We start from the raw sequence: 110,244 nt of genomic DNA, 5'->3' as shown, positions 1-110,244 counted from the left end.
TGCAGAGTCTTGGCGTCACCATGCCCACCGCCGCCAAGATCGCCTGGATCCGCGCACTGGCGGCGGCCGGCGTCAAGGAGATCGAGGTCGGTTCGTTTGTGAATCCTCGTCTTCTTCCGCAAATGGCCGATACCGGCGAAGTGGTGAAAGCAGCGCGTGACATCGCCGGCCTGGAGGTGATGGCGCTTGTGCCCAACATGAAAGGCGCCCGGCTGGCCGTGGCCGCCGGCGCGCCCAAGATCAATATTCCCGTATCCGCTTCCCAGGCCCACAACATGGCCAATGTACGCATGACGTGCGAGCAAGGTATTGAAGCGGTCGCCGAGATCTGCCGGTATCGGGACAGCCTGCCCGAATCAGCGCGTATCGGCGTGGAGGTCGGCATTGCCTCGGCGTTCGGCTGCACGCGGGAAGGGCGCATCCAGGAAGACTGGGTAATGGAGATGGCATTGCGGCTTGTCAAGGCCGGCGCTGATACGGTGGGCCTTTCCGACTCGGTCGGCTACGCCAACCCCGCTCAAGTCAAGCGCATGTTTCTGCGTCTTCGCAAGGAGATCGGCGGGCATGCCGGTGGCGCGCACCTGCACAACACGCGGGGCCAGGGCCTGGCCAACGTCGTGGCGGCGCTGGATGCCGGGGTGACCACCTTCGACTCATCCTTGGGCGGAATTGGCGGCTGCCCTTACGCGCCGGGCGCGACCGGGAACATCGTGACTGAAGATCTTGTGTTTCTTCTTGAAAGCATGGGCCTGGATACCGGCATCGACTTCAACGCATTGCTGCGCGCCCGCGATGTATTGCAACAGGCACTGCCGGATGTAGAGCTCTATGGCAGTTCGCCGGCCGCCGGCCTGACAAAAGGTTTTGCGTACGCCAATCCCTCGCGCGGGTTCGACCCAGAACCCGCCAAAGCCGTCAACCAATGCGATCTATGAACTCAGGCATGAATCAACAAACCACTCCTCTTCCCCTGGAAGGCGTACGCGTTCTTGAAATGTCGCACATGGTCATGGGGCCGTCTTGCGGCCTGGTGCTTGCCGACCTGGGCGCCGAGGTCATCAAGATCGAGCCTCCCGGCACCGAAGAGCGTCCAGGCGATCCGACGCGATACCTCGTCAGCACGGGCGCCGGCTTTTTCCCGGCGTGCAGCCGTAACAAGAAAAGCGTCATTCTTGATCTGAAAACGGACGCAGGCCGTGACGCGGCCCGCAAGCTGGCTGAAACCGCTGATGTGTTCATTGAGAATTTTCGCCCGGGCGCGCTCCAGGCCATGGGCCTGGATTACACGTCTCTGCACAAGCTCAACGAACGGCTGATTTATTGCTCGCTGAAAGGGTTTCTGGATGGACCCTATGAGCACCGCACTGCGCTCGATGAGGTCGTCCAGATGCTCAGCGGCCTGGCCTATATGACCGGTCCTCCGGGGCGGCCATTGCGCGCGGGGGCGCCGGTCAATGACATGATGGGCGGTATTTTCGGCAGCATTGCGATCATGGGCGCGCTGCGGCAGCGCGAAGTGACCGGCCGTGGCCAGCACGTGAAAAGCGGATTGTTCGAGAGCGCTGCGTGGCTGGTGTCGACCCATATGCTGCAGGCAACGGTCTCGGGCGTTACGCCCGTCCCCATGTCTGCGGGAAAGCGCGCCTGGGGGGTATACGACATTTTCACATCGTCCGACGGCATCGATATCTTCCTGGGCGTGGTGACTGACCGCCAATGGAGCATCTTCACGGACATGCTCAACGACCCTCTGATCCAGCAAGAACGCTTTGCGACCAATAACGCCCGTTCTTTGGCGCGCGAAGAGCTGATTCCGCTTGTGGCAACCCTTGTCGCCAGGCATCGTTTTGATGAGCTGGAATTGATGTGTGAAAAAGCCGGGTTGCCCTTCGCCCGCATCAACCAGCCAGTCGATCTGTATGACGATGTGCATCTTAAAGAAAGCAATGGGCTGATCGATATCCATCTTCAGGATGGGCGCCCGGCGTCCGTGCCGGGGCTTCCCATTCAATTCGATGGAAAGCGGCTTGGCGCGCGTCTGGATATTCCGCAGCCTGGCGAGCACACCGAAGAAATTCTGAAGGAAATTGGCATCAGCCACCCATCAGTACGTAAGTCGTAACGTGAAAGCGGCGGTTCGAGGCTGACCCGCCGTCCATAAAATTAAAATTGGAGGTAGCAGGAATGAAGAAGCGTATTGTGTCCGCCGGACTGGCGCTAGGATTATGGGCGGGAGCAGGCGCCGCCAACGCGGCGGCTTATCCGTCCAAGCCGGTGAGTATCGTGGTGCCCTGGGCGCCAGGCGGCACCGTCGATTTCGTGGCGCGCCAAGTGGCCCAGAAGTTGACGGAATCGATGGGCCAATCTTTTGTCGTCGAGAACCGGCCGGGCGGCGCAGGCACCATTGGCGGAGGCTATGTCGCCCGCTCAGCCCCCGATGGGCATACGCTCATGGCTGTCGACGGCAGTTACGCCATCATTCCGGCGGTTTACAAAAATCTGAACTGGGACCCGGAAAAGGATCTTACCGGCGTGAGCACCATGATCAAGACACCAATGGTCTTGGTGGTGCCGCCTACCTCCCAATTCAAATCGGTCAAAGAACTGATCGATCATGCAAAGTCGAATCCTGGCGTGCTCAACTACGGATCCGGCGGATCAGGCAGCACGACCCATGTGGCCGCGGCGCTGTTTGCCCACGAGGCCGGTATCGATCTGACCCATATCCCGTACAAAGGCGGTGGCGAAGCCATGCTGGCGATTATGTCCGGTACGGTCGATCTGCTCTTTACCGCCTCGCCTTCAGCGATGCCTGGCGTGCGAGGGGGAAAAGCCCGCGCGCTGGGCGTCAGCGGCACGGATCCGCTATCCATGGGTTCCGATATCCTGCCCATTCGCCAACAGGGGCTGCCAAGCTACCATATGGACAACTGGTTTGGATTGCTGGCCCCCGCCGGCACGCCGGATGACGTGATCGACGCCTTGCAGAAAGAGATCAAACAGGCTTTGGCCGATCCCAAGTTGCAAGAGCGGCTTCATGAGCAGGGCGCCGAGGCCTACATCACCACGCCGGACGAATTCAACGATATCATCAAAAAAGACATGGTTCGCTGGATCGATCTGGACAAGCAAGTAGGCATTGCTTCCGGTCAATAGGCTATAAGGGAATCGCCATGTTGAATTTGTCTTTCACTGCACCGGTGCTCATTGACGCGGAAGTCCTGACCCAGTTGCCCCATCACCTAAGGAAGCAAACGCCCAGCAGTTGGGCCGATGCCAACAAGGGCGGGAAGATCATTGACAGTTTTCTGGAGGGGCCGGCATACGACAGGCTGGGCAATCTGTATGTGACCGATATTCCACATGGCCGCATTTTTCGCATTACGCCCAGCTTGGCGTGGGAACTTGTCCTTGAGTACGACGGATGGCCTAACGGGATTGCCATCCATGCGGATTGCAGCGTGTGGATTGCCGACTATCGCCAGGGTATTTTGAAGCTCGATCCCGCCTCAGGAAAACTGGAAACAGTGCTGGGCCACAGGAACAGCGAATCGTTCAAGGGCATCAATGACTTGACCTTCGACTCGCATGGAAGCTGTTACTTCACCGATCAGGGGCAAACCGGCATGCATGATCCGTCGGGGAAAGTCTATCGGCTTTCGCCGGACGGCCGCCTGGACTGCCTGGTCTCGAATGCGCCCAGCCCCAACGGGCTGGTTGTCGACGAGATCGCCCAAGCGTTGTTCGTGGCGGTAACGCGCGCAAACGCGATATGGCGCGGTCCTATGCAGAAGGACGGTTCAGTCTCGAAGATGGCCGCGTTCCAGACTTTCTTTGGGACGAGCGGACCAGATGGCCTTGCACTGGACGAGCAAGGCGGGGTGGCGATGGCCCATGGTAGCTTGGGAGGCGCCTTTCTGATGAACGCAAGAGGAGAGGTGACGCACTACGTGCGCAGTCCTTGCGGGAATATGGTGACCAACCTTGCCTATATTCCCGGAACGAACACATTGATCATGGCCGAGTCGGAGTCCGGCTCGATTCTACGGGCCGAATTGCCGGCAAAGGGCAGGATGCTGTATTCGCACCAGAAACCCTAGTCCTCTTTTTGAAATCCTAATCCTCTCTTTTCAAGCTGATGAGTGGCCAAATATAATTTTTTGGATTTTGTACCCATACAGACTCACGGCTAGCCCCAATACGATAAGTGCCGTTGCAATAATTTTTGTTGTGCTTATGTGCTCGTCAAAGATCAAAGAGGATCCAATCATTCCAAAAACCGGTACTAATAATGACAACGGAGCCACGCTTGAAACGGGATAGATCTTAAGAAGTTTGTTCCAGGCCCAATACCCAAACAAAGTCGTGGGATATACCTGAAATAAAATTGAGAAGATGGCTATCCAATTCAAATTAGATAGTGTGGTGGAGTAAATTTCCGTTCCGTGTTGAAAGAAAGCTATTGCAAAGAGTGGAATTGGGGAGAATAAACACGACCATACAAGGAAGGCCAGTACGTCTTTGGTGCCAGCAAGCTTGATAATAATATTGGCCAGACTCCAGGATAATGCTCCTATTACGACCAAAATAACACCAAGAATAGTTACTGAACCATCTGTGATTGTTATTATTGTCGCCAATCCCAGTAACGCAATCACAATTCCGAAGCACTGAAATCGTGAAATTGACTCTTTGAAAACGAGCGAGCCCAAAATAATCGTAAAAAAAGCACTGAGTTGTAGTACTAATGAGGCAATTCCGGCAGAAAGGCCAGCCTGGATGCCCAAGTTTACGATGCCCCATAACCCGACTCCAAACAGGAAGCCATAAGAGGCTAAATACATAACGCTTACCTTTGGTCGAGGAAGTATGAAAATAGCAGGCACGGCACAAAGCAAAAATCGAATTCCCGCGAGCATAAACGGGTCAATTGATGTTAGACCTAGTTTAATGACAGAGAAATTTGCGCCCCATATTGCCGTAATAAAAACGGCGAGGCTGACATCTATAGCTTTCACGGTATTCCTTGTGAACAGGAAATCAGTTGATATTTAATAGAGACTTATACTGTTTCTGATACAGCGACAAGTCTTGATCTGCATACTTCAGAAAATAGATCTTTAATCGAACTATCACTCTTTAATCATCAACTTTATGAATGAGCAAACTTGGAGTTGGTCACATTCTCTCGTTGTAGGGACCGTAGCGGAATAGACACTTCCCTATCTGACACTAAAAAGTGTCAGATAGAATGTGACGAACACTTTTAGGTCCTTGCATATGCACATTAAGATTGATCGTCTCAAACCTGTTTCTTTTAAGGAGCAGCTTGTTTTGAAGCTAGAGACGATGATTCGCTCAGGGCAAATACACGCGGGTAATAAGCTGCCATCCATACGACAGCTAGCGGCTGCGAACCGCATCAGCCGCTATCCAGTTACTGAGGCCTATGATCACCTTGTGTCGCAAGGACTGATAGAGCCACGGCATGGCGCTGGTTTTTATGTGGCATGCCATGCCAATGGCCACGCCCATCGTATGGGAAGTCTTGAACCCACCAAGGCTCAAGAGGAGTCGTGGCAAGTGCTGCGGCAGTTCAACGCTCCAGGAAGCGCCCCACCGTTGTCGAGCGGTTTTGTACCGGAAGCATGGCGAGACGTAGACGGTATCGCGCAGACGATTCGTAAGATCTCACGTACCGATGTTGCAAGCCTTATTGATTACGCCACACCGCTAGGCGACAACATACTTCGAACACAGATAGCGCGGCGTCTTGCAAACTTCGAAGTTGCTGCATCTTCAGACCATATCCTCGTCACGCATAGTGCGAGCCAAGCTCTTGATCTCGTGACGCGCTTGATGCTGCAGCCGGGGGATTTGGTGTTTGTTGAGGATCCAGGTTATTTCAATTTGTTTGGCCTGCTCAAGCTTTTAGGAATTTCGCTCGTTGGTATTCCTCGGCGGCGTAACGGGCCAGATGTAGATGTCATGCAAAAGATGCTCAGGATACATCGCCCAAAATTATTCTTTCTAAATACGGTTTTTCATAATCCTACAGCGACAAATGTATCGCCTGACGTTGCATTCCGGATTTTAGGATTGGCACACCAACATGATTTTCTGATTGTAGAAGATGACGTCTTTGCGGACTTGCAATCAACGCCAACGCAGCGTTTGGCAACACTAGATCAATTAGAACGCGTCATTTATATCGGTGGGTTTTCCAAGACATTGTCTTCGTCGTTCCGGCTTGGTTATGTGGCTGCAAACACAAAGCTTATTTCAAAGCTTGTCGATGTAAAGATGCTCACGAGTATGGGCGGAACAAAATTTGCGGAGAGTGTTGTTGCCTCGCTGCTTAAGCAAGGAACCTATAATAGACATATGGAAACACTGCGGCAAAGAATGGGAACCGCATTGTGCCGTGCAGTTGGGCAATTGCGCGGATCCGGATGGGATATCTATGAAGAGCCACGCGGCGGTATGTTTGTATGGACTCGTATCCCGCATATTCAGGACTCTCAACGGATTGTTGAGCACGCTACCAAGTTTGATGTCCATCTAGTACCTGGGGCGAATCATCGGCCCAATAATGAAGTATGTCCATGGCTGCGTTTCAACGTTGGCTATATGGGTGCGGGTCGTACTCAAGCGTTTCTGGAAAGTGCGGCGGCATTACCATCGTAATGCCAGCAGGATGCTGTATTCGCACCAAAAACCCTAGTCCCCAATGGAAGCCGGCGTCTCGAACCGTTCCAACCGTCCGCCGCCGTCTGCGACGTCGGCCCAGTGATCCACCTTGAAATCAATCACCGCCAGCCCCGAGGTGGGATAGCCGCGCTGCAGGCGCGCCAGGGCGGGCGATGCGGGTTCCTTGGCAATCAGGCGGTTTGCCAGATCGTTGAAGCCAGGGTTGTGGCCGATCAATAACAGAACGTGCGCCGCGTCGTCGGCTTCGCGCAGGACCTGGAGCAGGCTGGACGTGGGCGCTTCATAAATCCGGCCGTCATCGAGCTGTTTTGTTGCCGGTGGGAAGGCGGGCTTCAGCAACTGCCATGTTTCCTGGGTGCGGCGCGCCGTCGACACAATGACCAGATCGGGCAGGAGTCCGTGGGACGCCATGTAGCGGGCCATGTCCGGCGCCTGGCGCTGGCCGCGTTTTGCCAGCGGGCGGTCATGGTCGGCAAGGTGGTCGGGCCAATCTGATTTGGCGTGGCGTAGCAGCATAAGTCGGCGCATAACAGCTTTTCCCTGGTCGGCTTGTGAGGGTTGTACTAGACCATTCTACCGGCCCGCTTTTTATTTCTCCAGTACGCCTTCGGCTTGGCGAGTGATGCCCGCATGGTTGTCTGGCCGTCCTGATTTGGCGCCGGTTTGAAAAACAGGCAAGAAGCTGTTGTCAATCGCAATCAGTTGTTAATGGGCGCCGGAATAAACGGCATCCATTAACGCTTGGCAATGACCTGACATAGGCGTTTGCATCCGCGCACTTCTGCCGTGTTAACTCTAGATAAGGAATTTTAGGACAGGAGTCGACGAATATGCCTCAGGCAAAGAGCACCTTCAGCACAGCCATGGACACCGCCAGGGTGGGGGCATGCTTTATGGTGGTGGTGTTGCATGTGGCTGCGGTCGGTTTCGGCGTCTTCGACGATCAGTGGTGGGCCAGCAATTTTTATGATTCGCTGACACGCAGCTGTGTGCCGATATTCCTGATGATCACCGGCGTACTATTGCTGGGCCGGCAAGAGTCCATGCCGGAGTTTTTCAAGAAGCGCTTTGCGCGCATCTTGCCGCCCTTGCTGTTCTGGTCCTTGTTCTACATGGCGTGGAACACCTGGGAAGGCAAGCAGTATGGGGCTTGGTACGACTGGATCAAGGAACTGGCCAATGGCCCGGTGACCTTTCATCTTTGGTATCTGTATGCCATTGTCGGCATCTATCTGTTCGTGCCTTTCCTGAGGAAAATCTGGAATGCCACACGGCCTTCGGAAAAGAAGGCGTACTTGATACTGTGGATGCTGGTTTCCGCCTGGCCCACGGTTCAGGCGGTGGGGCAGATCGATGTCAATCTGCTCGAGGTCTATGGCTTCGATTCTTTTTTCGGCCTGATTGGGTATTTGTTTTTGGGGGCGTATGTGCACGAGGTCTATGTGCAGCATCCTGAAAAGCGCAAATACTGGTTTGCCAATGTGGGCTTCTTCCTGCTGTTCAGCGTCCTGACCATGGTGGCGACCTACGCCTACTCCAAACAGACCGGCGCGCCCGATACGCTGTTCTACGACTATCTGTCTCCGTTCGTGCTGGCCTCGTCCGTGTGCGCCTTCAACATTCTGTACGGCCTGGGTACCAAGGCGGGCGAATACGCAGGGCCGGTCAATCGGATAGCCGCCTGCACCCTGGGCATTTATTGCGTGCACATTTTTGTGCTTGGCCTGGTGGGCGATGCCACGGATCTGATGGGCGACAGCACGTCGTCGTGGTGGTCGATTCCTGTTACCGCCGTCTGTGTGTTCGTGCTGTCGCTGGGCCTGATCATGACGCTGCGGCGGGTCAGGCCCTTCCAGTTGGTGACCTGACGCCGGACCGGGCGCCATGCCTGTGGCGCATCGCGCTGACGCTTAGGCCGGTGCGTTCAGGGCGCGCGCCATGTCGGCCTTCAGGTCGTCGATATGCTCCACGCCGACCGACATGCGCACGAAATTGGGCTCGATGCCCGCCGCCGCCATCTGGGCTTCGTTCATGGTGCCCGCCCACATGGCGGCGGTGTGCACGGCCAGGGTTTCGACGCCGCCCAGGCTGACGGCATGGGTCGCCAGCCTTAAGCTCGATACGAAACGGCTGGTGGCCTCGAAGCCGCCCTTGACCGAAAACGCGATGACGGCGCCAAAACCCCGCATCTGCCTGCGTGCCAGATCGTGTTGAGGATGGCTTTCCAGGCCGGGGTAGAACACGCGCTCGATCTGTGGCTGGGTCTCCAGCCATTGCGCCAGCGCCAGGGCATTGGCATTGATGCGCTCCAGACGCAGCGGCAGGGTGCGCAGTCCGCGCAGCAGCAGCCAGGCATCCATGGGGGACAGGACCGATCCCAGGGTGGTGTGCATGCTCCAGATCTTTTCGGCGTGCGCCTTGCTGCAGCAGACGGCGCCGGCGGTGATGTCGTGATGGCCGCCGAAATACTTGGTGGCGCTATGCAGCACAATGTCGATTCCCAGGGCGTGCGGCTGCTGATTGAGCGGCGAGGCAAAGGTATTATCGGCGACGGTGATGATGCCTTTGGGCCGCGCCAACTGGGCGACCGCTTGCAGATCGGTCAGCGACAGCGTCGGGTTCACGGGCGTTTCCACCATGATCAGGCGGGTATTGGGCCGGATCGCGGCGGCCATGGCGTCCAGGTCGGTCTGGTCCACGATGGTCGATTCGACGCCGAAGCGCGGCAGCACTTCCTCGAACAATTTCGAGGTGCTCATGTAGTGGCGCTGTTGGGCGATGACATGGTCGCCGCGCTCGACCAGCGCCAGTATCGTGGTGCTGATGGCGCCCATGCCCGACGCCGTCAACAGGGCGGCCTCGGTGCCTTCCAGGCTGGCCAGTATGGCTTCGACACGCTGATGCACCGGGTTGCCGTAGCGGGTGTAGAAGCCGGGGTGTCGGGGGGTGTTGGCCATCTCGGCGAAGGCGTTCGCGCTGTCGGCCCGGAAAGTGGTGCTGTAATGGATCGGGGGCGTCACCGATGTGTCGGCCGCCAGCCACGCATCGCCGTGCAAGACAGCGGTTTCATCGTGCCAGTTCTGGCTATCGGGAATGTTTTCGGCGGGTGCGGCGTGCTGCATGGCGAGGCTCCTGGTGGGTAATGGACGGGTACATGGGCAAAATGTAACAGCCTCTCATGATACGCCAGTGCATGCCTAGGGTTAACAATAACCATCGGCCTCTTGCGTTACGCGGGAATTTCGCCATAATTATGAATTATGAGCGTCATTCGCTCGACGGAGGTGTGGTGAGTACGCGTATCGTTCAGCAGGTGCTTTACCTTGAAGTGGCCGACAGACTGCGGGCCATGATCCAGGCGCACGAACTCGAAGCCGGCGAGTGGATAGACGAAGTGCGCCTGACGCACGAGTTGGGCATCTCGCGCACCCCGCTGCGCGAAGCGCTCAAAGTGCTGGTTGCCGAAGGCTTGCTGCGGCTCGAGCCGCGGCGCGGATGTTTCGTCAATCAGTTGTCGATGCGCGACCTGGACGATATTTTTCCCTTGATGGCCATGCTGGAAGGGCGTTGCGCCCACGAAGCGGCGCGCAAGATCACCGATGCGGACCTTCAGCGGCTGGAACCCCTGCACCAGCAGCTCCAGGCGCAGGCGCGCGCCGGGGACATAGACCAGTATTACGCTACGAACGCCCTGATTCACGAGGCCGTGCAAGAACTGGCCGACAATCATTGGCTGTCGGATCTGGTCGACAATCTGCGCAAGCTGCTTAGCCTGTCGCGGCTTAAAAGCCTGGCCTATCCGGGGCGCGTCCATGAGTCCTGCGCCGAGCATCTGGCCATTTTCGCCGCCCTGAAAGCGCGCGACCCGGATGGCGCGGAAGCCCTGACGCGCAAGCACCTGATGCGGCAACTTGATGCGCTTCACATACTGACCGAGCAAGAAAGCCGCGCCCATGCGGCGGACGCGGCGGACGTAACCGCCCTAAACGATTCAGGAGTTTGATCATGACTGCTACCGATACGCAGACCCCGGAACGTGCCCTGGCCGTTGTTGACGCGGCAGCGGGCAAGGAAAAAGAAACCCAAGGCCTGATTGCGCGCCTGAGCCGCTGGCTGGATCGGGATCAACTGCCGGCGCCGATCGATGTGCAGACGCTGTTCACGGCGCGCTTGACCGATGTGGCCGCCAACCGGTTGGCCAAGCAATGGAGCAAGCGCTATCTGGAAGCCGATGCTAAAGAGCGCCGCTCGCTGCTGGCTGGCCTGGCGCAGGGCAGCGCCGTTCTGGAACCGCGTGAGGACCAGGGCCTGAGGCTGTTCCGTCGCCTGTATGCCCAGGCCGAAAGCCTGAAACTATTGGTGGAGCTGCGGGCCGACATGCTGCGCTGGCGCAACCAGGTCGCAGGCCTGAGCGTGCTGGAACGTGAGCTTGAAGGGCTGCTGGGCAGCTGGTTTGACGTGGGCATGCTGGAACTGCGCCCGATTACTTGGGACTCGCCCGCTTCTTTGCTTGAAAAGCTGATCCAGTACGAGGCCGTACACGAAATCCGTTCCTGGGAAGAGCTGAAGCACCGGGTGGCCGGCCATCGCCGCTGCTATGCGTTCTTTCATCCGCGCATGAGCGATGTGCCCCTGATTTTTGTCGAAGTCGCATTTGCCACGCAGATGGCCGGTAATGTGCAGGTGCTGCTGGACCCGCAGTCGCCGCCCGATGACACGGGCAAGGCGCGCTGGGCTATTTTTTATTCCATCTCGAATACCCAGCCCGGATTGCGCGGCATCAGTTTCGGCAACTTCCTGCTCAAGCGGGTGATCGATGAGCTGGTCAGTGAATTGCCCCGCCTCAAGTCCTTTGCAACGCTGTCGCCCATTCCGGGCTTCGCCGACTGGCTGGGCAAGCAGGACGGCAAGGCCATGCAAGCCCTGCTGCACGACAAGGCCGACAAGCAGCAAGCGCTGGATGATCCTGAATCCGGGCTCAAGTGGGTCGACCGCCTGAAGTCGGCGGCAGCCGGGCAGGCCTCCGATGCGATCCAGCGCACGGGCTTGCGCCTGGCGGTCCAGTATTTGAAGATCATGAAGAATGGCCAGCCGCTGGACCCGGTGGCGCGGTTTCACCTGGGCAATGGGGCGCGCATCGAGCGCGTCAACTGGGCTGCCGACTGCTCCGCGAAAGGCATGGCGCAGTCTTGCGGCATCATGACCAATTACCTATATGAATTGGACCAACTGGATGATAATCTTGCCCTGTTGGCGGCCGGGAAACCCAAGGTGGGAATGAATCTGCGATGGTTGTGAGTGTTGACGATACCGGCGCCGCGGGCGGGCGCGTACTGCTCGAGTTCGAGGGCGCCATCGCGCTCGTCACGCTGAGCCATCCGGGGCGCCTGAATGCCATCAGCATTTCCATGTGGCGCGAGCTCCAGCGAATATTTACCGAACTGTCGGCCGATCAGGCGCTGCGCTGCGTCGTGCTGCGCGGCGAGGGCGGCAATTTCGCGGCGGGCGCCGATATCCGCGAGTTCCCCCGGCATCGCGCCGACCAGGCCGGCGTGATGCATTATCACACTCAAGTGCTTGCGCCCGCGCTCGAGGCCATCGGCTCGTGCATGCATCCGGTGTTGGCGCAGATCGACGGCGTATGCGTGGGCGGGGGGTTGGAAATCGCCAGCCAGTGCGATTTGCGCATCGCTTCATCCACGGCGCGTTTCGGCGTGCCGATCAATCGCCTGGGCTTTCCCATGGCGCCCGGCGAGATGCGTGGCCTGCTGGCGCTGGCAGGGCGCGCGGTCACATTGGAAATTCTGCTCGAAGGACGGGTATTCGATGCGGCCGAGGCCCTGGCCAAGGGTTTGCTGACACGGGTGCTGCCTCAACAGGACGTAGCGGGCGACGTCATGCGCACCGCGCGCCGGCTGGCCAAGGGGGCGCCCTTGGCGGCCCGCCTCAACAAGCAGACGGCGGCGCGCTTGTGCGCCTCGCCAGAACCCTTGACCGACACTGAACTCCAGGCCTTATTCAGTTATGCGCCCAGCCGTGATCATCACGAAGGGGTGCGCGCATTTTTAGCCGGCTCAGAACCGGTATTCACAGGAGATTGATTTGGAAGGCAACGCCAATCTGTACGCTTTTCTGGCCTCGGGCTTTCCGCAGGACCGCTCGGCCGTCGCGATCGAAACACCCGAACAGACTTATAGCTGGAACGACATTGAAACCATGAGCGGCCGGCTGGCTTCGCTGCTGCAGGCCTTGAGCCTGCCGCCGGGCGCGCGGGTGGCGGTCCAGGTGGAAAAATCGCCGACAGCCCTGATGCTGTATTTGGCGACCCTGCGCGCCGGGCTGGTGTATCTGCCGCTGAATACGGCTTACCGCTCGGCCGAGGTCGAGTATTTCCTGACCGATGCCGAGCCCGCCATGGTGGTCTGCGACAGTAAGAACCTGGAATGGATGGAAGGGATTGCCAAGAAAGCGGGCACCCCCCATGTATACACGCTGGATCAAGACGGCAATGGCAGCCTGGCGGTGGCCGCGGCCAGCCAGGGCGACGATTTCCAGACGGTGCAAAGCAAGCCCGACGATCTGGCCGCCATTCTGTATACCTCGGGGACTACGGGGCGCAGTAAAGGGGCCATGCTCAGCCATCGCAATCTGTCGTCCAATGCGCAGGTGCTTAAAACATTCTGGGGCTGGCGTTCAGACGATGTCCTGCTGCACATGCTGCCGATCTTCCATGTGCACGGTTTGTTCGTGGCGTCGCATGGGGCGTTGCTGGCCGGCGCCAAGATGATTTGGCTGCCCAGGCTGAATGTGGACCAGGCGCTGCATTATCTGCCGCAAAGCACCGTGATGATGGGCGTGCCCACTTATTACGTCCGCCTATTGGCCGACGACCGCTTCACGCGCGACGTATGCAGCAATATGCGCTTGTTTATTTCAGGCTCCGCGCCGCTGCTCACCGAAACGTTCCAGGCGTTCCAGACGCGTACCGGCATGACCATACTCGAGCGCTACGGCATGAGCGAAACCGTCATGCTGACCTCCAACCCCTACGATGCTTCGCTGGGCGAACGCATAGGCGGCACGGTGGGCCTGCCTCTGCCGGGCGTATCGGTCCGTGTCGTGGACGAGCAGGAAAACAGCCTGCCTGCCGGCGAAATCGGCAATGTGCAGGTGCAGGGCCCGAATGTGTTTTCCGGCTATTGGCGCATGCCAGAGAAAACCCGCGAAGAGTTCACCGCCGACGGCTGGTTCCGCACGGGCGACGTGGGGCAGTTCGGTGGCGCGAACGCGCCGGACAGCTACCTGACCATCGTGGGCCGCAGCAAGGATCTGATCATCTCCGGGGGATACAACGTATATCCCAAGGAAATCGAGCTGGTCATCGATGCGCTGCCGGGTGTCGACGAGTCGGCCGTGATAGGCGTCCCGCATCCCGACTTCGGCGAGGCGGTTGTGGCGGTGGTCGTGCCCAAGCCCGGCCAGACACTGGATGCCGACCGGATACTGGCCAGCCTCAAAGACAGCCTGGCCAATTTCAAGGTGCCCAAGCGCGTGCATTTTGCCGATGCGCTGGTCCGCAATACCATGGGCAAGGTGCAGAAGAACGCATTGCGTGAACAATACAAGGATCTGTAATTTATAGCGGTTCAATGTAGGTGAAGTACCCCTGCCACAGAATGCAGGGTGCATGATGCGAATGGTCGCAGTTTTATAGATAAAAACTCAGAGGAGATATGATGAAAAAACGTTTCGTTTACGCGGCAGCCATGGCGTTGTCCGCACTGACGGCGGCGGGCGCTGCTCACGCCGCCTGGCCAGAGCGGGCCATTACCGTTGTTGTGCCGTTCCCCGCGGGCGGCGGAACCGACACTTTCGCCCGTCCGCTGGCGCAGCAGCTTGGCCAGCAGCTTGGCCAGAGCGTGGTGGTGGACAACCGGGGCGGCGCAGGCGGAACGCTGGGCGCCGGCGTGGCAGCCCGGGCTGCGCCCGACGGCTACACCTTCTTCATGGGCGGTGCGCATCACGTGGTAGCCCCCTCCATCTACAAGAAGCTGACCTACGACATCCAGAAGGATTTTACGCCGGTGGCCCTGCTGGCTCAGCCGCCGCAGATCATTGTGGTGAATCCCAAGAACCTGCCGGTCAACAGCGTCAAGGAACTGCTGGAAAAGGCCAAGGCTAGTCCCGGCACGATCAACTTCGGATCGGCCGGCATGGGCAGCACCCACCATCTGGCGGGTGAGCTGTTTGCCCTGAAGACCGGGATTCAATTGACCCATGTGCCTTATCAAGGGGCGGGTCCCATGCTGAGCGGCCTGATCACCGGGCAGGTCGACGTGGCCTTCGACGGGCTCGGTTCTTCGGCCTCTCACATCCGCGCAGGCTCCATCCGTCCGCTGGCTGTTGCAGCGGCGGAGCGTTCGCCTTCGTTCCCCGATGTGCCGACCGCCGCTGAAGCGGGCGTGCCGGATTACGAGGTGTCCACTTGGTACGCCATGTGGGCGCCGGCCGGTACGCCTGCCGATATCGTCGAGAAAATGTCGGCTGAGATCGTCAAGGCCTTGAATGCGCCGAAGGTAAAAGAGCTTTGGGCGAGCAATGGCAGCGCAACCCCTAACCTGACGGGCGCAAAATTCGGTGAATTCGTCGATGCCGAAATCGATCGTTGGGCCGTTGTCGTCAAAGAGGCGGGTGTACCGCCCCAGTAAGCCTTGATTGGCTTGTTGCATTCTGTTCGGGCCGGCGGCTTCGCGGCCCGTGCAGGATGCAATGCAATTCAGTTCAGCTAAAGATAAGGGCTGGCCAGCCAGATGATCCGGTTCCGCAGGCGTTTGCGGAAAGGGATGGCGGCCAGCCCTTCCAGCGTGACGGCTTCCGCATTGCTGATTTCGCTGTCGATCAGTTTTTCGATATCGGCGGCGATCTCGCGGCTGTAGATTTCCATGTCCAGCTCAAAATTCAGGCGCAGGCTGCGGGGGTCCATATTCGACGACCCCACGTATGACCAGGCGCCGTCTATGGTGATGAGCTTGGAGTGATTGAAGTTGCCGTGCGCGCGCCATACGCGGCAGTGATTGCGTATGATCTGATCCAGTTGCGCGGTCATGGCGTAGTTCACCAGCCGCAGATTGTTGCGTCCCGGAATCACGATGTCCACGATGATGCCGCGCCGGGCGGCGGTGTTGATGGCGCCCAGCAGCACCTGATCCGGCAGGAAGTAGGGCGACTGTATGCGTATGTGCTTTTGCGCCACGGCGAACGCACCCAGCAGCATGTTGTGGGTCCCCACAATATAGCGGTCGGGGCCCGAGCGGATGCAGCGTGCCAGCGCATGGGGCGCCGGGGCGCGCCACGTATTGCAGCACCAGGTTTCGTAGGGCAGGTTTTCCTTGGTGGTGAACTCCCAGTCGTGGGCAAAGACGGACATCAACTGCAGCACAACCGGCCCTTCCACCTTGAAATGCGTATCGCTGGCGGTATCGGGGCCGGCCACGGCCGAGACGAAGCCCGCGCGTATATTCATGCCGCCGGTAAAGGCGGTGCAGCCGTCCATGACCAGTATTTTGCGGTGACTGCGCAGATTGGCGTAGGGCATGCGCATAAAGCCCAAGGGGTTGGTCATGAACAGCGCGGCCGGGATCTTTTTCTTGCGCAAGAGCCGAATGATGGGCGGGTGCGAGTATTTCGAACCGACCGCGTCGATCAGGACGCGCACCGCGACGCCGCGCTCTACCGCGCGTGCCAGCGCGTCGACCACCTTGCGGCCTTCGCTGTCGTTATCGAAGATATACGTTTGCAGGGCAACGGATTTTTGGGCTTGGTCGATGGCGGCGATCATGGCGGGATAGGCCTGGTCGCCGCCCTGCAGAATCTGGATGCAGTTGCCGTCGCGCAAGGGGAAATGACTGACGCGGTCGCCCAGTACGCGCAGCGAAGCAAACTGCGATGGGGCAATGCCGCTGATATCCGCGGCGGGCAGATCGGGCGTCACGGCGTAGTCTTTCAGGCTTTTATTGCGCTGGTCTGAAATGTGGTCGTGGCGGATCCGGTTGATGCCGGCGATCAGATAGATGAAGGGGCCGACCAGTGGCGACATCATGATGATGCCCACCCAGCCTATGGCGGCCCGGACGTCGTTCTTGGTCATGGCGGCGTGGACAGCGGCTGTTCCGCCGACGGCGACGCTGAGCAAAAGCGCCAGATGCGGCCAGTATTCCGAAACCAGATATTCCAAATAGGCCATGTTCAACGCCATAAACCGACTCTGTCTGTCCAGGGAAGTGATAGTCCAGCCAGCCCGGCTGGGCGCGTGCCGCTTCCCCGCGGGGATCAGGCCAGTGCCAAGTATATAAGATAGTTTATGGGTCCGAGGCCGGGCGGTTTTGCAGCGTTTCGTACCATTGGGGATTGGGTTCGCCCTGGCCGGCAAGTAACTGCGCGCGCGAGGGCGCGCGCCATACGCCGCCGCCGATTCCGGGGGTGGGCTGCACCCCGTACCAGAACCAGCGCCCGTCTTCGTCCTGGGCGGCCCACTGCCAGCCTGGCGGGGCAAGCGACCAGTCGAGTAGAAAAGGAGGGGTGTCAGGTGGTTGAGTCACGGTAGAATCTGCGGCAAGCACAAGGATCTCTATTATGCACAAAGCCCTGCCCATCTTCTTGCTTTTCATGTCCAACGTATTCATGACGGTCGCATGGTACGGGCATCTGAAGTTTCCCAACAGCCCCATCGTCAAGGTGGTGCTGATCAGTTGGGCGATTGCGCTGCTGGAGTACTGCCTGGCGGTGCCGGCCAACCGGATCGGGCACGCCGCCTATTCGGCGGCGGAGCTGAAAACCATACAGGAAGTGATCACGCTGATCGTGTTCGCGGGCTTTTCGGTGCTGTATCTTAAGGAAACTTTCACCATCAATCATGCCATCGGTTTCGGCTTGATCTGCCTGGGCGCGTTTTTCGTGTTCAAAGGGCCGTTCTAAGGCCCGCGCAATATTTTAACGATAACGATAGTCATTATCATTTAAGTTGGTTATACTACGCCGAGCAGTACGTATGATTTGAGCTTAATGTTGTTTTTTGCCCTGTGAAGCCCCCTTCGCAGGGCTTTTTCTTTTGGGCGGCGGCTGTGGGGGGTGAAGCCCTCGTTTTTTTTACCACTAGCATCCATGCGGATTTTTGCTTTAGACGACCCGGATATCGAGCGATTTCCCGAGCTTCTGAAACGCCAGCTCGATATTCTCTAGCTTTGACGAATGGCGCAGATCAACCAATCGGTCGACTTGGGGCATATGGACGTTCAGGCGTCGGGCCAGTTCGGCTTTGCGGACACCTTGAGACACCATTTCGTTGGCAAGTAGCACTTTAGCCGCAACAAGGGCAGGCAATGTGACGGAAAGCTGACCTCGCTTGGGTTTTGACGGATGCGGGACGACCCGCTTCTCATCGAAGTAGATCTCGATGGCGGCCTCCAATGCTTCCTGTCCGTTTACCAAGGCTTCTGTCTCGTCGTCTGCGACGGTGATTGCCTCAGGGACATCTGGGAACTGGACAAGGAATGTGCCGTTGTCGTCTGGAGTGAGAGTAAGAGGATAGGTCAACATATATTTCCTTTCTGGGCGACTTGCGCGATAAGCAGACCCCGAGAGGTCTGCTGTGCTTCATTTGATACCGAGTTGCTTCTTGATCGTTTCGACTAGTCCTTTACCGATTTCCTTGTTGCCGTGGTCAGGGAAGATTGTCGATTTACCATTTAGCGTTACTCGGTAGTGGCTGCTTCCCGAGCGGTGGGCTGTAAACTCTGCCCCTTGCTTCTTTAGCCATCTCCTGAACTCGCTGTATTTCATCGCCCTCCTTTATGTGTTTCGATAAAGGAATGATACAACATATTTGTTGTGTTTGTAGGGATAAATGCATCTTTATTGTTGTGTTTTTGCGCGGATACAGAGTCACTGAGTCCGCCTCCGCATGGGACCAGCGTGCCATCCTTTTGATTCGATGCGCTCTTTTATAATTTATGGCACAAAAAAGCCCGCACGGTGGCGGGCTAACTGTGTTCTGGTCACCAAGTATGGTTCTTGTCACCATTTCGGTGTTTTGCAAATCATTGAAGATTCGCATGAATTCTTGGGGTGACCGATGGGGCTCGAACCCACGACAACCGGAATCACAATCCGGGACTCTACCAACTGAGCTACGGTCACCACTGTTTTTGCGCTGTTCGCTGTGTATTACGCAGCGCAGCTGATGCAACGAAAGAGTATAGCATTTTCTTCGCTGTTCAGCCGTCCAACAGAGACGCGAATTCTAGCATGAATGCGCAGTGTTGTGGCGCGGCCGCCGGGTGCTGGCCCGGTGGGCTGGCATGCCGGGCTTACCGCGCCGCCCCGCTTAAAGCGCCGTCGCGCCGAAGGTGTCGCATTGCGCGGGGTCGCCGCTCTGGAAGCCCTGGCTGAACCAGCGCACCCTCTGGGCGGAGGTGCCATGGGTAAACGAGTCTGGCACCACATGGCCTTGCGAACGCTTTTGCAGCGTATCGTCGCCAATGGCGCTGGCCGCATTCAGGGCTTCTTCGATATCGCCCGGCTCAAGCGTGCCGCGCTGGGTGTCCGAGTGGTTCGCCCAGACGCCCGCCAGGCAATCGGCCTGCAGTTCCACGCGGACCGACAGTTGGTTGGCGGCCGCCGTGCTGGCTCCGCGCCGCGCCTGGTCGACCTGTTCCATCACGCCCAGCAGATGCTGGACATGGTGGGCAACCTCGTGCGCAATCACGTAGGCTTGGGCGAAGTCGCCCGGTGAGTCCAGCTGTTGTGCCATCTGCTGGAAAAAGCTTAAATCCAGATACACCTTGCTGTCGCCCGGGCAATAGAATGGACCCATGGCGGATTGGCCGGTGCCGCAGGCGGTCGGCGTGGCGCCGTTGAACAGCACCAGCTTGGGTTCCTGGTAAGCGCCCCAGCCTTTTTGGTGAAACACAGCGCCCCAGGCATCTTCGGTGTCGGCCAGGACTTTCGAGACGAAGCGGGTCTGCGGGGTGTCTGCCGGCACGGATGCAGTGGTTTCGCTGTCGACGGGGCCGGTGGCGGTTTGCAGGACCACATTGGGGTCGATGCCAAAATACATGGCGACTAGCGCGAGCACGATCGTTCCCAGCCCGATTTTGCCGCGGCCGCCTATTCGCATGCGCTGGCCTCGACGATCTTCTACGTTGCGGCTTTCGCGCGAGTTGTCCAATCGCATGGTGGCTTCCTTTTCCTGTGACGGCGGCTACACTGCCTGCATGCCGATGTGTTGTAGGTAAAAATCGGTTTGATTTTATTGCCTGGCGCCCCGCAGGAACTTAAACTGGCTGCCCAAGAATGTTAGGATACGTTAAATGGCCCAATTATTTGTCGTCCACCCCGAAAACCCACAAGTCCGCCTGCTGAAGCAAGCAGGCCAGCTATTGGCTGACGGCGGTTTGGTGGCGGTGCCCACCGACTCCAGCTATGCCGTGGTCGCACGCCTGGACGACAAGCCCGCTGCCGATGCCCTGCGCCGCCTGCGCGGCCTGGACGACCGGCACCACCTTACGCTGCTCTGCCGCGATCTGGCTGAAATCGGCCATTTCGCGCGGGTGGACAATCGCCAGTACCGCTTCCTGAAAATGGCCACGCCCGGCCCCTGGACCTTCATTCTCGAGGCCACCCGCGAAGTCCCGCGGCGGGTTTCCCATCCGTCGCGCAAGACCATAGGCATACGGGTGCCCGATCACCGGGTCGCACTGGCGCTGATCGAGGCGGCGGGTACGCCCCTGATGTCCACGACACTCATACCGGAAGGCGAAGAAGACCCCATGAACGATGCCCAGGCCATTTTCGACCGGTACGCCAACCAGCTTGCCGCCGTGATCGATGGCGGCGCATGCGTACTGGCGCCCACCACGGTGATCGACCTGACGGGCGCCAGCCCCGAGGTCATCCGCCGCGGGCAGGGCGATTTGGCGGCTTTGGGGCTCGATTAGCGAACTTTTTCGATGCCAGGCAGCCCTATACCTATTGGCCGCCCCTTGCTTGGGGCGGCTGCTCCTTCCGGACATTTATGGATGCGTTGATACAGACTATTACGGTTTATGCCTTGCCCGTGCTTTTTGGCATTACCCTGCATGAAGCCGCGCACGGCTACGTTGCCCGGATGTTCGGCGATCCAACGGCCTGGCAGGCGGGGCGCATCAGCTTGAATCCCATACGCCATATCGATCCGGTCGGAACGATTATCGTGCCGCTGGTATTGTTGTTCAGCACCAAGATGCTGGGCGGCGGCGGTTTGCTGTTCGGCTGGGCCAAGCCCGTGCCGGTGGATTGGGGGCGCTTGCGCCGTCCCAAGCGCGACATGCTGTGGGTCGCGCTGGCCGGCCCGGCCTCCAACCTGGTCATGGCCGTTATCTGGGCGCTGGGCCTGCGCCTGCTGGCCGAAAGCGGGGCCAGCCAGGGCGACTTCTGGGTGCAAATGACGATAGCCGGCATACAGGTCAATCTGATCCTGATGGCGCTGAACCTGTTGCCCCTGCCGCCGCTGGACGGGGGGCGCATTGTGTTCAGCCTGCTGCCCAGCCGCATGGCCTGGCAGTTTTCCAGAATCGAACCCTACGGCCTGCTGATTCTGATCATCTTGATGCTGACAGGCATTTTGTGGATACTGCTGCAGCCTTTATTGGCTTTCGGCCACGTAATTGTTAATTGGTTTTTATAAATTTGTGCGCTTATCCGGTAAACTTGTGAGTTAATTCAAGTTCCCGATGACGGTGAGTTCGAGGAGATCATTCCTATTATGGCAACAAGCACGGATCCTGCTATTCCCAGCTTTCAGGGCAGTATGGTCGCCCTGATCACACCCATGCTGCCCGATGGCAGCCTAGATTTCGATGCCTATCGAAAATTGATCGACTGGCATGCCGAGCAGGGTACCGACGGGCTGGTGGTGGTGGGTACGTCGGGCGAATCGCCCACGGTCACGGTTGAAGAGCATGTCGAACTCATCAAGGTGGCGGTCGAGCATGCGGCCGGGCGTTTGCCGGTCATTGCAGGCATAGGCGGTAACTCCACGTCGGAAGCCATCGAGCTGTCGCAGCACGCCAAGCAGGTGGGCGCGCAGGCAGGCCTGTCCGTCGTTCCCTACTACAACAAGCCCACCCAGGAAGGCCTGTATCAGCACTTCAAGGCCATTGCCGAGGCGGTCGATCTGCCCGCCATTCTGTACAACGTGCCGGGCCGGACCGTGGCCGACATGTCCAACGACACTATACTTCGCCTGGCGCAGGTGCCGGGCATTATCGGCGTCAAGGACGCCACGGGCGACATAGGCCGCGGCGCGCTGCTTGTGCGCGATGCGCCCGCCGGCTTCCAGGTCTTCAGCGGCGACGATGCCACGGCGGCCGCCCTGATGCTGCTGGGCGGACGCGGGAATATCTCGGTGACCGCCAATGTGGCGCCCAAGCTCATGCATGAACTCTGTATGGCAGCCATCCAGGGTGACGGCGTGCGCACGCGTCAGCTGAACGCGCGTCTGGCCACCCTGAACAAAGTGCTGTTTGTTGAATCCAACCCGATTCCCGTCAAGTGGGCCGTTGCTGAAATGGGCCTGACCAAGCTGGGCTATCGCTTACCCTTAACCTCCTTGAGCGAGCAGTACCACGCTTTGGTGCGTAGCTCGCTAAAAGAAGCAGGCTTACTCTAAATGATGAATATGCGTATCAATAAACGCTGTGTTGGTATTACGCTGGGCCTCGGCATCGTGCTGTTGTCCGGCTGCTCGACCGTCAACCAGGTGTTGGGCAGTGAAGAAGCGGTTGACTACAAAAGTACGGTAGCGGGCGACCCGCTCAGCATTCCGCCTGATCTGACCCAGGCCAATCGCGATGCCCGCTATCGCGCTCCGGAAGGCAGCACCACCTTCAGCCAGTATGCGCAAAACCAGCAGGCACAGCAAAACACCAGTGCGAGCGAACGCATATTGCCGCAGACTGAAGGCGTGCAGGTCATGCGTGATGGCGATATGCGCTGGCTGGTCGTCGATCAGTCCGCCGAAGCAGTCTATCCGAAGATCATCGAGTTCTGGGGCGAGCAGGGCTTCACCATACAGTCGCAGGACCCGCGCGCGGGCTTGATGGAAACCGACTGGGCCGAAAACCGCGCCAAGATCCCTGAAGGCTGGATCCGCAGCGCCCTAGGGTCCATTATTGAATCGGTTTACGACAGCGGCGAGCGCGAACGCTTCCGCACCCGGGTCGAGCGCGTCAATGGCAAGTCCGAAATCTATATCAGCCACCAGAGCATGGTCGAGACGGCTGTGGGCGGGGGCGGTACCGGCGGCACAGCCTCCACCTTCAAATGGGTGATGGGGCCTGAAGATCCGGGCCTGAATGCGGCCATGCTGGCGCGCCTGATGGTTTTCCTGGGCACTGATGTGCGCAATGCGCGCGATATGGTGGCGCAGGCTGAAAAAGATCCCAGCCAGACCGAGATCGTGCAGTCGGCCACTGGCGGGGCTTCCCTGACACTGGGCGAATCGTTCGATCGCGCTTGGCGGCGCGTGGGCGTGGCCATCGACTCGGCGGGCTTTTCCGTTGAAGACCGCGACCGTTCGGCAGGCGATTACTTCATCCGTTACCTGGATAGCGATACGGGCGAAAAAATCGAACAGCAGAACTTCATCGGCCGCTTGTTCGGCTCACGGAACACGGCTGCAGCCGTTCCCTACCGGATTCACGTCGCCGATCAAGGCGCCAGTTCCGTCGTGACGGTGCTCGACCAGAACGGCCAGGCTCAGGATACCGACACGGCCCGGCGCATTATCTCGGTCTTGACCACGCACATGCAGTAAGCCGTTCAGTCGGCATGGATGCTGGCACCGAACCATTCCAGTTCCGGTGCCAGCGCGGCGACTTCTCCAATCAGCAGTAACGAGGGCGCCTTTATGGCGTGCTGGCGCGCCAGGCGGGCCATGTCTTGCAACTGGCCATGTAATACCCGCTGGTTGCTGCGCGTGCCGTTTTCCACGATGGCAAAGGGCGTCTGGCCCGAGCGGCCGTGCGCTATCAATTGTTCCGCTAGCCAGTCGAGCTGGCTGACCCCCATATAGAAAGCCAATGTCTGTTTGGCCTGCGCCAACGAAGGCCAGTCTTCCAGCATGGTGTCCTGGCGGCAGTGCGCGGTCACCAGGCGTACCGATTGCGCATGATCGCGATGGGTCAGGGGGATGCCTGCGTAGGCGGCACAGGCCAGTGCCGCGGTGATGCCGGGCACGACTTCATACGGAATCCGGTGCTTGCGCAGGAACGCCAGTTCTTCGCCGCCCCGGCCGAACACAAAGGCATCCCCCCCTTTCAGGCGCACGACCAGTTGTCCTTGCCCTGCGCGGTCCAGCATCAGGCGGTGGATCCTGGCTTGCGTGGCGTTGTGGTCTTCGCCGGGTATTTTCCCCACCGGAATCTGCTCGGCGTCGCGGCGCGCCAGTTCCAGGATGGGGCCGTCGACCAGGCGATCATAAAGAATGACATCGGCTTCGTTCAGGGCGCGCAGCGCCTTCAGGGTGAGCAGCCCGGGGTCGCCCGGTCCCGCTCCCACCAGAAGCACCTTGCCGGTAACGGGCGCCTGCGGGTGCTCCAGCTCGGCTTGCAGCAACTGTTCGGCCCGCTCCGGCTGCTGCTGGCGCAAGGCGGCCGCCACCGGGCCGTCGAGCAGCCAGTCGTAGAAGTCGCGCCGGGGCCGCAGTGCGGGCCGCGCCTGCCGGATGGCGGGGCGATATCTGGCGGCCAGCGCGGCCAGCGAGCCCAAGGTATGGTCGAACAGGCTTTCTATCCGCTCGCGTACGCGGCGGGCGAGGACGGGCGCACTGCCCGCCGACGAGATGGCAATCGTCAAGGGCGACCGGTCCACGATCGAAGGGACCTGGAACGACGACAGCTCGGGGTCATCGACGACATTGATGAACAGGCGCTGCGCATTGGCCAGCTCGGCGATGCGGCGGTTCAGGCCGCGGTCGTCGGTAGCGGCGACCACCAGCCAGATATCGGCCAGCCATTCAGGCTGGAATACGTCGCGCAACCGCTTGATGCGGCCTTGCGTCAGCCATTGTTCCAGGGCGTCCGTTGCGTCGGGGGCGCCCACCGTGACCAATGCGCCCGCGGCCAGCAGGCTTTTGACTTTTCTCTCGGCGACCGGGCCGCCGCCCACGACCAGCACATGCCGTCCGTTCAGGTCGGCAAAAAGGGGAAATAATTTCATAAACGGGGTAGGGCAATTCAAGGCGACAAGGCCGGCAAGACGCCGGCCTTGTCGTTTATACCACTGTGTCCAGGACGATAGGTATCAGTTTTTGCGACGGTGCCGGAATGACTTCGGTGCGCACCAGGAAATCGCCGAATTTTTCGCCGGACTGGCGATGCTTGGCATAGTCGCCGAACAGCGTGTCAAGGGTACTGAGTATTTCAGGCTCGGCGATATTCTGGCGATAAGGAACGTTCAGGCGCTCGCCAGTGTAGTTGGCGCCCAGCCTGAGGTCGTAGCGTCCCATGGCGCGGCCGACCAGGGCAATTTCGCCAAGGTAGGGGCGCGAACAACCGTTGGGGCATCCGGACAGGCGCAGCAAGATGGGCTCGTTGGCCAGGCCGTGCTGATCGAGCAGGGCTTCCAGCTTGGGCAGCAACTGGGGCAGGTAGCGCTCGCTTTCCGCCATGGCCAGGCCACAGGTGGGCAGGGCGACACAGGCGATGCTGTGGCGGCGTATGCCGCTTTGCTGCTTGTAGCCGTCCAGGCCGTACTGGGCGACGAGCTTGTCGATCTTGCCGCGGTCCTTGGCGGCCACGTTGGCAATGACCAGGTTCTGGTTGCAGGTCATGCGGAACTCGCCTCGAAGGATTTTGGCGATTTCGCGGATGCCGGTCTGCAACTGGCCGCCGTCCACATCCCACAGGCGTCCCGACTCTATATACAGGCCCAGATGCCATTTTCCGTCTTCACCTTCTTCCCAGCCATAGCGGTCGCCATTCTGGTCGAAGTGATACGGACGCACGGCTTGCAGCGTGATGCCGGTGCGCGCTTCCAGTTGTTCCTTGAACCAGTCCAGGCCGCGGTGGTCGATGGTGTACTTTAGGCGGGCGTGCTGGCGCTCGACGCGATTGCCGTAGTCGCGCTGCAGCGTGATGACGCCTTCGGCGACGGCAATGAGCTGCTCGGGCGGCACGAAGCCGATCAGGCTGCCCAGCCGCGCATAGGTGGTGTCGTCGCCGTGGGTGGCGCCCATGCCGCCGCCGATCGCCACGTTGAAGCCGCGCAGTTCGCCGTTCTCGATGATGGCGATCAAGCCCAGGTCCTGGGCGAACACGTCGCTATCGTTGGTGGGCGGAATGGCGACGCCGATCTTGAATTTGCGCGGCAGATAAGTGTCGCCGTAAATGGGCTCTTCTTCGGGTTCGTCGGTTATTTTTTCACCGTCGAGCCAGATCTCGTGGTACGCCCGGGTGCGGGGAATGAAATGGTCGGACAGCTTCTGGGTCCATTCCTGAACCAGCCGGTGCTGGCTGGACAGCAAGGGATTGACCGAGCTGACGACCTGGCGGTTGACATCGCCACAGGCCGCAATCGTGGTGGCCATGGCCTTGTTGATGGCCTGCATGGTGGGCTTCAGGTCACGCTTGATGACGCCGTGCCACTGGAAGGTCTGGCGTGTGGTGATGCGCAGGCCGCGTCCGGCATAGGTCGTGGCGATGTCGTCGAACACCAGCCACTGGGCGGGGGTGACCACGCCGCCGGGCAGGCGCGCGCGGATCATGAAGGAATACGCGGGCTCCAGTTTTTGCTTGCGGCGCTCTTCGCGAATATCGCGATCGTCCTGCTGGTAGCTTCCGTGAAACTTCAGCAGTTTGTTGTCGTCGTCGCTGATGGCGCCGGTAACGGGGTCGTTCAGTCCTTCTTCAATCGTGCCGCGCAAATGGCGGCTGTCCACTTTGATTTGTTCCAGATGCGAAAGGGTGGTGTTGCTCATTACTGTCCTAGTAAACGTCGCGGGCGTAGCGGCCTTGGGCGGCCAGGTCGTCCAGCCATTCCTTGGCCTGGGTTTCGTCCAGCCCGCCTTCATGCTGCGCAATCTGCAGCAGGGTTTGATGCACGTCTTTGGCCATGTGCGTGGCATCGCCGCATACGTAGATATAGGCGCCGCCCTGTATCCAGTCGAACAGGTCGCCGGCTTGCTCGCGCAGCTTGTCCTGCACATAGACTTTCTGGGCCTGATCACGCGAGAAAGCCAGGTCCAGGCGGTGCAGGCTCCCGTCTTGCAGGGCCTGTTGCCATTCCGTTTGATACAGGAAGTCCGAGGCAAAATGGGGGTTGCCGAAAAAGAGCCAGTTGCGCCCGCTGGCGCCGGCCATGCCGCGCTCTTGCACGAACGCCCTGAAGGGGGCGATGCCGGTGCCAGGTCCGATCATGATGACATCGCGCGAACCGTCGGCGGGCAGGCGAAAGCGCGGATTCTCTTCAATAAAGATCGGGAGCTGTTCGCCTTCCTTCCGTTCAGACAGAAAATGAGAGGCCACCCCCCATCGTGCTTCGCCTTCATATTCGTAAGCGACGTTGGCCAGCGTCAGGTGCACTTCCTCGTCGACCGCGGATTGGCTGGAGGCGATCGAATACATGCGCGGCGTCAGCGGACGCAGCGCCTTGACCAGGCCTTGGGCGGTCCAACTGGCGGGATAGGCTTTCAGGACGTCGACAAGCTGCCGGGTTTCCAGGAGCGTGCGGAAGGCGTCGATGGACTCGGGCAGGAGCAAGGCTTTGAGCTCCGCATTTTGCGATAGCTCGGCATGGGCCGCCAGGAAGGGCTTAGTGAGCTGGGTCAGTTCGCGATGGTGGCTCAGCCACTCGCCCAGGCTGCGCGACACGTTATTGACGTCGACGGTTTCGTCGGGCGACAGGTTCAGGATGGCCAGGACCTGTTCCACCAGGGCCGCGGACTGCGTCGGCCACACGCCCAGCGCATCGCCCGGCTGATAGCTTAGCTGGCTGCCTTCCAGGGAAATTTCCAGATGCCGGATGTCTTTGTCGCTGCCGCGGCCGGTAATAGGCTGGTTCAGCAGCAGCTCAGCCAGAAAAGGCTGTTCGCGCGTGGCTTTGGCCGCTTTGGGGTGCAGCGTGGTCACGCTGGCGCTGGGAACGCCGGATTGCTTCAGCGCTTCCTGGGCTTGCGCAATGGCCGCATCTTGCCAGGGCAGGGCAACGGTTTCGATGTCCAGGTCGGCCGTGCCCACTTCATGCAGGCGGCTTGCGCCCAGTTCTTCCAGCCTGGCGTCGATATTCTGCGCAATCCCGCAGAATATGGGGTAGCTGGAGTCTCCCAGGCCCAGCACCGCGTATTTCAGCTGCGGCAGCCTGGGCGCGCGGCGGCTGCTCAGGAACTCCACGAAAGCGATTGAATCGTCGGGCGGATCGCCGTCGCCCTGCGTGCTCATGACGATATACAGCAGTTGCTCGTCTTTCAGTTCGCGCGTGGCATAGCGGTCGGCCCGGACCAGGCGGGTGTTCAGGCCCAGTCCGCCGGCCCGCTCGGCCAGGGATTCCGCCACCCGCTTGGCATTGCCGGTTTGGCTGCCGTACAGAATGGTCAGTTGTTGGGCGGTGGCGGCGCCGGCGACCGACGCCACCACCGGCGGCGGAGCCGTACGGCTGCCGCTTTGTCTGCCTTGGGCAACGCCGGCGAAATAGCCGGACAGCCAGCTCAGGGCATTGGATTCCAGGCCTTCTGCCAACTCAGTGACAAGCAGGTGTTTGGATTCGGGCAGGTATGACGGGGCCAGCATAGTGTGCTCATAGTGATGAATTCATAACCATTCTATGAAGCTTGGCACCGTGAGCGAACGACAAGATTATTATTTCTATATGCCTTATATGTTTATAAGGCTAGGTGTATATGTGTTCCATTTCTATGCCGGGCGCGTGCCTTGCCGGCTTCGCCGGCCTTGCATCAGCCCTGTCACCGCGCTATGTAATGCAGCCAGCCTTCCTGCAGCCATTCATTCAGCATCTGGCGCTCTTCGGGCTTGAGCTTCCTGGCCAGCGGGTCGCCGCCATCGAGCGCGCGGGTGTCGGCCAGTTTTCGCAAAGCTGTTGTAGCGGGCATACAGGCCACCTCGCCGTTAATGAAGAGCTGCCGGTTCCGGTACATCAGCCGGGTGCAGCGGTCGAGTGCCAGCCGTCCGTTGGCGGGCAGCCCATTCGACAGATCGGTGTCGTCGTCGCCGGGTTCAAAATAGGCGTTGGCGGGCGGTTCGGTCAGCCACTGGCCCAAAAACCGTTCGGCCAGCGCTTCGTCGAACTTGATCTTTTGCACTGCCTTCAGTGTGGCGTCGATCAATGTTTGCGGCAGGGCGGCTGGGCTGTCCGTTGCCGGCGTGCCCGGGTCCTTGAAGGTGCTGGCCAGCGCGGGACCGGGGATGACCGGCAGCGCATACAGGCCGCCGGTGTCGCCCAGGTTGGCCATGATCTGGTCGTTGGCGGCTTCGAGCATGCCGCAAGCCAGGACGGCCTGGGTCGGGGCGCGGAATCCAATGGAAATCGTCATGCAGTCGCCTTGCGCAACGCCATCGTGCGCGGCGTGGGGCGGCAGGTACAGCATGTCGCCGGGCTCAAGGACGAACTCCTCTTCCGCCTTGAAGTCCTTCAGAATCTTGAGCGGCAGGCCGGCTTCCAGCGTCAGGTCGGCCTGCTGGCTGATGCGCCAGCGCCGCTGTCCATGCGCCTGCAACAGGAAAACGTCGTAGCTGTCGAAATGGGGACCGACGCCGCCGCCATCGGTGGCGATGCTGATCATGGCATCGTCCAGGCGGGCATCCGAGATGAAGCGGAACTGATGCACCAGCCCGGCGGTGGCATCATCGTGCAGGTCGACGCTTTGCGCCAGCAGTGTCCAGTTGGCTTGCTTGGCCGAGGGCAGGCGCGCAAAAGGGCCGGATTTCATGTTCCAGCCTTTGGCATCGTGCCAGATCAGGCGCGATTCGACTTCTTCGCGCTTGACCAACTGGCGGATATCGCTGATGGACAGCGACGGCTTGAAACCGGGGATGGCTTGCCGGATGAGCAGCGGCTTGCGCTGCCAATAATCACGCATGAAAGCCTGTGGGGTCAGGCCGCCAAGCAGCGTCAGGGGTTGGTCGATGGTCATAAGTGCTCGTTGCGTAGGCGGTACAGCACGTCCAGCGCTTCGCGCGGCGTCAGTAGGTCGGGGTCGATCGCTTCCAGCGCGGATCGCAGGGCGGGCTCGGCGCCGTCATCATGCGCCGCGTCGCCGGTAGGGTCGTTTGCCTGGGCAGCCAGGAAAAGGTCGAGCTGCGGCGTGGGGGCGCCCTGGGCTTCCAGGCGTGATAGTTCGCGGCTGGCATGCCGGATCACCGCGGCCGGGATGCCGGCGCGCTGGGCCACCTGGATGCCGTAGCTGCGGCTGGCCGGGCCGGGCTGGACCTCATGCAGGAATACGATGCCGGATGACGATTCGGCAGCGGCCAGATGCACGTTGGCCGCTCCCTGGGCTTCGGCCGGCAGGCGCGTGATCTCGAAATAATGCGTGGCAAATAGGGTCAGCGCCTGGTTATGCGTAAGCAGGCGGTGCGCAATCGACCAGGCCAGGGCCAGGCCATCGTAGGTGGACGTGCCGCGGCCGATTTCATCCATCAGGACCAGGCTTTGCGGCGTGCTGGCCGACAGAATCGAGGCGGCCTCGGTCATTTCCATCATGAAGGTGGAGCGCCCGCCCGCCAGATCGTCGGCCGCGCCGATACGGGTGAAGATGCGGTCGATCTGGCCGATGCGCGCCGCGCGCGCCGGTACGAAACTGCCTGTGCGCGCCAGCAGGGCAATCAGCGCAATCTGCCGCATATAGGTGGATTTACCGCCCATGTTGGGGCCGGTGATGAGCAGCATGCGCCGTTGCGGGCCCAGCTCGCAATCGTTGGGTGTGAACTGTTCTATGGTGTGCTCGACCACGGGGTGGCGCCCCGCCTCGATCATGATTTCGCTTCCCTCCAGCAGTTGAGGGGCGGCCCAGTCGTTGGCCTGGGCATGCTCGGCCAGCGCCGCCAGGGCATCGATTTCAGCCAGGGCGGCCGCGCATTGCGACAGGGCGGCCGCATAGCCGGTCAGTTGATCCAGCAGGTTCTCGAACAGCCATTTCTCGCGGCTCAGGCTGCGATCCTTGGCCGACAGCACTTTGTCTTCCCAGGTTTTCAGCTCGGGCGTGATGTAGCGCTCGGCATTCTTCAGCGTCTGCCGGCGCCGGTATTCGGCAGGGACCTTGTCGGCCTGGCCGCGCGACACTTCGATATAGAAGCCGTGCACGCGGTTGAACTCCACGCGCAGGGTGGGGATGCCGGTGCGTTCGCGTTCGCGCGCCTCGAGTTCGACCAGGAATTCACCGCTATCGCTGGCCAGCCGGCGGAGCTCGTCCAGCTCGCTGTCGAAGCCCGTAGCGATGACGCCGCCTTCGCGCACGAGCAGGGCCGGCTCGGGGTCGATAGCGCGCTGCAGCAGGTCTGAAATCGCCGCGTCTATGTTTATATGCTGTATATATGCGGCAAGCCTGGGCCGCTGCGCAAAGGATAGTTCAAGATGCTGTGCGATCTCAGGCAGCAGCGCCAGCGCTTCGCGCAGGCTGGCCAGCTCGCGCGGGCGCACCGAACGCAGCGAGATGCGTGTGGCAATGCGTTCCAGATCCGGGTAGCGCTCCAGCATCTGCCGCAGCGTGTCCAGCGGCGCCTGGGCATTCAATGTATCGCCCTGCGCGGGCGCCGACAAAAAGGTCGCGATGACCTGCTGGCGCTCGAGCGCTGGGGTGTTGTCGCGCAGCGGATGATGCAGCCAGCGGCGCAGCAGGCGGCTGCCCATCGGCGTTTCGCAGTGGTCCAGGGTCGAGAACAGTGTCGGGCTGTCTTCCCCGCTGATGGTTTCGGTCAGTTCCAGATTCTTGCGGGTGACCGGATCGAGCACGACATACTCGCCCGCCTGATCGATGCGGATGGATTGAATATGCGATAGCGATTGCGTTTGCGTCCGGCTCACGTAGCGCAGCAGTGCGCCGGCCGCGCAACTGGCAACCGGCAGGTCGGCCAGGCCGAAGCCGGCCAGCGAATCCACCGCAAAATGCCGATGCAGAACATCGCGCGCGCCATCGATTTCGAAGTGCCAATCGGGCAGGGCGGTGACGGCGATGCCGTTGCCGGCGGCCGGGCGCGCGCTCTCGGCACATACCAGCTCCGCAGGACCGATGCGGTGCAGTTCGGTGTCGAGCATGTCGGGCGCGCATTCGCTTACCCGGAATTCGCCATTGGCCAGATTCATCCAGGCCAGGCCGCTGCGTTCCGTTCTATTGGCGCGCGCGGTATAGACGGCGGCAATCATGCGGTCGGCCTTGGCGGGCAGCAGGGCTTCGTCCGTCAGCGTGCCGGGCGTCACGATGCGCACAATCTTGCGTTCGACCGGGCCTTTGCTGGCGGCGGGGTCGCCGATCTGCTCGCAGATGGCGATGGACTCGCCCAGCGCCACCAGCCGCGCCAAGTAGCCTTCCATCGCGTGAAAGGGCACGCCGGCCATGGGGATGGGCGCGCCGTTGGAGGAACCCCGCTTGGTCAGCGTCAGGTTGAGCAGGCGGGCGCCGCGCTCGGCGTCTTCGTAAAACATTTCATAGAAGTCCCCCATCCGGTAGAACAGCAGATGCGATCCAGCCTCGGCCTTCAGGCGTAAATACTGCTGCATCATGGGGGTGTGTTTAGAATCAATAACTTGCGATGACATTATTCTAGACAGTCTAAAACTCAGGCGGTTTTCTTCGGTTTACGGTTGAATTCAGGACCATCCACAATCGGCACTTCACGCAGGCGAATATATCGGTCTGTCATGGCTGCCGAAACGTGCCCGGCAAGCTGTTGTGGGTCCTTTCCTTGGCGCTTGGCATCCGTCAGTGATTTGGCCCGTATGTCGTGTATGTGGGCATCTTCGACGCCAGCTGCTAAACAAGCCTCGTTCCACTGGTCCTTGGTCACGCCATAGGAGGGCGGCTTGCCACCTCTTGCCCGAGTACGAAAAAGGTTTAAGCCTAGCACGTTGCCGCTTAGTTCGTTCGCCTGCTTGACCGCATCCTTGAGTTCCGGCGTCCAGCGAACCAGCAACTTGGCCTTTGTTTTTTGCTGTTCAAACAGAATGCCTTGGTCGGTGATATCGGCTCGTTTAATGCTCAGCACATCAACAACACGCTGGCCCGTAAGATATAACAAATCCATAACGATCTGCAGGCGCGGGTTAGCATGAGCACGGATGGCGTCAAACTCATCGTCTGTCAGATAGCGTTTGCGCTTTGCTTCTTCGTGCCGGCGAATGCCTATGCATGGATTGCTGTCCACCAGTTGCCATTCGACAGCATATGAAAACACGATACGCAAAAACGATAGAATTCGGTTCGCCATGTTGGGCGTGTCGGCCATATCCATCTTCAGCGCGGCGACGTGCTTAGGCATGACCTGATGCGGAGCGAATTCGATGAACGTGTCTTTCACCCGTCTGGCCGCGATTCGATACTGCTCAATGGTACTCTTGGCGAGTTTCGGTTCAATGTGCTTTAGAACCTTGTCGACCAAATCAGACATGCCCCCCTTCGGGGCCTCCACCAGCCTGGCGTACTCTGCAAGCGCGGCGTTCAAATCAGTGCCGATGCGCGTCCACGTTCCGCCCTTGACGTAATAGTAGGCGCCGTGTTTATGATGCACGCATCGAGGCAGGTGTTTATCGTGTTTGCGTGGCCGGGCCATTTCGTAGCCTCATTTGTGGTTCTTGCGGGATGCGCTCTACGCCTAGTTTTTCTACGGCGGCGCGAAACACTAATATAGACCCATCCGGCCTTATTTTGTGGCGGATCCCAAGCGCCGCCAGCATCCGCGCCTGGGCGCTACGGCGCTGACGATTCGTGATCTGTTCTATTTCCTCATTCGTCAGGGTGAGCATGCCTTACTCCCATCAAAAACCCGGCACATGGCCGGGCAGGTTCCAATCTTCAGCCGTCTTAGCAAGCACGGCGCGTATTCGCTCGGTCATATCGTGCAGCCGTCGTGCGACTCCCTTTTTGCTTCTAGATATGCCATAACCGCATCCTCTTTGTTCTTAAACATTCCAAGGTGTCGTTTTTTCTTGTTTGTTGTGATTACGGCATACCATTGCTTGTCGCGCTTGTTCCAAATCACTCCCAATGTGTTTGTGGAGGAACTTTTGTAAGGGGCCCGAATATTCTGCTGGTTGATGTGTTTTGGCACGTCTCGGAGGTTTTTAATTCGATTGTTGGATTTATTGCCATCAATGTGATCGATTAAATGCTTAGGCCACTCTCCGTAAACGTAGAGCCAAGCCAGTCTATGCGCAAGATATTGATGCCCATCTACTCTTATGTACCAGTACCCATCTTTTCTCAGGTACCCAAGGATAGACCCTGGCCTTACCGAGGTGGGCCTTGCGGGAGTCGCATAGAATATTCCAGTGTCGGGGTGGTAGAGCGCAACCTCGCGAAGTCGATCGGCTGAGACTTTATCTATTGTTTTCATTTCTCATCCTCCTTTCGATAAGATCAAACTCTTCTTCTTCCTGCTCGGTCCAGGGCATATTATCCAGCCGACGCTGCTCAAGCGCCTGCTTTTGCTGGGCATGCAGGCGCTCCTCCATCGGGCTTGGCTTTGGCGGGAAGAGCTTGTACCAAAGCATCTTGGGTAGGCTGCATATGAACAGCAGCAGCACCAGGGGCCATTTCCATTTACCGTCCATGGGTGTCTCCTTGCTGGGCGCGGGCGGCGTATAACTTGGTTCCAAGAGGCGGCGGCGCTTTTAGCCATTCAACCCCTTCATAGAACACCGACCCATTTAGGCCGGCGACTGGCGAAGTGCGCCGACAAACTACCCCCACTGGCTCCGCATCCACCTTATCGGCGTCCTGCTGTGCCTGCCCGTCTGCTGGTGGGGTGGGGGCGGCTGCTTTACACATATCCATCCACAAATCGGCCCAACGGAATTGTGTCGGCAGTGGGTGGGCACCTTTAAAGGTGTTTAAATACGCTTGACCGGCTAGACCTATTTCCGCCGTGTATCCAGGCACGCTCGGCTGTGCGGCATTTTCAATAACTTCCAGCGCAGATTGCCAAGGGCAATTCATGTTGCTGTGCTCGCCAATTTCCGCTTTGAAGTGTTCGGCAATGGCTTCTGCCAGCTTATCTGCCATGTCGTGATAGTGGTCGCGGTCCCTTAACGTCTTGTCCCATAGCTCGTCGTCAGCGGGGCGAAACTGCACGCTATTGCGCCCCATGTTGAATACGCGGGTGAATTCTTCTCTTGACCCTCCCAATGTATGGGCAGGCTGTGCGGGCTGGCCCAACCGGGAAGCGGCAGCACTCAGCAAACCGCGAGTATGTCCGCCAATACCGTGCGGCACCAAAGCGCCTTTAGCGTCCAATTCCAATAGCGCCTTGATGCTTCTGACGAGCGCATTATTGTCACCTTGAAAGTTATCGGTCATGATTTGCTCCCATAGCGGGCGAGTAGGGCGCGGGCGAAGCTCAGATAGTTATCGTGCCCTAACGCCATCGCCGGGAAATACTCGTTGTGGATGGCGAACAGGTCCGCATCGCTCGGCACCTTCACCGGCTCGGTGGGTTGTGAAGGTTCATCCTTGGGGTAAGGCTTCAGGCGCTTGTGGTAATCCTCCCGCGCCTGATCAAACCCCTGGCTGGCGTTATAAGCAGCAGCGAGGTCGGCACCTATTGCTGCGCCGTGACACTCGCTGAAAGTCACCGGTGTCTTTAGGCTGGTGAGCCAAGCGGCGAAACCGAATATTGCCTCACCGGGCAATACGTCCGGATCGGTGGGCTGTGGGGTGAATCGACCGCGACCTTTATGCTGCTCTTCAAGAAGACGCCCAAGCTGGGCCGCGCCATCCCCAACTATAGTCATACCTTCCTCATCGGACTCAGAGCCAAACGCAGAAACCGGGACCGCCTCGAAAACTTGCTCTGGGTCGCTATAGTTCCTAACCCGTCGAGCTTGATGCAATAGTGCTTGCACAGGCTCGCCCCGTCCCTGCCGGTCAAGGGCGATGGCGGCATGTAGCACAGCGGTTAATTGTTGTCGCCATTCCGCATCACACACTGATGGCTCGTTATCAAAGATAAACCGATCAAGCGGAGTTTCGTTGTTTCGTAAACAGTTGCGTTCCGCTTCATTCCACGTTGGTAGCGGCGGTAGTTTGAACTGTTGTGTCATTGTTGTTCCTTGCTATAGAAGTCAAACCAAGCCCGACGCATGTGTTCTCGTATGTCTGCTGGTAGCTCCGGTCTTGGTGTCTTTGGGGCTACACTGATCTGCCCGGAGCCAAAGCAGGTCGGGCATTGTCTAGGCCCGTCGAGGTCTTTAAAGTGGCCACCTACAGTTCCTCGGCCATTGCAGTATTCGCATGTTTCCGAGTGGTATTTGGGCTTCCAATCGAGAAAGCACGTAAGCTCCCAGTCATCGGTATCTCTGGTAGATTTCATTCCCCTTCCCCCTCAATGCGGCGGGCGTGGTCGATGGCAAAGGCCGCACTACTGAATCGGTGTTGTCCGATCCATTCATCTGTGCGGGCGCTCGGGAACGGCTCATAATCCCATTGGCCGCTCCTGCTTAGACAATGCTCGTATGAATCACGTACCGCCCAAAGATAGGTTCCGTCTCGCTGCATGCTGCGCTCTACGCTGATTCCACCGGGCAAGGCGTAGGCCGTGATTTCAGCATCCTCCCGATCCTGCTCTCGCAGGGCGGCTCGGCGGTTCCAGGCTTCGGCTGCCAGAGCTTTGCTTTCGTATCCAAGCACAAGCCCTCTATTATTGATTCCGCACACTACGCAATTGACGCCGTATCCAGTGTCTCGCTTATTCAATTTGATGGTTTCGCGGCATGTGGTGCGGGTGGTATTGAAAGCTGCCTCACCTCCGCAACAGGGGCAGGGCTCCAGTTCGTCAGTCTTGGTTGTCATGATTGACCTCTATCGGAAAAGTGACCAGGCCAGCCACGCGACAAGCGACACGACCATTGCTAGCGGGTACACAAGCACGGCGGCCATACCTTCTAGGTAGGAGCCTCGCTCGTTTCGAATGCTGATGGCTGCCCATGCAAACGCGGCAATAGTGATAATGAGTGGCACGAGCCACCAGCCTATGGTTATGCTCACCACCACCTCCACACAAAAATAATCACCACCCATACCGCAACGCCTGCGGCGATCATGATCCAGATATCAAGCCAATCCCGCCAAGTGGCTGGCTTCCAGTCGTTATCCATTTAATTTCTCCTCGGCCTTGATGGTCCGGTGGCGCCAAAATTCAGTCTCAAGGCGCATACGCTCCATCTCGTGCTCGTGGTCGGTGAAAAGAACGTACCGGCCATCTGGTTGTTCGGTGATGGCCGGAGCGCCGATCTGGTTGGCGTACTCGCGGCCTAGGTCGTAGCGGGGGATCATGCAAGCTCCGATGGCCGCCACACGGGCGGCATGTAGGTTATTGGGTGCGCTGGATGCCGGCTGCCGTGATGGTGTAGCGCTCGACTCGGGGTGGTATGGGCGTCACGATGGGCTGGACGGAGGCGATCTGCGCGGTCGCCGTGGTTGCAACAGGGCTCGCGGCGGGAGCTTGCGCTACCTGTGCGGCCCCAGGGCAAGGCGTGCCAGCGGTTTCCATAGCCTGGGCAATGTCCTTGTCCTGGCACATCAAAGCCACAGCGCCCTGGGTTTGGCCAAGGCTGAACAGCGTTGCGGCGTTAGATCGGCGGGTGCACCCATCGTCTTCCCAGGTGGTGCCAAGGGATAGGCCGAACGTGATGCCCTGGCCACCAACGGAGCTGGAACCCATGCAGGTATTGGTGCCAGCCACCAAGGCGGGGGCGTAGGCCGTGGCCACCGGAATGCGCGGGGCTTCGTGGTTGTCGCCCTGCACCGTCACAGACTGGTTGCTGTTGTTGCCTTCGTTGCTGGCACTGCTACGGTTGTCGTTGCGGCTGGACTGGCTTTGCGTGGCGATTGCGGCCTGTTGCTGTCCTTGTAATTGACCTTGCTGCTGCCCCTGCTTGTTGGTGTTACGATTGCTATTGGCGTTCCGGTTGGCGTTCAAATTGGCATTGATGTTGCTTGAGTTTCCCGACCCGACAACACTACCGCCTTGCCCTCCGGCGCCACCCTGGCCAATGCCGACACCAACCCCTACGCCCAACCCAGTGCCTCCCTGATTGGTTGTGTTGTTGATCGTGTCGCCGCCCGGGCAATTTCCCTGGCAGCCGTTATTTTTTGCCATCGTCGGCACCGTGGTAAACATGCCGGCCATCAGCGCGGCAAGAATCAGTCGTTTCATGATTACTCCTTGGGTTGCGGCCAATCGGCCAAAAAGAGAGCCACGATGATGGCGGCTCCGATGGTGATAGATAGGTAGGAGAGGGCGGTCATGCTGGCTCCGATTCAAATTTGGTTTGATAGGATGCGGAATGCTGTTGCTGCCACTCTTGGTACTTGGCCGTTTCCAATGGCTTTAAGTCGGTCCACCCTATGGGCCATCCCATTAGCCATTCGACCCAATCCGGGTTCAGAGGGCCAAACATTTCCTCTTGTGGCACCAGTTCGGCCATCACCTTCCGCGCCGCGCTTCCTCCCCATTCGGCGAGGTATCCTCCGCTCTTGTGATTGCCGGCTGTCGGCGTCGGCCAAAGCCTGACCGCAAGGCTTAAAGGGGTCCCGCCCTGGGCGTATTTCGTGCGCCGCGAGCTCGTGTCGTCCGCTACGGGCGTTTGCCACAATCCAGATGCGCTCTCGCTTGTGAGGGGCGCCAACGTCTGACGCTCCCAGCACTCCCCATTCCGCATCGAACCCCATTTCGGCCAAGTCTCCGAGAACTCGTCCAAGCCCCCGAGAAGTGAGTATTGGGCTGTTTTCCACGAAGACGTAGCGCGGTCGTACTTCGCCAATGATGCGGGCCATGTGCCCCCACATTCCGCTGCGCTCACCGTCGATTCCTGCGCCTTTTCCGGCTGCGCTAATGTCTTGGCACGGAAACCCGCCCGCCACGATGTCAACAACTCCTCGCCACGGCCTTCCGTCAAAGGTCTGCACATCACCCCAAATCGGGAAAGGCGGGAAGGTTCCATCGTTTTGTCGTGCCACAAGCACGGCTTGGGCGTAGGGTTCCCACTCGACAGCGCAGACGCATCGGTGGCCGAGCAATTGCCCTGCGAGGATGCCGCCACCAGCGCCCGCGAATAAATGAAGCTCATTCAATATTCAACCCCACCCCTTTATTAGAGGGGCGGGCCTTTGGTGGTGGAATTACTTGATCGCCAGCCTGACGCCAGCCTGTAGTCTGCACCCTGGCACTTGGTAGCCGTCGTTCAGCGCTTTATAGATGGCGTTCTTGTTGGGCTGCGGTGTAGGCGGCTCTGGCGAAGTGAGGTAGTCGGATGGCAGCAACTTTTCATCCTCGATGATCACTCGGCCTTTCGCGCCCTGAATGGCGACGGTGAACGTACCAGCCTTTACTGTTTTCTCGCCAGCGACTTGCAGGCCGGTCAGTAGCGCCTCTTTCATGCGCGTGACGGCGTTATCTTCGGACTTGATAAGCGCGTCGAATCGCTCTTTTTCGCGCTTATAGGCTTCGATTGCCGCTTCCTTTTCGCGCAAGACGATGCAGTACGTTTCCACCTTGCCGGGCAAGTCGCTTTCAGCTTCCAGCGTGTCTGCAACGGCATCATCATCAAGGCCCATTGATCGCAGGCGGTCGGCTAGCTCGCGGTGGGCGGGTGCTATGTTGTATAGCGCAGTCATGTTCTATCCGGGCAGCTTATTGGGCCACCCGGTCCTATGGCTAGAAGTGCAGGGTTTCTTTCTGGCCTGCCGCATATAGGATTTCGGCAGCGGCCCGATGGGCGGCTTTGTGATGCTTAGGGCACAGCCAAGTAACATCTAACGGCCGGTCATAGTCGGGGTGATGGGCTTGCGCCTTATCGCCGCAGATAAAGCATGGCTGCCGATCCAGCCTGCCATCGCGGATGGCGTTGTTTACTTTGTGGCTGGCGCTTCTCCGCACGGCGTTAGTTACTGCCCATTTTTGCTTCGCCCTTGCTCCGGCAATCCTCCCTTCCGGCGTCTTGGCGTACGCCTCTCGGGCAGCAATGCGCTCAGGGCGAGAGCTCCTGTTGCGGTCAAATTGGCGGTAGTAATCAAGCTTGTCTAGACGGTTCTGGCGTGCGTCCGCCTTCGTGCATTCGATGCACTTGTTAAGCCTTCCGTCGCCCATCCGGACGTGCTTGTAAAACGCCTCAAGCGGCTTCTCAGCCAAACATCGAAAGCACCGTTTCATGCGGCCCTCCTAAAATGGTATGGAATCGCCATCGAGATCAGCGATGCTTGCGGCTGGGCCTGCTACTGGCGCTGCTGGTCGTGGCTGCTGTCGTTGTTGAGCCGGCTGGCTATCGTCACGCTTGCCGCCCTGCAATTCGATCTCGTCCACGCGCACATCCGGGCTTAGGCGCTTGCTGCCTTCCTTATCATTCCACTCACGTAGGGTGAGCGAACCAAAGACCGTAACTTGCTGGCCCTTGGTTAAGTGCGGGGTCAGGGCTTCGCCGCGCTTGCCCCATACCTGGCATGAAAACCAGTTGGTCGATTTGCGCTCTCCGTAGCCAATATCGGACGCCACACGAAAGCCGCATATCGCATCGCCGGATGGCGAGTAGCGTAGTTCGGCGTCTGCGGCCAAGCGGCCAGTTATGGTGATTTTGTTCATGCTGGCTCTGCCTCTGGTTGCGATTCGGTTAATGCTGCCTGTAGTTTCTTTTCCTGCATCGCCGTAAGCGTGAATGCTGCCCGTAGCTTCTCAGTGGTGTATTCGCCCGCGATGATGGTTTCGATGGCCTTGCTAAGTCGTTCGTCGGATATGGCGGGCGGCTTGGCTGGCTTTTGCGCCTGCTGCTGGCTGGCCGCGTTCCCATCATCATCTTCCGGCGCAACCCCGAAGGCCGCCTGCAGGCTGTAGCGCCGTGCGTAGGTGCATGCCGATCCGAAGCCTTGCGCGTCCATCTTGCTAGCCGGGACATTCAGCGTTCCGTTGCTCAGCGTTTCGCCCGACTCGTGGATGATGATCGTCTCTACCGTTATGCCCTTGTCGTCGTGGTGGAACTTTTGCAGGAACGCCAAACCGTGCCTTTCGAGCGCCGGTTTGATGGCGTCCACTACTGCGCCGAGGTCGGCGTACTTATTGCGAAAGTGCGGATTCGTCTTGTCCTTGCTCGCCTTCTCTATCTCGGCTTGCGCCTTGACGAAAGCTGCCGAAACTTTGGCGCTCATCTTCTTCTCCTGATTGCTTGATTGCTACGATTCGCCCAGCGCCGCCCCTGATAACAGGCTCGGGCGCTCCGGGCAGGAAATATTCTTCGGCCTTCACATCAGCCACCTTGCCGCCATCCCCGGCCCAAAGAAAAGCAGCCCGAAAGCTGCCGCGCCTAATGCGATTGCGATGGCCCAGCCCCAGGGCGGAGTACTTGAATCTTTGGCCCACGCTCCCACGCCGTCATATTTCGACTTGCGTGGCGTGCGCAGTGTCCGGTTCGGGCTGCTCATGTCGGTGCCGTGAGGCCAGTTCGATGTTTTCATGATCCCTCCAATTCGTCAGCAATCTTGAACCTGATGTACTCCTGCACTCGGCTCATGTAGACGCTGTTAGTCGTCATTGCCGCATACAAAACAGCCGCTTTCATCTGCGAGTCCATGCAAGCAAACAGATCAGACTCGTCCAGATTTTCAGCCCAGGCTTCGATATCGTTTCCGCGCTCGTCGGTTCGTATTGCCAGGCGCAGGACGCTTTCGACCTCGCCTGCGGTGACTGTTGGGAGCGGCATAAAGCCAGCCCCGCCCGTGCGAGGGGCATCTTCAAGTTCAAGCATGATTTGCTCCTAGTATTAGGAATAGGGCGGGCAGAGGTCAGGCCGCTTCGTTTAGGTGATCCCATGCCCCGTGTACTTTGGGTAGGGTTTGCCTGTGCGACGCCTTGGCGTGCCCATTGAGAGTAGAGAGCGCGTCGGGCTGGATGAAGCACCATTTAGCCACCACGCACACGTCAGAGGTTGAGTTTGGCCCGGTCGCTAACACCGGACCGTCCCGCGCACTCTCACGAAAATCCACTTGGCAATGGGCTTTCGGAAAAATGCTGATATAAGGGCGCCCCGTATCGTGGAGGCATACGCGAAGCTGCACCGCTTGCTCCGCCCGTACTGCGCGGCTCACTTAGGGCGGCATCCGCTTCGAAATCCCCTGAAGCTGCTCGAAGCTCCGTATTCAAGGGCGGCCCGGAGAGGCGGGATTGCACTGTCATTCGACAGGATTTCACCAGGGCGGATGCGCTGGCGTGATGGCGCGGGCGGCGATCTCCCGCTTTGACAAGAGTGGCCGGCTTTACGGCTCCGGGTGTCAGTCCCGGTTGGATACCCATCGCAACTGGGCATACTGCTTGCCATCAAGAAAAAGAGCGAACCATACAGCCCTGGCATCCTGAGTCCGTCCGTTCCCAATGCACGGATGCCCTGATATGTGTTTTGAACGGGACGCGCTCTTTCTTGATGGCCCTACCCGCAACCGACGCGGGCAGGGGTGGCCTGTGGGTTATGGCTGGCCGGGCCGGGGGGGTTAGGCGGCTTGCGCGGCGCGCTTCTTGTCCAGCTTGTGCTGCGCCACAAGAATGTCCCATTCCTCTTTCTCGACGCGTCGGCAGCCTTCAAGCTCCATGCTGAATGGCTGCTCAGGCCACGTAATCGTGCCGCCTCGGCCTTCCTCTGCTGCCACTTCGGCTGCTACGTCTGGTATCCAGAGCGCATACGGGCCATCGTCGGATAGGTAAAGAAAGCCGCACTCGCGCAACATATATCCGATGCATCTGCTCCCGCTGAAATTCTCTCCCTCGTAGGAAATTCTGAGCGGAACATCGAAAGCCTCGGCAATGACGGCGGATTCGCTTTCATGTCCCTTTTGCTCCGAGAATCGCTTGGCCCATTCGGTGCCTTTCTTTGGGGCGCTGCCGTACTTGCCCGGCTTGGTGAATTGCGGGTGCTTTTCGTCAGCAAATTCCACTGTCGTTATTACGCCGGACTCGATGTGGACTCGGTAGCGTTCCGCTCCCAGCTCTTTAGCAAGCTCGATATTCTGCTGGCGAACTCGCTTTACCTCGCTGATGCGGTGTTTGACCAAATCGAGAGCCTTGCCGCTTTCGATCATGTAAATGGCGTTGCTCATGTTGTTCTCCTTATCATCAGGAAGCCGACTCGCTTGAATCGGCTTTCGGATGGGCCGGTTTCCCGGCCTAATTTGTCGGCAGCAAGCTTCAGACGGTTCCTGCTTGCTGGCTGCCTCATGGCTCTGTCGGCTCTGGCGCTTTCCATTTACCACGCCTTCTTCGCGTCCGCTCCGATTGCAGCTCGGGCTAGGGCATTCCTCTTTCGGCTTCATCAGTTCAGATCCCGTATGGGGTACTGCTGATCACGCATGGGCTTGCGGTTGCTGCAATCCGGCTATGCCGGGGTACTGCTGACTCACTTTGACCGGGCCGTGTGGCGAAGGGTGTTTGGTGAGGCGTTGGACAGATAGTAATACAAGAAAAACTAGCATGCAAGAAAAACTAGCAAGAAAACCCGAATAATTTGTAACGAAGGAGATTTTCAGAACGAACAGGCAAAAGAAAACCCGCCGGGGCGGGTGAGGGGCGTCCACTTGACAGCGCATGCGGAAAAGTGCTTGCTATTAGCCTAGGCTAATCATAGAATAGAGTTTGAAATCTGAGCCCGGTTCCTTTGGCCGGTAGTAGGATTTCCCCCAGCCCGCAGAGATGCGGGCTTTCTATTGCGCAGGCCAGATTACAATTCCAGGCGGTCCGCCAGACAGGCGATTTACGTCGGTAAGCACAGCCGTGCCCAATTCATCCCAGATATCGACGCCGAAGTTATTTCCAGGGAACGCACGCCTGAATGCTGCGTATGCGTTTAAATCAGCCCATTGAACAAAATACGATTCAGTCGATCTTTTTTCGAATGGGTCTTCGACTATGTTCTGAGCGGCCCTATTCAGGGTTCCGCCACCAAAGGCAGAGGCAACGTGGTGAAAGCGCCTCATCGCTCTAAGCTGCTTTTTGATCAGGTCACCATGCCCTTCATCCGGGCAGATCATTATGTTGTCTTTCTTGGCAGTGCCAAATCTTTCAAGGCGCTGTATCGCGTATTGCCAAGCTATCTCCCGCACATCTCTATCGCGTTTCTTGATTCGATCCTTAACAATAATCACCGCAAATGTCTCAAAAACCCCGGCCTTTCTTTGGAATCGCATCGCAGCCTTATATGCCTGCATCCTTGCTGGATAGCTAAGGCCGGTTTTTCTAAATGGCCCTTTATTGTGAATTAGCCAGCTTGCTTTTATCTCATCTCTTGGCGCGAAATGGAATCGCTCTTTTAGATATCTCCGGAATGCGATGGATTGGTCAAGAGCAGACAACCAGTTGCTGTCGTGAATTAGGACTGCCGCCAACGTAAAAGTGTTGGTGGGCGACCCTTCAAAACCTGAATCGCCCGATTCGTCGAAATAAGCAAAATACATCGAATTCCCCTCACGCCCCCACATCAAACTAAATTCCTACTTCCAGGCTATTGTTGCGAGCGCGATGGCGCAGACCAAGGCGCACCACTGGATTATCTCTAGTTTGGAATTGATGCTTTCAGCTTTTCTGTCTGTTCCGATATGAGGCTCTCCATCCGCTCGGCCCTAACATCAGGATGAAATTGCGGAGTATCGATCTCGAAAAACGGATCAGCGTCTTCATTGATTGTCATAGCCTCTCACCCACCGCTGCTGAAAAAACCTGTCAATACTGCGTGCACTGAACATTGTTTCCGTACTGATAGCAATTTGTTGTTTTTGGTCTATAGGCATTCATATTTCGCTGCACCTGAAGATAGTTTTGGTACTGCTGGGCCTGCAGTTGCTGTGCTTGGTGTATCCGGCTCGATTCCGCCGCCTCAGCTTCGGCTTGAGCGCTTGAGGCCAGCCTTGCGCGTTCAGAATTGAATTGTCCGAATGTTAATTCGTCAGACAGAAGCTGAGCCCAAAGAAGCTTTGTATCTTGAATCAATTTCGCATACATAGGAGCGGCCGCCGGCGCGCGACGTTGTAAGTAATCTTCTGTGGCGGCACGGCATGGCTCATGGTACTCGTCGATTCGGACAATTGCTGATTTTTGCAGAGCATTGGGCTTTCTCTTGTCGGCAAGCTGCCCAATCGTTGCCTTCAACGCATTGCTTGGTATCGCATCATTTATCGGCTCCATCTCAGGCCTTTGGCTGGAGGCTTCGCAAACGGTGTTAACCCAGGCCTGCTCTTCTAGCGCTTGCTGTCGCGCCTGATGAGCGCATCCAACTAACGCCAAGGCTGGCATAAGAAGCAATATTTTTATCATTTTATTACCTTTTGCCGAAAATAGAGGCGGTTTCACAATCCAAACCCGCACCAAAATGCACGTCCCACAATCCTATCATCCATGTTCTCGATTGGGATATCAGGGTAAGTATCTGCCTCTGCTGCATTATGTGACCTGGCATGCCAGGCATCACCGACCTTGACGAGTTGCTTTACAAAAAGCTCACCATCTATCCATAAGACATAGAGGCGCTTGGGGATAGGCTCTTTCTGGGCAGTGTCGGCCAACACCACAGATCCGTCTGGTATATGCAGATCAATCATAGACACGCCTGACACAGGGAAGGCCAGCACCTCATCAGCTTTTGCCCCGTTTTTCCTCAGCCAGTCCTTACGGAACATCAGTAACTTACTGACGTCGGACGAAAACACGACTCGCCCTTTGCCTGCTGACGCTTTGGCATCAATCATCTTGACAGGCGCGTGCTCGCCGTCCGGCGCGGCTCCCTGCAGCAGGTGATCGACCGTTACATCTAAAACCTCAGCCACCTTCTCTAGCCGCTTTCGCTTTGGAGCTGTGCCGCCATTCTCCCATTGCTGAACAGTTTGCCACGCCTTGACACCCACGAGTTCGGCCACCTTTTCCATGGAAAAGCCTTTTGCTACGCGTGCCGATTTGATTCTGTCGTGAATGGTTGTCATGGCAGGACTTTAACCACAAGAAAACCCAGCATCAATGCTAGAATTTCTTGCAATGCTAGTTTTTCTAGCATAGAATCAATCTCATGGAAAAAAACCCTTTCGTAAATGAAGCCGTCGACCGCGTTGGCGGCCAAACCGAGGCCGCCAAAGTAACAGGCGCGCGCAGCTACCAGACCGTCCAGCAGTGGATGGCGACCGGGCGTGTTCCGGCTAAATTCTGCGCCGCGCTTGAAGCCGCAAGCGGGGTTTCCCGCTTCAAGTTGCGCCCCGACGACGCGCATTTGATCTGGCCCGAACTCAAAGAGGCTGAGCATGTGTAAGACCTCAATGCAACGCCAGCGCATCAACGCTCACTCCGCACCGAGCCCAAAACACCAGCACCGCATAGACACCAGCGATATGCCCGTCGGTCGGCTCATCAAACGTCTGGTACGCCAGGTTAACGGCCTGGTCGAAAAGGGCTTCATGGCTCATGGGTCGAGTGTCGGGCAGGGCAGGGCTTGTGTACATGCGTGGTTTCCGAGGTGTGTCAGTGCAAAAAATTTTGCCATTTTCGGTACCGGAAACTACAGGAAATTCTCATGACGCTAAATTCCCCTACCCAATTGACGATTGATTTCACGCCTGGGTTAACCGAGCGCCATGCCTGCCTGCTGGATTGCGTTCGTCAGGGTGCTTATAGCCACAGAAATCCGCTAAAGACTATAGCGGCCGACATGGACATGAGCCAGTCGGAACTGTCGCGCAAGTTGAGTGATAACCCTGACGACCCGCGCAAGCTGTCCGTCGGCGACCTAGAAAAATACATCTTGGCCACTCGTGACACCACGCCCATCTACTGGTTGATTGAAAAATTCCTGCAGGACGAATCGGTAAAGCAAAAGCAAGCCATGGCTGCGTTGACCAAGGCAATGCCTGACCTACTGGCGTTGCTGAAGGCCGCTCAAGGGGCTGCGTAATGGATAAGCAAGTCATCTACCTCACCAGCCCGTTGGCCCGCCGTAACGTCGCTCACCTGGCCGCCACGGCTCCCGATGGTTACCGCTGCGAGATTCGTCCAAAGACCCGCACCCTTGGGCAGAATGACTTGATGTGGTCGATTCTGACCGATATCAGCCGGCAGGTTCAGTTTGTCGTCAATGGCGCCCTGGTCAACGTATCGCCCGAGGAAGTTAAAGACATTCTCACGGCGGGCCTGAAACGCGAAACGCGGATGGCGACGGGGATTGACGGCGGCATGGTCATTCTCGGCCAGCGCACCAGCAAGATGACGATTCGCCAGATGACGGAGCTTATCGAGCTGGCTCATGCGTTTGGATCGCAAAAGGGCGTTCAGTGGTCGCCCACCAGCTTAGGGAGAGACGCATGATGTTTCCGAAGATCAGGCCCTGGCGCTCAGAAAAGCATCGCCGCAACGTTGCCAGCCTACCTTGCGTCGTTACCGGCAGGCCAGGCCCGAGCCAATGCGGGCACGCCAATTTCAATAAGGGTATGTCCACGAAGGTATGCGACAGCCTCACATTTCCGATCAGCCCTGACGCCCACCGCGACCACGACCAGGGCGGTATCGCTAAACAAGACCGCTGGCGCCGCGAATGGGAATACGTGGACGCTACCAGGGCAATGCTTATTCAGCGCAACCAGTGGCCTACAGAGGCCGAACAAGCATATCAGATCGCAATACAGCCGCTGGCAAGGGTTGTTCATGCGGATAAGGAGGTTGCATGAACTTCTACAAGCATTACATCGGCGACTTTCAGCGTGATACAGGGCATTTATCGCTTACAGAACGCGGTGCCTATCTGGCATTGATGCATCACTATTACGCGACTGAGAAACCCCTGCCTACAGATCATTCCGCGCTGTGCCGCATCGCTGGGGCGGTCACCAAGCCCGAGCAGCAGGCCGTAAAGGCTGTAATGGGGTTCTTTACCCCTATGGAATCAGGGCTTGTACATAACCGCATCGAGGCGGAGCTTGAGAAAGCAGGCAAGCAAGCAGATACGAATCGTCGCATTGCCATAGAACGAGAGGCACGACGAAAGGCAGAACGAGAAGATAACGAACAGAGCACGAATCGTGCTACGGATCGTGATACGAAAGGTTCAACGAACACCGAACCTAACCAGACACCAGACACCAATAAAGAAAAGAATACGTCGGCTCGCGCCGACTTTGCCGGGATCAAATTCCCAGAATTTTGGGAGTCCTGGCCAAAGACCGACAGGAAAACCGCCAAGGCTGAATGCCTCAAGCGGTGGAAGCTGCGAGGGCTCGACTCCCTTGCAGACCAAATCCTGCCGCATCTCGTCGCGATGAAAGCCACGAAGAAATGGCGGGACGGCTATGAGCCGGCGCCCCTGACGTACATCAACCAAAGGCACTGGGAAGATGGGCTTCCGCAAGGCGAATCTAGCTCTGAAAACCAATTCGAGGGCGCGATATGAGAGGCCAAGAAACCATTATTCGCATGCGGATTAACGGCTACAAGCCTTCCCTGGTCTGGCTGCTTGTCCTGCAAAACCCATGCCCGAGGTCCAGCTTTTTAGATGCCGAACAAGTCGTTCAAAACGGCGGACACCCAGAGATTCAAGTTGGCTCTGACGACATTCCCGGCACGCTGGACCTTCGGGCCCTGACAGGGCTCACAGTCCTGCTGCAAGGCGTTGACATCAACCGCCTGAGGCTGGTGTACGCCCGACTGAAAGAATTTGACCCGGCGCGAATCATCACTTCGAGCCCGGACTTCATCCACGAATACGAGAGGAAAGCCGCATGAGCAGCGTTGTCGTTCCCATCATCACTCCTGACACGTTCGACTTTCGGGCCTACATGGTCCAGTCCGAGCCGCACGCAAAGGTCCTGTCTGCCGACACCTGGAAGGAGCAGCTTTTGGAAGTTGTGCGCGGCGGCGGTCAAGTCACTGGCGCCAGGCTGCCGTGGGCAAAAACGCACGACAACATCCGCTTTCGCGGCGGGGAAGTCACGCTCTGGCAAGGCATCAACGGGCACGGCAAAAGCCAGCTATTGGGCCAGGCTTGCTTAGGGTTCGCCGCGCAAGGCGAGCGAGTTTGCATCGCCAGCTTTGAAATGAAGCCGGTGTCGACGCTCAAACGCATGCTTCGTCAAACCTCAATGAACGACCACCCGAGCGAGAAGGCGGTAAACGACCTGATGGCCTGGGCAAAGGGCCGATTCTGGCTGTACGACCAGCTTGGCACCGTTCAACCGGAAATGATATACGCCGTCATTCGCTACTGCGCTGATAAGCTCAAAATCAAGCACGTTGTCATTGACAGCCTCATGAAATGCGTAAGAGGCGAAGACGATTACAACGGCCAAAAGGACTTTGTGGACATGCTGACCGGCCTGGCCCGCGATCTGGATATCCATATCCACCTTGTCCACCACGTGCGCAAGGGCGAGAACGAGGACAAGATACCGGGCAAGTTCGACGGGAAAGGCTCTGGCGCAATTTCCGATCAGGTTGACCAATCGCTCACGGTCTGGCGCAACAAGAAAAAGGAAGCCGCCGTTACGAAACTGCAGGCCGCCAACAAGCCCATTGACGACGAAACACGCGGCACGCCCGACGCCATTCTCGTCTGCGACAAGAACCGGCACGGCGAATGGGAAGGAAAGGTAGCGCTCTGGTTTCACCCGCAAAGCCTGCAATACCTGGGCGACAAGCAGTGTCAGCCACTAGACATGATGGGGCACCAATGACCCCCGCTCAAATGACCCAGCTTTGCACCCACCAGCCCTACTACCAAAAGGGCTGTATCCCCTGCAATGCCCGCTACGTCATATTCCTACGCCCAAGCCGGCAAAAGCAGGGCGCATACCTTGCCGGCCTGCCAGAGCATGCGCGTGCGCAGACACTGGAAGTATTGAAGGGGGAAAAGGATGCAGATTGACCGCCTAACCATCATCCTGCCCTGGCCCGACACCAGCCTCATGCCCAACCGAAAGAATGGCCGGCACTGGGGCAACACTCAGGCCGCCAAGGTCCGGGCTCGGCAGGATGGCTACTTCGGCGCGAAGCAGGCTGTGGGCGCCAACAAGCTAGTCATGGCTGACCGCCTGCCAACACGCATCACGTTCGTTGCGCCCGACAAGCGCAGCAGGGACCTGGATGGATTGCTCGGCTGCGTGAAAGCAAATTTAGACGGCATCGCCCAAGCAATAGGCATTGACGACAAGCACTTTCGGCCAATGACGCTGGATGACGCAATAGATACCCAAAAACGGGGATTTGTAAAAGTGGAGATAGGAACATGACCAACGACGAATTAAAAGCAGCTGTAGCCGAAACCTTCGCCAAACAAGGCATATGGGTAAACCAGCATCTGCCGCTGCGTGATCTGCGCAAGAAGGTAGAAGAGCATACCGGCCAGCGCAAGCCCTACAAGCAGAACCAATTCGACTTCCTGCGCGACTTCGCCGGCATCAAGCGTGAGTACGGGCCGGCAAGGTGGGTGCCGCCATTTCGCCCCATGTCCACCAGGCCGCATCCACGCCAAGCAGATATCGAAGCCGCTCAACCGCCGTTCATGACGCCCAAAGGCGCAATAGGCAACGGCGATGAAAACACAAGGGTATGGAGGCGGTAATGCAAATACTGGCAATAATCGGCGGCGCCGTGCTGTTCATTGTGATCCTGGCGGCCATCATGTGGTCGATGGGCGTTCTGGAAGTTGGTTTCGATATCGAGTTCGATGATGAGGATGAATGAATGATCGACCAAGCATTCGAACAGCGCTTGGAGAACTGGGGCCGGTACTACAGCAGCGGCAGGGGCGGCAGCAATTCCAGCCCTACGGCGGTCGTATGCGAACAGATGGCAATAGCCGCAGGCAAGACCATCACCGACGGTTACCGAGAACTGCACCCGGCTCCAGAGATAGACGAAGCGGACGCGCAAACCATCGAATACTGCTGGGCCCGGTCGGACTATCGAATTGACGCCAGACTACGCGGATTGCTCAAGGCTCACTACATTCACCGAAACGATAAGCGCGGAACATGCCGGGTGCTGCAGATCAGATTGCGCTCATACGATGCCTTTCTTGAAGATGCTGTGAGACAATTCCAACAGTCAGTTGCACTGTATGAATCCGCAGTGCATAATTACGCCAAGACAAATGGACAACCGGCGAAAGCTGTGTAAATTGCCCTGTAGGCGGTCGGCCCGTCCCCGCCAGAAACGAATTCCAGAAGCCCTGTGAGAAATTGCAGGGCTTTTTTGCGTTTGTCCCCTCCTGGTCTTTGGGCCACCTCGCCCCGGTTTGAGCTGAAAAGGCTCGCCGGGGCATTTTTATTGCGAGGCATTTATGAGCAATCCTCAGAATGCCGCGATTGAAAAGAATCAAACCAATTCAAGGCGCGGCGGTGCAAGGCCTGGAGCCGGAAGAAAGCCTGGCTCAGCCACCAAAAAGACGAGGGAAATAGCAGACAAGGCAGCCAAGGACGGAATTACTCCGCTCGAAGTGATGCTTGAGGCCATGATCTCGTTCCGCGACGCCGGCGAATTGGATAGGGCAGCTTCGATTGCCAAGGACGCCGCGCCTTACGTTCATCCTCGCTTGGCTGCTATTGAGCATTCAGGCAAGGACGGCGGTCCGCTCGTTGTGCAGGTGGTTCGCTTTGGCGACGATCCAACTACCGAATAAATGGCGTCCCCGTGGCTACCAGATGCCAGCATGGACATATCTGGAGCGAGGCGGGCGCCATGCCGAGCTTGTGTGGGCAAGGCGGCATGGAAAGGATGAGGTAGCTTTACACCGGACCGCGTGCGCGGCTTTTGAGAGGGTGGCCAACTACTGGCACATGCTCCCTGAAGCCGCTCAAGCCCGCAAGGCCATCTGGAAGGCGATTAATCCTCATACGGGGATACGTCGGATAGACGAAGCGTTCCCGCAGGAGTTGAGGGCGTCTACCAACGACACTGAAATGCTGATCACGTTCAAAAACGGGTCGAGCTGGCAAGTGGTTGGGTCGGACAACTTTAACTCGCTCGTGGGGTCTGCCCCGGCAGGCATTGTTTATTCCGAATGGGCGTTAGCAAACCCGGCTGCACGGGCTTATCTTCGCCCGATTCTGCTGGAAAACGGCGGATGGCAGATATTTATCACCACGCCGCGAGGCAGAAACCACGCACATAAAACGCTGTGCGCCGCACAGAAAGACCCGAATGCCTTTGCTCAGATATTGAGTGCCGAGGATACGGGGATATTCAGCGTCGAGCAGTTGGACGCCGAACTCAAGGCCTACATGGACGAGTTCGGCGAGGAATACGGCAGGGCGAAGTTTGAGCAGGAATATCTATGCTCCTTCGACGCTGCAAACCTGGGCGCGATCCTGGCCCGATCAATCGGAATTGCGGAGAAAGAGGGGCGAATTGGTCCGCACATCGAATATGACCCGAACGGCGCAGGCATTGAGATCAGCGCTGACCTGGGGCGCAGGGATGCGGCCACATGGTGGTTCTGGCAGCCCACGATGGGCGGCTATCACATTGTCGATTACGACGGCGGCTGGGGTATCGACGCTGATGATTGGGTGGATCGGCTCAGGCCCAAGCTGGAAGGCCGGAAGCTGGAGAAAATCTGGCTGCCCCACGACGCCAGGGCCAAGACATTTGCCGCCAAGCATTCAGCGCTGGAAATCTTCGTTAAGGCCTTTGGGGTGAACAAGGTCGCAATCACCCCCGATTCAAAGAAAGCCGACCGGGTGAACGCGGCCCGAAAGATCATCAGACGCGTCGCGTTTTCCGATCGTTGCGAAGATGGTTTAGAGGGATTACGGGCCTGGTCGTATGAATACAACGAGGAAAGCAAAACTTTCAGTAGTGAGCCCAAGCATGACTGGGCATCGCATGACGGTGATGGATTTTCGTATGGTTGCTTGATTATGGAAATGTTCAAGCCGCCGCCAACCATTGAAACGACCCGCTTCCCAATCACAGGAAAGAAAACTGGCGTCATGCAAACAGTCACCATGGATGAGCTTTGGCAAATGAACGACCGACAAGCGCGGTCATCGAGGATATGAGTATGCAGCCAGTCAAATACGACGCAGATGGACGAATTGTGGTCAATGACACTGACGCCATTGTGTCGTGGGCCAACGGCTTGCCATTCACGGCTGACGGCTCCTTGGCGGTGTCGGGTGATTTGCCTGTTGTTGTGAACGGCGGCGTGCCTGCTGGCGCCGACGGAAAAGTGACGGTATCCGCGTAATGGCTGACGAAAAAAACTCCGCCGCCCAAAGCGCTCAAAAGTGGCTCGATGCGCTCAAGTGCGTCGAAAACGACACCGATAACAAAAACTGGGCTGATCGCAGTAAGAAGATAGTTCGTCGCTATCGCGATGAGCGCAGCAATTTCGAGGCCTGCGCCAAGTTCAATATCCTGTGGTCGAACACCGAAACAATCTTCCCAGCCATCTACAGCCGCACGCCCAAGGCCGAAGTCTCGCGCCGAAACAAAGACGCCGATCCTGTGGCGCGCACCGCTTCCCGCATTCTTGAACGGGCCTTGCAGTACGAAATCGACCAGTACCCCGACTTTGACGACAGCATGAGGGCCGCGATTCTTGACAGGCTGCTGCCGGGGCGCGGCACCGTCTGGATTCGGTTTGAAGAATACGAGATTGCGCGACCCGAAGGCGAGGATGCGCCGGCGCTCGAAATCGATGCGGCCGCCGCGCCGCCTGCGGGTCAAATGGCCGGCGAGCCTGGCGCAACATCATCACTCCAGAACTGGGGTGCGCTATTGGTCGAGGATGAGCAGGAAGCCGAGAGCCCAGAAATCAAAGAGCATGCTTGCGTCGATTATGTCTACTGGGAGGATTTCAGGCACGGACAAGCGCGTGTGTGGGCGGATGTTCCATGGGTGGGCCGGCGTGTGTACATGCGCCGAGATGAAGGCATTGAACGCTTTGGCGAAGGGTTCCGTGAAGTACCGCTCACGCAGGAGCCCATCGGCATTGATGAAAAGATGCGGGAATCGGGCGCGCTGGATGATCTGAAGAAGGCGGCGGTATGGGAAATCTGGGATAAGGACAGCAAAACGGCTGTATGGGTAGCAGAAGGCTTCGCGCAGGTGCTGGACACCAAGCCCGACCCTTACGGCCTGGAAGGCTTCTTTCCATGCCCCAAGCCGCTGTTTGCCACGCAAACCACCGACCAGATCACGCCAGTACCGGACTTTGTCTTGTATCAGGACCAGGCTGACGAGTTGGACCTTCTGACAACGCGCATCAATGGTCTTGTCGGGGCGCTCCGGTTGGCCGGCGCTTACGATCAATCTCAGCCCGCCCTGGCCCGCATATTGCAGTCGCCCGACAATGAGCTAATCCCGGTTGAAAACTGGGCCGCGCTGAGCGAGAAAGGCGGTCTTGCGGGCGTTATGGAGTTCGTGCCCATCAAGGATGTGGCCGCTGCACTGCAAGCCGCGTATGCCGCCCGGGAGCAGGCCAAGCAGGTCATTTACGAGATAACCGGCATATCGGACATCATCCGGGGCGCGACCAAAGCGAGCGAAACCTACGGGGCCCAGGAAATCAAGCGCCAGTTTGGCTCTTTGCGGTTGCAAACCCGCCAGCGCGACGTTGCCAAGTACGCCACCGACATTCTGCGCATCAAGGCGCAGTTGATGATGGACGTATACAGCCCTGAGACCTTGCTTGCCATGTCCGGCATCATGGATACCGAGGACGGCCAGTACGCTGACCAGGCCATGCAGTTGCTGCAATCCGAGCCCTTGCGTGAGTATCAAATCACGGTTGCCGCTGATTCGCTTGTGGCGATGGACGAGGAACAGGAAAAGGCCTCCCGCATGGAGTTCCTGCAGGCTATCGGCGGATACATCGAGCGTGCCATGCAGGCCGCCCAGAGCGTGCCCGAGATAGCCCCGCTTGCGCTGGAGCTCATGATGTTTGCGGTTCGGGCCTTCCCTGCCGCCAAGCCTATCGAAGGTGCGTTCGAGCAGTTCCAGGAGGCTATGCGTAACAAGCCACCGCAAGACCCGAATGCGGGCGCCAGGGCCGAGCAAGAAGCCGAAATGGCCAAGCTGCGGCATCAGGGACAGGTCGAGCAGATGAGGCTGGAGTTTCAGGCTCGGGCCAAACAGGCAGAATTGGCCGCCGACGCTCAAGCAAACCAGATTCGCGCCGCTGCCGATGTGCAGATACAGCAGGCTAAAACCCAGATGCAGTCCGATCTTGAGATTCAGCGGGCAAATATGCAGGCTGATCTTGACCGCTACAAGGCCGGTGTGGACGCGCGAGGAAAAGCCGCCATTGCGTCAATGCAGATGGATTTTCAACGATGGAAGGCCGAACTTGATGCTGCTGTCAAGGTGCAGGTCGCCAATATCAGCAGCAAGGCCAAGGTCGATAACGCGGCCACAGCGACCGCAACGAACGAGATAGTAAGCGAGGTGACGCAATGACGCGCAAATCGTGGGTCCAGGACCCCGTAACCCTCAAGCTCATACCGAAAGACGAATACATACCCAGGGGCCCAAACGGCCCCTTTGTTATGGGCGACATCACCCCCTACAAGTCGATGATTACCGGCGAAACCATCCAGGGCCGTCGCCAGCACCGAGAACATCTGCGCCAGCATGGCTGCATCGAAGTGGGTAACGAAAAGATCAACACCACGCCGCGCAAGCCCATTGAGCCATCCCGTGACGACTACCGTCGCGCCGTCGCCGAAGTTATGAGCGGTCGCGGCCTTTAGCCCACAAACAGCAAGGAAATCCCTATGCCAGTCGAACACGTTACTGAAAACACCGAACTCGAAGACATCAGCATCCAAGACACCATTGGCGCTGCCTACGATGCGGTTGAATCCGGCGAGGCCGCACCCGACACGCCTGTACTGGAAATCGACGCCACACCCGAAACTGTCGATGATGCCGCGCCCGATACCCCTTCCGACGAGTCCACGGCCAAGTCCGATGATGCCGCACCCGACGACACGCCAACGGATGCTGATCCCGATGCTGACCCAGATCATGGCGCCGAGCCGTCCCCAGAAGACGCCGCTCCATCGTCATGGAAGCGCGAAGTGGCCGAGAAGTGGAAAGACCTGCCTCCCGAGGCGCGCGCGGAAATCCACCGTCGCGAGACCGATTACCACAAGAGCATCGAAACCTACAAGCAAAACGCCGCCATCGGCCAGGACATTCAGCGTGTGGTGACGCCGTACATGGCGAACATCCAAGCCGCCGGCGTTGAGCCTATGGCCGCCATAGACCGCCTGTTGGTGGTCGAACACCACCTACGCAATGGCACCCCCGCGCAGAAAGCGCAGATGGTCAGTGAAATATTACGAGATTACGGGATCGATCTGGCGACGGTGCAACCACCGGCCCCGGTCGACCCAGCAGTACAGGCTCTGCAACAGCAGAACCAGCAGCTACAGCGTTTTCAGCAGTCCATCGTGGAGCAACAAAATCAGGCCGTTATGTCTGATATCGAGAAGTTCCGCACGGACCCTGCAAACGTGCATTTCGAGGCCGTCAAGGACGATATGGCCGCACTGCTGCAATCCGGCAGGGCTGAATCGCTCAAAGACGCCTATGACAAGGCAGTATGGATGCGCCCTGATATCAGGAAATCCCTCGTCGAACAGCAGCGCACCGAAGCCGAAAAAAAAGCCGCCCAAGCAGGGCGCCAGCAGCGTGCGAAATCCGCCGCCGTGGGCGTCAAAGGGTCGGCCCCTTCGAAGGTGTCCACTCTTGGCCCAGATGCCAGCCTGACCGATACGGTTGCCGCTGCCATGGACGGCCTCATTTAACGACAAGGAAATATCATGGCATTCGCTAACGCGCAGGTCTCCGACCTGCTTGCTACGACCATCGCTGCCCGCTCCAAAAAGCTTGCGGACAACTTGGAACACAACAACGCCCTTCTCATGAAGCTGCGCCAGCGTGGCAACGTGCGCCCCGTCTCGGGCGGCACGCACATCATGGAAGAAATCATGTACGACGATGGCGACGATTCGTCCGGTTCGTACAGCGGGTATGACGTCATCGACATCACGCCTGATTCGCCCATCAGCGCTGCCGAATATGACTTCAAGCAATACGCCCGGGCAGTGACTATCAGCGGCCTGGAAATTATCCAGAACGCTGGCCGCGAGCAAATGATTGACCTTTTGGCTGGTCGCGTGCAAGCGGCTGAAACGCGCCTTCGTAATGCCGTGTCGGCTGGCCTGTACGGCGATGGCACAGGGAACGGCGGCAAGGACATTACCGGCCTTCAGGCGGCGATATCCGGCACGCCCAATAGCGGCACCTACGGCGGCATTGATCGTGCCACCTGGGCCTTCTGGCGAAATCAGTTGATCTCGTGCACGTCGGACGTGGGCGCGGCTATGTCGCCGTCGACCATCTTGTCGGGCATGAACAAGCTGGCATTGGCCACCGCTCGCGGAACGGATCGCACCGATCTGATCGTGGCAGACAACGAAGCGTTCGATTATTACCAATCGGCACTTCAGGCCATTCAGCGCGTCACCAACGACTCTGGCCAGGGTTTGGCTGGCGCTGGTTTCACATCGCTGAAGTACCACGGTGCTGGGGCCAATGCTGACGTCATCTTCGACGGCGGCATCGGCGGAAATATGCCAGCAAAGACCATGCATTTCATCAATACGAACTACCTGTTCTTCCGCCCGCACCGTCAGCGCAACTTCGTCGCCTTGGGTAATGACCGCCAATCGGTGAATCAGGATGCGGTGGTTCGCCTGATCGGCTGGGCGGGCAACCTCACCACTTCGGGCGCGCAGTTCCAAGGTATTTTGGTGGACAGCTGATATGGCACGACCTAGAACTGACCCGGCAATACGATTCGCAAAGTTTGTGGATGTTGTCGAGGGCGGGTGTCATGAATGGACCAGCACGCTAAACAATGGCGGATACGGAAAATTCTTTATGCCCGAACTCGGTCAGGCTCCAGCGCATCGAGTTGCATACATGATGCACAAAGGGGAAATCCCCCTAGGCCTGTGTGTATGTCATACCTGTGACAACCGCAAATGCGTCAACCCGGATCATCTGTTTCTTGGCTCTCACTCCGATAACGCGCGAGACATGGTGCGCAAGGGTCGGTACTGGGGGTCTAGGAAGGTCGCTGATCGCGAAGCTGCCCTTGCAATAAATCTGTATCGGCATCGCAAGTTTTCGCAGCAAAGCATCGCCAAGATCATCGGGGTTACGCAATCCTCGGTTTCAAAGATAGTTTTAGGTCAAGTCGATTACTCGAAACGAATCCAGCCGCCCACGGGCGGATTTTCATTGGAGAAACATCATGGCAACAGTTTTTACTGACACCCCCAAGATCGGCGTTGCGCTCTTGCAAAAGATCGACACTGCCGACACCAAGCAGCGTTCCGGGCATCGTCTGGGCTCCCAAGTGTGGGGCTCGGACGGCAAGCGCTATGTATACGCGCAGGCAGGTGCATCCATCCCGGCAGATACCTCTGTGGTCGCAATCAATGCGTCCACCTTCGTAGCGGCTGCGAGCGGTGGCAGCTACGCCTCACCTCCTGTCGCAATGGCGACCGGGGATCAGGGCTGGTTCGCTGCGGCTTCTGTGTAGGAGGGTGTATGGCAACTGATCCGAACCGTTTTATTCCCCTTGGCATGGCGCCCGCCCTGGCGAACGCTATCGCCGAGGCGATTGACGCAGCCGCTACTCCGCCCGAACCGGTCGAAATCACGGTAACCCTCACGGGAGACGTAACCGGCTCGGGCTCGGGAACCGACGCCATCGAAATCGCCACCACGATTCCCGGCTGATCGTTTCATCAACTCAACCTATCGGGAGGCCTTGTGCCTCCCGTTTTCGTTTAAGCGGCAATCCCGCAAAGGAAAACACCATGTACCAAGAAAACGGCGCCCTGGTCGAATTCTACCGCGATGCAGTGCAGAACAACTTCAAATCGGCCCAAGAAGGTCGCCCGATTTTTGATGAAAAGGATTTCGTGCGCATTCAGACCCCTGGGGACACGCGTACCGTGATCCAGCGCATTGCCAGCGATCAGGACAAACAGCGGTTTCCGCGTTCCTGGGAAGCATTCCAGCGTGGCGTGGAGCTCGCTCAGGAAGGCACGCCCCTGGAAGAGTGGAATCTTGTCTCTCGGTCCCAGGTAAAGGAGCTCAAGCACGTTGGGGTTGCCACGGTTGAGTCGCTCGCCTCGGTGTCTGACGCCAATCTGCAAAAGATGGGGCCTGGATATACACAGCTTCGCAATCGGGCCCAGCAGTATCTGGACTCATCCAAGGATGACGCCAAGGCCACCGCGCTTGCGCGTGAGTTGGAAGCAGCAAATGAGCGCATCCGCCTGCTGGAAGAAGCCAACGCAGCGCTCAAGGAGGCGGCCACTGAAACCAAGGATGACGCCAAGGCCAAGCGCGGGCCCGGCCGCCCTCCCAAAGAGGAATAAATCATGACGTTGCTTGAGTTGGTGCGCCAGGTCATGTCCGAGCTTGGGCTGCAACAGGTTTCCGGTGTCGTTGGCAATCAAGAGCCTTCCGTTCGCCAGATGTTTGCACTGATGAATCGGCTTGGCATGGATATGGTCCGAGAACACGACTGGCAAAGGCTTGTTCGCGAGCACATTCTGACCACGCAAGCAACGTCTGTTTCTTCGGCCCTCACGGAAGGAAGTGCAGTCGTGACCGTGCCGGGCACTGCCGGAATAACGAAGAAATGGGGGATATGGGGCACCGGCGCGCGCCCATTCGCTCAGGTGGTGAGCATCGATTCGTCCACGCAACTTACGATGAATATGCCGGCCGACAGGACGGGAAACTTTGATCTGCAGTTCTCGCAGATCGAATATCCGCTGCCTTCGGACTGGAAAAAGCAGATCCCACAGACGGAATGGGATCGCACCAACCGATGGCCGCTGATGGGCCCGCAAACAGCGCAGGCATGGCAGTCGTTCAAGTCAGGAATTGTATACGCAGGGCCGCGTGAGCGTTTTCGCATCATGGGCAACTGCATCGCGGTCAACCCGCCGCCGCCTGACGGTTTGCTGTTCTCTTTCGAATACGTCTCCAAGAATTACGTCATAGCGCAGGACGGGACGGATAAGCAGAGCTTCACGGCGGACACCGACACTTGCATTTTTGACGATTCGCTCATGGTCTTGGGCGCCAAGACCTTGTTTTTGCAGGCCAAGGGGCTGGACTACTCGCTGGAAGGCCAGCAGTTTGCCAATCTGATGAGCCAATGCAAAGCGCAAGACGCCAGCGCACCCGCGCTATCAATATCACCCAGGCCCGCGAGTCAACTTCTGTCCAACCGCAATATTCCTGACGGGTCATGGGGCAGCCCGCAATGGTAAGGAGACTGTCGCCTGGGCGCATGCCGCACACGAGCGCGACGACCATCCCAGCGCCCATCGGCGGCCTGAATGATCGGGACGCAATTGCGGATATGCCGCCCACCGATGCGGTGATCATGAAGAACTGGTGGCCAGAGCCATCCAGGGTGTCGGTCAGAAAGGGCTCGATTACCCATGCCAGCGGACTGTCGGGCGGTGTTGAGAGCGTTTTTGAATATTGCTCGCCTCTGGGAACTATCGAGCTATTTGCAGCGGCGGCTGGGGAAATATTCGATGTGACGACCTCCGGCGAGGTGGGTTTGCCAGTCGTGACCGGCCAAACCTCAGATCGCTATCAGACGATGGCCGCCACCACAGCGGGCGGATCGTTCTTGTACGCCTTTAACGGCGCCGACGAGCCACTGTTGTATGACGGCACAGACTGGAAACCGATAAACGACACCAGCACGCCAAGCATCACCGGAATCACTGACACGAAGACCATCATTGATGGCCTCGTTTTCAAGGGACGCGCATACCTGATCCAAAAAAACTCGATGAACTTCTGGTATCTGCCTCCAGCACAGATAGGAGGAGAAGCGGTTGCCATCGACATGGGCCAAATATTCCAGCGTGGCGGGCACATCGTCACGGCAAAGACGTGGACGATCGACTCCGGCAATGGATCGGACGATCATATGGTGGTGATTTCGAGCAACGGGGAAGTGGCGGTTTTCTCGGGGTACGACCCGTCGACACCTGGGGCATGGTCGCTCATTGGGGTCTTTTATCTTGGCCGGCCCATCGGCCAAAGGTGCGCCATCAAGTTCGGCGGGGATTTGCTGATCATTTGCGAAGATGGAGTTTTCCCATTGGGGCGCGGTCTCTTGTCGGCTTCGGTGGATCGGCGCGTGGCTGTGACGGACAAAATACAGAACCGTATTCGGCAGGCAGCCAACACTTATAAGTCAACGTTTGGCTGGGAGTTGTGCCTTGCCTCCGACCACTCGGCGGTGATTTTGAATGTTCCCGGGCAGATGAGCAACAAACAGTACGCCCAGAACACGCTTACAGGCGCCTGGGCTGAGTTTGAGGGCTGGGACGCCAATTGCTGGCTCTATTCGGAGCTTGGTCTTTTCTATGGCGGCGACGGCGCTGTATATCGCGCCTGGGATTTCGATTCTGATGATGGAGAGGCCATCGAAGCAGATTGTCTGCAGGCCTTTAACCATTTCGGCACAAAAGTGCAGACCAAGTATTTCACGATGATTCGCCCCTATATCGCTACAGGAGGCATTCCATCGATTCTTTACTCGTTGAATGGGGATTACTCGGCGACTGACCCGGAAGGCGCACTCATCACAAGACCGCCTCAAGGAATGCTATGGGGCTCGATGGTGTGGGGCTCGATGGTGTGGGGCGGATCGCTGCAGCAAGTGCAAGATTGGTTGACTGTGGGCGGCATCTACAAGTCTGCGGGATTGCGTATGAAGGTTCTGAATAATCAGTCGCCAGTCCAGTGGGCGGCCACCGATTTCATATACAGTCGCGGCGGCCTATTGTGATGATCTTTGACGCCGACGTTATTGGCCCCTGGGTAGCAAGCCGAATCGAGGGGATGACGTACTACCCGGGGACCAGTACCGGCATCGCCCGCGTGAAAGACGGAAAAATCGTTGCCGGCGTGCTCTATCAGGATCATAACGGACCGAATGTGTTCGCCCATATTGCGGTCGACCCTGGCGGCATGAATCGCCGGTTTTTATCAATCATCTTTGACTACCCATTCAATCAACTGAAAGCAAAACGCATTACCGGCGTGGTGGCATCAAGCAATGCTGCCGCCAAAAAGCTGGACGAACACCTGGGCTTTGAGCTTGAAGCAATCCTTCATGACGCACATCCAGATGGTGACCTGTGTATCTACAAAATGACAGCGGACCAATGCCGCTGGATTAAGGAACTGCCTTATGAGAGCCATGCATAACCTTGGAATACCTGATCTGCCCGAGCGCGCATTTACGCGCCATGGCAGAAATATCCTGCCGCAAGGAAAGGGAAGCGCACCGAAGGCGCCTGATTACGGCGCTGCCGCCAAAGAAACGGCAGCAGGCAACCTTGAAGCGGCTCGCTACGCCACGCAAGCGAATAGGGCGAACCAGTACACCCCATGGGGCAGCATCGAATGGAACAACAACAGAACATTTGATCAGGCGGGGTACGATGCCGCGACGCGAGCCTATCAGCAGCAACTGGCATCAGGCGGGGCGCCGTCCAAGGGCTTGACCGGCGACAAATTGTTCGACTCTATGGTGGGCGGCATATTCACGGGCAAGAACAATTCATCGGGCGGCTCCGGTGGCGCGCTTTCGGCTCCAAACCGCGATGATTTCTGGTCGGGCGGGGATGATTGGACGCAACGTATCACGCTATCACCTGAAATGCAGGCGCTGTTGGACCAGCAAAACAAGCTACAGATGGGCCTATTCGGGGCACAGGATGCAGCCCTGGGCCGGGTCAACCAGGCCATGGGCCAGGGCTTTGATTTGTCCGGACTGCCCGAAGGCGGCTCAATATACGACCCTAACCTTGCCACGAATAACGCCACCGAACTGCTGATGCAGCGCATCAGTCCGCAGCTTGACCGGCAGAACGAGTCTTTGCGCGCCCAATTGGCGAACCAGGGCATCACGCAGGGGTCGGCGGCCTATGCCAACGCCATGAATCAGTTCGGCCAGCAACGCAATGACGCGTCGACACAAGCAGCGCTGCAAGGCATCGGACTTGGCATGCAGCAGCAAGGGATGATGTTCGGACAGTCAGAGCAGGCCCGCCAACGCGCTCTTGCGGAAGCGGCGTATCTGCGAAGCCTGCCCTTGAACGAACTGAACGCGCTGCGCACCGGTAATCAGGTGTCGATGCCTCAGTTCCCTGGCTACGGCCAGCAAGCCACAACTGGGGGCGCGGATATGCTTGGGGCAGCCAATGCTGGATACAACGCACAATTGGGGGCATATAACGCGCAGCAGGCGGGACAGGCCGGAATGATGGGCGGGCTGTTTGGGATTGGCGGTTCCATACTTGGCGCGGCTGGCGATGCCGGCGGCTTCAGCAAACTATTCTCTTAGGGTTGACCATGGCACAGAATCAGTTCCCTAGCCCCTTCCTCGCCCCGGATTTGCTGCAAAAACAATACAAGATGCAGCAGAATCAGCGTATGGCGCAGATGCTCATGGAGCAAGGCCAGGAGATGCCTCAGGGCCAAATGGTATCCGGCCATTATGTGGCGCCGTCGATCACACAATATCTCGCGCAGGCTTTGAAATCGCACCGGGGTCAAAGACTGCAAAACTCAATCCCTGAGCAGATGGCGGATATGCAGCGCGATCAGCAGGCGCAGTTACAGAGCATGTTCGGCCTTGGTAGCCAGCCTAGTCCGCAAGCACTTGGTCAAGCGTTGTCTGGCGACCCTGGCTCCGCCCAGACTTTCCCCGTTGACGCAGAAGGGAATCAACCACAAAACGCACAGCCTCAAATTCCGCTCCTGCCTGGACGCAGCGCCCAAGAATCGTACCTTACAGCGGCGTCCGTGGGCATGCCCGAATACATGAAGCTCGTGGCCCAACAGGGCACGCCCACGGACATTCAGAAGAATCTGATTGCCCAGGGCATCCAACCCGGCAGCCCGCAGTGGAATCAGGCGCTTGGTGGCGTTACCGAAAAAGCGGGGTACATTGCGCCAATTTCAGCCGCCCCAGGGTCCACCATTATCGACCCGCGTACAGGCCGCCCCACGTTCAACGCGCCGCAAGATGGTCGCCAGGTCGTGTTCGATCAGCAGGGCTCGCCCTCCGTTCAACAGGTGCCCGGCTGGAACGAAGCCGAAGCCGCACAAGCCCAGGCTCAGGCCGCCGGCGCAGCCGCCGGGAAAGTCACGGGCGAGTACGCAGGCAAGCAGTTGACAGGCGAGAAGCGTCGTGAGGCTGTGCGGGCCGCATCCGGAATCGATGCAAGCGCAGCGCAGCTTGGACGCCTGAAAGAAACGGTCGATCTGATCAAAAACCATCCAGGCTTCGAAGGCATCAGCGGATTAAGCCTGGAACGACTGTCGTCTGTTGTGCCCGGCACGGCTGCCGCCGACGCCGCGGCGCAATTCAAGACACTGAAATCTCAGATCGCCCAAAACGTCCTGCAAATGTACCGTCAAATGTCGGATACGGGCGGCGCTGTCGGCCAGGTTTCAAACGCAGAGCAAGAGCTTTTCCAGAACAATATCGCCGCGCTGGATACGGCGCAATCGCCCGAACAACTGCGCAAGTCGCTTGACCGGATCGGCACATTTGTAGATGAGTCGATGGGGCGTTTGCGGTCTGCATATGATCGCGAATACGGCACGGGGGTCTTCGATTCCATCATGGGCGCTCCAGAACAAGCTGATGCTGGCGGCATTCCTCGCATTACTGACCAAGCGCAACTGCAATCGCTACCCTCTGGATCGCTCTTTATCGCGCCGGACGGCACCACGCGGAGGGTTCCATAATGGCTAACTGGTGGGATTCATTGCCTCAGGCCACGCCCCTGGATATAGCATTGACGCAAGAGCGTGTCGATCCGCAACTGGCTCAGCTTGCGCAGTCCGTCTACCAGCAAGAATCCAGCGGTGGCCGCAACACGACGACCTCCAATGCGGGCGCGGTGGGTGGCATGCAGATCATTCCTGCGACGTTCCAGAGCGTGGCTGATGAGGGATGGGATATCAACGATCCCGTTCAAAATGCCCGTGCAGGCGTGCGCTATCTCAATCAGATGTACGAGCGTGGCGGCAGCGATCCGCGCATGGCCGCGATTGGGTATTACGGTGGCCCCGGGGCTATTGATGCGGCGCGGCGTGGTCAGGCTCGCTCGGACCCGCGCAATCCCAATGCGCCTGACACGTTTCAGTATGCGGATCAGGTGACAGGGCGTCTTCCGCAAGAGCAAGGAAACTGGTGGGAGGCTATGCCACTGGCAGAGGGTGTCACTGAGTATTCCGATGGTCAAGGAGACTCGGTGCGTGTGCCAGATCAGCCAATGGGGCAAGAACCATCGGGCGCCGAGCGAGTTGGCGCTGCAATTATGGAGATTCCACGTCAGATCGGTCTGACGGCTCGCTATGGCCTTGAAGGTCTAGGCCAAGCCGCTGGTGTACTGACCGAGCCAATCCGGCAAGGGCTGAATGCCGGCCTCCGCGTCGCTGGTCTGCCGGAAGCTGCACCTACCGCGCAAATCGCTTCATCCGCAGCCGATGCCTTGCAACTGCCGCAGCCACAAGGCTCAAACGAGCGCGTGGTCGGCGATGTGGCGCGACTGATGGCAGGTGCGGGTGGCATTGCTGGCGGCTCTGGCGCTTTGGCGCGAGGCGCAACGGGTCTTACGCAAACCGCGCTAACTGCGCTTGGCTCCAATCCCGCGCAGCAAGTAGCCTCTGCGGCTGGCGCGGGCGGCGCAGGCGGCGCTGTTCGTGAAGCGGGGGGATCGCCCTTGGCCCAAGCTGGCGCGGGTCTTCTAGGTGGTCTGGCCGCTCCCATGGCGTTATCCGGTGCGCAGTCCGTGGCGCGCGGTGTGCAAAACCGATTGCCCGGCCCCCTATCGTCGGTGTCGCCGCAGCAGGTCGAGCAGCGCATTGAAATGACCTTGCGCCAATCCGGCGTCGATTGGTCGAGGGTTCCTGAGCGTATTCGTCAGCAGTTGCGCCAAGAGGCTGCGCAGGCAATGCGATCAGGTGATGATCTTGATCCGGCTGCCATGGCCCGATTGCTGGATTTCCGGCGCGTCGAAGGCGCTACGCCTACCCGAGGCATGTTGACGCAAGATCCGGTACAAATCACCCGCGAACAGAATCTAGCCAAGATGGGCGCGAATGCCTCAGATGCCGGATTGCAAGGATTGGCCCGCGTCCAAAACGAGAATAACTCAGCCTTGGTGCGGGCGCTGAATCAGGCCGGGGCCGGGTCAAGCGATGATGCTTACGTCGCCGGTCAGCGCGCCATTGATGCCTTGCAATCACGCATCGGGTCGCGACAGGCGCGGATTAACGACCTGTATAGCATGGCCCGCGATAGCGCTGGGCGCAGTTTTCCGCTGGATGGCCGCTCTTTCGCTGATCGGGCTATCCAACAGCTTGACGATAACTTGCTGGGCGGTGCGCTGCCTGCTGATGTGCGCAACCACATCAACCGGATCAGCGCCGGCGAAGTGCCGTTTACGGTTGACTATGCCGAGCAGCTTAAAACCTTGATTGGCCGACTGCAGCGCAACACCAGCGATGGATCGGCGCGCTATGCCCTGGGCCTTGTGCGCCAAGCGCTGGACGATGCGCCGGTGATGCCTCTAGGCCAACAAGCAGCCGCCCAAGGCGCACGCGCAGTCAACCCAGGTATGTTGCCAGCGACCGATGGCACGGAACTTGGCGAACAGGCTATTCAAGCATTCACCCAGGCCCGAGGAGCAAACCGCAGTCTGATGCGTCAGATCGAACGAACCCCGGCCCTCAAGGCTATTTACGATGGCAATGTCGCGCCCGAGCAATTCGTCAATAAATTCATCATCGGCCCGGGCGCAAAGATCAATGACGTGCAACGCCTTGGGCGCATGCTGGCATCGGAACCGCAAGCGAAAGAGGCCGTCCGCACCAACATCACGCAGTTTCTGAAAGACAAGGCGTTGTCAGGCCAAGCGGATGAGGTCGGTAAATTCAGCGCGGCAGCTTATGGGAAGGCGCTACGTCAGCTTGGTGATAGGAAACTGGGTGCGTTCTTTGATGCGCAAGAGGTCGATCAACTGAAGTCCATCGGACGTGCTGCCAGCTATATGTTGAATCAGCCCGTAGGCAGCGCCGTCAATAACTCAAACACGGCTGCGGCGACATTGGGCCGTGCGCTCGATGCAATGAGCCGCATTGGGACAAAGATTCCGCTGGGGTTGGATAAGTTGATTTCGGGCAGTATCACCGGCTTGCAGCAAGGCGCTGCACAGCGCATCACTCCTGCCTTGTCTGCGCCCACTGTCTCGCAGCCAGGATCGCGCCTAATCCCTGCAAGCGTCTACGGCAGCCTACTTGCCGCTCCGGGCATTCCACGCCGCGAGGATAACCAGAGCCCCTAACCAGCCCAGAAAGATGGGGTCAAAGCCCCAAAGCGTATTTTCCATACACAACATTCTAGCCGCTTCCTAATCGAGGTGGCTTTTTTATTTTCAGGAGTACAAGATGCCCCGAAACGGTAGTGGCGGCTATCTGCCCCCACAAAATAGCTGGAACCCGGCAATTAACGGTGCGCAAGCACTGCCCAATGACTGGATGGCAATACTGAATGATATTGCCGCCACGCTTCAAGCATCGACCGCGGCAGACGGGCAGACACCCATTACAGGCGTGTGGAATTTTGGCAACAACCGGATATCGAACGTCGGCGCGCCGACTGGACAGGGAAATGCGCTGCGGTGGGAGCAACTGATAAAAGGCCCTGATATTGAGTCGGCTGGGACGATATCCATTCCGGTGGAAGGGCAGCTATTTGACGTGACGGGCACGACGACCATTACGACAATCAACGATACATACCCTGGCAGGGTGGCGATGCTTCGGTTTGGCGACGAGCTTCAGCTTAACAATTCGGCTAATCTCCAACTGCCTGACGGGGCAGACATCGAGACATTGGCCGGAGACATCGGGATATTCGTCAACGTCGATACAGGGGTATGGCGGTGCGTTTCATGGCCGGCATCCACGTATCGTAGATCCAATATTATCGGCCCCGTCTCAAAGAATGATGATTTGCCCACCGGGGCGGTTATTGAAAAAGGAGAGCCAACAGCAAACAGCGCCTACGTCAAATTCGCTGACGGATCGCTGTTTATGACTATTAGGGACATATTCCATACAACGTCAGCAGCGAACACTTGGAACACTATAAATATAGCTGCACCCGCTGCTTTTTTAAATAATGGAACATGCATAGCAGTGGCAACTATTCAGAACATCCCGTCCGGGCAGTCAATATCGGTTCGAGCGCTTCCGCTAGGCACTTCGCAGGTCACTTTATCTGTTTTAAGTGCCACCAGCGCAATCCCCGAATTGCGAATTCAACTATTCATGAAAGGCCTCTGGGCTTAGGAGTAATTATGCATATAAAGCTGTCACCTTACCGATCGGTGCGCGACGAAGCTAAGGCGCCGGTCATCGAAGTGATGGGCGAAAAGCTCATCATCGAAGGTACGGAGTACGACTTCTCAGGCGTGCCTGATGGCGCAACGCTCCCATACGATGCCATCGACTGCCAGCACATTGTTGGGGACGTTGAGCGCATTGACGGGGTGCTGCATCTGACAATCACCTATCCGCTTGGTCCTCCGCCTTGGGCTGGCAAGCATCTCTTTGATCAGCCTATCATCGACCCCGCTGATGGGTTGTTGGAGTTGCCGCAATGACTATAGACCTATCCAAACTCATCACGGCTGAAGATAAGTTCATTTCCGCGAAGGACGCGAAGCGTGCGCAGATCAACGCGGCCACGCTAGCGGCAATCGATGCAGGCTTTGAGCATCAGGGCCATGTATACGATTCGGATGCTCGTAGTCAGACGAACATCATCGGCTGTGCAAATGCTGTCGCTGCTGGCGTGCCGTTGCCTGCTGACTTCACATGGCGCACAAAGTCGAACGAGAACGTTCCGATAGATGGGCCGGGCGTCATAGCATTGGGGGCAGGCCTCTTGCAGCACGTAAACGCGCAGTACGCCATCAGTTGGACTTTGAAAGCCGAGATCGAGGCTGCGGCGACGCCCAAAGATCTTGACGCCATACGGTGGCCTGAGCCAGCCGCCTAACACCTGCGGGAACATCCATGCAAATCACAGACCCACAAATAGCACGGCTTTTCGAACGGGTCGACACGATAGCCAAAGGCATCGATGAGCTCAAGCCGCTGATGACGCAACTCGTTGCCCTGCAAACCGATCAGGCGCACATTGCCGACCATATCAAGCAGCTTAATACGATCACAGAGATGCGCGGCGTTGTGCTTCACCAGATCGATAAGCGCGTGCTGGTCATCGAGCGCTGGCATAAGGGGCTGATGTGGTTCACCGGGTTTGCCTTGTCCGTGATCATGGCTCTTGGCGGTTACGCAAAGCAGTTCATCGACACCCAGGACAGTCAGCAGCGTGACACGAGGCAGCGCATCACGGCGCTGGAATTTATCGTAAGCGGGCCAAACTTCGAGCGGGCTATGTCCAATCCACCCGTTGCTACGGGCAAGAAATAGGAGGTTGTATGCGTTTTGTCGACGATTGGAAGGACTGGCCCAAGTGGGTCAGCACCTGGTGCGAAGCGGCTGCGGTCGCTTTTTTTTCGGCCTTGCTCATTGCGCCAGATATAGTCATTCAGGTCTGGAGCGTTATGCCTGCAGATATTCGAGCGGCCATCCCCTCGGACTGGCTCAAGTGGGGTGGAGTTGTATTGATCGTGGCCGGGTCGGTTGCCAAGATAGTCGATCAGCCAAAACTCAAGGGGAAATGATGCTTGAGCTTATCAAAAATATACCGAGAGCCTTGTCCGGTAGCCGAGGCAGCCCAGCGGATACGCGGCCTGTCGCAACGACCGCGCCGCCGGCACCAGGCACTGTCGTGACTTTTGAGGTGGCTTTTGAGCGTCTGATCGGGCACGAGGGTGGCTACGTCAACCATCCAGACGACCCCGGCGGGGAAACCAACTGGGGCATCACAAAACGCACGGCCCGCGAAGCTGGGTACACCGGGAGCATGCGCGAGCTCACGCGAGACATAGCCAAGGACATTTACCGCGACGCGTACTGGCTGCGCGCCCGGTGTGACGAGTTTGACGGCGCTATCGCCTTCCAGATATTTGACGCCGCAGTCAACCACGGTATTGGCAATGCTATCCGGTTCTTGCAACGAGCTGCGGGCGTAGCCGACGACGGCGCTGTGGGGCCGGTGACAATGGCGGCTGCCAAGGCAATGGCTGTAACTGATGTCTTGGCCCGTTTCAACGCGGCCCGGCTGACCTTTTATACCAATCTCTCTACCTGGCCTACGTTCAGCAAGGGGTGGGCCCGTCGCGTCGCAGGGAATCTCAACTATGCCGCTGATGATGCTTAAAGCACTCTGGGCCAAGGTCTGGCCCTACATCGCCCTTTTCACCGCAGCCCTTGCGGCTTTTTTTGGTATTCGGCAGGCGGGGAAAGCGGCAGGGCGTCAAGAAACCCGTCAGGAAATCAACGAAGCCAACGCTAAAGCCAGGGAGAAAGCCCGTGAAGTGGATGATAAATACGATCAGATGGCCGATGATTCTGTGCGTGATAGCGCTCGCCAGTGGGTGCGCAAGCCTTAGCGGCAACTACTGCGAGCTGGCCAGGCCAATCTGGTGGAGTGACCAGGCGGAGCTGGATACCACGCCTACGCCGGTTGTTCGGCAGGTCGTGACACACAATGAGACGTATCAGGCGGTGTGCCGATAGACACAAAAAAGCCCGCTCGATGGCGGGCCGATTGCTGTCTAAAACTAAAAGTAACATCAAGCATTCATGCGGGTTTCTTGGCGTCTAGCTCATCTTATTATTTTAGACGGCGATAGGCGTATTTTCCTTTTAAATCATATGATTGCACGCAATTTGACACATACTGCTGCATCATCGGGGTGTGCGAAGATAAATCGGTTTTATTCATACAAATCAAATAGTTACTGTTTCTTCGCGGTTTTCTTGGGACAAATTTGGGACAATTTGACGCATGTTTTGCATGCTCTCCCAGATACGTTCCAGCTCGCTGGGAGACTCTGAATCTATCCAGCGCGCGTACACTTGCACGAGCATGGAGTAATCATTGTGGCCCATCTGATTGGCGATAAAGGCCAAGTTTCCGCGAGCCGTCAGATTCCAGCATGCGTAGGTGTGCCGCGTCTGATAGGGTGGGCGTGGGCGAATCTCCGCCCGTCGGACCAGGTTGCTCCATTTGGTATTCCAGGCGCTGGGCACAAAGAATTCGTTGACTTCCTTCCTGCGTGCTTGAGTTTTGGGCGACAGGAGAACGCGCACGCGGTCGGTACGCGATTCATGGCGGTTTAGCCAGACTTGCAGATCAGCGGGCTTGCGATGTTTGGCGTCCTCGATAAGCACCCGCAGTGCCTCACGGGCGGGCGGGAACAGCAAGACGGTGCGTTCCTTGTTTGTCTTGGGAACCTTGAACGTCATGGATTGGGTCACTGACCGGCGTACCGTAATCTTGCTCAGGTCGGTGGCCACGTCCTCCAAAGCCAATGCCAGCAGTTCGCCGGGGCGTAGTCCGGTATAGACCGCCAACGTGACTGCCGCCCGGTCAATCGGGTGTATGCAGCCTTTATCAATGAGCAACTGATACTCCTCGAAGCTCAACGGGTCGGGGTCTTTGTGGCTTTTGGTGAAGCGGGTGCAATGCTTGGCCAGATCCTTGCAGTATCCGTTGTCTTCGCACCAGTACAGGAAGCCGGAGAAGGTTGCGAGGTAGTGGTTGACGGTAGAGACCGCGCGGGTGGCGATCAGATCGACTCGCAACTGCTGGATGTCGGCGGGCTTGAGCGCGTCGACTTGGCGGTCGCGGCCGATCGTCTCCAGGCAGACGTTTAGCGCGTTCTCGTAGCGTGACTGTGTTTCCGGTGTGATGTCGACCGCCTTGAGCGGCTTGTAGCGGTCGCACAGGTCGACCAGGCGCTTGCTGGTTTGGGCAGTGCTTTCCGCTGGGCGCGTGTGCGGAAACATTTCTGCTTCGTTGTAGGTGCCGGTGCGCAACGCATACAGAGCCGCACTGCGCAGACGCGCGGCGTGCTTGAGGTTTGCTTTGGTGGGGTCAAGTCCAAGCGTATGCCGATGGCGCACGCCCTGGTGCATGAAGTCCACGCGGATCGATTTGCCGTGTATCCAGATGCCGGGGAAGCCGGTCTTCGCTACTGCTTCGACTGCCATCACGATGCTCCTGCTGCTTATGCTTACTCCGCCTTCGTTTGCTCGTTCAAGGGCCATTGGCCGGTCTTGAGCATGAAAAGCTCGAAAAGACCGGGAGGCATGGAACGGTCGCCCGCCTCCCAACGCTGCCATGCGCGCAGCGATACCCGCACAATTTGCGCGGCTTCCGTTTGAGTAAGGCCAGCTACGATGCGGGCATCACGAATGGTGGCGACCGGCGGGCTTTGCTGCTTCGTCGATTCAGACATAGACAAGAATGGTGGAAACCTGCGCGTTTGCAGCTAATCCCCGAATTATATACGACCATTGGTCGTATTGCAAGAATTGCCATTCCCAACAGGTGACGGATGCTTATGCCTTCTAAACGTCACTCAGAAGGATCTGGCGTGCGCTGTGCTTTCCACCCATCGTTCGAACTCTGCAAGGTTCAAAAAGATACGGCCATCCGGCGCTTTGCGCCAGATGCGACCTTCCAGCCAAATTCCGCCTTTAACCTTGTGGCGCACCGCGTTCTCGCTGTAGCCAGTGACTTCGGCAAACCGCTTGACGAGTACCCATCGGCTTGGATTGCTCACGGCGTTCTCCCTGTGTTGTCGGTGCCACAATGCAACCGAACCAGCATGGGGAAATTGTTGCCGGGGTTTGTTATTGGGGAAACTTGTGTGGGCGTAGTTGAGCGTAGGCGGGTGTGTGGGGTGGCCTCGGGGTATGTCGTCTCACCGATAGGCCTGGAGCCAGGAGCAGTCGCGTTCGCGGGGATGCGCCCGCCCGTGCTTCAAGTCATGGTTATCCGGCATGACACCTTCGGTCCGTCTGGTTGAGTCGGGTCTGCGCGTTACGTTTGCTAAAAACAAACAGTGTGTGCAGATTTTTTCATGGTTCGGATTCAAATGATTGAAAATATTCAGCAATAATTTTTAAAGACATGAAATGCCCTTCAGCAAAGCTTAAAAATTTTCGACAAATATGCTCCCAAAGGGCGTGGTGCGTCCCTGTTCTGAAGAGCATGTACTTCATAACCTTTGCTAGTCGAAGTTCCGTGTAGCCCTTGCCAAATGAGAGATATAGGCTGAGTCCGTGATTAAATACATGATCGGTGAAAATCTGCCAAGGTGTGTAGCGTGGCCATAGAGTTCTGAGATCTCCGCCAAAGGTATAGCGACTGGACAGATGAACAAAAATCAAATGGAGCAACAGCTCGGATTCCCCTTCATCTGAAAAAATTTGGCGACCGTGATTTTTTATCAGTTGGAACAGAATGAAACTAGCCAACGGATTTGGTGTTTGTGCTAGCGAATGGAGATTTTGGGCAGTGAATGCCAGTGGAAGGGCGCCAACAGAGTAAAGTAAAAAGCCGTGTCGCAGACTCTCAAAGTCGAACTCTTCTTTTGACACAGCCCGAAGAACTATAGCGGCTACATTTGCCGTAGGACTCTTGTTGGCGTGGTGTAAAGCAGAAAAAGCCCCATCCATACAAAACCAAGGAATGTTATTGGCCATGGAAAGCTGAATGGCATCGTAGACGGTAGCGTCTATCCCTTCCTTGATTGAAAAAACCTCAAGATTTGCATCATGAGCCATCGGATAGGCTACAGATGAATTGTCCAGCACTAATTGCAGCGTCTCTACTATGTGTGCGCTATTTTCGCGAATATCCGATGCCGTGGTTCGAACAAGTCTTCCACTATCCGTCACACCTAAGAGCATGAACTTTTCATCGGAGATCTCATTGATGAACTGTGTCAGCTTCTCTTTGGTGGCTGCGGGTAAAATAAATGAAATGCCAGCATCTAGTACTGCGCGGACTAGGTTTGTAGTTGCTAAGTAGCCAATGCCGTAAGCGTCAAGCACAATGGCATTAGGGCTAGCCTCACCTTGATTCCATAGGGGTGATTTGGGAATCCGGACGTCAGGCCAGCAATTCAAAGCGCTTTTAAAAGCATCGTTTGGATAGAGCGCATGACCACGAATATATAACGGTAAGGCATCAACCTCTTCCAGTTGCTTGCGACGCTCAGCATCTGAATTTTGGCCGAGTTTTTTCTCTAAATAGGGTACTAACTCAGCAGGGTCAGATGGCATCTGCATCATGACGAAGCAATCGCTGCCATCGTTGTGGATATGTCGCAGTCTTAATGCAAGACGTAAACACCCCACGTAAGGGGGCAGGCGGTCTATCACCCTGTAAGTAGCCATTCCCAAATTGGCGCTTTCGCCTTTCGGCAGATCTTGCAGCAGCCTCCCCAAGTGGCTGGAGGACCTCAATGTGTATTCACCGGAGTTTTGGTCGTCCTCAACGATCAGCCGAGTCTGAATATTTCCTTCCTGCTCATACTCAATGGCAACTGCGCACTGCTCTAATGTAGCCGAGACATCTAAGTCTAAGTCGGTCATGAGGCCTGTGCCAAAGTGGAAATTTACCAAGTCGACGGCTCGGTCTCTGGGGGATTGGATGAACCAATCCACCCACAGCGGCTCTACGCGTTTGAAGTTCCCGGCTCGGGTAAGAAACCCAAGAATGGCCATGACCTCGGGAATCGGAGATTGCAGCACAGCATCAGGTATCCTCTGATGAAAAAGCTGTTGCTCGGCTAAACTCTGATGGCGCGCTCGAAGGTGGCAGCCCTGATACCATGCATATGCCATATCAGGTGCATACTCGACCATGAGATCACTAAATTTCAGTGCAGATGTGATATCCCCCATTCGCTCGGCTTTCATCGCACTGAGGTTTAAGATCATTACAGACTTTTCTGCATCTTTGATTTTGTCGATCACCTTCTCGAATGTTTCGTACTGCTCCGCTTCAAGTAAGCATCTCAGATAGGCTACGACGAACTGAGACGGCCATAACGTGTCATCGGGTATGAGACGGGAGGTGAACTCGATTGCCTTATTAGGTAGTTTGCTGGCGGATAGCTTTTCTGCCAATTCAAATACCACTTCCGGCATCAAGGTCGTTATGTCGTTCCCCCATCGCGAAATGAAACGATCCGCGTGCTGGGCCAATTCCTGTCTCTGCCGTGCACTATGGTTATCTTCATCGTGCTTAAGGGCGTGGACTAACAGTCGAACGTAAGCTTCCTCCATTTCAGAGGCGTCATTTAGTATATGCTCACGACCCACCCATTCTTCGAGCTCGGGTGGTGTTGCCAGTCGAAGGAAGGGCATTATGTCGCTGATTGGGTGACTATTCGCTGCAAGGAACTGGTTGCACCAGGCAGTGCGCTTTTGAGGATTTTCAGTTGCCGCTTTCAGCTCCCTCTGTGATTCGTTCAGCGCGGTCTCGTCACCTAAAGCAGCCTTGCACATCGCAATAGAAGCAGATCGAGTGGGATCAAGATTCGGAAGGTGCTTTTTCAGCGTTTTGAATAAGCTGAGTGGTGCGTAGCCCTGATAAGCGTTGAAAATGGAGCAGGCCAGTTCCTGGACGCGTATATCGGTGCCTTCCGATTGCTCGAATAGCTGAGCAGTGTGGTCAGCCAGATCGTCCAGCCCTTCCTTCACTGCGGGCCGGTTCAACCAAAAGTGACATTTAGCAAGATCAGGGTTGAACTTCATGCCTGTTGCGATGGTAAGAAGCACCTTGGAGTTGTAGGAGGGAAACCACGTATCCAAGTGCTTGGCCATTCGCAGCATCAGATCTGTTAGTTGCAGTCGGGCGGCACCCTCAACGATCCCAGTCAGTTCTGCCTCTGTGGGGTTTCCTTTTCCCGCTGCCTCCAGGTACTCCTTGTCTGCGTACAAACGTAGATACGTCTCTTGGGAGTACGGTCCGGGAGGCGATTTTCCTTCAAAAAGGTCTCTCGCCGCCTGTTCGCGATCAGTACCACTTGACAACTTCAGGAGCGCCGCTAAGCACATGTCCTTAACCACATGATTGCTTGCGGTCGAGATGATCTTCGCAACGGTTTTCCAGGCGTCATCGTGATCTTGAGCTTCAACCAGTCCGCTATAGATTGAAATGACCTCTACCAAGGCGGCAGCTTCAGGGTCTCGCTGGGCCATGGCTTTGAGCATGACCATCTGGGTTTTGGCCGTAGCATTATCCTTTTTTCGAAGGCTTTCGAGCACCAAATCCATTGGAGGAATCAGATCAGCCGGAGCCAGCGATTTGATCTGGACCATGATCTTATCGCCAGCCACGTTATCACCAACACCGGTGTGGCTCTGCTCAATTGTGCTCACGTATGCGGTTCCTGATTATTGATCACTGGGTGATTTTGTTGCCTGCTACATTGTCGCCACTGCCGTTGTGAGTTTGAGTGACGGTATTGATTGTGGATGGCGTAGCTATGGCAGCCTTTGCGTTGATTTCTTGAAGTAGGGTGAGTAATTGCGAGGAATTTTCTAGGCGGCGATTAATGGCTAGCTCACTTAACTCGTCGTTGATATTGAGTTTCGCAAGTTCGGTGGCCAAAGCATCAGCAACCACCTCGTCTTTAATCCAGCTACCTAAACGACTCTTTAGAATATCGCCGCTTAATTGAGCGCCGCGTTTCAATACGTCGTAAATCGTGCTTGCGATGACTCCGGTAGTAATGAAATCCATTCTAGATATTCCTTTGGTGTGAGAAAGGTGGTTTTTACGGCAGCTATCTGGGGAACATGGTGTAGGCTACAGCCGAACGAATGACTGGATGGCAATATGTGCCCGACCAGCATTGCCACTTCTTGTCGTCTCTTGCCACGAAAGGCAGTGGCGCCCCTCAAGAATGTATCAAAAATGAACAGGGCGGTGTTGTCGCTGTTGAAGTTCATCACCTAATCAAACCATAGCGTCTGCGCTTCGCGCACCACGCTGCTCCAGGTTCGCTCCCGCTCATCCCTGACGGGACTGCCTATCGCCAGCCTTCCACATCCCTGACGCCTACGGCCCGGCTTCCCCGCTTCGGGCCTGCGCGCTTCGCTTGCCTGCGGGCGACACCAAAGACCTGGCCGTTGCCTGCTCAACCATCTTTCCTGACTTCATCACCTTGTCCGCGACTGTAGCCCGTGGCCGCGTGCCGTCAAGGCGCGCCAGGCCGTGTCCTCGGCTGCGCCTGCGGGCCGCACCCTCCTGACGCTTCTTTCCTTGACGGCCCCCGTTCGTGGGCTCCTGACCGTCGCGGGCGACGAACTCAGGAAAGACGGTGGCAACGAGGCCAACCGGGTTCTTCGTGCCGACCGCACAACAACAGCTCAAAAGCGTTGGGCTTCCGAATCTTGGAATCCGGTGTGCGGTGAACAGCAAACCCTTTCTTTGTCAGGAGAAATCCCATGCTTGCATCCCGCTTCGCTCCCCATTCCCCCGTGCTTCGCAGCGACCGCCCACTATCGGACGATCAGATCAGGGCGGTGGTGCCGTCCATCTATGCCGATGCTCCACACGAAAGCCGTTCAGAACGCTACAGCTACATCCCCACGGCGGCAGTGCTGACGGAGCTACGGAAAGAAGGTTTTGAACCCTTCATGGTGACGCAGACCCGGGTACGTAACGAAGACCGGCGCGAACACACCAAACACATGATTCGCCTGCGCCATGCCAATCAGGTGAATGACAGCATTGCCAATGAAATCATTCTTTTGAACTCGCACGATGGCACGAGCAGCTATCAGATGCTGGCGGGCGCGTTCAGATTTGTTTGCGCCAATGGGCTGGTGTGCGGCGACACCGTCGCCGATGTTCGCATCCCGCATAAAGGCGACATTACCGGGCAGGTCATCGAAGGTGCTTATGAAGTGCTAGACGGTTTCGAGCGGGTACAGGAATCCCGCGAAGCCATGCAGGCGATCACGCTGGACGCGGGAGAAGCCGAGGTTCTCGCACGCGCAGCACTGGCCCTGAAGTACGACGACCCCGACAAACCTGCACCTATCACCGAAAGCCAGATTCTGATGCCGCGCCGGTATGACGACCGCCGCCCCGATCTGTGGATGACCTTCAACCGCCTGCAAGAAAACCTCACCAAAGGCGGTTTGCGTGGCCGCAGCGCCAACGGTCGCCGCCAAAGCACCCGAGCGGTGCAGGGCATTGATTCCGACATTCGCCTGAACCGTTCCCTGTGGCTGTTGGCCGAGGGTATGCGCCAGTTGAAAGCCTGATTCCCCTACGCGGCAGGGGCAGGCAGCCACCCTTGCCGCGCTTTTCATGGCTGCAATGCAAAACCTCAAGGAGTGTTCACCATGAACGCGATCAACCACACCGAAGCCCAAGCTATCGACACCGCTACGCCCGAAGCCGCCGCCCCGGCGCAAAACCTGATTCTCGTACCGCTGTCGCAGCTTCGCGTTTCAAAGCGCAACGTGCGCAAGTCCAAGACCGCAGGCCAGTCGATTGATGCGCTGGCGGAAAGCATCGCCCGCGTGGGGCTGCTGCAAAACCTCACCGTCATCGCCGCCGTCAATGGCGAGCATTACGAGGTCGTGGCCGGTGGCCGCAGGCTGGCGGCGCTCAAGCTGCTGGCGAAAAAGCGCCGCATCGCCAAGGATTGGGAGGTTCCATGCCTGCTGGTGCCGGACGCCAGCGCCCGCACCGTGAGCCTGACCGAAAACGTGCAGCGTGAGGCCATGCACCCGGCAGACCAGTTTGAAGCGTTTGCGGCACTGGTCAAGGAAGGCCGACCCATTGAAGACATTGCGGCGGATTTCAGCGTCACCCCGCTGGTGGTGCAGCGCCGCTTGAAACTGGCGAACGTCTCGCCGCGCCTGCTGGCCGATTACCGCGCCGATGCCGTGAACCTTGATCAGTTGATGGCCCTTGCCATCACAGACGATCATGCGGCACAAGACGCCGCGTTTTATGACGCGCCCGAATGGCAGCGCAGCCCCCATGCCTTGCGTGATCGGTTGACCGAGCGAGAAATTGACGCAGGCCATGCGCTGGTGCGCTTCGTCGGACTGGACGCCTACGAAGCCGCAGGCGGCGGCATTCGTCGTGATTTGTTCGCGCAGGACGATAGTGGCGTGTATGTCACCGACGCGGCACTGTTGGAAACGCTGGTGCGCCAAAAGCTGGACGACCACGCGGCCACAGTGAAGGCGGAGGGGTGGGCTTGGGTGGATGCCACGCCCTTTGCCACCTATGCCGACCTGCAAGCCTTCCAGCGAGCCCCACGTGAGCGGCGCAATCCCACCAAGCGGGAGGCCGAGCGCATGGAGCGGTTGGAAACCAAGATGCAGGCCACTGGTGCAGCGATTGATGCGGCATTGAGCGATGATGACGAGGAAAAAGCCGATGCCTTGCAGGAGCAGGGCGACAGCTTGGGCGAACAATTGCAGGCGCTGGAAGATCGCTTGCTGGATTACGCCCCGAACGTGAAAGCCGCCGCAGGGGCCATTGTTACCCTTGATCGGCAAGGGGAAATTGTGGTGTATCGCGGTCTGATGCGTGAAGCCGAAGCGAAGGCGCTGCGCACTTTGGAGCGGCTGCGCCAAGGCTTCGGCGGTGAGGATGACGTTAACGGCGAAGGCGAGGATGACGAACAGCCCAAGGCCGCTTCCATGACCGACCGGCTGGCGCAGCGCTTGAGCGCCCACCGCACCGCTGCGCTGCAAATCGAACTGGCCCGGAATCCACAAGCTGCCCTGGCCGCTGTGGTGCATGGCATGGTGCAGACGGTTTTGCAGCGTGATCGCTATCATCGCGACGGCTTGCCACTGGAAATACGCTTGACCGTGCAAGACCGGCTGGAAAGCATGGCCCCGGACTGGCCGGAATCTCCCGCCGCCGTGGCGCTGGCAGAATTGCAAAAGGTCTTGAGCGAAGGCTTGCCGCAGGACAGCGCCGACCTGTTCACCGTCTTGCTGGCAACGCCGCAAGATGCACTGGTGCGGCTGCTGGCAGTATGCGCGGCGGCAACGGTGGACATCATCACCCCCCGCGCTACCGCACAGCAACCGGGTGCGGAGCTCGCGCAGGCCGTGGGGCTGGACATGGCGGCATGGTGGCAGCCGACCGCCGAAGGCTACTTCAAGCACATTTCCAAGGCCGTGATTCTGGATGCCGTGGGCGAGTTCGCGCCTGATCAGGTGTCGCGGCTGGCGAAGCTGAAAAAGGCCGATATTGCCAGCGAAGCCGAACGGCTGGTGGCCGGTATGGGATGGATGCCCGCCATCTTCCGGGTGGCAGCCTCGCAGGACATGGCGGCAGACGAAGATGGTGAAACCGTCGAGGATGCCGATACGCTGAATGATGCGGTGAATGCCGTCGCCGCATAACCCTGACGAGCAACCAGCGCCCCGGTTTCAGCCGGGGCGCTGGCGGTTCATGGGTTTATTTCGCACCGTCCACAATGTCTCCCCGTCATTGTGGACGGTGGGCAAAATCCGGACGCGGCATCGCCGCGCCCGGTGATAACAGCCAAAGCGAAAAGCCAAATCAGCCGTTCGCCGCCCACGGGGCCAGCGGCGACCGGAGCCTATGACACAAGTACGCCTGGGGCGGGCGGTCATCGCTGCGCTGAACAATTAGCAGCCCATCCAGGTGCAAAGCACGGAATGACAAGGGCTGTCATAAAGTCTTCATCTCTTATGCACAGGCTTGCTCACAGAATCTGTGGATAAATCCGTGCGTGTCGGCGCACGCGCCGCCGGGCTGTCGGGCAGCGCCCCATGCCGGCTTTGCCGTCACGGCCATTCGGCTTCCATCCCTCACGCCTTCGCGTCGGGGGGCGCTGCGCACTGCGCGTGCACGTTGCGCGACCCGCAACGATTAAAGTCTGGCTGCGTTGCACGCAGAGGATTCCAACGCAAAACCCAGTGACACGGTGGGGGCTGTTTTACTCCCGGTCATTGTGTCATGTCGTTCTTATTTTCAAGGGCGGCGCGTCGCCGTGGGCGCCGCTTGCGGCCGCTGGCCGTCTTTGACCCTTGAAACCTGCGCTGCGCCATGCCTTCGGGTTCCGGGCAATCCCGCCCTGAACACTGGAGAGCATCATGAACAACACCATCGCCGCACTGAGCTATGACAACATGGACGAGACATACGCTCTGTATGTACGCAGTCCCAGCGGCCGCTACAAGCTGGCCAGCGACGAGCAGATTCTGGCGGCGGGCCGCACGGCTGCGGAAAGCCTGGTTTCCCAATCGTCGCCGGTCGATCAGCCGACCAAGGTGAAGCAGTTTTTTCAGGCCAAGCTGGCCGGGCTGGGACACGAATGCGCCGCCTTCCTGTATCTAGACTCACGTTTCAAGCCGATTCGCTATATCGAGCAGGGGTCGGGCACGTTGAGTCAGGCCAGCGTCTATCCCCGCGAGATCGTTAAGACGGCGCTGCGTCTGAACGCAGCCGCGCTCATCATGGCGCATAACCATCCGTCGGGTTCAACCGAGCCAAGCATGGCGGATCTGAACCTGACCAAACATCTGAAAAACGCGCTGGCGATGGTAGACGTACGGCTTCTCGATCATGTCCTCGTGACGGCGGCAAGCACAACCTCACTGGCAGAGCGGGGGCAACTGTAAAGCTCCGACAACAGCACAGGGCGTTACGTCCTGTGCGGTTGTCAGATAAGCAGGGTCAAGCGTTTGACGCTTCTTCTATATAGCGCCCCGCCAAAGGCGGCGCGGGCAAGACTACGCCTGGACTGGCTGGCGCAGGTTGCACGCACGCGTGCCGTCCTCGAAGCTGGCAGTTGTTTGTCTGGGTATCACGAGTGGCGGTTCATCGACACACCGCCCAGCCTGGCTTATGGAACTTCCACACCGCGCCTTCAAAGGCAGCGCCGCAGCGTGCGGCGGGGATGTTTGCGCCCCACATCGGCAGCTTGGTTCTTGCCCGCATCAGGGCGCTGGCCGGTCGAGCGGGTATGCGGAGAAACCGAGTTCGCCACCTCTCTTTGCAGGACGGTCGGCCTGTACGTCCTTGTCTTGTCGTGAATCCTGGCGGGGGACGGCAAGCCTTCGGGCTTATTGGTCGCAACCGTCCAGCACAAACAATTTCCCCGCCGCCGCGGGCGGCTTCCTCGCGGGACAAATTCTTTGTGCTTCCCGGCCCTTCACGTTGTTACGGCCGCTGGCGCGGTGCGGCCCGCCCACCCCCGCCGACCGGATCACAACAAGGACGCACTGGCGCGACCTTGATTTCCTGAAAGGAGAATCATCATGGCCAACATCGGCACCTTCACCGCAGACAAAGACGGCTACACCGGCACCCTGCGCACCCTGACGCTCAACGTCAAGGTCAAGCTGGTTGCCAACGACAAGGGCGAAAACGACAAAGCCCCCGACTTCCGCTTGCAGGCGGCGAGTCATGACATCGGCGCGGCGTGGAAGAAAACCAGCGAGGCCGGGCGGGAATACTTGTCGGTAACTCTGGATGACCCCTCGTTCCCGGCCACCGTCTATGCCCGCCTGATCGAAGGTGAGGACGGTACGCATGATCTGCTCTGGACGCGCAGCAAGCCACAAGTGGTTTAAACCACCGCGCCCCGCCCTTTGGCGGGGCGCATATCCACCCAAAGGCCCATGGCTGCGCAGCCGCCACAGACCTTATCGTTAGACCTTACCTTCGGTAAGTTGGTGTTCTGTTTGAGTCATGAGCACTGCCGTGCTGCATTCCAGCGCACTGGCGATCTTGAAGATGATCGCCAGCGTCGGCATGTGCTCGCCACGCTCGATCTTGCCCAGGTGCGAGCGTTCAATACCCGCGAGATTCGCCAGCATTTCCTGGGCAATGCCGCGTTCCGTGCGCAGCGCACGCACCGCACTGCCGAAGGCCTGGGCCAGTTCGGCATCAAAGGTGGTGGCGCCGGGTGGCCGACCGCGCTGTATGGGACGCTTTTGCATAGACACAAGCGTCGTTTGGCGGCACAATTAAAACCACGTTATCTTTAACTCATTCATCCAGATTTCAGCTTTTTCTTGTGTAATGACGCAAACCCGTCAAGGTGGATTCCTTTTAAAGCGCAGATGCGCAAGCGTGCTTTTCAGGGCTTGCGCACAATCGGCATTACGATTGCCCGCTTTTACGGATTCGAGACAAACCGCTTTCGGGTCTTCGCACAAATGCACAAAGGCAGATCAGCGGTTTTACGTTTTGGCAGAGCACACGTGAACCTTTCACTCATCACCGACGACGAACGCGCACAACTGCTCGCTCACGGGCAGGCCCGCGCTGCGGGCCAGCGTATCGACCCGCCGCCGGTCGTGCGGCTTTTCACGCCGGACGCGCATGCGACCTGGCTGCTGACCGCACTCGATCCGGCTGATGGCGACACGGCGTATGGGCTGATCGACCTGGGGATAGGCATGCCGGCGCTGGGCACTGTGCAGCTTTCCGCCTTGGCCTCCATCGTCGGCCCACGCAAGCAGCCCGTGATGCGCGACCGCTATTTCCAGGCGGTGCGCCCGCTCTCGGAATACGTGCGCCTGGCGCAAGAAAACGGTTCGATCACGGATTAACAGGCAGTCGCAATACGAGCCGCGCAGCCCATCTCATCCAGGCGCATTGTGACTATTTCAGTCATGTTCAAGACCGTGACGGTCTGAATCATGAGTCTTGCATGAATACGCGACGGCCCAGACTTAAATAGTCATGATCTTCTGCGCGAAATGCGGCAGGGTCATGGATGCTGCTTGCTGATTCTTCAGCGGTGCCATCATCGCATTCTGATCACTGGTGCAATGGTTAAGACGCAATCGGACTTGATGTTTTTAGTTTCATTTTATGCGATTGGTAGTTAAATCTTAACGTATTGAAACTGGCTTGTGTTTATTGGCTCGTGTTTATTTTCCGATGGTGCTGCCCCGCTGAGTCAAAGGGGGTTGCGTCATGGCCGATTCGCTCGCCAAGCACTGGCATCCGGTTGCCGCGTATCTCTACATCCTGCACTTGGATGGCCCGGCGCTGGCCTGGGAATATCTGCGCCGCCATCCTGATTACCGGCAAGATTGGCTGCGCCATTCCCAGCAGCCGGAAGCCGCGCAGCCCACGGCGCAGCGCTGGGGCTTGCGCCTGCTGGAAGACCCCGCCCTGGATGCGCGTGACGCACATCCGATCTGGTTCCCTAATTCTCATGGCGTTCATCTTTACCCGGACGCCGACCCCATGCCGGGTGCCACGCTATTCACGCTCTGGCGCATCCCCGGTGACAAATCCCTGATTCACGACGGTGTACGCCTGGTGCTGCGGGTGCGTTGGCCGGGTAGCTGCCTGCGGCTGGCGGTGGCCCCTGGCCTGGCAGACGGCATGGCCTACGTCTATGCCGTGCGCGCCGGCGCCGATCTTCTTGCGCACGCGCAAGCGCTCACGCTGGAAATGAACAATCTGGCTCTGGTCAACGACGCCGTTCCCATTGCCGTGGTGCGGCCCCGGCCCGCCTTGTCGGCCTTGCAGGAACTGCACACCTTGCAAGCGCTCGACGCGACCCTGGCGGGTGCGTCCTTGCGCGACATCGCCGAAGGGCTGTTTGGCTCCAAGGCGGTGGCCCGCGACTGGCATGCCGATGGCGCTATGCGCGCTCGCATGCGCCGCCTGGTTCGGCGAGGCGATGCGCTGATGCGCGGCGGCTACCGCCGCCTGGCACAGTTGCCCGAGCCTGTACAGGGACGATCTTCATCCCCTGCAAAACGTCCCTGAGCAAGTCGCCCGGCTTTGTTGAGACTGTCTCCATCCGGCAGCGCTGGTGCCGCCGGTTCTACCGAACGATGGAGGTTCATGTCATGCGACCCGCTCCCTTACGACCTGCCGCCGCACCCATTGCCCCGCCCGCGCAGCCCCAACGCTACTTGACCAACGACGAAGCCGCCCAGTACCTGCGCCTGTCGCCGCGCACGCTGGAAAAGCAGCGCGTGATCGGCGGCGGGCCGACGTTTCGCAAATTCGGCCGGCGCGTCATGTATGCGGTGGCCGACCTGGACACCTGGGCTGATGCGCGCAGCTACGAGGCGACCTCCGACCCGGAGTACGCCCAGCGCCATGCGGGTGATTATCGTGACGGCCGCTGAGCGTTCGGGTGCCGGCGGCCATCGCCATGTCCAGTCCCTCGCAGTCATCACGGCTGCGACCCCCGCCGCAGCGCGAACAACTGGCGTTGTTCCGCGCACTACCGGGCGAAGACATGGCGCCGCGCGATGCTCAGGATTTGATGGCCTATCCCTTTTTCTCGTTGGCGAAGTCGCGGCGCGTTGCGCCCATCGACTTTCGCAGCGGCAATATCACCATCCGCGTGGAGGGGACAGCCGAACATGGCATTGCCACGATCTGGGATGCCGACATTCTGATCTGGGCCGCCAGTCAGATCGTGCAAGCTCGCGATGCGGGCATCCGCAGCTCACGGTTGATGCAGGTGCGTCCCTACGAGATCCTGCGCTTCATTGGGCGCGGTACGTCCTTGCGCGACTACCAGCGCCTGAAAGCCGCCCTCGACCGTCTGCAATCGACCAGCGTGGCCACATCCATCCGCGAAACCACGGGGCGGCGGCTGCACCGCTTCTCGTGGATCAACGAATGGAAGGAGCTGGCCGATGCCGACGGCAAGCCGCTGGGCATCGAACTGATTCTGCCGGACTGGTTCTATGCCGGGGTGATGGATGCGGCCCTGGTGCTGACCATCGACCCGGCATACTTCCGCCTGACGGGCGGCATCGAACGCTGGCTGTACCGCCTGGTGCGCAAGCACGGCGGCAAGCAGCCGGACGGCTGGCAATTCGACTTCCGGCACCTGTACCGCAAATCAGGCAGCGTAGCCCGCTTCTACGACTTTGCCGCCGACTTGCGTGCCTTGGTTGCGCGCCAATCGCTGCCGGGCTACGTCCTGGGCATCGAACTCATACCGGAGGACAAAACCGAACTGCTCACGTTCCGGCCCGTGCCGCCCACGGCACGGGGATAAGTCTGTGGGTAAGCTGTGAATATCCTGTGGATAGTGTCGTGCTATCAGGCAACGGAACACTCGTGCTATCAGGCAACAGATCCTCGTGCTATCAGGCAACAAAAACGGCCGAAACCCCGCGCCATAGCTGGCTTTGCGCGCCCCTTAACTTACCTAACTTAACTACTCTAACTTTTAATAGAGAAGCACAATGTCAGTGGGCAATTTCCAAAAACCAACAATCGGGGCGGTCTGAACAGCAAAATCAGCCGAAGCACCATGCCCGTCTGGCAAGGCAAAAACAGACAGGCATTCCAGGTGGGAGGGCTGCGCCATGATTATTGCCTTGCTCAACCAGAAAGGGGGCGCCGGCAAGACCACACTCGCCACCCACATCGCTGGAGAACTCGCGCTGCGCGGTCAGCAGGTCATCCTGCTGGACGCCGACCCGCAAGGCTCATCCCTGGACTGGACGCAACGCAGAAGCCAGCAAGGGCTACCAAGGCTGTTCAGCGCCGTGGGCCTGGCCCGCGAAACACTGCATCAGGAAGCGCCAGAGCTGGCCAGGCGGGCCGATCATGTCGTGATCGACGGGCCGCCACGCATCGCCGCCCTGGCGCGCTCCGCGCTGCTGGCGGCCGACTATGTGCTGATTCCCGTTCAGCCCAGCCCTTACGACTTGTGGGCCAGCGCCGAGATGGTGGCGCTGATTCGCGAGGCCCAGGTGTTCCGGCCCGCCTTGCAAGCGGCCTTTGTCATCAATCGACGGGTCAGCACCACCGTCATTGGGCGCGAAGCGCGCCAGGCGCTCGCCGACCAGCCGCTGCCGACGCTGCGCGCCGAGGTCCGGCAAAGAATCGTCTTTGCCGACAGCGTGGCCGCCGGGCGGCTGGCACGCGAGACAGCGCCCGACAGCGCGGCGGCGCGTGAAATCACCGCGCTGGTCGATGAACTGCTGCGGTGGCCGACATGACAGCGAGGCTGCCACCGAACAGCAAACGCCCGGCCAAGCGCGTCGGAATAGGTATGCGTCCGCCCGTGAATCCACACGCCGAGGCGTGGATTCGCCAGGGCGACGCCGGCGCACTGAACAAGGGCGACTGCTACACCGCCCGCCTGACGCTGGACATCACCCCCGCGCTGCGCGCACGCATCAAGGTGTCGGCCTTCACGCAAGGCGTGACCGTGGCCGACCTGCTGCGCGGTCTGCTGGAGCGCGAGTTTCCAGAACATCGCAAAGAGGACACGCCATGAATACATCCGCTTCGCCTGCTTTTGGCGCGGCGACGGCGGCATCGCTGCCGCTATCCGCCACGCTTGCCAACCAAGCCAACAGCGTGCCGCTGACGCGGGTGGCGCTCGCCACGATCGAACCGCATTTCAATCTCTATCTGCGTTTTGGCGAACCGGCACATATGATCCGGCTGGATCGCTGGCGGCGCTGGGCGGTGTTTATGCCGGGCGTGATGTTCTGCCGCGTCCGCTGGCAGGCCAACGATTACGGCACGGTACGCTGGCAGCTCATGGTAATGCAGGCTTGCACACCGTTGGACGCGGCGCAGCGCATTCCCGGCGTGCAGCCCGGTGCGCGTTTGCTGCTGAACGTCGAAGGTAATCATCCAGTTCGTTCTGTGCTGGAGCGCATTGACGCCATCGAGGCGCTGGGCATCGTGCCCGCCGCTACATCGCCAGCGTACTGGCGCACGCTGGGCAACCGTTTGGCGGCCCGCCTGGCGTTGCCCGAATACACCATTGAGCGGCACACTGCCTGGCTGGCTGGGAGGGCGCTGTCATGACCCCCGATTCCACCACCGCCCGCACACCCGAAGTCGCGCCGTTTCCTCGCTCACGCGTGCGCGCTCGCATCGTCCTGGCGGGCTTCGCCGCCGTTGGCCTCGCGGCGCTCGCCTGGGCGACGTTCGTGCAGCCGCTACCGCGCCTGATCTACAACCCGTCCAGCAGCGTTCCGGCCGGCTGGTATCGCGTCAAACCATTCCAACATCAGTCCGGTTCGCTGCCCCGTCGGCTGGAAGTGGGCAGTATTGTTCTGACTCGATTGCCTGCTGACGCCGCCGTACTGGCCGCGCAGCGCGGCTACCTGCCCGCACATATCCCGCTGCTCAAACGTGTGGGCGCCGTCGCGCCGCAGCACGTCTGCATTATCGACGGTCAGGTGCGTATCGACGGCGTGCCGGTGGCCGCCGCACTGCCTGCCGACCGGCTAGGCCGGCCGCTGCCCTTCTGGCCGCATTGCCGACCACTCCTTGAGAGCGAACTGTTCCTGCTGAGCGCCACACATCCGGCGTCGTTCGACAGCCGTTATTTCGGCCCGGTCAGCGCATCCGGCGTGATTGGCGTCGCGCATCCGATCTGGCTGGAGACACATCCATGATGGCCGCCGATTCGCTGCACGTTGCCGTGCATCTCATCGTGCCATCGGGCATGCTGTTCCGGCTGCTGCCGCCGTGTCGTCGCGCGTGCAGCACGGGCGCATTCGCGCCGCGCCTCGCGCAACATCCGGCGCAGCCGTCCAACGAGCAGGCGTCTTGCCTCGAACGCGCCCGGCCTGCGGCCATTGGCGCGTTCGCCGGCGGGCTGGCTGTCGGCAGCACAGCGCTGCCGGACCGCCGACGCCCGGAGCGAAAGCGACAGGCAAAGGCGGAAGGCAAGACAAAAGGGGGCGGCACACAGCCGCCCGCAAAGCCAGTCTGCACGTGGGGGTGGCGCGGCACGACGCGGCGTTGCCGTCGTGCCGCTGGGGGCGCGAGGCTCGCGCCAAGAGAGGGCTTGCCGCGTGCTTCACACGACCGGCTACGCCGCAGCTTCAGTCAGAACTTACAGAAAGCGTAGCCATGAGCGACCGCCGCGATGATGATTTCCGGGTGCGCCCCAGCGCCCCGAAGAACCGGGGCAAGGGTCAAGGCCAAGGTTTTATTTCCAAGGTGCTCAAGCAGACCGGCAAGGCCAGCGGGGGCAAATCCTCGATGCGTCATTCCGCAGCCGGTAGCCGTGGCGCACGCACCGGTCAGCGTCCCGGCGCACGCCTGGGTCGCGGCCATACGGCGGCGCGCTTCGCAGGCGCCAATCTCACGCCATTCTCGCGGCGCGTGACCATTAAGACGCTGCTGGTCAATCAGCAACGTGCCAGCCCACAGTCGCTTGCCAAGCACCTGCGCTACATCGAGCGTGACGGCGCGGGCCGCAATGGCGAGCCAGGCCAAGCCTATGGGCCACAGACGGACGTCGCCGATCTGGATGCCTTCAAGGAACGCTGCGCAGACGACCGGCATCATTTCCGCTTCATTGTCTCGCCCGAAGATGGCGCGGAGCTGGATGACCTGCGCACCTACACCCGGCATCTGGTGAACCGCATGGAAGCCGACCTGGGCACGCGCCTGGATTGGGTGGCGGTGGATCACTGGAATACCGACAACCCGCACACCCACCTGATCGTGCGCGGGCGCGACGAGACCGGTCAAGACCTCATCATTGCGGGCGACTATATCGCCCAGGGCTTGCGTCATCGCGCTTCTGAGCTGGCGACCGAATGGCTGGGGCCGCGCACCGAGCTGGAAATCCAGCAGGCCATGCAGCGCGAAGTGGAGCAGGAACGGTGGACGAGCCTGGATCGCACCCTGCAACGTGAGATTGGAGAGGATGGACGGGTGCAGATCCAACGCTTCAATGAGCCGACATTGCAACGCCAGCGCCTGTTGCTGATCGGTCGCCTGCAACGCTTGCAGCGCCTAGGGCTGGCCGATGAAATACAGCCCGGCACCTGGGCCATGCACACCGACGCTGAAAAAATCTTGCGCGCCCTGAGCGAGCGGGGCGACATTATCCGCACCATGCAGCGGGCCATGAGCGGAAAACAACGCGAACTTGCCGTATTCGAGCCGGGCCAAGATGATGATGGAGGTGGACGCGTCATCGTTGGGCGCGTGGCGGCCAAGGGGCTGGATGATGAGCTGCGCGACCGGGGCTATCTGGTGATCGACGGCGTGGACGGCAAGGCCCATTACGTTGCACTCAATGCTCGCGACGAACCGGCCAACTATCCAACCGGCGCGGTGGTGGAAGTGAAGGGTTCCGCCGACATTCGAGCGGCTGACCGCAACATCGTGGAACTGGCAAGCGACGGTTTGTATCGTATCGATCACCACCTTGCTATTGAGCAAGGTCGCGCCAAAGCTGGTCGCGACCCGCAGGAAGTCGTCGCGGCGCATGTTCGCCGGCTGGAAGCCCTGCGCCGCGCCGGAATTGTGGAGCGCGTGGCTGATGGACTATGGAAAGTACCGCGTGACCTCCCCGAACGTGGCCGCCAGTATGACGCGCAGCGGCAGGGAGGTGTGGCGGTGGAACTGAAATCACACCTTCCCATCGAGCGGCAAACTCGCGTGATTGGGGCCACCTGGCTTGATCACCAGTTGATTGGCCGCGGCAAGGGGCTGGAGGATATGGGTTTTGGTGGCGAGGCCAAACAAGCCATGCAGCAGCGCGCCGACTTCCTCGAAGAGCAAGGACTGGCCCAGCGGCGCGGGCAGCGCGTGATCCTGGCGGGCAATCTGCTGAGCACGCTGCGCAATCGGGAACTGGCGCGGGCTGCCAAGGACATTGCCGCCGAAACCGGTCTGGAGCATCGGCCCGTGGCTGATGGGCAGCGCGTGGCCGGTATCTACCGACGCTCAATCATGCTCGTCAGCGGGCGTTACGCGATGCTTGATGACGGCATGGGGTTCAGTCTGGTGCCGTGGCGACCGGTGATCGAGCAGCGGCTGGGCCAGCAGATCGCCGCAACAGTGCATGGCGGTGGGGTGTCGTGGGAGATTGGGCGACAGCGCAGCCCTTCCGTTTGAAATTTTACTTTGTGATTAGTCATCCGCCTCAGTGATTAACCACTCCCTGAATGCCGCTAGTGTGGGTAGATTGGCGCACTCGGGTCGGTAAACGATGTAATAAGAGGCATTCAACGCTAAGCTGATGTCTGGGAATAGCCTCACGAGGCGCCCGCTCGACAGATCGTCGCGGGCCATGATGCTGCGTGCGAGCGCGATGCCATGCCCCTCAATAGCTGCCTGCAGCACGGCTGCAGAGTTATTGAGGGGCATGCCGCGATGGATCGTCGCTGTGTCGCTAACGCCGGCTTTCTTCATCCATTCCTCCCAGGTCGGGAAGCCCGCATGGCCGGCCATCGTCAAGTCATGGATCAGCGTTTCGCGAATTAGATTACTTGGCTTGCGTAGTTGCCTGAACTGATGCAGCAGCTCAGGGGAGCATACGGGAAAAGCTTCTTCATCCATGAGCTTGTCGGCCTTCAGGCCTGGCCAGTCCCCCATGCCGTAGCGCACACCGATATCGATGCGCTGGGCTGCGAAGCCTACCGATTTGTGGTTGGTGTCCAAGCGTACATCGATGTCCGGACAAGCTGTCTGGAATCGATCTACCGAGAAGAAGTGCAGTCCCCGGGCTTATATGCGAGAAACCGATTAGCTGGTTTGAAGGCGATTTCCAAGCGAGTTCGAAGTATGCTGATGGGTTATGGAGAGGCGGCACCAGCACTTCGTCGAGCCATATCAATGCCATTTAGTACCGCCTGGGCCGCTTCCGAACCGGCCGGGAACTGTTCTAGTAATTGTTGCCAATAGCCAATGGCCGCCTGATATTCGCCGCGCTCGAATGCAGCCCTTCCCGCCAAGGTGAGGGCGAATGGTTCGTCCGGGTCGAGGGTAAGGGCGCGGTCAAGTAGTCGCGTCGCTTCTTGGGTAAATCCGCTTGCGCTGCTGCGTGCGATCACTTCGGCATATTCCGCCAGGGAAAGCGGGTCCGCCTCGATGATGGGAGCAGCTTTGGAAAAAGCTTGGGCTGCATCTGCATATCTTCCAAAGTATCGATAAGAGCGGCCCAACATCAGCCAGCCCTCGGGATCGTCCGGATTTTCTTTCAGGCGCGCCTCTAGAGATTCCACCATCTTCTGCACATCAGCCTGAGTCATTGTGGCAGCACTGGGAGCTGGGGCGGGCCGCGTTGCGGCCGGGCTGCCAAGGTATGCGTACACCAGCAGGGCGGCCACAGGCAAGACGATGCCCACTACCGCGGCTGCTCGTCGGCTGTTATGCGCACCGGTAGCGGGAGCCGAGCCAGGTATCGCCTCATCCAGCGCGCGGCGCTGCAACTCTTGCTTGGCCACGGAAAAATCGTGCTCGGATAGTGTACGGTTTGCGACGTCTCCTTCCAATTCAGCCAATTGATCGCGCAAAACTGTTGCGTTGACCGAGTGATGCCCGATCTCATCACCTTGGCCTGGGCCGCGCCAAAGGGCGCGGCCGAGCCACAATGCCACCGTTGCGCAAAGCAACGACACAATGCCAGCGAAGAGCAAGCTCATGATGAATTACCTTTTGAATGAGTTTCGCTGGTGCTGCGCTGTAAAAGGGCGTCAGCCATGCGTTGTTCGTCATCGTCAAGCGGGTCAGGCGCGGCGTTTCTATTTCGGCGCCGCAGTGTCATGGCGAGCACCAGGAGCCCGCCCACCATCAGCAGCATGGGTCCGAGCCACAGAAAGAGCGTGGTAGCTTTCAATGGCGGCCGATAGAGTATGAAGTCGCCATACCGCGCCACCAGGAAATCCTGAATCTGAGCTTCTGACCGTCCCGCCTTGATCTGATTACGAATCAGCTCCCGTATGTCCCTCGCAAAGTCAGCGCGCGAGGCAGCAATTGATTCGTTCTGGCACACTAGGCAGCGCAACTCGGTGGCGATATCCAGCATTCGCGCCTCAATCGCGCTGCCGTTGCTCCAGACGGGATGGCAAACCGATGCGCAAAGCAGCAACAGCCATATGCGCTTCATTTTTGCAGCTCTCGAACCAGGGGCAGGATGGTGTCGCGAGCATCGCCGAAGCTGACCGCGCCGATATGCTTGTAGCGGATGACACCCTGTTTATCGATGATATATGTTTCCGGCACGCCATAAACACCATAGTCGATACCGACGACGCCTTCGGGATCTGTGATCACTGCTTCATAGGCATCGCCATGGCGCTGTAGCCAGGCGATTGCATCATCAGCCATATCCTTGTAATTCAGACCGACAATCGACAATCCGTGGGTGGTCGACAAATCGGTAATGACGGGGTGCTCTTCAAGGCAGGGCGGGCACCACGAGGCCCAGACATTCAGCAGCCACACCTTGCCGTCCATGGATTGCGGCGAGAATGTTTCGTCCGGGGCTGCCAACTTGGGCAAGCTAAAGACGGGTGCCGGTTTGCCGATAAGCGGAGAAGGCACTTCACTGGGCTTCAACGTCAAGCCGATAGCCAATAGGCCTATCAGTAACAGCAGTCCGGCCAAAGGCCAAAAAAAACGATTCATGCGTCAACTCCATGGGCAGCCGTGTCTGTTTGGCGCCGGCGGCGTTTAAGCCGGTAGCGTCGATCGCTGATGGCCAACAGCCCGCCAAGTGCCATCAAGATACAGCCGATCCAGATCCAATCGACAAACGGCTTGAAGTAGACCCGCACGCTCCACGATCCACCGCCCAGAGGTTCCCCCAAGGAGACGTACACGTGCCGCAGGCCGTTGGCGTCAATGGCCGCTTCCGTCATCGGCATGTCCGATGAAAAGTAATCGCGTTTCTCGGGATGGAGTGTGCGCAGCGCTTTGCCGTTCTTTGAGAGCAGCACGTCGCCAATTTCCGCCTCGTAGTTGGGGCCTGTTGCCTTGGTGACCCCGCGGAACGTCAAGTCATAGCTTCCCGCCTGCACCGTAGCGCCGGGTTCCATGCGTAGGTCTTGTTCGGTTTCATACCCCATGACTAGCGTGACGCCCGTGACAAACACGGCAATGCCCAAATGAGCCAGATGCATTCCCAGCCAGCTGCGCGGCTGTTTCAGCGGGCCACTGCGGGTGGCGCGCACACGTTGCATCACGCCGATGGCCACCGACGCCGCGATCCAGGCCGCCAGGCCCAGTCCCAGCGCTATCAGCACAGACCATCGCCCCAGCAAGAGCGGGGCACCGATGCCGACGATCAGCGCTATCCATGCGGGATGCAGAAGCTGCTTTGTCAAGGCCGCGATTTTCGCCGATTTCCAGTTGGCTGCGGGCCCTATGGCCATAAGCAGCAGGGCGGGAATCATCAGCGGCACGAAGATGGCATTGAAGTACGGGGGACCGACCGAAATCTTGCCTAGGTCGAAGCCGTCGAGCAGCAGCGGATACAGGGTTCCGAGGGTTACGGCGCCGGCCGCTGCAGCCAGCAGCACATTGTTCACCAGCAAGAGAGTCTCGCGCGACACCAATGAGAATTGGCCGCCTGTGCTTACTTTGGGGGCGCGCAGAGCAAAGAGCACTAATGATGCTCCCACCACAACAGCAAAAAGAATGAGCAGGAACACGCCTCTTCGGGGATCGGTGGCAAAGGCGTGCACGGACGTCAGCACACCCGAACGCACTAGAAAGGCCCCCAGCAGGGAAAATGAGAACGTACAGATGGCAAGGAGCACTGTCCAGTTCTTGAAGCTGCCGCGTTTTTCCGTCACGGCCAAGGAGTGAATCAGGGCAGTGCCGACAAGCCAGGGGATGAAGGACGAGTTTTCCACGGGATCCCAGAACCACCATCCGCCCCATCCGAGTTCGTAATAGGCCCACCAGCTACCCAGGGCGATGCCCAGTGTCAGAAACAACCAGGCAGCCGTAGCCCAGGGCCGGGACCATCGCGCCCAGGCAGAATCCAATTTTCCGGCCAGTAAGGCGGCCACGGCAAATGCGAAAGCCACCGAGAACCCGACATACCCCATATACAGTAAAGGTGGATGAAGTATCAGGCCGATATCCTGCAGTAGCGGATTCAAGTCCATCCCCTCCATGACGGGAGGCATCAGCCGCTCGAACGGATTGGAAGTTGCCAGTACAAACAGCAGAAATCCGACGGTGACCAAGCCCAGCACGCCCAGTACGCGCGCCACCATAGCCTCGGGCAGTTGTCTTGAAAAAAAGCTTACGGCAAACGCCCATCCGGTTTGCATCAGCAGCCACAACAGCAGCGACCCTTCGTGTCCACCCCACGTCGCGGCGATTCGATAGAACCAGGGAAGTTGAGAGTTGGAGTTCTGTGCCACGTAGAGAACTGAAAAGTCGTTGGCGAAGAACGACCCGCCAAGCGCGATAAAGCTGATGGACACCAAAAGAAACTGAGCGCGTGCGGCGGGACGCGCGAGGGCGATCCAGGCGGCATTGCCACGCGCGGCGCCCGCAAGGGCCATGCTGGCCTGCGCTAGCGCCACGAATAGTGCGAGGATTAGTGAGAAATGTCCGATCTCGGGAAGCATGACGATCATGGCCTCCCTGCATTGGTGGCTTTCTCGGCTTCGTTCAATGCATGCTGAGCTTCGGGAGGCATGTAGTTTTCATCGTGCTTTGCCAGTACCTCCTGGGCCAGGAACCGGCCGCCAGGCTCAAGCCTGCCTTGCGCCACTACACCCTTGCCTTCGCTGAAGAGGTCGGGGAGTATGCCCGTGTAGCTAACGGGTACCGTCTTGGCGTTGTCGGTCACGACGAACTGCACGGTTAGGCCGTCACGCCGTACGCTGCCCGCTTGCACGATCCCCCCGACGCGGAAGAGGCGTTCCTGGGGAGCCTCCCCCGCATTGACCTGCGTAGGAGTAAAGAAGAACACAAGATTATTCTGGAATGCATTGAGGACGAGCGCCGTCGCAATGGCGATGGCGGCCAGCCCGCCTCCAATGAGCAGGATGCGTTGATGGCGCTTCTTCATTGGACTGCCTTTTTTTGCATGCGCTGCTCGCGAACTGCTTGCAGCAGCGCTGATCTACGGCGCCGTCCAAGAAGCATCTGTTCGGCGCACACAGCGATGATGGACATTCCCATGGCGCCCCATACGTATGCACCATAGCCGCCCATGGCCAGGAATTCAGTTGGACTTGACCATGTCATTCTTTCATCTCCTTCAATTCGTTCAGCCACCCGGCATGGCGCTCGCGCTCCAGAATTATGCAGCGCATACGTCTTAGTGCGGTGGCGATGGTGTACGCCCATGCGGCCAGGGCCATGAGCAGCATGCCGGCTAGCATGATCGTTGCCATGGACGGAGCGCGTGTCAGCGAGACCGAGGCCCCCTGATGCAGGGTGCTCCACCACTGGACCGAGAAATAGATAATCGGAATGTTCACCACGCCGACAAGAGCCAGCACGGCGGCGGCCTTGTCGCCGCGCCGAGGGTCGTCCACGGCCGACTGGAGCGCAATGAAGGCCATGTACAAGAAGAACAGAATCAGTTCTGAGGTCAGGCGCGCATCCCACACCCACCAGGCTCCCCACATGGGCTTGCCCCACAAGGCGCCGGTCCATAGGGAGAGAAAGGTGAACATGGCGCCGGTGGGGGCCAGGGCCGATGCCATCATGGCCGACAGGCGGCTGTTGAGAACCAGCCCCACTGCGGCCCAGAAAGCCATCACCAAATAGATGAACATCGACATCCATGAGGCGGGCACATGCACGAAGATAATGCGGTATCCCTCGCCTTGCTGGGCGTCGGTGGGCGCCATGAAGAAACCTGCGTATAACCCCGCCGCAGTCAACAGGACGGCGGCTGTGCCAAACCACGGGATCAGGCGTCCGGCAAGCGGATAAAACGTTCTTGGCGATGCATATTTGAACCAGTTGATCATCTGCTTTTCATTACTCCAGCGCAATCTTCAGCGCGGCAGCCGTCGCCCAAGGAGCAAAAAACGCGGCCAGCACCAACATCGCTCCCAGCAGCGAAATATTCGCGCCTGTGCGTGCCCCGCCGGTGGCGACGTCAACAGCGGCCGTGCCAAAAATCAACACCGGTACGTAAAGCGGCAAAATCAGCAGTGTCAGCAGCACGCTGTTGCTGCGCAAGCCCAATGTCAGGCTGGCTCCAATCGCTCCAAGCAGGCTCAGCACCGGGGTGCCGAGCAATAACGAGGCTGTCAGCGCGTATAGAGATGAAGGCGGCAAGTCGAATTGCAGTGCCAAAAATGGCGCCAGCAGTGTCAGCGGCAGGCCGGTCAACAGCCAGTACGCGACGACTTTGCCCAATATCAGTACGCCCAACGGAGCGGGGGACAGGAGCAGTTGCTCCAGGGTCCCGTCCAGATAATCCCGTTCAAACAGGCGATTCAACGATATCAAGGTGGCCAGCAATGCGGCAATCCAGAGAATGCCGGGCGCAATCTGTCTGAGCATGTCTCGTTCAGCGCCAACGCCCAATGGAATCAAGCTGACCACGATGACAAAGAACGAAAGCGAAGTCAGGACTTCGGACTTGCAACGCATGGCGACTTTTAAATCATGTTTGATCACTCCATGGAAAGAAGCCAGCCCCAGGGGCGCACTCATGTGCTTATCCGCATGTGATACGTCGCATGCTTCAGTTTCATCTCATGATGCGTCGTGACAGCGGCTATTCCGCCACGGCACAGGTGCCGGTCTATCGTTTCCGTCACCCATTGGGCGGCTTTGCTGTCCAAGGCGGTCAAAGGTTCGTCCAATACCCACAAAGGGCGTTTTTGCAGTATTAATTTGGCTAGGTTCACTCGACGCTTCTGTCCTTGGGACAAGAGCCGCGTTGGGAGATTTTCCTTGCCTTGCAATCCCACCTGATGCAATGCTGTGTGTATCGCACTTTCGCTGGACGTTTCATTCGCCAGGGTCAAGGCAAACTTCAGGTTTTCCTCTGCATTAAGTTCTTCCTTCAATCCTGAGAGGTGGCCCGCGTAAATGAGTTGAGATCGGTATTCTTCATCCAATGGCTTGATCTTGCGCCCATGCCAGTACAGTGCACCGGCGGCGGGGGCTGCCAGCCCCACAAGCACGCGGAGCAAACTCGTTTTTCCACTACCGTTGTCGCCATGAATCACCAGGCATTCGCCGGCCTTGAGATGAAAGTTCAGGCCATTGAACAAGCCGCGATCACCACGTACACATTCTAGGTTGAGAGCTTTGAGCAACTTCACCTCTATTTACGGAATTACTGCCAGTCGAGAAAGCCCAGCTCGTGTTGATTCACACACGTTGCCGGGCGCATTCGTATGGGCAATGACGCATTCGATTGGGCAGGTCATTGCACACGATACGTCAACTCGATTAAGTCAGCGTTAAGGGCGCAGTGGCCGTATGTAATTCCGGTTTCAGCCTTTGGGCCGGTTTGAACTGGCAGAGGCTGTCAGGTTTGCTTCTATTCGCAGAGTCACACGAAAGGCGGCTGATCCAAAAACCGCTCTGCGTCCAGCGCCGCCATGCAGCCGAATCCGGCGGACGTGATGGCTTGACGATAATGTTGATCGGTCACATCGCCAGCGGCGAACACGCCTTCCACTGACGTCTGTGTCACATTTCCGCCAAGTCCCGAATTGATTTCTAGGTAGCCGTTGTTCATGGCCAACTGCCCCTCGAATAGCGCGGTATTAGGATGATGGCCGATAGCTACAAAGAAACCCTGTGCATCGATGTCGCGAGTGCTGTCGTCGGATACCGACTTGATTCGCACGCCGGTAACGCCCGTATCGTTGCCGAGCACTTCATCAATGGTGTGGTGCCAGACGGGTTCAATCTTTCCCATATCAGCTTTCTCGAACAGCTTATGCTGAATGATCTTTTCGGCGCGTAACGTATCGCGGCGATGAATCAGATAGACCTTGCGGGCAATGTTGGACAGATATAGTGCTTCCTCGACTGCTGTGTTGCCGCCGCCGACCACTACCACGTCCTGCTTTCTGTAGAAGAAGCCGTCGCAGGTGGCACAGGCCGACACGCCGCGGCCCATAAATTTTTTTTCTGACTCAAGCCCCGGGTACTTAGCTGTTGCGCCGGTCGCGATGATGAGAGCGTCACAAGTGTACTCGCCACTGTCGCCGACAAGTTTAAAGGGACGTCGCGACAAGTCGCTGGTGTGGATGTGATCGAACACCACTTCCGTATCGAAGCGCTCGGCATGTGCCTGCATGCGGCTCATCAACTCCGGCCCCACCAAGCCGTGTGCGTCGCCTGGCCAATTATCGACCTCTGTAGTAGTCATCAACTGACCACCTTGCTGTAAGCCAGTAATGACCATGGGCCTAAGATTTGCTCGTGCAGCATAGACTGCGGCGGTCCATCCCGCAGGGCCTGAACCAAGGATAATGAGAGAACGGTGCGTGCTCATTCGATCACTCCAAGTGTTGCTTGACGAAATTGTTCAATTGCGCCTTTCCAATCGCCCCTACCGTTCGGTCCACGAGTGAGCCGTTCTTGAATATCAGCACTGCGGGTATGCTCTGAACCTCGAAGCGATGCGCCAATTCCGGTGCATGATCAACGTTGATCTCGCCGAATTGGGCATCGTCGGCCATGTCACTGGCGGCTTGCTTGAATGTGGGCGACATGGCCCGGCATGGTCCACACCATTCAGCCCAGAAGCGCACAACGTGTACGCCGGATAGGCTAATGGCGGTATCAAAATTTTCGGAGGTGAGTTCTTTGATCATGAATAAATTTCCAGGCAAGAAGGATGAAGGTTTGGCGGTGCTGCTCAATGAGCGGCTAAGCCAGACCGTTGGACTGAAATGGACGAGCAGAATTACCGAGGACCGTCATGCTGCTTAGAAGCATGGCGACGGCGGCCGCGCCGGGGGTAACGCCGATATGCAAGAACAACGCAACGATTGCAACGTTGTAGATGATCGAGAAAAAGAGGTTTTGACGGATTCGCCGCATGATGTGGCGGGCCATTTGACGTGCCAGGACCACTTGGCTCATGCCGCCTCGCGTGATCACCACGCCTGAGGCCGTGACGGCGATGGCATTTGCACCAGTGACGGCTACACCGCAGCCGGCCGCAGCAAGGACCAGCGTGTCGTTGATGCCGTCGCCGACAAAAACAGTGTCATGCCCATGTTTCTGAAGGATTGCGACTTTGTCGTCCGGCTTGCTGGCTGCGTGAACGTGCTTCGGCGCAAAGCCGAGTTTTTCACCCACCCAGTTTGCCGCCATGGCGTGATCGCCCGTTACCAGCAGAGTTCGACAGCCTTCTTTACGCAGGAAGTTCAAGGACTTCAGCGAATCGGCCCGGATATTGTCTTGCAGTTCGATTTTGCCTTCCCATCGCCCGTTACGGGAAATATGCACTGTGGCGCTTGGTGCTGGGCCTGTTGCTGGATCAGCGGCTGCTTCCTCCTTCTCGGTGCAGCGCACGCCCTGCCGCTCCAGCCACTTGACGGCTCCGATCAGCCATGTCGCTCCATCGGGCGCGATATAACGTACGCCGGCCGGATGCCGCTCCACAAGGGGCGTCAGGGGCAGATCTTCGATTCCACGAGAACGAGCATGCTGGACGATGGCGTTGGCCACAGGATGGGCAACGCCTGTTTCCGCGTTCGCGACGACTCGTAGGAGGTCGTCGGGCGCCAGGTGCTCGCTTGTCATGCGCGCCACTGTCAATTGCCCCGTCGTGAGCGTTCCCGTCTTGTCAAACGCAAATGTGCGGCCTCGCGCCAGGGCTTCGACACTGGCGGGATCCCTGAACAGGATGCCGGCGCGCGAAGCGCGAGCACTGCCTGCCGAGAATGCCAGCGGCAGGGCAAGCCCGACGGCGCAGGGGCAAGCCGCGACGAGTACCGAGAGCGAGGCTAGTAATGCGTGATCGACGGCCATACCCATCCAGAGGTGGCGCATCAGCGCAAGCAGCGATATCGCGCCCGCCACTGGAAGTAGCCATCGGGAAAATCGTTCGGCGAGTTTTGACGTCGAGGACTTCGCGCCGAACAGCTCAAGCATGCGCAGGCCCAGTTTATCGGCATATCTTTCGCCTTGAGCCTTTTCCACCCGCAGCACTAATGGGGCCTGCAGATTCACCATGCCGGCATGCAGGTAGTCGCCGGTGCTGCGCTCCAGCGGCAGAGATTCTCCCGTCAGCAAAGACGTGTCTACCTGCGACGCGCCCTTTTCTATGAACCCGTCGACAGGTACGCGTTCGCCAGCGAGCACGTAAACTAAAGAGCCCGCCTGGGCCGACTCCAGCGCAACGATTTTTTTATTTCCGTCAGGCTGGACGATGCGTGCCGTTTCCGGCATGAGCTGGCGCAGGGCGTCGATCGCTACCATGTTGTGCTTGCGTGCTTGGATCTCGATCAGCCGCCCCACCAACAGGAATGTGATGAGCATCGTGGCGGCATCGACGTATACGGCGGGCGAATTTCGAGTAAGGTTCCATAGCGACAGCAATAAGGAGCCCCAGACGCCGAGCGATATGAGGGCATCCATGCCGGGAACTCCGGCTCGCACGGTTTTCCAGCCCGCCCGATAAAAATCGAGGCCGCTGTATAGAACCACCGGCACGCTGAAAATGGTTGCGGTCCAGCCTACCAGCAAGGCATCGATACCGGCCACGGCCTCGATGCCAAAGTAAAGCATCCAGGATCCCAGCATGCTCCACATGCCGAAGAAGGCGGCAACGATCAACTGCAGCCGTATCCGCGATGTTTGTTTTTCCAGGGATAGGTTCACCTCGTTGTCGTCCAGCAGCGGCGACATTTCGTAGCCTAGGCCCTGCACCCGATCAAAAAGCTTTTGAAAATCGAAGCGCGCCGGTTCCCACCGAACTAAGGCGGAGCCGGAGGTGAAATTTACGTTGCTCTCCAGCACTCCCGGCGCTTTATCGATGACGCGCTGCACCGCCATGGCGCAACTGGCGCAGAACATGCCGCGCACGGAAAAAATCATGCGTCCGGCGGGGCGCAGCGACTCTAGGTCCAATGTGTTGGCCGCGGCGGCCGTTGTCGTCGACTGCATGACGTGATCAGTCCTCTTGTTCCGTACCCCCGCCGACGACCTTCCCGTTGACTTCCTTGCCGTAGAAGCTTTCCTCGCCATCGTGGAATTCGACGCGCGCCTCTTCGAGGGTGCCGGTCTGACGGGGATCCTTGGGGCGTTCATGGCTGTCGACGAAAGCAGCAACGTCCCAAGCTTCCTGGTCGGTCAGCGAGAATGGCTTGCCCAGCGGCATGTTGGCCTTGATGAAGCCGGCGGCCGTATCGATGCGCGCCATGCCCGCGCCCCAGTTGTAGGAGTTCGGGCCCCAGAGCGGGGGAAACACCACGCCGCTGTCGGGATCGCGCTGGCCCTGGCCATCCGCGCCATGGCACAGGGCGCAGTTCTGCGCGTAGACCGTCTGTCCGCGCATTACGTCGTAGTCTTCTTCGGGCTTTTTGAGCTTGGGATAGCCTGAACCGGGTAATTTCTCTCCAGTGGACGCACCATCGGCCATCCAATAGAAGTAGGTCGTCAGGTCGCGGTAGATATCGCTCCCGGCTGGTGGAGGCTGGCCCGACGGCGAGCCCTGTGCATTCATTGAGTACGTGAAGCAGCCCTTAATGCGGTCCTCAAGAGTGCTGATTGACTTTGTCTTGCTTCGGTACGCTGGATAACGCACATAGGCGCCCCACATAGGAGCTGAGTTTTCTCGGCGTCCGGCATCAAGGTGACAATTGACGCAAGCGAGCGTATTACCGACGTGCTCAGACACCATGGTTGACGGTTCCATGAAGATGGCGCGGCCTCGCTTGACGGCATCGCCGTAGGGACCGTCAGGAATACTGTCCTCCGATGGAGGGGAGTAATAGCCGTCGGCACCGACTGGCATGCCGGCTGTGGGCGCAGCCCTGTCTGCTTGGTGTGTCTTGCGGTCGGACTCCATGGCTTCACGTGTGTAGACCTGGCTGCCGATCTGGGTAATGCCGCCTTTCTCGGAAGTGAAAGAGAACGACATCAGGCCGCTGTCATGAATCAGGTAGCCGGCGCCGAACAACAGGATGCCCAGTCCCGCGCTCCAGGCTAACCGCCGGGCGCCTGACATCCGCTTGCGTATGCCCGGCTCCGGCCGGTTAGAGGAATGGTTTTGTGTCATCTTGGCTCTCTATGCTTACTTGACAGTGTCGTCGCGGTCTCCCGGCAAGGACGCCGCGTAATTGGATACCGCATACAGATCCTGGTAGGACAGTCGGCTCGCGATGTCGTCCATTAAGGATTGCGGTGAGTTGTGCCGGTGGCCACCTTTCCAGGCGGCCAATTGGCTGAACAAGTATTCGGGCTGTTGCGCAGCCAGGGGCGGGAAGGAGACACCCACGCCTTGTCCCTGGTCTCCGTGGCAACTGACGCATGCAGGCACGTCCAGTTTCCAGTCGCCTTTTTCGAACAGCAGGCGGCCTCTCTCCATGTCGGCATCAGAGTGCGGCAGCATCAACTGGGGGACGGGCAGGCTCGCATAGTAGGCAGTCACTTCCGCAATATCTTGAGCCGATAGTTCGCGCGCCACGTAGTGCATGGACTCATTGATGCGCTCGTCGGAAGCGAAGTCGCGCAACTGCTTGGCCAGGTATTCCTTTGAAAGGCCGGCAAGACGGGGGGTGTTGCCGGCACCCTCGCCCTGATCACCATGGCAGGATGCACAGCTCCACACGCTACCTCGGCCGGCATGGACCAGCTCGGGTGCATCCTGCGTCGCGATGGGGGCAGGCACGGCGGGCGTCACCGGCGCGACCGGGCCACCGGCGACCGTATCGGGCGAGCCGGAGTCCGTCCATGGAGCCAGGTCGCTCAGATAGATGCCGACGCCGGCCAGCGCTAGGGCGATGAGCACCGCCAGCAGGAAGATGGGAATCGGGCGGGGTGGCTCCCAAGGTTCGAATGTGGGATCGATGTCGTCGACACGGGGCGTTGTCGAGTGGTGATTGGTTTTCATGGCGTTCCTAACCCGCATGCCCGTCTGCCGCTGTTTCCGGACGGTGGTCATATCCGCGGTCCCTTTTCTGCAATTCCTCGTGGCTGGCCGGATAGGTGCGATCCAGGCTGAGCAGGTATTCGACGAGATCCAGCGCTTCTTTGCGAGCCACGACCACCCGGCCGCCCGGAGGCTGGAACTGGGCAGGCAGGCGCACCACGACGTCGTCCTGCGCAGCTTCATCCTTCACGTCGAACATATAGGGATATGAAGGCATGATGCTCCAGTCGAAGATGGCGCGCGGCTGGTACAGGTGCGTCAGATGCCAATCGCGGCTTTTCAGGCGGGCACCGACGTTGAGCAGGTCGGGGCCGGTACGCATGGTGCCCAGCAGGTGGGGCGTGTCATAGAAATAGTCTCCTGGTGTCGAGGCGCGGCCCCAGCCGCGGGCGCCGTCGAATAGTGTTTGGCCTGTGGAACGGGGCTGCTGGCTGTGGCAGTAGATACAACCGTTGGCGACGTACTGCTGGCGTCCGAACAACTGCTGCTCGGTGTAGGGCTGGAGCTGCGCCGGCGGTTGCGACGTGCGAAGCTGCCAGGCGGGCAGAATCACCAGCATCAGTGTGGCGAGCAGCAAGACGCCAATTGCACCAATGAGAAGAGGCAAAAGTTTGTTCATGATGCTTTCACAGGAGCAAACGTATCGACGGGCTTGATGCTCGATTCTTTTTTCAGCAGCAGCAAGGCGAAATGTGCGGCAAAGACGAAGTGGCCCAAGGTCATCAACGTGCCGCCGATGGATCGGCCTTCAAGATAAGGAATCATCGATCGGGTGATTTCGGCAAAGCTCGATCCCGGATCCATCAACCCCATGCCTTGCAGGACGCCAGCGATGGTCAGGGAGACGAAGTAGATCGTGAATCCGACCACCACCAGCCAGAAATGCGTTTGCACCAGCTTCGGGTAGGGCCAGCGCCGGCCAACGATGTGCGGCATCATGTAATAGAGAGTGCCAAACAGCACAAGCGATACGAAGCCATAGGCGCCCAGGTGCGCGTGCCCGACGGTGTAATGGGTGAAGTGAGTGATCGAGTTGACCGAACGTATTGCCTCGATTGAGCCCTGAAAGGAAGAGAGGGTGTACATCAGCGCGCCGATCCATACGAACCGGAGCGACATTGACTGCTTGAACGCCCACATGTTGGTGGCGACAGTGACGTGCTGGTTGATCGCAACGGCGATCACCGGCACAAACATCATGATGCTATGGACGACGGACAGCGTCACCGCCCACGTCGGGATCGGTCCGCCCATCAGGTGGTGGATGCCGACCTGGCTGTAGAACAACGCCAGGCTCCAAAAGCCGAGGAGCGAGACGTTGTATGAATACACCGGTTTGCCGATGATCTTGGGAATAATGTAGTAGGCCATGCCAACGCCCATGGGCGTCAGCCACAATCCCAGCACGTTATGGGCGAACCACCAATTTACTGTCGCCTGCTGGGCGCCCACGTGCAGGCCGGGTATGTTCGCCACCAGGAACAAGAAGGGAAACCACACCATGCCGGCTAAGAAATACCAGCCAGACACATAGATGTGACGTGATTTCCGCCGTGCAGCAGTCTCAATCGCAGGCCAGGCAAGGAAGAAACCGCCCAATGCAAGCACCAAGTCGATTTGCCATGGGAATTCCAGCCACTCAATGCCATCGGACCAGCCGTTAGCGACGGCGATGGTCCCACCCAGAACACCCAGTGTCCAAAGAAAGGCCCCAAGATAGGCCATATTGGGCCGTCGAAGGGGCGTGTGGAAGATTCGTGGCAACAGCCATAAAGCCACGCCGATGCCTGTGACCGAAAGCCAGCCATAGGCAACGATATTCAGATGTAGTGTGCGTGCACGGCCAAAAGTGATCTGCGCAACATCCGCGAGCCAATCTGGCCAGTGCAGCTTCAAGGACGCAATGACGCCGAACGTTGATCCTATCAGTAGCCAGAGAATGCCAGCCGTGATCAGAACCAGAACAGGGCCTTTCCCAGCGTGATCGATACCAGCCCGCAATACGTCAAAGCGATGTGATTCGGCCTCGTTCTTTTTACCGAAAGAGGCGCTGTCATCAGGATGGCCGAGCTCTCCCTCCATGAAAATGGTGGAGGCCTCCGCCTTGCCGACGAAGATCAGCTTGTTGGCAACAGCCCAGACGAGAATGCCCAGCGCCACCAGTGAGGCGACAAAGCTTGTCGCTAACAAAGTTCCCAGTATAGGTGTCATCGCATACGTGTCCGCTTTCATGGCGGCTGCATCGGGTAACGTCGTAATCAGGTACGGCTTCAGGAGGTAGGTGGCGATCCAGATTAAATGCAGCCAAATTGGCGACACAGTAAGTTGCCAGGATTAAGGCAGTATTAAGAGGTGAAGCACAGGTGAGCAAAGATCGAAAGGCTGTTAAGATTTTTGTTTGACTAAGAGTTCAGGGGGCCTGTACTCAAGGATGATGAAATGCATATTTTGCTCGTAGAAGATGATCTCCTCGTCGCGAGCGGTATTGTGGCGGGACTGAGATTGCATGGCTTGACGATCGACCACGTGAGCACGGCTAACTTGGCGGATGCTGCATTGGCGACGTCATACTTTGATGTATGCATCCTTGATCTTGGGCTGCCAGACGAAGATGGAATGGCATTGCTGCGCCGTTGGCGCGAAGAAGGTCGTGATCTTCCCGTTCTCGTATTGACGGCACGTGACGCGCTCAGCCATCGTGTGGAGGGACTACTTGGAGGGGCTGATGATTACCTGGTCAAACCTTTCGATTTGGATGAATTGCAGGCACGGTTGCACGTACTGACGCGCCGGGTCGCGGGCCGCAACACCGACTGCATGAATCACGGGGAACTGAAGTTCTGTTCGTCGACAGGCCGAGTATGGCTAGCCGATGAGCCGGTAGCGCTGGCACGTCGCGAGTTGTCATTATTGCGCGCCTTGCTGCAGAATCCCCAGGCCATCCTTAGTACAGAGCAGCTTTGCGATAGCGTCTATGGTTATGAGCAGAACGTGGAAAGCAATGCGATCAACGTACATATTTATCATTTGCGCCGCAAGCTCGGAAATAATATTGTCGAAACAGTGCGTGGACTCGGTTATAGGCTTGGTTCAGCCGAGAAGGTAGTGGGAACATGAGTCTGCGCTTGCGCCTTTTGCTGTATATCGGTATTTCGCTGACTGCGCTTTGGACTTTGGTGGCGACCTGGATGTTCATTGACGCCCGTCAGTCGTTAGGCCAGGCATTGGACAACCGTCTGGCGGCGTCCGCACGAATGGTTGCCGGGCTGGTTTCCCAATTTCCCGAACCTCAAGACATTGCTGCAATGGGTGATAAGCCATTGGACGTCGTCGCTCGAGATGGGGTGGCATGCGAAGTAAGCCTCGTGCGCGGTGAAGTCGTGATCGAAACCGTGGCGCGTACTGCAGGCAGCCCTGAACTGATGCATGCCGATCCAGGCTTCAGTACCTATATATACGGTAATAAGCGATGGCGTACCTATGTACTGCGGCAGGGCGACGTTCAGATCGCTACCGCCGACAGCATCGACGTCAGAGAGGCATTAGTCAAAGAGTTGATCCTTTCGGCAGGGGTGCCGTTCGTTGTCGCTTTGTTTGGCACCCTGATCGTGCTGTGGTTGGGCATTACCCGTGGACTGGCGCCCGTGGAGCGTATTCGTAGCCTTCTGGCACGGCGCCGGCCCGGCGACGATAGTCCATTGCCTGAGGTGAAGGCCCCTGTAGAGTTACAGCCGCTCCTGCATACGATCGAGCAACTTTTGGAAAGACTGCAGGACGCAATCGTGCGAGAGCGCCGATTCACCGATAGCGCGGCGCACGAATTGCGTACTCCACTTACCGGTGTGAAAACACACATTCAAGTGGCGAAGCTTGCATTGCAACGGCGGGATGAAAAAGCCACCATGGAAGCAGCCCTCACCAGCGCAGACCAAGGGGTACAGCAGCTGCAGAATATCCTTCAGCGTTTGCTTGATCTGGCGCGGTTAGAAGGCCATTCTGTCGCGAAGGAGGTTAGCGATCCGATTGAGGCTGCATCCATTGCAATTGAGGCATTGAAGCCAATGTACGGTGATTCTATAGGTAGGATATCGGTGCAAGGGGCTGACAACTCGCGACCGGTACGCGCCGCCCGACCACTTCTAGTTGGGGCAATTCAAAACCTAATTGATAATGCAATACGCTACGCGCCCACCGACACTCCCATTACGATTCGCTTGGAGCCGCAAAGCAATGGCACCATGCACATTAGTGTGCTGGACGAAGGCGCTGGCCTGAATGCGCAAGAGCGGGCTCAAGCAGTTAATCGGTTTTGGCGTGGAGACCCAAAAATACCCGGCTACGGACTAGGCCTATCTATTGTGAACGCGATTGCACGTCGACATGCGGGCGCATTTGAGCTTCTGGAACGGGATGGCGGCGGGCTGGAAGCACGACTTACGCTTCCAGTAGCGGGCGATACTACGCTTTCTTGAGTTTTCTGCGAAGCCTTAAGCTTCCCTTAATCCTGCAGGTGCATGATTCACCTAAGTTTACCTGCAGGAGTTCAGCTTGTCTGTCTATCGGATTGCCCGTGCGGCTCTCGTACTGTTTTGTTTTGCCGTTGGAAGTGCCTGGGCAGGCAATGGTCTGTTTTCGTCGGCCACGGAGCCCGAATTTCTTGAAGCCTCAGACGTATTCAAGGTAGAGGAGGTGAGGCAGCAAGGCGGAGAGTATATAGTCGAAGGGCAGATTGCCGACGGCTATTATGTCTACCGCCACTCGTTGAAGCTGGTCGACGACAACGAGAATGCTGTTGATCTGGCTCTTCCCTCTGGAACGCCCCGGCATGACGAGTTTTTTGGCGATACCGTCATCTACACCGGCGATACGGCCCGTCTGCGCTTCCCGGCGGCTGTAACCGGCCCACTGACACTGCATTGGCAAGGCTGTGCAGAAGACGGTATCTGCTATCCACCGCAGACGATGCATATCAGCGCGCCAGCAGCGACAGCGGTAGCTGACGGTCAGGCTGTCGAGCAACCGCCTCAGGCATCGGAACCTGAATCAGTCTCGGAGCGCGGGCCTGATTCGGCCGGCATGCCTTCGGGCGCCAGTGTTGGCGAGGATCAGGCGGCTGCTCAGCGACTTGCTGCGCTGGGGCCTATTGCCGGCACGCTGCTGTTTTTCGGATTCGGCCTATTGTTGGCTTTTACGCCCTGCACTTTGCCGATGATTCCCATCGTTTCCACCATGGTCGTTGGTAGCCAGGCCAAGCCGCGTCGGGCTTTCGTTTTGTCGTCGTCATACGTCCTGGCGATGGCGGGTACCTACGCTGCAGTGGGGGTGGCGGCTGGACTGGCGGGTGCCAATTTACAAGCCACGCTGCAGTCGCCTTGGTTGCTCAGCGCCTTCGCGGCGCTCTTTCTCATTCTGGCCAGTTCGCTATTCGGTCTGTTCGAGTTGCGCTTGCCATCCGCTGTGACGAATCGCCTCCAGGCAGCGGGGCCTGCTCGTTCGGGGGGGAGTATCACCGGTGCGGCGGTGTTGGGTTTTCTGTCGGCGCTTTTGGTTGGTCCGTGCATGACGGCTCCCTTGGCGGGTGCGCTGTTGTACATCGGGCAGACGGGCAGTGCGATCCAAGGGGGGCTGGCTTTGTTTGCGCTGGGTTTGGGTATGGGCCTGCCATTGTTGGCCATTGCTGTGTTCGGCGCCCGTGTGCTGCCCAAGCCCGGTGCGTGGATGGATCGGGTGCGCGTCGCCTTCGGCTATGTCATGGTTGGCATGGCAGTGATGATGCTGACGCGTTTTCTGACCGGAACGACGAGTCTGTTGCTCTGGGGGGCCTGGATGCTGCTGGTGGCGGTGGGGCTCGTCGCTTGGGCGCAAGCCGTTACGAATAGGCAGCGGTTGGCGTGGAGCTTGCGTTCGGCGGCGGCGTTCGTCGGTCTGTGGTCTGTCCTGATGCTCGTGGGCGCCGCTTCAGGGGGTGACGCCGCCTTGCAGCCCCTGGCGCATCTGCGCGGCGCGCCCGCTGCGGCCACGCCAACCGCCGAGGTCAGTTATATCCAGGCGAAATCGGTGGCCGACGTGGATGCTCGCCTGGCGGAAGGCGCCGCGCGCGGCCAGTGGACCTTGATTGATTTCTACGCCGACTGGTGCGTCAGCTGCCATGTAATCGAGCGCAATGTATTCGGCGATCCCGCGGTTGCGGCGCAGCTGGCGCGTATGCAGGTCGTGCGGCCAGACGTGACGCGTAATGACGCTACAGATAAGGAACTGCTCAAACACTGGGGCGTCATGGGGCCGCCCACGCTCATACTGGTGGGGCCGGATGGTACGGAACGGCGGGATCTGCGTGTGGTGGGTGAGATCGGTGCGCGCGAGTTTCAGGACCGCCTGGACGCGGCGGGGGTGTCATGAGCGGC

The 110,244-nt window shown here is 58.5% G+C and carries 124 protein-coding genes, 1 tRNA gene and 1 pseudogene (2 of these 126 cut by a window edge); 68 read left to right on the top strand and 58 right to left on the bottom strand.

The window, feature by feature from the left end; all coding sequences use genetic code 11:
* The 4 genes from RE432_RS18670 to RE432_RS18655 all read left to right on the top strand — a co-directional run.
* Positions 1-935: the 3' portion of a hydroxymethylglutaryl-CoA lyase gene (locus tag RE432_RS18670; protein WP_310935026.1), read on the top strand. It extends 40 nt beyond the left edge of the window; only the last 935 of its 975 coding nucleotides appear in the window; the start codon falls outside the window, past its left edge; the stop codon is at positions 933-935.
* An 8-nt stretch (positions 936-943) separates the two neighbouring features.
* Positions 944-2,122: a CaiB/BaiF CoA-transferase family protein gene (locus RE432_RS18665; RefSeq protein ID WP_310935025.1), complete on the top strand. Its 1,179-nt coding sequence runs from the start codon at positions 944-946 to the stop codon at positions 2,120-2,122.
* Positions 2,123-2,184: 62 nt separating this feature from the next.
* The gene (locus tag RE432_RS18660) at positions 2,185-3,156 is read left to right on the top strand and encodes a tripartite tricarboxylate transporter substrate binding protein (RefSeq protein WP_310935024.1); all 972 of its coding nucleotides are present in this window, start codon (positions 2,185-2,187) and stop codon (positions 3,154-3,156) included.
* 17 nt (positions 3,157-3,173) lie between these two features.
* Complete coding sequence (locus RE432_RS18655; RefSeq protein WP_310935023.1) at positions 3,174-4,100, top strand: SMP-30/gluconolactonase/LRE family protein; 927 nt, start codon at positions 3,174-3,176, stop codon at positions 4,098-4,100.
* A gap of 30 nt (positions 4,101-4,130) precedes the next feature.
* On the opposite strand, the gene RE432_RS18650 is transcribed toward RE432_RS18655, so the two are convergent.
* Positions 4,131-5,018: an EamA family transporter gene (locus RE432_RS18650; RefSeq protein WP_310935022.1), complete on the bottom strand. Its 888-nt coding sequence runs from the start codon at positions 5,016-5,018 to the stop codon at positions 4,131-4,133.
* Between the two features lie 262 nt (positions 5,019-5,280).
* Here RE432_RS18650 and RE432_RS18645 point away from each other — a divergent pair, with 262 nt between their 5' ends.
* Complete coding sequence (locus RE432_RS18645) at positions 5,281-6,687, top strand: PLP-dependent aminotransferase family protein (protein ID WP_310935021.1); 1,407 nt, start codon at positions 5,281-5,283, stop codon at positions 6,685-6,687.
* Positions 6,688-6,720: 33 nt separating this feature from the next.
* On the opposite strand, the gene RE432_RS18640 is transcribed toward RE432_RS18645, so the two are convergent.
* Positions 6,721-7,227, bottom strand: a complete 507-nt coding sequence (locus RE432_RS18640) for a histidine phosphatase family protein (protein WP_310935020.1) — start codon at positions 7,225-7,227, stop codon at positions 6,721-6,723.
* A gap of 314 nt (positions 7,228-7,541) precedes the next feature.
* Between RE432_RS18640 and RE432_RS18635 the strand changes: the two genes are divergently transcribed.
* Entirely contained in the window at positions 7,542-8,579 is a 1,038-nt protein-coding gene (locus RE432_RS18635; RefSeq protein ID WP_310935019.1) for an acyltransferase family protein, read from the top strand.
* A gap of 42 nt (positions 8,580-8,621) precedes the next feature.
* Here RE432_RS18635 and RE432_RS18630 read toward each other — a convergent pair whose 3' ends face one another.
* Complete coding sequence (locus RE432_RS18630; RefSeq protein ID WP_310935018.1) at positions 8,622-9,833, bottom strand: aminotransferase class I/II-fold pyridoxal phosphate-dependent enzyme; 1,212 nt, start codon at positions 9,831-9,833, stop codon at positions 8,622-8,624.
* 167 nt (positions 9,834-10,000) lie between these two features.
* Here RE432_RS18630 and RE432_RS18625 point away from each other — a divergent pair, with 167 nt between their 5' ends.
* From RE432_RS18625 to RE432_RS18605, 5 genes are all read left to right on the top strand, one after another.
* Complete coding sequence (locus RE432_RS18625; RefSeq protein ID WP_310935017.1) at positions 10,001-10,714, top strand: GntR family transcriptional regulator; 714 nt, start codon at positions 10,001-10,003, stop codon at positions 10,712-10,714.
* A 2-nt stretch (positions 10,715-10,716) separates the two neighbouring features.
* Entirely contained in the window at positions 10,717-12,009 is a 1,293-nt protein-coding gene (locus RE432_RS18620) for a malonyl-CoA decarboxylase domain-containing protein (RefSeq protein WP_310935016.1), read from the top strand.
* Positions 12,000-12,812 carry an enoyl-CoA hydratase-related protein gene (locus RE432_RS18615; protein WP_310935015.1) on the top strand — a complete coding sequence of 271 codons (813 nt, stop codon included), beginning with the start codon at positions 12,000-12,002 and terminating at the stop codon, positions 12,810-12,812. The genes RE432_RS18620 and RE432_RS18615 overlap by 10 nt, the downstream gene beginning before the upstream one ends.
* Before the next feature lies 1 nt (position 12,813).
* The gene (locus tag RE432_RS18610) at positions 12,814-14,346 is read left to right on the top strand and encodes a malonyl-CoA synthase (protein ID WP_310935014.1); all 1,533 of its coding nucleotides are present in this window, start codon (positions 12,814-12,816) and stop codon (positions 14,344-14,346) included.
* A 101-nt stretch (positions 14,347-14,447) separates the two neighbouring features.
* A complete protein-coding gene (locus RE432_RS18605) occupies positions 14,448-15,419 on the top strand; it encodes a tripartite tricarboxylate transporter substrate binding protein (protein WP_310935013.1) in 972 nt (323 codons plus the stop codon).
* Between the two features lie 77 nt (positions 15,420-15,496).
* On the opposite strand, the gene RE432_RS18600 is transcribed toward RE432_RS18605, so the two are convergent.
* Positions 15,497-16,954, bottom strand: coding sequence for a phospholipase D-like domain-containing protein (locus RE432_RS18600; RefSeq protein ID WP_310935012.1), 1,458 nt, complete (start codon positions 16,952-16,954; stop codon positions 15,497-15,499).
* A 115-nt stretch (positions 16,955-17,069) separates the two neighbouring features.
* Entirely contained in the window at positions 17,070-17,309 is a 240-nt protein-coding gene (locus RE432_RS18595) for a hypothetical protein (protein WP_310935011.1), read from the bottom strand.
* Between the two features lie 34 nt (positions 17,310-17,343).
* On the opposite strand from RE432_RS18595, the gene RE432_RS18590 reads away from it, so the two are divergent.
* Positions 17,344-17,685, top strand: a complete 342-nt coding sequence (locus RE432_RS18590; RefSeq protein ID WP_310935010.1) for a DMT family protein — start codon at positions 17,344-17,346, stop codon at positions 17,683-17,685.
* 201 nt (positions 17,686-17,886) lie between these two features.
* Here the strand turns inward: RE432_RS18590 and RE432_RS18585 are convergent, their stop codons facing one another.
* From RE432_RS18585 to RE432_RS18570, 4 genes are all read right to left on the bottom strand, one after another.
* Positions 17,887-18,306, bottom strand: coding sequence for a type II toxin-antitoxin system HicB family antitoxin (locus RE432_RS18585; RefSeq protein WP_310935009.1), 420 nt, complete (start codon positions 18,304-18,306; stop codon positions 17,887-17,889).
* 57 nt (positions 18,307-18,363) lie between these two features.
* Positions 18,364-18,549, bottom strand: a complete 186-nt coding sequence (locus tag RE432_RS18580) for a type II toxin-antitoxin system HicA family toxin (RefSeq protein ID WP_310935008.1) — start codon at positions 18,547-18,549, stop codon at positions 18,364-18,366.
* Positions 18,550-18,830: 281 nt separating this feature from the next.
* Positions 18,831-18,906: transfer RNA gene (locus RE432_RS18575), tRNA-His, on the bottom strand.
* A gap of 187 nt (positions 18,907-19,093) precedes the next feature.
* Complete coding sequence (locus RE432_RS18570; protein WP_310935007.1) at positions 19,094-19,942, bottom strand: neutral zinc metallopeptidase; 849 nt, start codon at positions 19,940-19,942, stop codon at positions 19,094-19,096.
* Between the two features lie 136 nt (positions 19,943-20,078).
* Here RE432_RS18570 and RE432_RS18565 point away from each other — a divergent pair, with 136 nt between their 5' ends.
* From RE432_RS18565 to bamC, 4 genes are all read left to right on the top strand, one after another.
* Positions 20,079-20,705 carry an L-threonylcarbamoyladenylate synthase gene (locus RE432_RS18565; RefSeq protein WP_310935006.1) on the top strand — a complete coding sequence of 209 codons (627 nt, stop codon included), beginning with the start codon at positions 20,079-20,081 and terminating at the stop codon, positions 20,703-20,705.
* Between the two features lie 77 nt (positions 20,706-20,782).
* A complete protein-coding gene (locus tag RE432_RS18560; RefSeq protein WP_310935005.1) occupies positions 20,783-21,433 on the top strand; it encodes a site-2 protease family protein in 651 nt (216 codons plus the stop codon).
* 78 nt (positions 21,434-21,511) lie between these two features.
* On the top strand, positions 21,512-22,417 hold the full coding sequence (gene dapA / locus RE432_RS18555) for a 4-hydroxy-tetrahydrodipicolinate synthase (protein WP_310935004.1): 906 nt from the start codon (positions 21,512-21,514) through the stop codon (positions 22,415-22,417).
* Positions 22,418-22,426: 9 nt separating this feature from the next.
* Complete coding sequence (gene bamC / locus RE432_RS18550; RefSeq protein WP_310935219.1) at positions 22,427-23,563, top strand: outer membrane protein assembly factor BamC; 1,137 nt, start codon at positions 22,427-22,429, stop codon at positions 23,561-23,563.
* A gap of 5 nt (positions 23,564-23,568) precedes the next feature.
* On the opposite strand, the gene cysG is transcribed toward bamC, so the two are convergent.
* From cysG to RE432_RS18430, 25 genes are all read right to left on the bottom strand, one after another.
* The gene (gene cysG / locus RE432_RS18545; RefSeq protein ID WP_310935003.1) at positions 23,569-24,966 is read right to left on the bottom strand and encodes a siroheme synthase CysG; all 1,398 of its coding nucleotides are present in this window, start codon (positions 24,964-24,966) and stop codon (positions 23,569-23,571) included.
* 55 nt (positions 24,967-25,021) lie between these two features.
* Positions 25,022-26,725, bottom strand: coding sequence for an assimilatory sulfite reductase (NADPH) hemoprotein subunit (cysI, locus tag RE432_RS18540; protein WP_310935002.1), 1,704 nt, complete (start codon positions 26,723-26,725; stop codon positions 25,022-25,024).
* A 7-nt stretch (positions 26,726-26,732) separates the two neighbouring features.
* Positions 26,733-28,532 carry an assimilatory sulfite reductase (NADPH) flavoprotein subunit gene (locus RE432_RS18535; RefSeq protein WP_310935001.1) on the bottom strand — a complete coding sequence of 600 codons (1,800 nt, stop codon included), beginning with the start codon at positions 28,530-28,532 and terminating at the stop codon, positions 26,733-26,735.
* A 173-nt stretch (positions 28,533-28,705) separates the two neighbouring features.
* Positions 28,706-29,893: a cupin domain-containing protein gene (locus RE432_RS18530; protein WP_310935000.1), complete on the bottom strand. Its 1,188-nt coding sequence runs from the start codon at positions 29,891-29,893 to the stop codon at positions 28,706-28,708.
* Positions 29,890-32,478: a DNA mismatch repair protein MutS gene (mutS, locus tag RE432_RS18525; RefSeq protein ID WP_310934999.1), complete on the bottom strand. Its 2,589-nt coding sequence runs from the start codon at positions 32,476-32,478 to the stop codon at positions 29,890-29,892. Before mutS ends, RE432_RS18530 begins: the two co-directional genes overlap by 4 nt.
* Before the next feature lie 56 nt (positions 32,479-32,534).
* On the bottom strand, positions 32,535-33,524 hold the full coding sequence (locus RE432_RS18520; protein WP_310934998.1) for a tyrosine-type recombinase/integrase: 990 nt from the start codon (positions 33,522-33,524) through the stop codon (positions 32,535-32,537).
* Complete coding sequence (locus tag RE432_RS18515; RefSeq protein ID WP_310934997.1) at positions 33,499-33,717, bottom strand: DUF4224 domain-containing protein; 219 nt, start codon at positions 33,715-33,717, stop codon at positions 33,499-33,501. Before RE432_RS18515 ends, RE432_RS18520 begins: the two co-directional genes overlap by 26 nt.
* 86 nt (positions 33,718-33,803) lie before the next feature.
* Positions 33,804-34,307, bottom strand: coding sequence for an HNH endonuclease signature motif containing protein (locus tag RE432_RS18510; RefSeq protein WP_310934996.1), 504 nt, complete (start codon positions 34,305-34,307; stop codon positions 33,804-33,806).
* Entirely contained in the window at positions 34,291-34,524 is a 234-nt protein-coding gene (locus tag RE432_RS18505; RefSeq protein ID WP_310934995.1) for a hypothetical protein, read from the bottom strand. The genes RE432_RS18510 and RE432_RS18505 overlap by 17 nt, the downstream gene beginning before the upstream one ends.
* Positions 34,514-35,269 (bottom strand): hypothetical protein, encoded by a 756-nt coding sequence (locus RE432_RS18500; protein WP_310934994.1) that lies wholly within the window; start codon positions 35,267-35,269, stop codon positions 34,514-34,516. Before RE432_RS18500 ends, RE432_RS18505 begins: the two co-directional genes overlap by 11 nt.
* Complete coding sequence (locus RE432_RS18495) at positions 35,266-36,012, bottom strand: hypothetical protein (RefSeq protein WP_310934993.1); 747 nt, start codon at positions 36,010-36,012, stop codon at positions 35,266-35,268. The genes RE432_RS18500 and RE432_RS18495 overlap by 4 nt, the downstream gene beginning before the upstream one ends.
* 265 nt (positions 36,013-36,277) lie before the next feature.
* Positions 36,278-36,760: a Lar family restriction alleviation protein gene (locus tag RE432_RS18490; RefSeq protein WP_310934992.1), complete on the bottom strand. Its 483-nt coding sequence runs from the start codon at positions 36,758-36,760 to the stop codon at positions 36,278-36,280.
* A 297-nt stretch (positions 36,761-37,057) separates the two neighbouring features.
* Complete coding sequence (locus tag RE432_RS18485; protein ID WP_310934991.1) at positions 37,058-37,243, bottom strand: hypothetical protein; 186 nt, start codon at positions 37,241-37,243, stop codon at positions 37,058-37,060.
* 37 nt (positions 37,244-37,280) lie between these two features.
* On the bottom strand, positions 37,281-38,126 hold the full coding sequence (locus RE432_RS18480; RefSeq protein WP_310934990.1) for a hypothetical protein: 846 nt from the start codon (positions 38,124-38,126) through the stop codon (positions 37,281-37,283).
* A 104-nt stretch (positions 38,127-38,230) separates the two neighbouring features.
* Positions 38,231-39,043, bottom strand: a complete 813-nt coding sequence (locus RE432_RS19645; protein ID WP_409079888.1) for a DNA cytosine methyltransferase — start codon at positions 39,041-39,043, stop codon at positions 38,231-38,233.
* Positions 39,044-39,091: 48 nt separating this feature from the next.
* A complete protein-coding gene (locus RE432_RS18475; RefSeq protein WP_310934989.1) occupies positions 39,092-39,586 on the bottom strand; it encodes a siphovirus Gp157 family protein in 495 nt (164 codons plus the stop codon).
* Between the two features lie 40 nt (positions 39,587-39,626).
* Positions 39,627-40,121, bottom strand: a complete 495-nt coding sequence (locus RE432_RS18470; RefSeq protein ID WP_310934988.1) for a hypothetical protein — start codon at positions 40,119-40,121, stop codon at positions 39,627-39,629.
* A gap of 9 nt (positions 40,122-40,130) precedes the next feature.
* Entirely contained in the window at positions 40,131-40,547 is a 417-nt protein-coding gene (locus RE432_RS18465; protein WP_310934987.1) for a single-stranded DNA-binding protein, read from the bottom strand.
* A complete protein-coding gene (locus tag RE432_RS18460; protein ID WP_310934986.1) occupies positions 40,544-41,107 on the bottom strand; it encodes an ERF family protein in 564 nt (187 codons plus the stop codon). The genes RE432_RS18465 and RE432_RS18460 overlap by 4 nt, the downstream gene beginning before the upstream one ends.
* A gap of 93 nt (positions 41,108-41,200) precedes the next feature.
* A complete protein-coding gene (locus RE432_RS18455) occupies positions 41,201-41,413 on the bottom strand; it encodes a hypothetical protein (RefSeq protein ID WP_310934985.1) in 213 nt (70 codons plus the stop codon).
* A complete protein-coding gene (locus RE432_RS18450) occupies positions 41,410-41,703 on the bottom strand; it encodes a hypothetical protein (protein ID WP_310934984.1) in 294 nt (97 codons plus the stop codon). Before RE432_RS18450 ends, RE432_RS18455 begins: the two co-directional genes overlap by 4 nt.
* 739 nt (positions 41,704-42,442) lie before the next feature.
* A complete protein-coding gene (locus tag RE432_RS18445; RefSeq protein WP_310934983.1) occupies positions 42,443-43,045 on the bottom strand; it encodes a hypothetical protein in 603 nt (200 codons plus the stop codon).
* Positions 43,046-43,645: 600 nt separating this feature from the next.
* On the bottom strand, positions 43,646-44,395 hold the full coding sequence (locus RE432_RS18440) for a DUF3800 domain-containing protein (protein WP_310934982.1): 750 nt from the start codon (positions 44,393-44,395) through the stop codon (positions 43,646-43,648).
* Between the two features lie 265 nt (positions 44,396-44,660).
* Positions 44,661-45,251, bottom strand: coding sequence for a hypothetical protein (locus tag RE432_RS18435; protein WP_310934981.1), 591 nt, complete (start codon positions 45,249-45,251; stop codon positions 44,661-44,663).
* A gap of 32 nt (positions 45,252-45,283) precedes the next feature.
* A complete protein-coding gene (locus tag RE432_RS18430; RefSeq protein WP_310934980.1) occupies positions 45,284-45,913 on the bottom strand; it encodes a LexA family transcriptional regulator in 630 nt (209 codons plus the stop codon).
* An 83-nt stretch (positions 45,914-45,996) separates the two neighbouring features.
* Here RE432_RS18430 and RE432_RS18425 point away from each other — a divergent pair, with 83 nt between their 5' ends.
* On the top strand, positions 45,997-46,233 hold the full coding sequence (locus RE432_RS18425) for a YdaS family helix-turn-helix protein (protein ID WP_310934979.1): 237 nt from the start codon (positions 45,997-45,999) through the stop codon (positions 46,231-46,233).
* Positions 46,234-46,237: 4 nt separating this feature from the next.
* On the opposite strand, the gene RE432_RS18420 is transcribed toward RE432_RS18425, so the two are convergent.
* The gene (locus tag RE432_RS18420) at positions 46,238-46,423 is read right to left on the bottom strand and encodes a hypothetical protein (protein WP_310934978.1); all 186 of its coding nucleotides are present in this window, start codon (positions 46,421-46,423) and stop codon (positions 46,238-46,240) included.
* A gap of 71 nt (positions 46,424-46,494) precedes the next feature.
* On the opposite strand from RE432_RS18420, the gene RE432_RS18415 reads away from it, so the two are divergent.
* From RE432_RS18415 to RE432_RS18250, 34 genes are all read left to right on the top strand, one after another.
* A complete protein-coding gene (locus RE432_RS18415) occupies positions 46,495-46,872 on the top strand; it encodes a phage regulatory CII family protein (RefSeq protein WP_310934977.1) in 378 nt (125 codons plus the stop codon).
* Complete coding sequence (locus RE432_RS18410; protein ID WP_310934976.1) at positions 46,872-47,282, top strand: recombination protein NinB; 411 nt, start codon at positions 46,872-46,874, stop codon at positions 47,280-47,282. Before RE432_RS18415 ends, RE432_RS18410 begins: the two co-directional genes overlap by 1 nt.
* The gene (locus tag RE432_RS18405; RefSeq protein ID WP_310934975.1) at positions 47,279-47,641 is read left to right on the top strand and encodes a DUF968 domain-containing protein; all 363 of its coding nucleotides are present in this window, start codon (positions 47,279-47,281) and stop codon (positions 47,639-47,641) included. Before RE432_RS18410 ends, RE432_RS18405 begins: the two co-directional genes overlap by 4 nt.
* Positions 47,638-48,360 carry a DUF1376 domain-containing protein gene (locus RE432_RS18400; protein ID WP_310934974.1) on the top strand — a complete coding sequence of 241 codons (723 nt, stop codon included), beginning with the start codon at positions 47,638-47,640 and terminating at the stop codon, positions 48,358-48,360. The genes RE432_RS18405 and RE432_RS18400 overlap by 4 nt, the downstream gene beginning before the upstream one ends.
* On the top strand, positions 48,357-48,692 hold the full coding sequence (locus RE432_RS18395) for a hypothetical protein (RefSeq protein ID WP_310934973.1): 336 nt from the start codon (positions 48,357-48,359) through the stop codon (positions 48,690-48,692). The genes RE432_RS18400 and RE432_RS18395 overlap by 4 nt, the downstream gene beginning before the upstream one ends.
* Positions 48,689-49,639, top strand: coding sequence for an AAA family ATPase (locus RE432_RS18390; protein WP_310934972.1), 951 nt, complete (start codon positions 48,689-48,691; stop codon positions 49,637-49,639). Before RE432_RS18395 ends, RE432_RS18390 begins: the two co-directional genes overlap by 4 nt.
* Positions 49,640-49,819: 180 nt before the next feature.
* A complete protein-coding gene (locus RE432_RS18385; protein ID WP_310934971.1) occupies positions 49,820-50,194 on the top strand; it encodes a hypothetical protein in 375 nt (124 codons plus the stop codon).
* Entirely contained in the window at positions 50,191-50,526 is a 336-nt protein-coding gene (locus tag RE432_RS18380) for a hypothetical protein (RefSeq protein ID WP_310934970.1), read from the top strand. Before RE432_RS18385 ends, RE432_RS18380 begins: the two co-directional genes overlap by 4 nt.
* A complete protein-coding gene (locus RE432_RS18375) occupies positions 50,526-50,648 on the top strand; it encodes a hypothetical protein (protein WP_310934969.1) in 123 nt (40 codons plus the stop codon). The genes RE432_RS18380 and RE432_RS18375 overlap by 1 nt, the downstream gene beginning before the upstream one ends.
* Positions 50,649-51,083: a hypothetical protein gene (locus tag RE432_RS18370; RefSeq protein ID WP_310934968.1), complete on the top strand. Its 435-nt coding sequence runs from the start codon at positions 50,649-50,651 to the stop codon at positions 51,081-51,083.
* A gap of 163 nt (positions 51,084-51,246) precedes the next feature.
* Complete coding sequence (locus tag RE432_RS18365; RefSeq protein ID WP_310934967.1) at positions 51,247-51,585, top strand: hypothetical protein; 339 nt, start codon at positions 51,247-51,249, stop codon at positions 51,583-51,585.
* A gap of 22 nt (positions 51,586-51,607) precedes the next feature.
* Positions 51,608-52,966, top strand: coding sequence for a terminase large subunit domain-containing protein (locus tag RE432_RS18360; RefSeq protein WP_409079892.1), 1,359 nt, complete (start codon positions 51,608-51,610; stop codon positions 52,964-52,966).
* A 2-nt stretch (positions 52,967-52,968) separates the two neighbouring features.
* A complete protein-coding gene (locus RE432_RS18355) occupies positions 52,969-53,154 on the top strand; it encodes a hypothetical protein (protein WP_310934965.1) in 186 nt (61 codons plus the stop codon).
* Positions 53,154-55,367 carry a hypothetical protein gene (locus RE432_RS18350; RefSeq protein ID WP_310934964.1) on the top strand — a complete coding sequence of 738 codons (2,214 nt, stop codon included), beginning with the start codon at positions 53,154-53,156 and terminating at the stop codon, positions 55,365-55,367. The genes RE432_RS18355 and RE432_RS18350 overlap by 1 nt, the downstream gene beginning before the upstream one ends.
* Entirely contained in the window at positions 55,364-55,660 is a 297-nt protein-coding gene (locus tag RE432_RS18345; RefSeq protein WP_310934963.1) for a hypothetical protein, read from the top strand. The genes RE432_RS18350 and RE432_RS18345 overlap by 4 nt, the downstream gene beginning before the upstream one ends.
* A 24-nt stretch (positions 55,661-55,684) precedes the next feature.
* Complete coding sequence (locus RE432_RS18340) at positions 55,685-56,722, top strand: hypothetical protein (RefSeq protein WP_310934962.1); 1,038 nt, start codon at positions 55,685-55,687, stop codon at positions 56,720-56,722.
* 15 nt (positions 56,723-56,737) lie between these two features.
* Positions 56,738-57,742 (top strand): phage major capsid protein, encoded by a 1,005-nt coding sequence (locus tag RE432_RS18335; RefSeq protein WP_310934961.1) that lies wholly within the window; start codon positions 56,738-56,740, stop codon positions 57,740-57,742.
* A 1-nt stretch (position 57,743) separates the two neighbouring features.
* Positions 57,744-58,256 carry an HNH endonuclease gene (locus tag RE432_RS18330; RefSeq protein WP_310934960.1) on the top strand — a complete coding sequence of 171 codons (513 nt, stop codon included), beginning with the start codon at positions 57,744-57,746 and terminating at the stop codon, positions 58,254-58,256.
* Positions 58,237-58,527 carry a hypothetical protein gene (locus RE432_RS18325; protein ID WP_310934959.1) on the top strand — a complete coding sequence of 97 codons (291 nt, stop codon included), beginning with the start codon at positions 58,237-58,239 and terminating at the stop codon, positions 58,525-58,527. Before RE432_RS18330 ends, RE432_RS18325 begins: the two co-directional genes overlap by 20 nt.
* Positions 58,528-58,535: 8 nt before the next feature.
* A complete protein-coding gene (locus RE432_RS18320; RefSeq protein ID WP_310934958.1) occupies positions 58,536-58,727 on the top strand; it encodes a hypothetical protein in 192 nt (63 codons plus the stop codon).
* A gap of 80 nt (positions 58,728-58,807) precedes the next feature.
* Positions 58,808-59,374, top strand: coding sequence for a hypothetical protein (locus tag RE432_RS18315; protein ID WP_310934957.1), 567 nt, complete (start codon positions 58,808-58,810; stop codon positions 59,372-59,374).
* Between the two features lie 3 nt (positions 59,375-59,377).
* Complete coding sequence (locus RE432_RS18310) at positions 59,378-60,280, top strand: hypothetical protein (protein ID WP_310934956.1); 903 nt, start codon at positions 59,378-59,380, stop codon at positions 60,278-60,280.
* A gap of 20 nt (positions 60,281-60,300) precedes the next feature.
* The gene (locus RE432_RS18305; RefSeq protein WP_310934955.1) at positions 60,301-61,824 is read left to right on the top strand and encodes a hypothetical protein; all 1,524 of its coding nucleotides are present in this window, start codon (positions 60,301-60,303) and stop codon (positions 61,822-61,824) included.
* Positions 61,821-62,246: a GNAT family protein gene (locus RE432_RS18300; protein ID WP_310934954.1), complete on the top strand. Its 426-nt coding sequence runs from the start codon at positions 61,821-61,823 to the stop codon at positions 62,244-62,246. The genes RE432_RS18305 and RE432_RS18300 overlap by 4 nt, the downstream gene beginning before the upstream one ends.
* Positions 62,239-63,387 (top strand): hypothetical protein, encoded by a 1,149-nt coding sequence (locus tag RE432_RS18295; protein ID WP_310934953.1) that lies wholly within the window; start codon positions 62,239-62,241, stop codon positions 63,385-63,387. The genes RE432_RS18300 and RE432_RS18295 overlap by 8 nt, the downstream gene beginning before the upstream one ends.
* 8 nt (positions 63,388-63,395) lie before the next feature.
* A complete protein-coding gene (locus RE432_RS18290) occupies positions 63,396-64,799 on the top strand; it encodes a hypothetical protein (protein ID WP_310934952.1) in 1,404 nt (467 codons plus the stop codon).
* Between the two features lie 50 nt (positions 64,800-64,849).
* Positions 64,850-67,402, top strand: coding sequence for a lytic transglycosylase domain-containing protein (locus RE432_RS18285; RefSeq protein WP_310934951.1), 2,553 nt, complete (start codon positions 64,850-64,852; stop codon positions 67,400-67,402).
* A gap of 103 nt (positions 67,403-67,505) precedes the next feature.
* Positions 67,506-68,411, top strand: a complete 906-nt coding sequence (locus RE432_RS18280) for a hypothetical protein (protein ID WP_310934950.1) — start codon at positions 67,506-67,508, stop codon at positions 68,409-68,411.
* Between the two features lie 8 nt (positions 68,412-68,419).
* Positions 68,420-68,725, top strand: a complete 306-nt coding sequence (locus RE432_RS18275; protein WP_310934949.1) for a hypothetical protein — start codon at positions 68,420-68,422, stop codon at positions 68,723-68,725.
* Complete coding sequence (locus RE432_RS18270; RefSeq protein ID WP_310934948.1) at positions 68,722-69,123, top strand: DUF4376 domain-containing protein; 402 nt, start codon at positions 68,722-68,724, stop codon at positions 69,121-69,123. The genes RE432_RS18275 and RE432_RS18270 overlap by 4 nt, the downstream gene beginning before the upstream one ends.
* A 17-nt stretch (positions 69,124-69,140) precedes the next feature.
* On the top strand, positions 69,141-69,560 hold the full coding sequence (locus RE432_RS18265) for a hypothetical protein (protein WP_310934947.1): 420 nt from the start codon (positions 69,141-69,143) through the stop codon (positions 69,558-69,560).
* 8 nt (positions 69,561-69,568) lie between these two features.
* Positions 69,569-69,814, top strand: a complete 246-nt coding sequence (locus RE432_RS18260; RefSeq protein ID WP_310934946.1) for a hypothetical protein — start codon at positions 69,569-69,571, stop codon at positions 69,812-69,814.
* 107 nt (positions 69,815-69,921) lie between these two features.
* Entirely contained in the window at positions 69,922-70,413 is a 492-nt protein-coding gene (locus RE432_RS18255) for a glycosyl hydrolase 108 family protein (protein WP_310934945.1), read from the top strand.
* A complete protein-coding gene (locus RE432_RS18250; protein WP_310934944.1) occupies positions 70,394-70,645 on the top strand; it encodes a hypothetical protein in 252 nt (83 codons plus the stop codon). The genes RE432_RS18255 and RE432_RS18250 overlap by 20 nt, the downstream gene beginning before the upstream one ends.
* 340 nt (positions 70,646-70,985) lie before the next feature.
* On the opposite strand, the gene RE432_RS18245 is transcribed toward RE432_RS18250, so the two are convergent.
* The 5 genes from RE432_RS18245 to RE432_RS18225 all read right to left on the bottom strand — a co-directional run bounded on the left by RE432_RS18245 (position 70,986) and on the right by RE432_RS18225 (position 76,803).
* A complete protein-coding gene (locus RE432_RS18245; protein WP_118994193.1) occupies positions 70,986-72,251 on the bottom strand; it encodes a tyrosine-type recombinase/integrase in 1,266 nt (421 codons plus the stop codon).
* 23 nt (positions 72,252-72,274) lie between these two features.
* On the bottom strand, positions 72,275-72,499 hold the full coding sequence (locus tag RE432_RS18240; protein WP_118994194.1) for a helix-turn-helix domain-containing protein: 225 nt from the start codon (positions 72,497-72,499) through the stop codon (positions 72,275-72,277).
* Between the two features lie 123 nt (positions 72,500-72,622).
* Entirely contained in the window at positions 72,623-72,826 is a 204-nt protein-coding gene (locus tag RE432_RS18235) for an excisionase (protein WP_118994195.1), read from the bottom strand.
* A gap of 298 nt (positions 72,827-73,124) precedes the next feature.
* Positions 73,125-76,439: a PIN domain-containing protein gene (locus RE432_RS18230; protein ID WP_118994196.1), complete on the bottom strand. Its 3,315-nt coding sequence runs from the start codon at positions 76,437-76,439 to the stop codon at positions 73,125-73,127.
* 22 nt (positions 76,440-76,461) lie between these two features.
* Positions 76,462-76,803: a hypothetical protein gene (locus tag RE432_RS18225; protein WP_118994197.1), complete on the bottom strand. Its 342-nt coding sequence runs from the start codon at positions 76,801-76,803 to the stop codon at positions 76,462-76,464.
* Positions 76,804-77,510: 707 nt separating this feature from the next.
* On the opposite strand from RE432_RS18225, the gene RE432_RS18220 reads away from it, so the two are divergent.
* The 4 genes from RE432_RS18220 (at position 77,511) to RE432_RS18205 (ending at position 82,649) form a co-directional block, all read left to right on the top strand.
* A complete protein-coding gene (locus RE432_RS18220; RefSeq protein WP_118994198.1) occupies positions 77,511-78,335 on the top strand; it encodes a DUF932 domain-containing protein in 825 nt (274 codons plus the stop codon).
* An 81-nt stretch (positions 78,336-78,416) separates the two neighbouring features.
* Complete coding sequence (locus tag RE432_RS18215) at positions 78,417-80,450, top strand: ParB/RepB/Spo0J family partition protein (RefSeq protein ID WP_118994199.1); 2,034 nt, start codon at positions 78,417-78,419, stop codon at positions 80,448-80,450.
* Positions 80,451-81,167: 717 nt separating this feature from the next.
* Positions 81,168-81,695, top strand: a complete 528-nt coding sequence (locus tag RE432_RS18210) for a RadC family protein (RefSeq protein ID WP_164878371.1) — start codon at positions 81,168-81,170, stop codon at positions 81,693-81,695.
* 639 nt (positions 81,696-82,334) lie between these two features.
* Positions 82,335-82,649, top strand: coding sequence for a DUF736 domain-containing protein (locus RE432_RS18205; protein WP_310934943.1), 315 nt, complete (start codon positions 82,335-82,337; stop codon positions 82,647-82,649).
* 78 nt (positions 82,650-82,727) lie between these two features.
* Here the strand turns inward: RE432_RS18205 and RE432_RS18200 are convergent, their stop codons facing one another.
* The gene (locus tag RE432_RS18200) at positions 82,728-83,018 is read right to left on the bottom strand and encodes a helix-turn-helix transcriptional regulator (RefSeq protein ID WP_310934942.1); all 291 of its coding nucleotides are present in this window, start codon (positions 83,016-83,018) and stop codon (positions 82,728-82,730) included.
* Positions 83,019-83,282: 264 nt separating this feature from the next.
* Here RE432_RS18200 and RE432_RS18195 point away from each other — a divergent pair, with 264 nt between their 5' ends.
* The 4 genes from RE432_RS18195 (at position 83,283) to RE432_RS18180 (ending at position 86,065) form a co-directional block, all read left to right on the top strand.
* A complete protein-coding gene (locus tag RE432_RS18195) occupies positions 83,283-83,633 on the top strand; it encodes a DUF2958 domain-containing protein (RefSeq protein ID WP_118994203.1) in 351 nt (116 codons plus the stop codon).
* Positions 83,634-84,003: 370 nt separating this feature from the next.
* Positions 84,004-84,810: a DUF2285 domain-containing protein gene (locus RE432_RS18190; protein WP_118994204.1), complete on the top strand. Its 807-nt coding sequence runs from the start codon at positions 84,004-84,006 to the stop codon at positions 84,808-84,810.
* Positions 84,811-84,893: 83 nt separating this feature from the next.
* On the top strand, positions 84,894-85,178 hold the full coding sequence (locus RE432_RS18185) for a helix-turn-helix domain-containing protein (protein ID WP_310934941.1): 285 nt from the start codon (positions 84,894-84,896) through the stop codon (positions 85,176-85,178).
* Between the two features lie 26 nt (positions 85,179-85,204).
* On the top strand, positions 85,205-86,065 hold the full coding sequence (locus tag RE432_RS18180; protein WP_310934940.1) for a replication initiator protein A: 861 nt from the start codon (positions 85,205-85,207) through the stop codon (positions 86,063-86,065).
* Positions 86,066-86,239: 174 nt separating this feature from the next.
* Here RE432_RS18180 and RE432_RS18175 read toward each other — a convergent pair whose 3' ends face one another.
* Entirely contained in the window at positions 86,240-86,380 is a 141-nt protein-coding gene (locus RE432_RS18175) for a hypothetical protein (protein WP_310934939.1), read from the bottom strand.
* On the opposite strand from RE432_RS18175, the gene parA reads away from it, so the two are divergent.
* The 5 genes from parA (at position 86,379) to RE432_RS18150 (ending at position 90,900) form a co-directional block, all read left to right on the top strand.
* Entirely contained in the window at positions 86,379-87,017 is a 639-nt protein-coding gene (parA, locus tag RE432_RS18170) for a ParA family partition ATPase (protein ID WP_310934938.1), read from the top strand. The two genes, RE432_RS18175 and parA, sit on opposite strands and share 2 nt — an antisense overlap.
* On the top strand, positions 87,014-87,298 hold the full coding sequence (locus tag RE432_RS18165; protein ID WP_310934937.1) for a chromosome partitioning protein ParB: 285 nt from the start codon (positions 87,014-87,016) through the stop codon (positions 87,296-87,298). Before parA ends, RE432_RS18165 begins: the two co-directional genes overlap by 4 nt.
* Complete coding sequence (locus tag RE432_RS18160; protein WP_118994207.1) at positions 87,295-87,840, top strand: DUF2840 domain-containing protein; 546 nt, start codon at positions 87,295-87,297, stop codon at positions 87,838-87,840. Before RE432_RS18165 ends, RE432_RS18160 begins: the two co-directional genes overlap by 4 nt.
* Positions 87,837-88,436: a S26 family signal peptidase gene (locus RE432_RS18155; RefSeq protein ID WP_118994208.1), complete on the top strand. Its 600-nt coding sequence runs from the start codon at positions 87,837-87,839 to the stop codon at positions 88,434-88,436. Before RE432_RS18160 ends, RE432_RS18155 begins: the two co-directional genes overlap by 4 nt.
* Before the next feature lie 460 nt (positions 88,437-88,896).
* On the top strand, positions 88,897-90,900 hold the full coding sequence (locus tag RE432_RS18150) for a relaxase/mobilization nuclease and DUF3363 domain-containing protein (RefSeq protein ID WP_310934936.1): 2,004 nt from the start codon (positions 88,897-88,899) through the stop codon (positions 90,898-90,900).
* A 15-nt stretch (positions 90,901-90,915) separates the two neighbouring features.
* Here the strand turns inward: RE432_RS18150 and RE432_RS18145 are convergent.
* The 16 genes and pseudogenes from RE432_RS18145 to RE432_RS18070 all read right to left on the bottom strand — a co-directional run.
* A pseudogene (locus RE432_RS18145) lies at positions 90,916-91,488 on the bottom strand (LysR substrate-binding domain-containing protein); the annotation flags it as partial.
* 92 nt (positions 91,489-91,580) lie between these two features.
* Positions 91,581-92,429 (bottom strand): c-type cytochrome biogenesis protein CcmI, encoded by an 849-nt coding sequence (gene ccmI / locus RE432_RS18140; RefSeq protein WP_118994212.1) that lies wholly within the window; start codon positions 92,427-92,429, stop codon positions 91,581-91,583.
* Positions 92,426-92,893 carry a cytochrome c-type biogenesis protein gene (locus tag RE432_RS18135; protein ID WP_118994213.1) on the bottom strand — a complete coding sequence of 156 codons (468 nt, stop codon included), beginning with the start codon at positions 92,891-92,893 and terminating at the stop codon, positions 92,426-92,428. Before RE432_RS18135 ends, ccmI begins: the two co-directional genes overlap by 4 nt.
* Positions 92,890-93,414 carry a DsbE family thiol:disulfide interchange protein gene (locus RE432_RS18130; RefSeq protein ID WP_118994214.1) on the bottom strand — a complete coding sequence of 175 codons (525 nt, stop codon included), beginning with the start codon at positions 93,412-93,414 and terminating at the stop codon, positions 92,890-92,892. The genes RE432_RS18135 and RE432_RS18130 overlap by 4 nt, the downstream gene beginning before the upstream one ends.
* Entirely contained in the window at positions 93,411-95,372 is a 1,962-nt protein-coding gene (locus tag RE432_RS18125; RefSeq protein WP_310935218.1) for a heme lyase CcmF/NrfE family subunit, read from the bottom strand. The genes RE432_RS18130 and RE432_RS18125 overlap by 4 nt, the downstream gene beginning before the upstream one ends.
* Positions 95,373-95,377: 5 nt before the next feature.
* Positions 95,378-95,818, bottom strand: coding sequence for a cytochrome c maturation protein CcmE (ccmE, locus tag RE432_RS18120; protein WP_310934935.1), 441 nt, complete (start codon positions 95,816-95,818; stop codon positions 95,378-95,380).
* Between the two features lie 175 nt (positions 95,819-95,993).
* Positions 95,994-96,731 carry a heme ABC transporter permease CcmC gene (gene ccmC, locus RE432_RS18115; RefSeq protein ID WP_310934934.1) on the bottom strand — a complete coding sequence of 246 codons (738 nt, stop codon included), beginning with the start codon at positions 96,729-96,731 and terminating at the stop codon, positions 95,994-95,996.
* Positions 96,732-96,741: 10 nt separating this feature from the next.
* Positions 96,742-97,425 carry a heme exporter protein CcmB gene (ccmB, locus tag RE432_RS18110; protein ID WP_310934933.1) on the bottom strand — a complete coding sequence of 228 codons (684 nt, stop codon included), beginning with the start codon at positions 97,423-97,425 and terminating at the stop codon, positions 96,742-96,744.
* The gene (gene ccmA, locus RE432_RS18105; RefSeq protein WP_310934932.1) at positions 97,422-98,036 is read right to left on the bottom strand and encodes a cytochrome c biogenesis heme-transporting ATPase CcmA; all 615 of its coding nucleotides are present in this window, start codon (positions 98,034-98,036) and stop codon (positions 97,422-97,424) included. The genes ccmB and ccmA overlap by 4 nt, the downstream gene beginning before the upstream one ends.
* Before the next feature lie 239 nt (positions 98,037-98,275).
* Positions 98,276-99,229: a thioredoxin-disulfide reductase gene (gene trxB, locus RE432_RS18100; RefSeq protein WP_310934931.1), complete on the bottom strand. Its 954-nt coding sequence runs from the start codon at positions 99,227-99,229 to the stop codon at positions 98,276-98,278.
* Between the two features lie 4 nt (positions 99,230-99,233).
* On the bottom strand, positions 99,234-99,551 hold the full coding sequence (trxA, locus tag RE432_RS18095) for a thioredoxin (RefSeq protein ID WP_310934930.1): 318 nt from the start codon (positions 99,549-99,551) through the stop codon (positions 99,234-99,236).
* A 55-nt stretch (positions 99,552-99,606) separates the two neighbouring features.
* Positions 99,607-101,853, bottom strand: a complete 2,247-nt coding sequence (locus RE432_RS18090; protein WP_310934929.1) for a cation-translocating P-type ATPase — start codon at positions 101,851-101,853, stop codon at positions 99,607-99,609.
* Between the two features lie 7 nt (positions 101,854-101,860).
* Positions 101,861-102,967: a c-type cytochrome gene (locus tag RE432_RS18085; protein WP_310934928.1), complete on the bottom strand. Its 1,107-nt coding sequence runs from the start codon at positions 102,965-102,967 to the stop codon at positions 101,861-101,863.
* A gap of 15 nt (positions 102,968-102,982) precedes the next feature.
* Positions 102,983-103,819 carry a c-type cytochrome gene (locus tag RE432_RS18080; protein ID WP_310934927.1) on the bottom strand — a complete coding sequence of 279 codons (837 nt, stop codon included), beginning with the start codon at positions 103,817-103,819 and terminating at the stop codon, positions 102,983-102,985.
* Positions 103,809-104,459 carry a cbb3-type cytochrome c oxidase subunit II gene (locus tag RE432_RS18075; RefSeq protein WP_118994223.1) on the bottom strand — a complete coding sequence of 217 codons (651 nt, stop codon included), beginning with the start codon at positions 104,457-104,459 and terminating at the stop codon, positions 103,809-103,811. The genes RE432_RS18080 and RE432_RS18075 overlap by 11 nt, the downstream gene beginning before the upstream one ends.
* The gene (locus RE432_RS18070; RefSeq protein ID WP_310935217.1) at positions 104,456-106,051 is read right to left on the bottom strand and encodes a cbb3-type cytochrome c oxidase subunit I; all 1,596 of its coding nucleotides are present in this window, start codon (positions 106,049-106,051) and stop codon (positions 104,456-104,458) included. The genes RE432_RS18075 and RE432_RS18070 overlap by 4 nt, the downstream gene beginning before the upstream one ends.
* A gap of 228 nt (positions 106,052-106,279) precedes the next feature.
* Here RE432_RS18070 and RE432_RS18065 point away from each other — a divergent pair, with 228 nt between their 5' ends.
* From RE432_RS18065 to RE432_RS18050, 4 genes are all read left to right on the top strand, one after another.
* Positions 106,280-106,957, top strand: a complete 678-nt coding sequence (locus tag RE432_RS18065; protein WP_310934926.1) for a response regulator — start codon at positions 106,280-106,282, stop codon at positions 106,955-106,957.
* Entirely contained in the window at positions 106,954-108,312 is a 1,359-nt protein-coding gene (locus tag RE432_RS18060; RefSeq protein WP_118994225.1) for a sensor histidine kinase, read from the top strand. Before RE432_RS18065 ends, RE432_RS18060 begins: the two co-directional genes overlap by 4 nt.
* Positions 108,313-108,388: 76 nt before the next feature.
* On the top strand, positions 108,389-110,239 hold the full coding sequence (gene dsbD / locus RE432_RS18055) for a protein-disulfide reductase DsbD (RefSeq protein ID WP_310934925.1): 1,851 nt from the start codon (positions 108,389-108,391) through the stop codon (positions 110,237-110,239).
* Positions 110,236-110,244, top strand: the 5' end (the start) of a protein-coding gene (locus RE432_RS18050) for a TlpA disulfide reductase family protein (protein WP_118994227.1). It continues 825 nt past the right edge of the window; only the first 9 of its 834 coding nucleotides appear in the window; it begins with the start codon at positions 110,236-110,238; its stop codon lies beyond the right edge, outside the window. Before dsbD ends, RE432_RS18050 begins: the two co-directional genes overlap by 4 nt.

Origin of the sequence: Pusillimonas sp. SM2304, assembly GCF_031628915.1 — a bacterium.
Lineage (GTDB): Bacteria > Pseudomonadota > Gammaproteobacteria > Burkholderiales > Burkholderiaceae_B > Pusillimonas_C.
Note: the sequence above shows the minus strand (reverse complement) of the source record. Positions and strands in the feature narration are given on the sequence as shown.

What these genes read in the sequence shown, in the direction of transcription:
- RE432_RS18665 (WP_310935025.1), top strand. Translation starts at nt 944, where the DNA reads ATGAATCAACAAACCACTCCTCTTCCCCTGGAAGGCGTACGCGTTCTT.
- RE432_RS18660 (WP_310935024.1), top strand. Translation starts at nt 2,185, where the DNA reads ATGAAGAAGCGTATTGTGTCCGCCGGACTGGCGCTAGGATTATGGGCG.
- RE432_RS18655 (WP_310935023.1), top strand. Translation starts at nt 3,174, where the DNA reads ATGTTGAATTTGTCTTTCACTGCACCGGTGCTCATTGACGCGGAAGTC.
- RE432_RS18645 (WP_310935021.1), top strand. Translation starts at nt 5,281, where the DNA reads ATGCACATTAAGATTGATCGTCTCAAACCTGTTTCTTTTAAGGAGCAG.
- RE432_RS18640 (WP_310935020.1), bottom strand. Translation starts at nt 7,227, where the DNA reads ATGCTGCTACGCCACGCCAAATCAGATTGGCCCGACCACCTTGCCGAC.
- RE432_RS18635 (WP_310935019.1), top strand. Translation starts at nt 7,542, where the DNA reads ATGCCTCAGGCAAAGAGCACCTTCAGCACAGCCATGGACACCGCCAGG.
- RE432_RS18630 (WP_310935018.1), bottom strand. Translation starts at nt 9,833, where the DNA reads ATGCAGCACGCCGCACCCGCCGAAAACATTCCCGATAGCCAGAACTGG.
- RE432_RS18620 (WP_310935016.1), top strand. Translation starts at nt 10,717, where the DNA reads ATGACTGCTACCGATACGCAGACCCCGGAACGTGCCCTGGCCGTTGTT.
- RE432_RS18615 (WP_310935015.1), top strand. Translation starts at nt 12,000, where the DNA reads ATGGTTGTGAGTGTTGACGATACCGGCGCCGCGGGCGGGCGCGTACTG.
- RE432_RS18605 (WP_310935013.1), top strand. Translation starts at nt 14,448, where the DNA reads ATGAAAAAACGTTTCGTTTACGCGGCAGCCATGGCGTTGTCCGCACTG.
- RE432_RS18600 (WP_310935012.1), bottom strand. Translation starts at nt 16,954, where the DNA reads ATGGCCTATTTGGAATATCTGGTTTCGGAATACTGGCCGCATCTGGCG.
- RE432_RS18590 (WP_310935010.1), top strand. Translation starts at nt 17,344, where the DNA reads ATGCACAAAGCCCTGCCCATCTTCTTGCTTTTCATGTCCAACGTATTC.
- RE432_RS18585 (WP_310935009.1), bottom strand. Translation starts at nt 18,306, where the DNA reads ATGTTGACCTATCCTCTTACTCTCACTCCAGACGACAACGGCACATTC.
- RE432_RS18580 (WP_310935008.1), bottom strand. Translation starts at nt 18,549, where the DNA reads ATGAAATACAGCGAGTTCAGGAGATGGCTAAAGAAGCAAGGGGCAGAG.
- RE432_RS18570 (WP_310935007.1), bottom strand. Translation starts at nt 19,942, where the DNA reads ATGCGATTGGACAACTCGCGCGAAAGCCGCAACGTAGAAGATCGTCGA.
- RE432_RS18565 (WP_310935006.1), top strand. Translation starts at nt 20,079, where the DNA reads ATGGCCCAATTATTTGTCGTCCACCCCGAAAACCCACAAGTCCGCCTG.
- RE432_RS18560 (WP_310935005.1), top strand. Translation starts at nt 20,783, where the DNA reads ATGGATGCGTTGATACAGACTATTACGGTTTATGCCTTGCCCGTGCTT.
- dapA (WP_310935004.1), top strand. Translation starts at nt 21,512, where the DNA reads ATGGCAACAAGCACGGATCCTGCTATTCCCAGCTTTCAGGGCAGTATG.
- bamC (WP_310935219.1), top strand. Translation starts at nt 22,427, where the DNA reads ATGCGTATCAATAAACGCTGTGTTGGTATTACGCTGGGCCTCGGCATC.
- cysG (WP_310935003.1), bottom strand. Translation starts at nt 24,966, where the DNA reads ATGAAATTATTTCCCCTTTTTGCCGACCTGAACGGACGGCATGTGCTG.
- cysI (WP_310935002.1), bottom strand. Translation starts at nt 26,725, where the DNA reads ATGAGCAACACCACCCTTTCGCATCTGGAACAAATCAAAGTGGACAGC.
- RE432_RS18535 (WP_310935001.1), bottom strand. Translation starts at nt 28,532, where the DNA reads ATGCTGGCCCCGTCATACCTGCCCGAATCCAAACACCTGCTTGTCACT.
- RE432_RS18530 (WP_310935000.1), bottom strand. Translation starts at nt 29,893, where the DNA reads ATGACCATCGACCAACCCCTGACGCTGCTTGGCGGCCTGACCCCACAG.
- mutS (WP_310934999.1), bottom strand. Translation starts at nt 32,478, where the DNA reads ATGATGCAGCAGTATTTACGCCTGAAGGCCGAGGCTGGATCGCATCTG.
- RE432_RS18520 (WP_310934998.1), bottom strand. Translation starts at nt 33,524, where the DNA reads ATGGCCCGGCCACGCAAACACGATAAACACCTGCCTCGATGCGTGCAT.
- RE432_RS18515 (WP_310934997.1), bottom strand. Translation starts at nt 33,717, where the DNA reads ATGCTCACCCTGACGAATGAGGAAATAGAACAGATCACGAATCGTCAG.
- RE432_RS18510 (WP_310934996.1), bottom strand. Translation starts at nt 34,307, where the DNA reads ATGAAAACAATAGATAAAGTCTCAGCCGATCGACTTCGCGAGGTTGCG.
- RE432_RS18505 (WP_310934995.1), bottom strand. Translation starts at nt 34,524, where the DNA reads ATGGACGGTAAATGGAAATGGCCCCTGGTGCTGCTGCTGTTCATATGC.
- RE432_RS18500 (WP_310934994.1), bottom strand. Translation starts at nt 35,269, where the DNA reads ATGACCGATAACTTTCAAGGTGACAATAATGCGCTCGTCAGAAGCATC.
- RE432_RS18495 (WP_310934993.1), bottom strand. Translation starts at nt 36,012, where the DNA reads ATGACACAACAGTTCAAACTACCGCCGCTACCAACGTGGAATGAAGCG.
- RE432_RS18490 (WP_310934992.1), bottom strand. Translation starts at nt 36,760, where the DNA reads ATGACAACCAAGACTGACGAACTGGAGCCCTGCCCCTGTTGCGGAGGT.
- RE432_RS18485 (WP_310934991.1), bottom strand. Translation starts at nt 37,243, where the DNA reads ATGATCCCCCGCTACGACCTAGGCCGCGAGTACGCCAACCAGATCGGC.
- RE432_RS18480 (WP_310934990.1), bottom strand. Translation starts at nt 38,126, where the DNA reads ATGAAACGACTGATTCTTGCCGCGCTGATGGCCGGCATGTTTACCACG.
- RE432_RS18475 (WP_310934989.1), bottom strand. Translation starts at nt 39,586, where the DNA reads ATGACTGCGCTATACAACATAGCACCCGCCCACCGCGAGCTAGCCGAC.
- RE432_RS18470 (WP_310934988.1), bottom strand. Translation starts at nt 40,121, where the DNA reads ATGAAACGGTGCTTTCGATGTTTGGCTGAGAAGCCGCTTGAGGCGTTT.
- RE432_RS18465 (WP_310934987.1), bottom strand. Translation starts at nt 40,547, where the DNA reads ATGAACAAAATCACCATAACTGGCCGCTTGGCCGCAGACGCCGAACTA.
- RE432_RS18460 (WP_310934986.1), bottom strand. Translation starts at nt 41,107, where the DNA reads ATGAGCGCCAAAGTTTCGGCAGCTTTCGTCAAGGCGCAAGCCGAGATA.
- RE432_RS18455 (WP_310934985.1), bottom strand. Translation starts at nt 41,413, where the DNA reads ATGAAAACATCGAACTGGCCTCACGGCACCGACATGAGCAGCCCGAAC.
- RE432_RS18450 (WP_310934984.1), bottom strand. Translation starts at nt 41,703, where the DNA reads ATGCTTGAACTTGAAGATGCCCCTCGCACGGGCGGGGCTGGCTTTATG.
- RE432_RS18445 (WP_310934983.1), bottom strand. Translation starts at nt 43,045, where the DNA reads ATGAGCAACGCCATTTACATGATCGAAAGCGGCAAGGCTCTCGATTTG.
- RE432_RS18440 (WP_310934982.1), bottom strand. Translation starts at nt 44,395, where the DNA reads ATGTATTTTGCTTATTTCGACGAATCGGGCGATTCAGGTTTTGAAGGG.
- RE432_RS18435 (WP_310934981.1), bottom strand. Translation starts at nt 45,251, where the DNA reads ATGATAAAAATATTGCTTCTTATGCCAGCCTTGGCGTTAGTTGGATGC.
- RE432_RS18430 (WP_310934980.1), bottom strand. Translation starts at nt 45,913, where the DNA reads ATGACAACCATTCACGACAGAATCAAATCGGCACGCGTAGCAAAAGGC.
- RE432_RS18425 (WP_310934979.1), top strand. Translation starts at nt 45,997, where the DNA reads ATGGAAAAAAACCCTTTCGTAAATGAAGCCGTCGACCGCGTTGGCGGC.
- RE432_RS18420 (WP_310934978.1), bottom strand. Translation starts at nt 46,423, where the DNA reads ATGTACACAAGCCCTGCCCTGCCCGACACTCGACCCATGAGCCATGAA.
- RE432_RS18415 (WP_310934977.1), top strand. Translation starts at nt 46,495, where the DNA reads ATGACGCTAAATTCCCCTACCCAATTGACGATTGATTTCACGCCTGGG.
- RE432_RS18410 (WP_310934976.1), top strand. Translation starts at nt 46,872, where the DNA reads ATGGATAAGCAAGTCATCTACCTCACCAGCCCGTTGGCCCGCCGTAAC.
- RE432_RS18405 (WP_310934975.1), top strand. Translation starts at nt 47,279, where the DNA reads ATGATGTTTCCGAAGATCAGGCCCTGGCGCTCAGAAAAGCATCGCCGC.
- RE432_RS18400 (WP_310934974.1), top strand. Translation starts at nt 47,638, where the DNA reads ATGAACTTCTACAAGCATTACATCGGCGACTTTCAGCGTGATACAGGG.
- RE432_RS18395 (WP_310934973.1), top strand. Translation starts at nt 48,357, where the DNA reads ATGAGAGGCCAAGAAACCATTATTCGCATGCGGATTAACGGCTACAAG.
- RE432_RS18390 (WP_310934972.1), top strand. Translation starts at nt 48,689, where the DNA reads ATGAGCAGCGTTGTCGTTCCCATCATCACTCCTGACACGTTCGACTTT.
- RE432_RS18385 (WP_310934971.1), top strand. Translation starts at nt 49,820, where the DNA reads ATGCAGATTGACCGCCTAACCATCATCCTGCCCTGGCCCGACACCAGC.
- RE432_RS18380 (WP_310934970.1), top strand. Translation starts at nt 50,191, where the DNA reads ATGACCAACGACGAATTAAAAGCAGCTGTAGCCGAAACCTTCGCCAAA.
- RE432_RS18375 (WP_310934969.1), top strand. Translation starts at nt 50,526, where the DNA reads ATGCAAATACTGGCAATAATCGGCGGCGCCGTGCTGTTCATTGTGATC.
- RE432_RS18370 (WP_310934968.1), top strand. Translation starts at nt 50,649, where the DNA reads ATGATCGACCAAGCATTCGAACAGCGCTTGGAGAACTGGGGCCGGTAC.
- RE432_RS18365 (WP_310934967.1), top strand. Translation starts at nt 51,247, where the DNA reads ATGAGCAATCCTCAGAATGCCGCGATTGAAAAGAATCAAACCAATTCA.
- RE432_RS18360 (WP_409079892.1), top strand. Translation starts at nt 51,608, where the DNA reads ATGCCAGCATGGACATATCTGGAGCGAGGCGGGCGCCATGCCGAGCTT.
- RE432_RS18355 (WP_310934965.1), top strand. Translation starts at nt 52,969, where the DNA reads ATGCAGCCAGTCAAATACGACGCAGATGGACGAATTGTGGTCAATGAC.
- RE432_RS18350 (WP_310934964.1), top strand. Translation starts at nt 53,154, where the DNA reads ATGGCTGACGAAAAAAACTCCGCCGCCCAAAGCGCTCAAAAGTGGCTC.
- RE432_RS18345 (WP_310934963.1), top strand. Translation starts at nt 55,364, where the DNA reads ATGACGCGCAAATCGTGGGTCCAGGACCCCGTAACCCTCAAGCTCATA.
- RE432_RS18340 (WP_310934962.1), top strand. Translation starts at nt 55,685, where the DNA reads ATGCCAGTCGAACACGTTACTGAAAACACCGAACTCGAAGACATCAGC.
- RE432_RS18335 (WP_310934961.1), top strand. Translation starts at nt 56,738, where the DNA reads ATGGCATTCGCTAACGCGCAGGTCTCCGACCTGCTTGCTACGACCATC.
- RE432_RS18330 (WP_310934960.1), top strand. Translation starts at nt 57,744, where the DNA reads ATGGCACGACCTAGAACTGACCCGGCAATACGATTCGCAAAGTTTGTG.
- RE432_RS18325 (WP_310934959.1), top strand. Translation starts at nt 58,237, where the DNA reads ATGGCAACAGTTTTTACTGACACCCCCAAGATCGGCGTTGCGCTCTTG.
- RE432_RS18320 (WP_310934958.1), top strand. Translation starts at nt 58,536, where the DNA reads ATGGCAACTGATCCGAACCGTTTTATTCCCCTTGGCATGGCGCCCGCC.
- RE432_RS18315 (WP_310934957.1), top strand. Translation starts at nt 58,808, where the DNA reads ATGTACCAAGAAAACGGCGCCCTGGTCGAATTCTACCGCGATGCAGTG.
- RE432_RS18310 (WP_310934956.1), top strand. Translation starts at nt 59,378, where the DNA reads ATGACGTTGCTTGAGTTGGTGCGCCAGGTCATGTCCGAGCTTGGGCTG.
- RE432_RS18305 (WP_310934955.1), top strand. Translation starts at nt 60,301, where the DNA reads ATGCCGCACACGAGCGCGACGACCATCCCAGCGCCCATCGGCGGCCTG.
- RE432_RS18295 (WP_310934953.1), top strand. Translation starts at nt 62,239, where the DNA reads ATGCATAACCTTGGAATACCTGATCTGCCCGAGCGCGCATTTACGCGC.
- RE432_RS18290 (WP_310934952.1), top strand. Translation starts at nt 63,396, where the DNA reads ATGGCACAGAATCAGTTCCCTAGCCCCTTCCTCGCCCCGGATTTGCTG.
- RE432_RS18280 (WP_310934950.1), top strand. Translation starts at nt 67,506, where the DNA reads ATGCCCCGAAACGGTAGTGGCGGCTATCTGCCCCCACAAAATAGCTGG.
- RE432_RS18275 (WP_310934949.1), top strand. Translation starts at nt 68,420, where the DNA reads ATGCATATAAAGCTGTCACCTTACCGATCGGTGCGCGACGAAGCTAAG.
- RE432_RS18270 (WP_310934948.1), top strand. Translation starts at nt 68,722, where the DNA reads ATGACTATAGACCTATCCAAACTCATCACGGCTGAAGATAAGTTCATT.
- RE432_RS18265 (WP_310934947.1), top strand. Translation starts at nt 69,141, where the DNA reads ATGCAAATCACAGACCCACAAATAGCACGGCTTTTCGAACGGGTCGAC.
- RE432_RS18260 (WP_310934946.1), top strand. Translation starts at nt 69,569, where the DNA reads ATGCGTTTTGTCGACGATTGGAAGGACTGGCCCAAGTGGGTCAGCACC.
- RE432_RS18250 (WP_310934944.1), top strand. Translation starts at nt 70,394, where the DNA reads ATGCCGCTGATGATGCTTAAAGCACTCTGGGCCAAGGTCTGGCCCTAC.
- RE432_RS18245 (WP_118994193.1), bottom strand. Translation starts at nt 72,251, where the DNA reads ATGGCAGTCGAAGCAGTAGCGAAGACCGGCTTCCCCGGCATCTGGATA.
- RE432_RS18240 (WP_118994194.1), bottom strand. Translation starts at nt 72,499, where the DNA reads ATGTCTGAATCGACGAAGCAGCAAAGCCCGCCGGTCGCCACCATTCGT.
- RE432_RS18225 (WP_118994197.1), bottom strand. Translation starts at nt 76,803, where the DNA reads ATGGATTTCATTACTACCGGAGTCATCGCAAGCACGATTTACGACGTA.
- RE432_RS18220 (WP_118994198.1), top strand. Translation starts at nt 77,511, where the DNA reads ATGCTTGCATCCCGCTTCGCTCCCCATTCCCCCGTGCTTCGCAGCGAC.
- RE432_RS18215 (WP_118994199.1), top strand. Translation starts at nt 78,417, where the DNA reads ATGAACGCGATCAACCACACCGAAGCCCAAGCTATCGACACCGCTACG.
- RE432_RS18210 (WP_164878371.1), top strand. Translation starts at nt 81,168, where the DNA reads ATGAACAACACCATCGCCGCACTGAGCTATGACAACATGGACGAGACA.
- RE432_RS18205 (WP_310934943.1), top strand. Translation starts at nt 82,335, where the DNA reads ATGGCCAACATCGGCACCTTCACCGCAGACAAAGACGGCTACACCGGC.
- RE432_RS18200 (WP_310934942.1), bottom strand. Translation starts at nt 83,018, where the DNA reads ATGCAAAAGCGTCCCATACAGCGCGGTCGGCCACCCGGCGCCACCACC.
- RE432_RS18190 (WP_118994204.1), top strand. Translation starts at nt 84,004, where the DNA reads ATGGCCGATTCGCTCGCCAAGCACTGGCATCCGGTTGCCGCGTATCTC.
- RE432_RS18185 (WP_310934941.1), top strand. Translation starts at nt 84,894, where the DNA reads ATGCGACCCGCTCCCTTACGACCTGCCGCCGCACCCATTGCCCCGCCC.
- RE432_RS18180 (WP_310934940.1), top strand. Translation starts at nt 85,205, where the DNA reads ATGTCCAGTCCCTCGCAGTCATCACGGCTGCGACCCCCGCCGCAGCGC.
- parA (WP_310934938.1), top strand. Translation starts at nt 86,379, where the DNA reads ATGATTATTGCCTTGCTCAACCAGAAAGGGGGCGCCGGCAAGACCACA.
- RE432_RS18175 (WP_310934939.1), bottom strand. Translation starts at nt 86,380, where the DNA reads ATGGCGCAGCCCTCCCACCTGGAATGCCTGTCTGTTTTTGCCTTGCCA.
- RE432_RS18165 (WP_310934937.1), top strand. Translation starts at nt 87,014, where the DNA reads ATGACAGCGAGGCTGCCACCGAACAGCAAACGCCCGGCCAAGCGCGTC.
- RE432_RS18160 (WP_118994207.1), top strand. Translation starts at nt 87,295, where the DNA reads ATGAATACATCCGCTTCGCCTGCTTTTGGCGCGGCGACGGCGGCATCG.
- RE432_RS18155 (WP_118994208.1), top strand. Translation starts at nt 87,837, where the DNA reads ATGACCCCCGATTCCACCACCGCCCGCACACCCGAAGTCGCGCCGTTT.
- RE432_RS18150 (WP_310934936.1), top strand. Translation starts at nt 88,897, where the DNA reads ATGAGCGACCGCCGCGATGATGATTTCCGGGTGCGCCCCAGCGCCCCG.
- ccmI (WP_118994212.1), bottom strand. Translation starts at nt 92,429, where the DNA reads ATGAGCTTGCTCTTCGCTGGCATTGTGTCGTTGCTTTGCGCAACGGTG.
- RE432_RS18135 (WP_118994213.1), bottom strand. Translation starts at nt 92,893, where the DNA reads ATGAAGCGCATATGGCTGTTGCTGCTTTGCGCATCGGTTTGCCATCCC.
- RE432_RS18130 (WP_118994214.1), bottom strand. Translation starts at nt 93,414, where the DNA reads ATGAATCGTTTTTTTTGGCCTTTGGCCGGACTGCTGTTACTGATAGGC.
- RE432_RS18125 (WP_310935218.1), bottom strand. Translation starts at nt 95,372, where the DNA reads ATGCTTCCCGAGATCGGACATTTCTCACTAATCCTCGCACTATTCGTG.
- ccmE (WP_310934935.1), bottom strand. Translation starts at nt 95,818, where the DNA reads ATGAAGAAGCGCCATCAACGCATCCTGCTCATTGGAGGCGGGCTGGCC.
- ccmC (WP_310934934.1), bottom strand. Translation starts at nt 96,731, where the DNA reads ATGATCAACTGGTTCAAATATGCATCGCCAAGAACGTTTTATCCGCTT.
- ccmB (WP_310934933.1), bottom strand. Translation starts at nt 97,425, where the DNA reads ATGAGTGCGCCCCTGGGGCTGGCTTCTTTCCATGGAGTGATCAAACAT.
- trxB (WP_310934931.1), bottom strand. Translation starts at nt 99,229, where the DNA reads ATGAGCACGCACCGTTCTCTCATTATCCTTGGTTCAGGCCCTGCGGGA.
- trxA (WP_310934930.1), bottom strand. Translation starts at nt 99,551, where the DNA reads ATGATCAAAGAACTCACCTCCGAAAATTTTGATACCGCCATTAGCCTA.
- RE432_RS18090 (WP_310934929.1), bottom strand. Translation starts at nt 101,853, where the DNA reads ATGCAGTCGACGACAACGGCCGCCGCGGCCAACACATTGGACCTAGAG.
- RE432_RS18085 (WP_310934928.1), bottom strand. Translation starts at nt 102,967, where the DNA reads ATGACACAAAACCATTCCTCTAACCGGCCGGAGCCGGGCATACGCAAG.
- RE432_RS18080 (WP_310934927.1), bottom strand. Translation starts at nt 103,819, where the DNA reads ATGCGGGTTAGGAACGCCATGAAAACCAATCACCACTCGACAACGCCC.
- RE432_RS18075 (WP_118994223.1), bottom strand. Translation starts at nt 104,459, where the DNA reads ATGAACAAACTTTTGCCTCTTCTCATTGGTGCAATTGGCGTCTTGCTG.
- RE432_RS18070 (WP_310935217.1), bottom strand. Translation starts at nt 106,051, where the DNA reads ATGACACCTATACTGGGAACTTTGTTAGCGACAAGCTTTGTCGCCTCA.
- RE432_RS18065 (WP_310934926.1), top strand. Translation starts at nt 106,280, where the DNA reads ATGCATATTTTGCTCGTAGAAGATGATCTCCTCGTCGCGAGCGGTATT.
- RE432_RS18060 (WP_118994225.1), top strand. Translation starts at nt 106,954, where the DNA reads ATGAGTCTGCGCTTGCGCCTTTTGCTGTATATCGGTATTTCGCTGACT.